This is a genomic window from Paenibacillus spiritus, assembly GCF_008710135.1.
In the GTDB taxonomy this organism is placed as follows: Bacteria; Bacillota; Bacilli; order Paenibacillales; family Paenibacillaceae; genus Paenibacillus_AQ; species Paenibacillus_AQ glufosinatiresistens.
In genome coordinates this window covers 1-96,381 of the sequence record NZ_VYKK01000026.1, presented here as the reverse complement: position 1 = coordinate 96,381, position 96,381 = coordinate 1, and the positions used below count along the sequence as shown (strand labels likewise).

Here is a 96,381-nt window from a genome sequence, read left to right as displayed (position 1 = left end):
TCTCAAATCTTACCATAGTATTTAGTTTTCAGACACATCCTAGATGTCGGAGGGGAATTAATGATTATTTTAAATTTCTATGGAAATATTGAACCGACTATCATATCCAAAAAATTAGGTATTGGAATATCAAATCCGCCTAGTGATTGGGTAAATGGATTACAAGACGATATGCTTGAAGAGATACTAGTACTTGAACATAAATTAAAGGTATGGGAAAAAGAAGAAGTTATAGACACACAACTTAGTAATTATGATCTTACTGAGTTAATTAAAAAAACGAAATGGAAAATTCCTTTAGAGGGTTATAACACTGATTTAGAAATAATAGCAAGAAACCTGATTGCTATTGATGTATTGGATTTCGAAAATTCATACTTACAATTGAAAAATGACACAATGGATAGCCCTACATGTGAGGTTTCATTTCCACGAAAATTCCTAAATTTTTGCAATATGATTCAATATTCAACTAAGGGTAAGGACGTATTGAATAATAGGATACCTTTTTCAACGTTTTCTTCAGATGAATTTAACGAGAAGCCCCGTATTCTGAATTTTTTCCAAGCAATGTTAAACTCACAGTTGGATTTTGAAAACTATAATAATCAGTGTTTATCTTCATTAGTAAAAGTAGGCGTATTAGTAGATGATTTTTTGCAGAGAGAAGAGGATTTTTGGATTTTAGATTACATAATAAATTCAATGTATCATGATCGTGAATATAATGCCTATCATGTATTCAAGGTGATGTCTCTAATAGAAATGTTAATAATAAATCCATCAGGTAATGGGAGAACTTTTGGAGAGTTAGAAAGAAAGCTTCCCTTATTTTTAAAAGAATCACGAATAGGAACGACTAAGAAAGCCACGTTCGCACAAATAATGAGACAACTCAGAAATAAAATAGCTCATGGAGATTATAGAGCGATACAACAATTATTAAAACGTTATAGAGATGAGTTTATGATAAATTATCAATACGATGAATTCGAGTACAGTATAGAAAATTGGACTTACTTAAATATCTGCTGTCGATTAGATGAAGTATTGAATGAAATTGTGTGGGAGCTTATAACAAATAAAAACCAGCTGCGAGCACTTCAGTATGCATAAAGACATTGGGAGTACAAATATCTTGTTATTTTGAAGTACAAACTTTAATGTAATTAGAGTTTTTGGGATGTTTTCTTGGACACCAACTTTAATGTAACTAGTATAGTGAGTTGAAAGCCAGAAAAGACTTGATTTACCTCAGTTTCTAAGTAACCAACATTATTGTCACTGAACAGGTGTCCGGTAAGACGGATACCTTCACATTGCATGAGCCTCTTTTATAACAGAATTAGTGAATGGAAGAATATCATAATGGCTTCGCCCCTCTGCTTAGAAGGGCGAAGCCATTATTCATTTTCCGGAATATGTCTGGTTATCGTTCAGCGCGCTACAAGTAGCCTCCGGTAACTTGACCAATTAAATCTTCAAGATGGTCTCCAAAAACGCCAGATACTTGGGGTCGTCTTCCATAAAGATCGCGATACCGCCGCCCATGTAAGCCCGGGTGAGCTCGTCGGCGGCCTTGGTATGGTTCCTCTGTTCGTAATATAACTGTCCCAGCCGAAGGTGGATGTACGGATTACCCAGTCCATTCGGGCAGCGTACAGCATTATAGAAGGACTTGAAGGCCTTATCATAGTTCTTCATCCGGTAGTGGGCATCCCCGATCGCCACATAGATCCAGGTAGCGGCTTCCCATTCTTGAGGGTTGTCCGGCAATAGGCGGAGGGCGGCCAGATAATTTTGCTTGGCGGCATTGAGATTGCCCGTTCTCATGAACGCGTCGCCTTGTGTACACAGAGCCTTGATGGCGGAATAAGTGGAATCTGAAAGCTGCACAGCGATCTCTCCTGTTCTATGAAGCGGGATAGGCCAATTGTAACCCAAATATCGATACTTCGCTTTCAAATTCGTACCTCAACTGGATTTTAAGCCAGGCTGACAGCCTCGGGTCATCCACCAGAACAGAATGGCAAGTGCACTGACTCCGGCGCCCAATATACAGATTCCTCTCCATCCTGCCAGTTCATAGGTAAAGGTAGAAGCGATAGATCCTAAAGCGCTGCCAAAAGAGTAGAACATCATATAACCTCCGGTAAGTCTGCTTCGCGCCTCTTGGCGGACGCTCAGGATCATGCTTTGGTTCGTGACATGCACGGCCTGTACGGCCAAATCAAGCAGAACAATGCCAATGATTAGGACTGGAATCGAATGTTGAATTCGGCTAATCGGGTACCAAGAAGCGAGAAGGAGGATCAATGCTGCGCCCGTTGTCACCTGTCCCGTTCCACGGTCGGCCAGTTGCCCGGCTCGTGTTGCTGCAAGGGCACCAGCAATTCCTGCCAGGCCAAAGGCCCCTACAGCAGTATGTGACAGGGAAAGCGGAGGGGCGCTAAGTGGAAATACAAGGGAGGTCCAGAGGATGCTGAAATCCGTAAAAATCAGGAGTGCCAGCAAGGCGCGGACACGCAGAACGGGTTCCTTAAAGAATAAAGCCAAGGTAGAACGAAGGAGTCTCCGGTAGGATAGAGATTCCTCTCGGCGATTCTCGGAAGGAAGCATACCAAACAGAATTCCCGCGAGGATGAACGTTAGACCGGCAGAGAATAGATAGACGGAACGCCACCCGGTGAAATCAGTCAGCACGCCTGCCACAGATCGGGCGAGTAGAATACCAATGACGATTCCGCCAGTCACAAGACCAAGGGTCCTTCCGCGCTCAGCCGGGATTGCAAGGGTCGCTGCAAACGCGACAAGCGTCTGCGCCACGACGGCAAGCAGCCCGACGAAGGCAAGGCCGATGAACACGACGGTGCTTGAAGGAGCTAAGCCGACTGCCGTTAAAGCCCCCACGGATAATAGCATTTGCCCAGGAATCAGCCAGCGCCGATTGAGGAGGTCGCCAAGTGGAACCAGCAGCAGAAGCCCGAGCGCATAACAGATTTGTGTTATGGTTACCACAAGACCGATAAAGGAAGGCGGGATCGCGAACTCGCTTGCAATTGCATCCAGTAAAGGTTGTGCGTAATAGATGTTGGCTACAGACAGGCCGCACGAAACTGCAAATAACAAAATTAAAGAGCGGGACATGGTAAGGGGCTTCCTGTTTTCATCGGGTTTATTCAGGAAAATCACCTGCTTTCTTTGTTTTGTGTTCATAATTATGTACCGTTAGGTACAAATAAGTACCCGACAAATTTATATCTTAAAGAGTAAACTGTCAACATTATTTTGAAAAGGAGCGAATTTTGTATAACTTGACATCCATAATGAGGTGAAAGATAATATAACGAACGGTATAAAAAGGAGGAGACTTATGGCCCGACAACGGGAGTTTGATGAGGAGAAGGCGTTGACTGCAGCCATGGAGCTCTTTTGGGAAAAAGGGTTTGAAGCGGCTTCGTTGAGCGAGTTAACGTCCCGAATGGGTATACAGAAACCGAGTTTATATGCCGCTTACGGCGATAAAAAGGGATTGTTTGAAGCGGCATTGCGGAAATATACAAGTGCTCATGCTGCTCAAATTCGTTCCAGTCTGCAGAGCGTTCCTTCCGTCAAGAAGGCCTTTCGTGTTCTATTCGGAGAGTTAGTGGTCCAAGGGCGAGGGGAAAGTGCAAACTGGGGGTGCTTCTGCATTAACTCTATGGTGGAGATGGCCCCGCATGATGAGAAATTCGAGATTCTGACAAGAGAGCATCAAATGTACCTTTCGGTGATTTTTGAAGAAACGATTGAGCGGGGGCAGCGAACCGGAGAACTGGAGCCCCAACTAGACGCTAAGCGTTTGGCCCAGACTTTGGTTGTATCTTTAATAGGGTTGACCGTGATTCTGAAATCCCGTCCGGAACGGGCATTCGTCGATCGATCCGTTGAGGGAATACTGGCCATGCTCTTCTAGCGGGGAGCGAGGGCGAACCCGGTTTACCAACGACAAGATCTCATTCTGAAGAACTGGAGGACACCATGGCAGCAGAAGGAGTAGTAAGGCAATTTATTGAGAGAGTCCGTTCCGGACAAGAACCGGAGGCAGCATATTGTTATATGGCGGAACGTGTTCTGGCCCATCAGCTTACATCGGAAGATGAAATTACCGTTGAACGGTCTCCGGCCGATTATGCCGATCATATTCGTGAAATGATTGCCGCTTACGGACCGTTTAGTCTGAATATCACTGAGTTCTTAGCGCAGGATGATCGAGTTTATGTGCGCTGGAAACAGGCCGGTATCCATATCGGAGAAGTAGACGGTTTTGCACCGACTCATCAACCGATCCTGGAGATCGCGAGTGCAGTCTATCGTGTTGAGAATGAGAAGATCGCAGAATACTGGATCCAGATTGACCGCGAAGGAATCCGTAATCAGTTGCAGCGAAACGAGCAGTCGTCCGAAGGCGCTGGTTAATTTTCAAAAGGAGAGGCCATCCTTTAACGGGGCGGCCGTAACGGGCCGGGATAACCGAGTTGTCCGCACTAAGGAGGATTACCTCTTCGTTCAATCCTTGATCCTTGTCTTCGACAACGTCAATTTCCGCAGGGTACTCCTGTATGACAAGGTCCATGAATTGACTGCGGAAGAAAGCTGCGCTTGTGGTAGTGAGCATGGTTGAGAAGAACAGGTGTTTATCCGCGAAGTATGTTCATATTCGCCCGCTCGGCAATATCCTTGATGGTAATCTCTTGAAGGTGTTTTTGTAAGTTGTTCCTAATCGGATGACTCGGGACAATCAGTTCCCACATAGAAAAAGAGAATGACAATGACCGACCCGGGTCTTTTGATTTCATCTACTCGGCGACGGCGTTTCCCTGGATTGAAGAGGATTTCGGATTCGCCAAAATATTCGATCTGCTGAAGCCGGGCGGCACGGCGGCTCTGTTCTGGAATCATCCCTCTCTGAACCGAGAGGAGGACGAGCTGCATCAGCGCATCCGGGAGATTTACTGTCGGCTCAGGCCGTTCGATAAAAGCGGGAGCGGCCCAACCGCCGCTCTGATGACCTAGCCGAAGCAGATTGGGCCGAGTGGGCCGGAAATTCCAGCAGCTCGGCTCTTTTTTGCGTTCTCATGAAAGCGCGTTTATTGGAAATCCAATAAAAGTAGAATTTCTCCCAATGACCGTTTCCTTACGCTCCCAGAGGAACACCTCTATAATTATGAATGCGGTTACAAAAACCACGCTTTATACAAAAGGGGAGGCAAAGTATGAAAAGCATGAAACGTCTGGTTGCCGGTATTTCTACGGTGCTTGTAGTGTCTTCAGCTCTTACGGCCTGCGGCGGTAACAACAACAATTCCAACTCCAACTCGTCTTCGGGCGCAGCGGGCGCCAGCGCGGCTCCGGCAGCGTCTGCAGCGGCTCCGGCCAAGGGATCGGGCGAGAAGGTCACAATCAATCTGTGGAGCTTCACGAATGAAATTCCGGATATGGCGAAGAAATACAAGGAACTCCATCCGGATGCGAATGTAGACTTCAAAACAACGGTAATCGCTACGACCGACGGCGCTTATCAGCCGGCGCTGGACCAGGCGCTGGCCGCCGGAGGCAAGGACGCTCCGGACATCTATGCAGCGGAATCGGCCTTCGTTCTCAAATACACGCAGGGCGACGCTTCCTCGTATGCAGCCAACTATTCCGATCTCGGTCTGGATGACAAGATGGTCAAGGATGCAGGCATCGCCCAGTATTCGGTTGATATCGGCAGCAAGGACGGCCAACTGAAAGGCCTTGGCTATCAAGCGACTGGAGGCGCATTCATTTACCGCCGTTCCCTCGCGAAGGAAGTCTTCGGAACGGATGATCCGTCCAAGATCAAGACGGAAGTGGGACCGGGCTGGGATAAGTTCTTCGAAGCCGCGGCCAAGCTGAAAGCGAAAGGATATGCGATCGTCTCCGGCGACGGCGACATCTGGCATCCGATCGAGAACAGCTCCGACAAGGGCTGGATTGTTGACGGCAAGCTGCACATCGATCCGAAGCGCGAACAGTTCCTGGACTACTCCAAGAAGCTGAAAGACAACGGCTACCACAATGATACGACCGACTGGACAGAAGGCTGGTACGCCGATATGTCCGGCACCGGCGCCAAGCCGGTATTCGGATTCTTCGGCCCGGCATGGCTCATTAACTACACGATGAAAGACCAGGTTAAGACGACGAACGGCGACTGGGCCATTACCGAACCGCCGACCGGCTTCTTCTGGGGCGGCACCTGGCTGCTCGCGAACAAGGATGTCGTGAAGGATGATGCCAAGAAGCAAGCTGTGGCAGATTTCGTGAAATGGGTAACGCTGGACACTTCCGAGACCGGTCTCCAGTATCTGTGGGCCAACGGCACCATGAAGGCAGGCGAACAGGGCACGAAAGACAGCGTTGCTTCCTCCGTCGTTATGTCCAAGTCCAACGGCGAAGTTCCGCTGCTCGGCGGACAGAATATGTTCGACGTCTTCGTTCCGGCCAACGCCAACGCATCCGGTAAGAACCTGACCCAGTACGACGAAACGATCAACAAGCTCTGGCGCGATCAGGTGCGTGAGTACACGGCAGGCAACAAGAGCCGCGACGACGCCATCGCCACCTTCAAACAGCAGGTCAAAGACCAGCTTGATATCGACAGCGAATAACTAGGAGTCGAAGGGGCGGGAAGCTATCCCGCCCTTTCCCATCAATCCGTGAGGTGAGAGCATGCGCCGCAAAGGTGTGAACTATTCGAAGTACGGCTACATTTTTACCCTGCCGTTTGTCCTGGCTTTTCTCGTATTCTCGCTCTATCCGATCCTGTACACTGCGCTGATCGGCTTCACCGATATGAAGGGCCTGATTCCCAAGCCGATTCATATCCTGGATAACCCGTTTCAGAACTTCAAGGATCTGCTGTATCACAACCCGACGTTCATCAAGTCTCTGAAAAATACGGGTCTGCTCTGGGTAATCAACTTCGTTCCCCAGATTGTGCTCGCGCTTCTGCTTACCGCCTGGTTCACCAACAAGCGGCTGAACATCAAAGGCCAGGGAGCCTTCAAGGTTCTGCTCTACATGCCAAATATTATTACAGCGAGTACCATTGCGGTGCTCTTCAGCAGTTTATTCGCCTATCCGATGGGCCCGATTAACAGTCTGTTTCAATCGCTGGGATGGTCCGACGCCCCGATCTTCTTCCTTCAGGATAAGACGACGGCCCGGGGTATCGTGGCATTCATCCAGTTCTGGATGTGGTACGGCAACACGATGATCGTTCTCGTTGCAGGTGTAATGGGCATCAATCCGGCCCTCTTTGAGTCCGCGGCGATTGACGGAGCGAACGGCATTCAGACGTTCTTCCGCATCACGCTGCCGAGTCTTCGCACGATCCTGCTGTTCACGCTGATTACATCGATGGTGGGCGGTCTGACGATGTTCGATATTCCGCAGCTGTTCCTCGCAGGCGGTCCGGACGACTCTACGCTTACCACGTCCATGTTTATTTACGGTCAGGCCTTCAAGGGAAGCTACATGTACAACAAGGCTGCGGCTGCAAGTATGATTATGTTCCTGATTACGGCGGCATTGTCGGCTGTGCTCTTCTATCTGATGCGCGACCGCGATGCCGGCCGATTGAAGAAAGCCGAGAAATTGAGACGGAGAGCGGCAGCACAGGCAGCAGCCGTAAGGGAGGTGTAGACCGATGGAGAGAGTTGAGAAGACAGGTACCTTCAACCGGAAATTGACCAAAACGATCATCTATGTGGTCTGCATCGGCCTGGCGCTGCTCAGCATTCTTCCGTTCTGGATTATGTTCGTGAACGCCACGCGTTCTACACCGGAAATCCAGAGCGGCGTCTCGCTGATTCCTTCCAGCCATATGATGACCAACCTGCATGTGCTGCTCGACAAGAGCTTTGACCCGATTAAAGGCTTTCTGAACTCCTTTATTATTTCCAGCTCGGCGACGATCTGCACCGTCTACTTCTCTTCGCTGACGGCCTATGGCCTGGTCGCCTACGACTGGAAGCTGCGGGGTCCGTTCTTCACCTTCATTCTGTGCGTCATGATGATTCCGGCCCAGGCCAGCGCCATCGGCTTCTACCAGTTCATGTACAAACTGCACTGGACGAACAGCTTCCTGCCGCTCATCCTGCCCGCAATTGCGGCGCCGGCGGTCGTCTTCTTCATGCGCCAGTACTTGCTGGCGACCCTGTCGCTTGAGATCGTTGAGGCGGCCCGCGTGGACGGCTCCGGCGAATTCAAGACGTTCAACCGGATTATTCTGCCGCTGATGATGCCGGCGGTGGCGACGCAGGCCATCTTCGCCTTTGTCGGCAATTGGAACAACCTGTTCATGCCGCTGATCCTGCTGACGCAGAAGGAGAAATACACCATGCCGATTATGGTCAGCCTGCTGCGCGGGGATATTTACAAGACGGAATTCGGCTCGATCTATATGGGCCTTTCCCTGACGGCGCTGCCGCTGTTCGTCGTGTACTTCCTGCTGTCCCGTTATATTATCGCGGGCGTTGCGCTCGGCGGCGTCAAAGAGTAAGCATCTACTCCATTAGGCTTCTTAGCGCTTGATACCGACATTCAAGGAGGAATACCGAATCGTGGCTGAGTTCAACCAACCGCTAGTTACCCATATCTTCACTGCCGATCCGTCCGCCCATGTGTTCGAGGGCAAGCTGTATATCTATCCCTCGCACGACATTGATCATGACGGACCGACGAACGACAACGGCGACCAGTATCAGATGGAGGACTACCATGTGCTCTCCATGGACGGTCCGGACGCGCCCTGCGTCGATCACGGGCTCGCGCTGCACGTGCGGGACGTAGCCTGGGCTTCCGAACAGATGTGGGCGCCGGATGCCGCCTGCCGGAACGGCATGTATTATCTGTTCTTCCCGGCCCGCGACAAGGACGGCATCTTCCGGATCGGGGTCGCCACTTCGGCTTCTCCGGCCGGTCCGTTCCGGGCCGAAGCGAATTACATCGACGGCAGCTTCAGCATTGATCCGGCCGTGTTCATCGACGAAGACGAACGCGCGTACATGGTCTTCGGCGGACTGTGGGGCGGACAGCTGGAGAAGTGGAAGACCGGCGAGTACCAGGCGGACGCCGCGGAGAAAGAGCCGGGCGAACCGGCTTTTGGCCCCCGGATGGCCGAACTGACGGAAGACCTGCTGTCCTTCCGGGCCGAACCGCAGGAGATTAGCATTGTGGACGAAGCGGGCCAGCCGCTTCTGGCAGGGGACGAGGACCGGAGATATTTTGAAGGCCCCTGGATGCACAAGTACAACGGCAAGTATTATTTGTCGTATTCGACAGGAACCACCCACAAGATTGTCTACGCCGTCAGCGACAAGCCTTTCGGCCCCTATGTGTTCCAGGGAACGATCCTGGAGCCGGTGGTGGGCTGGACGACGCATCATTCCATTGTGGAGTTCGAAGGCAAGTGGTATCTGTTCTATCATGACGCCTCGCTGTCCGGCGGAGTGGACCACAAGCGCTGCGTGAAATTCACCGAGATCCAATATGACGAGCAAGGACGGATTCTGCCGGTTCAGCTGTAGCCGAAAGGGCGTATCCGGCCGGAAGTGAGGAGCAAGAACAGGCAAGGCCCCGGGGAAGCTCCCGGGGCCTTGCTGCGTTTACGCCGCCCGCGTATTCATCATTGCAGCCAATCCATACACTTAGGATGTCAAAATCGCGTGTTATTACCGAAAGGATTAGCCGGTCCCAAGGGGTGCTAGATTAGAGGTAGACCAAAAGACATTCTAAACGGGAGGCTATAACGAATGGGAACCGTTTTTGCGGGGAAGGAAATTGAATTCAGCTATAACCAGAAGAAACCGGTGCTCAACCGGTTGTCGCTGTCCATCGGAGAGAAACAAATCTTCGGTCTGTTGGGACCGAACGGAGCCGGGAAGTCCACCTTGACCAAGGTCATGCTGGGGCTCGACAAGCCCCGGGGCGGGACGATTCAGTGGTTCAACGAACGCCTGAACGCCAGCACGAACAAGCGGGTCGGCTACGTTCCGCAGGATCTGGCCCTGATGTACGACTTGTCCGCTTACGACAACGTCATGTTCTTCGGCAAGCTGTACGGGCTGAAGGGAGAGAAGCTGAAGAAGCAGATCCAGTTCGCGCTCGAATTCGTCGGCCTCTGGGAAGAGCGGGCGCAGAAGCCCAAGAAATTCTCGGGCGGCATGAAGCGGAGACTGAACATCGCGTGCGGAATCGTGCATAATCCGGATGTCATTATCCTCGATGAGCCGACCGTCGGCGTCGATCCTCAGTCCCGCAACCGCATCCTGGACGCCATCCTTGAGCTGAACCAGCTGGGAACCACCGTCGTGTACATCTCGCATTACATGGAAGAGGTCGAGAAGATCTGTACGCATGTCGGCATTATCGACAAAGGCCGGCTGCTCTGCCAGGGCGAGCTGGGGGACATTATCGAGGAATTTACCGACGAAGCGGTGATTCGCCTGGAGCTGCAGAAGAAGAAAGCCCATTACGCCCAGCAGTTGAAGTCGTTCACCGTTCTGGATGCCGAAGAGCCCTACATTCATCTCAGCGTACCCAAGCATGACGTTCATTTCATCAGCCGGATCAAGGAAGCGTTCGGGGACGACGTCAAAAGCTTCCAGTATGTCTCGCCGAACCTGGAGCAGGTGTTCTTCAAACTAACCCAAAAGAATCTGAGGGATTAAGCCATGTGGACCATATTTATAACGAGCATGAAACGAAAGGTCAAGAATCCGGTCGTGATCGTGAACTACATTCTTCTGCCGCTCCTGCTGATCGTAATCCTCGGCAACGCGCTGTCCGGGGTGTTCGACAGCAAAGACGAGCCGGAGACGAAATCGTCCGCTGCCGACCGCGTGAAGACCGTGGTGGTCAACGAGGACAAGGGGCAGGCGGGACAGCAGATCGTTGCTTTTCTGAAAGGGGAAGCCAACCGGTCGCTGCTGGAGGTTCAGACCGGAACGAATGACGCCGCAGCCAAGCAGCTGCTGAAGGACGGCAAGGCCGAGCAGTACATCCATATTCCGGCCGGGTTGTCCCAAGGGACGGCGGGCGCCGAGGGGGTAACCGTATACGGGAAGGATTCTGACATTGAGAAAATCAAGGTAACGGAGCTGACGCTCTCGGCGTTCTCCGACGGTTATCTGGCCATGAAGCTGTCCAAGGCGGAGAATCCCGCCGCAGCTTACACCCATGCCTATGCTCCGCTGCTGAAAGATCCGCAGCAGGCCGCAGCCGCAAGCGCTCCGGCAGCCGGGGCCAAGGCCAAAGAGGCGTCCGGCGTCTCCGCCATCAGCTATTACGGCGTAACGATGCTCGTGCTGATTCTCGTCTACGGACTGGCCAATACGATGAACTTCGTGAAGGAAGAGTACAGCGAGGCGCTGGGCGAGCGCTATCTGGTGTCGCCTGTCTCCCGGGTAGGCCTTATCATGGGGCAGTTCCTGACGGGGTGCAGCATCACGGTGCTTCAAGGACTGATTATCGTACTGTGCGCCAAATGGTTCTTTCAGGCGGATTACGGGAACAGCCTGCTGTTCGTCTTCTTCATCATCCTCGCCGGCTCGATCTTCTTCAATGCCCTCGGGCTTCTGCTCGGCGTAATCAGCCGCCGGGTCAAGCAGCTGGACGGAGTGGTTACGATTCTGATTCCGGCGATGACCTTTATCGGCGGCGGGTTTATCAAGATGGATATGGGCGAGCTGAGAGAGCTCAGCATCAATGAGATTTTTCAGCAGCCGCTGTTCGATTATATGCAGCAGGGCATCGTGAAGCTGATGCCGGTGTACGGCGCATTGGGCTACGCGTTCGTATTCATGGCCGTCTCGGTATTCCTGCTGTCGCGGAAAGGGGTCCGGTAAAGATGCGGGTGTTCGAACTCTACATGAAGCGGATCATCAGACGCAGGATGACCCTGATTCTGATTCTCGTTCTGCCGATTGTCTTCACGTATTCCGTCGTGGCGCAGTATAAGCAGGCGCAGCAGGTAACGCTGACGCTGTACGCCAAGGACGCCGCTGTCGGGGCTTATGTAACCGGGATGCTGGAGAAGCAGGACGTTATCGTCAAGCAGGCCGATTCCAAAGAAGGGGCCGCAGACAGCAGCTCGAATCTCGGCGTGGTGCTGACGCAGTCGGCGTCCGAGGTGTACAGCGGCAAGGGGGCGGTGACGGCCCTGAAATACGCGAAGGAGCAGTCCTTCAATTCCAGCTCGCTCGAGGTCAAGATCAACAGTGTGCTGTCGGTGATGCAGACGCTGGCGCGCAATGCTCCGGACGAGGGCGCTTTTGCCGCCAGTCTGAAGAAGGCGGCGGAGGCCAAGCCGGCCATCGAGGTTCACCGCAGCATCCTGGGCAACCCGAATGCGGTCGTGCTGACGAGCTCCTTCAATATGATCGTCTTCATCATCATGTTCCTGACGATGACGAACACGATGCTCTTCCTCGGAGATAAAGTGCACACGACGACGCAGCGCATTCTGCTTGCCGCCTACAGCAAGCTAAGCTATTACATCCAGACGGCCGCCGTGTTCGCCGTCGTCGGCGTCGTGCAGTTCCTCATTATGATCGGCCTGCTGACCGCCGTCTTCCGGATCGAACTGACTCTCTCGCCGGCTCAGCTGCTGCTGCTGATCCTGGCCTACGGTCTGCTGAACGTCGTCGCCGCCGGCATCGGGCTCCTTCTCGTCAGCCGGACGACCGGCAATGCGACAGGCCGGCTGCTGATCTCGGTGGTCTGTCTGCCGATGGCCATGCTGGGCGGGACGCTGTGGCCCAGCTCGATTATGCCGGAGAGCATGCAGCGGCTGGCCCGGATTCTGCCGACCAACTGGATCACCGAGGTGAATGCCGAGATGTTCAGCGGGTTCGGCCGGCATGCCGGAGAGATTGCTCTTCATATCGGCAGCCTGGGCGTGCTGGCGGCGCTGTTGTTCCTTCTGCTGATGCGGGTCCGCACAGAGAATATTTAGGGAGAGAGGAGGAAGGCGGATGGAACCTGTAAGAAGCGGCGTCCGGCAGTACGCGATGCACCCGCTGCATGAGAAGATTGTCTATGCCGAGAAGCACCGCAAGAATTATGATATTTACTTTGAGCTCGAGCTCAGCCGCAGTCTGGACCCGTCCGGCGTTGAATCCGCCGTAGAGGATGTGCTGGGATTCTATGAAGCGCTCCGTCTGCGGGTTGCCCGGGCGGAGGACGGCGCCGGGTACGCCTTCCGCCTGCAGCCGGACGAAGGCGGCGAAGGATTCCGGAGCGGGACGACGCTTCAAGGGGAGAAGCTGGATCTATTCGGCGGGGGACCGCTCGCCCGGTACTACTATGACCCGGAGCGGGGACGTCTGGAATTTCTGATCCACCATCTGGTCTTCGACGGCGACTCGCTCGGCCAGTTCGCCGCTGCGCTGGAGCGGCGGCTGGCGGGCGGGGGCCTTCCCTCCCCGGAAGACGCGGGAGGCTGGTCTCCCCAGCCGCCGGCGCGGGGAGACGAGGGGGCCGAGCGGCAGAAGGCCCGCTTCCGGGAAGACTTCGCCCGGGCTCAGAGGGGCCGGGAACCGGAACGGGAACGGCTGGAGAATCCCGCCTACGGCTCCATCCGGCTGTCGCCGGAGGCCTGGACGGCGCTCGGCTCGCTGGCGAAGAAGTGGAGGACGACGCGCTTCGCCGTCTCGGCCTTCACGGCGGCGCTGCTGACCGGACAGAAGGAGAGCATCGCCGGAGTCGTGGTGTCCCGCCGGGACCCGAGAATCCAGAGCGGCAGCGTCGGCAACTTCACGGATGTGGCGCCCTGTGTGCTGCGGCTGGACGAGTCCGCCGGCTTCGCGGCGAATGCCAGAGGCATGCTCCGGCAGTGTCTCCACGGAATGACCGGCTCGGAGGGCCTGTCCTATGGCGAGTATATGGAATTGCTTGGAGCCGGCGGCTATGACTTCGTGCTCTCCTACACGAAGATGGCCGACCCGCTCCGGGAGTCGGCTTATCTCCTCGGCCTGACGCTGGGAAGCTATCTGTACAAGTATGACAACCATCTTCAATTCAATGAGTATGAAGACGGCCTGTCCCTCGAATTCCGCTGCGATTGTCCGCGGGTCCGCCGCGTGAGCGAACAGCTGGAGCCGGCGCTGCTGGCGCTGGACCGGGCTGACCCCGACGAGCGGCTTCGGTCGCCGCTTGGGAGCGGCATGGCGACCGACCCGGCGGCGGGCGAAGCGTCCGCCCAAGCGGCAGACGGATCGCCGGAATCGCCCGGGAGCGAACCGCTTCCGCCCGCCGCGGCAGGCAGAACGCCGCTCCGCTCCGCCCCCGCATCCTCCGTCACCCGGACCTTAAGCAATCTGCTGGGGCGCGGCGCGGATTCGGACCTTCTGATGGAGGTTCTCACCTCGTTTGACATTGCCTATCTGATTACCGAAGCCTACGAAAGCTGGGGCATCCAGCTGACCTACCATGATGTCTATGACTCCCATACTCTCGGCGACCTCAAGAACCGGCTGAAGCAGCTGGCCGGCGGGGCGGAAGCGGACTTGGAAGCCGCCGCCGCCCTGGAGACCGGGCCGCCTGCGGACTCCAAGCTTCCGGAAGCCCCCCGGCAGTACCGGCTGCCGGGATTCGGAACTGCCATCTTCATCGACAGCTTCCGCTTTCTCCACTCCGACCTCTATGATGTCCGCTACGCCTTCCGGCTCGGCAGGGATATGGAACCCGGCTCATTCCGCCGGGCGGTTCAGGAGACGATCCGGAGCAATGAAATCTTCTTCACCGCCTTCGCGTATGGCGGAGGAGAAGTCACGGCGACGGCAGGAGCCTGGGAGGAGGTTGAACTTCCGGTCCTGGAGCTGGAGAGCCTCGCCGATCTGGAGCGGCAGCGCAAGACGATCAGCCCGAGAGCGGGCGGAGCCCTGTGGGACATGAAGATCGTCCGCGCCGCCCGGGAGAACGGCTGGTACTTCTACCTTCATCTGCATCATCTGCTGATTGACCATCACGGCATCGGCGTTCTGCTGGATCAGATTGCCGAGGCTTACCGGGGACAAGCGCTCCGACCGGTTCAGTACCGGGAGCTGGCGGAGGCGTACGAGAGCGAGATTGCCGCCGCGGTGCGCCGCTGGAGACTGCCGGAAGGAGCGGCGGCGGAGAGCGGCGGCAGCCTGGGCCGGGAAGGACTCGGACAGGGCCGGTACAGGCTGCGGAGCTGGACGCTGGACACGGAAGGCCTGGGACCGGAGGAGCTGGAATACGAGGCAGCGGCCGCTCTGGCCGGTACGGCCGCCCGGTTCTTCGGCCGATCGTCCGGGAGCATCGGAGCCGTCTATCACGGCCGGGTGATTCCCGGCGCCAGCCGGGTCATCGGCTCCTTCGCCCGCGTGCTGCCGGTATACTTCGCGGAGGACGATCCCGACGTGCTGCGCAGCAGCCTGCGGACGGCCAGGCTGAACCAGGCGGCGTCCGTCTATGATCTGCAGCGCAGCGGCCTGCCGGCGGCTTACCCCCGGATTGTCTGCCAGATTCTGCAGGAGGACAGCGGCCGCGGCGGCATCCTGGAAGAGACGGTGGAGCTGGGCGGCTGGTCGAAGTTTCAGTTATTCGTCAACCTGACCGCAGGACGCCATACCGGAAGGCTGGATTTCTACATCGACGACAGCCTGTATACCCCCGAAGAAGGGGAGGAGTTATTCCGCCGGATGGAGGAGGCGCTGGCCGGCAGAGGCCAGCGGGAGGAGGGAGCGGAGCGCCATGAACGAGCCCGGGCCTGAATGCAGCCCGCTGACCCAGCTGCAGCGCAACATGTACATATGCGGCAAGCTGCCGCTGTACCGGCTGCCGCTGCTGTACCCGCTGCGGGAGAACGAGTCCTATGAAGACGTTCGTCAGGCTGTGACCGATACGCTGCTTCATTATCCGGCCCTCCAGGTCCGCTACAGCTACCTTCCGGAGAGCCGAAGCTTCATCCAGCGGCATGTTCCGCTCGAAGCGGACACGCTGGAAATTTCCGTAGTGAAGGAATGCGGCGACGCTGTCAGCTATATCCGCTCGTCCACCGCTTCGGTTGATCCCGCGGACGGATACCCGTGGAGGCTCCAGTTCCTGGAGGACGGGAACCGGCGCTATCTGTATCTGGAGTTCCACCATATCTGCATCGACGGCCTGGGCATCCGCAATCTGGAGGAGACGCTGGAAGCCCGGCTGGCCGGCCGCCCGCCGGGGCCGCGAGGCCGGGACTTCGAGAGCTACCTCCGGGTAAGCGATCTGGAGGCGTCATGCGGGACGAGCTCCGGCTCATTCGGGGGCTTCAGCGGGGGCTCCGGCGGAGATTCCGGCGGAGGTTCCGGCAGGGAAGAGCCCGCAGCCGCCCGGATTCCTCCTGCGGGGAAGGGCGGTTCGCCGGCCGCAGACCGGGTATGCCTTCCGCTCACCGGGAGCCGGTGGGAGCGGGTGGAGCGGATCGCCCGGAGACTCGGCGTCTCCCGCAATGCGGTCTGCCAGGCAGCGGTGGAGGAAGCTGTCCGCCGCTGCGGCGAAGGCGCCGTCTACGGTGTTATCGGCAACTGGCGCATGGCGTTCGGAAGCTTCCGCGATGTCGGCTGCCATGTCCGGATTATCCCCGGAGTGATCGGGGAGGCGGAGAGCCCGGGAGAGCGGATGAAGCGGATCTTTGCCGGGCAGCTGCCCGGTCTCAGACGGGAGCCGGAGGCCGAAGAAGGCGCGGGAAGCCGCATGGAATATGCCATCGTGTATTCCTATGAGGAGAATCTGTTCCGCCGGATGCGCTTCATTCCGGCGGACCGATTGAGCAAGTTCGATATTTATATCCGGGTCTGCCGGGAAGGCGAAGAAGCCAAGGCAGAGATTGAATACAACCGCAGTAAGTACGAACCGTCCCAGATGATGCAGCTTCTCGGCATCCTGGATGAGGTTCTGGAGAACTGCGCTCAAGAGGAGGAAGAGAGCGGTGAACTTGCTCGAGAAATTCGATGAAATATTCGCGAAACAACGGGAATCTGTAGCGATTACCGGGAATCTTGGCCATATTACCTACCGCAGGCTGGACGAATGGACCCGCGCAATCGGGAGCGAGCTTCGCCGGATGGGCCTTGGCAAGAACGATGTGGTCAGCGTGGAGACCGCCAACAAGCTGGAGGCGATCGTGCTGCTGCTCGGCATTGTCCGGTCGGGAGCGGCCTACTGTGTCATCCCGGCGGATTATCCCGAACACCGGAGAACGCTGATGCGCAGCAAGGTGGGGGCGAAGGCGGTGCTCGGGAGCGCCGAGTTCCGCCGGCTGACCGCTTCGGGCCTGGCGGAAGAGGTACTCCCCGAACCGGCGATCCGGGAAGAGGACAGTCTGCTGTACGTCATCTTCACATCGGGGTCCACGGGCGAGCCGAAGCCGGTAGCCATCGAAGACCGGTCGATCCGCAAAATCGCCGGCCACGCCGAGTTCTACGCCGGAACGGTCATGGGCCAGTTCGCCCCGCTTGAATTCGACGCCTCGGTGTACGAGCTGTTCGGCGGACTTCTCAACGGCATGACGCTCCGGATGGTGGACAAGGAGGAGAGTCTGGACTTCGATCTGCTGCCCGCGATTCTCGCCGAGCTGGATACCGCCTTCCTGACTACCCGGCTGTTCAATCTCTACGTGGACGAATGTCCGGAGGCGCTGTCCCGGCTGGAGCTGATCCTGACGGGCGGAGAGCGGGGCTCTGCCGACCATTTGAAGCGGGCCGCCCGCAGTTCCCGGGTTCTGCACGTATACGGGCCGACCGAAACGACCGTATTTGCCACCCGGTACGCCGTCCGCGGCGACGAGACCGAGATTCCGATCGGGCAGAGCTTCGACGGCGGACGTCTTCTGGTCCTGAATGAGGAGGGCGTACCGGCCGTTCCCGGACAGCCCGGCGAGCTGGTAATCGCCGATTCCGGGCTGATGCGGGCGTACATCGGAGAGCCGGAAGCGAATGAGAAGGCGATTCTGGTGATCGGAGGCGTCCGCTACTACCGGACAGGCGACAGCGTGTACGAAGATCGGGACGGAAATCTGGTCTACGTGGAGCGCAGGGACCGTCAGGTCAAAATCGCGGGGTACCGCGTGGAGCTCGGCGAAATCGAGCGTTGCGCCCAAGCCTATGGACTTCGCAGGGATTGCGTCGCCCACTATGACGGAAGCCGGCTGATTCTGCTGATTACCGACGACGTCGAGCCGGAGGGATTGCGCAGCCATCTGAAGAGCCGGCTGCCGCACTATATGATCCCTTCAGTCAAGTATGCGGCTCAGGTTCCGATGAACGGCAACGGCAAGACGGATGCCAAGGCGCTGACCGCCATCCGGGAGGAGGCGGAAGCCGCCGCCGATGCTGGCACCGACATTCTCGGCGTTGTGGAGAAAGTGCTGCGCAGCCCGGTTGTTCCGGACAAGACCTTCCTGGACCTCGGCGGCGACTCCATCCAAGCGATGGAAATTATATGGGAGCTGGGCGGCAAGGGCTACGAGCTTGACCTTGACCTGCTGTTCCGGTGCACCTTGGAGGAGATTGTGGACCATGTTCAAGCCAGCTAGCGACAATGAAGCCCGCATTCTGGCCGCCTGCCTGGAGAACCGCGGCGCCTACAACATTCCGCTGTTCATCCGCTTCGGCCAGGGGCTTGACCTTTCCCGGATGTACAGTCTGCTGAACCGCTATTTTGAGCAGCTTGAGATCTTCCGGACCTCCTTCCGCTTCAGCGAAGAGAACGGATCAGGCCGCTTCTTTAGGCAGGTGCGGGAGGCGTGCCCCCTGATCGAGATCCGCGTCTTCGATAAGTTGGACAAGGACCGGGTTGCCGCAGAGCGTCTGATCGCGGTGGAGGACGAAGAATGGGTCCGGGCGCTGCTCTGCCGGTCTGCGGAGGATGAGGCCGATTACCTGTTCCTGAATCTGCACCACGCGCTGTTCGACGGCTTCAGTGTCCGGCTGTTCCTGGAGGATCTGCTGCAAGCGTATTACGGGGAAGCGGACAAGCCGACTTCGCTGACTTCGCTGACTTCGCTGACCCCGGCGGCGCGGCAGGAAGCGGCCTTGGGAACGCCCGTGTCCGCAGCGGCGGAGTCCGCCGGCGCTTCCGAAGAAGCGGAACCGGACTTCGGCGGTTACGGCCGGTTCAGGGAAGCGCTGGCCGGGAAACGGAGCCGCACCGCGGCTGCCGGATTCAGCCGTCAGCTGGAGATTCCCTATAGACGGGGAGAGGGACGGCGGTATTCGGATTTCACGCTCGTCCTGTCCGCCTTCGCCGTCAGCGTTGCCGGTTGGCTCGGAACATCCGGGGCCTACCTGGCCTACCCGGCGCTGGGACGGAGTCCGGCGCAGTACCGGACGCTCGGCAGCTTCGCCCGGCTGATTCCGTTCCATCAGGAATTCGGAGCGGGGGAGAGCCTGGAGCCGGGGCTGGCCGAGATTCAGCGACGCACCTTGGCGGCAGGCCGCGGGGAGAGCGCAGCCGGATTCGCCGGAGAAGCGATGGACCGGCTGAATATTTACCGGGATCTCGTGTTCGACTACAAATCCGGCAGCCTGATCTCCAAAGTGCTCGACGCTGCGCGGGAGGTCACCCTGGAGGAAGCCGAGGGCTACCGGGACGAGAAGTACGGTCTGCACTTCTCGGTCTATCACGACACCGCAGGGCAGAGCCTCCAGCTGACCGTTCAATCGGCGGAATACGGCGAAGAAGAGCTGGACCTGCTGACCGGCTCCTTCGCCCGGACGGTGCAGGCGCTGTGCCGGGACGATTGGGAAGCGGCCGCCGAGCCGCTGAGAACGGCCGCCGCGCGGCAGGCGTCCGTCCCGGCTGCCCCGGCGTCTGCGCCGGTTAACCCGGCCGCTCCGCCGGATGAACCGGCAGAGCGGCCTCTGGCGGACAGCGGCCTCAGCGGCCGCGTCGGACGGATCGTCTCGGAGCTGATCGGCGAGGAGAAGGTGCCGGCGGCGGAGAGCTTTTTTGACCTCGGGATGGATTCCACGCTGCTGGTCAAATTCAAGAAACGGGTCAGGGAGACGTTCAACGTCAATCTGAAGATCTCGGATTTCTTCAACTACTACACGTCGGATCTGTTGTCTCAAAAAATCATGGACAGTCTTAAGGAGGCTAATTGAAATGAACATTGCGCTGCTGCTGGCAGGACAGGGAACCAAATTTCCGGCCGAGACGGTCCGGACCTGGCTGGAGGAAGAAGATACGCTCGCGCTGATCGAACAGGCCGAAGCCGTGCTGGGAGAGCCCGTGCGCGAATGGTTCTCCGACGATCTCAGCAAGGATACGCGCCTGGCCCAGCTTGCTACGTATGTCGGGTCGATGTGCATGTACCAACTATACCGGAAGAAGATCGGATTGTATCCGCGGTACGTGCTGGGACACAGCCTGGGCGAGCTGACGGCGCTGACGATTGCCGGAGCCTGGAGCTACGAAGAAGGGCTGCGGCTGGTCGATCTGCGGGGAACGGCGATGAAGACGGCCATCGGGAGCCAGGAGAGCACGGGGATGATGGCGATCTTCGCGCCGCCGGAGACGGTTCAGGCGCTGGTCAAGGAAGGCAGCGGCATCTACATGGCCAACTTCAATTCCGCCAAGCAGACGGTGATTGCCGGAGGCCGGGAAGCGATTCAGGCTTTTGCCGCCGCGAACGGGCTGGAGGGCGTCGTGCTCGGAGTCAGCGGAGCGTTCCACACGCCGTATATGCAGACCGCGGCCGATTCGGTATACGCCGCTCTGGAAGGGTGGTCCTGCCAGACGCATCTGTCCATGCATGTCATTGGCAACCGGGAAGCCGGCTTGTACCGTACCGAACGGGTCCGGGAAGAAATAGCGGCCCAGATTGTCCATCCGGTTCTGTGGAAGCAGTCGGTGGATTACGCGCTGAAGCAGGGGGTGCAGCGGTTCATCGACCTGTCGCCGGGGGGGATGTTCGCCGGGATGCTGGCAGGCCAGGCGAAGGTGGACGCCTTCCATACGGAAGCGCTGAGAGAAGCCCTCGCCGCCGAGCTGAAGGACGATCTGGAAGTGGACCGCCATTACGATCTCTTCTCCCGCGCATTGGGAGTGATCGTCTCGACCAAGAACGGCAGCGACGATGCCGAAGCCTACGATCACGTTGTGGTCAGCGGGTATAACCAGATCAAATCGCAGATCGGCAAGCCGGTGACGGCGGAGGAGGTGCGGCGGACCCTGGAGCTGCTGGAGCTGATTCTGAAGACGAAGAAGGTTCCCGAGGAGCAGATCCATTATCACTGCCGCAAGCTGGCCTGGAAGGCCGGATAACTGGACCCGATTGGAGTCGGGAAGGAGATGAGAAGGTGCTAACAGGCGATATTGCAATTACCGGTCTGGATCTCATGCTTCCCGGATGCGGGGATGTCCGCGAGGTCTGGCGCGATCTCCGGGACGGAAGGGTCTCCGGCGGCGCATTTCCGGCGGCGCGGAGCGAGCAGCTCGGGCTGCCGGCGGGGGAATCGCCGTTCATGCCGGGTTCCTACCTGCAGCGCATTGATGAATTCGACCACAAGCGGTTCGGTCTTTCGCAAAAAAGTGCCGACTACATGGACCCCAACCAGCGGCTGGCGCTCCTGTCCGCTACCCGGGCCATGCACGACGCGGGCTGCCTGGATTCGATCCGGGGATCGCGAAGCGGCGTGTACGGCAGCGTGAATACGACCCAGCAGTACCAGTACCAGCAGCTTCTTCAGGAAGAAGGGCTGACGCCCGAGCTGCTCGGCATGCTGAACTCGACCATTTCAAGCCGAATCAACTTCGTGTACGACCTCCGCGGGCCCTCGCTGATGACCGATACGGCCTGCTCCTCCTCGCTGGTCTCGGTCATCCAGGCGTCGGAGGATCTCCGGCGACGCATCGTAGACCGGGCGGTGGCGGTCAGCGTCAACGTCTATGTCAAGCCCGGTCTCCGCAAGGACAAGCTGGTGAACATCCTGGCCGCAGACGGGAAGACCCGGTCGTTCGACGAGCGCAGCACCGGCACGTCGATCGGAGAGGGCGTATGCAGCGTTATTCTGAAGCGGCGCGAGGATGCCGAGCGGGACGGCGACCGGATCTATGCACTTATTCGCAATTATTCGCTGAACAACGACGGGCAGACCATGAATATGTCGTCGCCGAACCCCGAAGCGCAGGCCAGACTTCTGCGGGAAGCCTGGGCGCCGGTGGGAGACGGTGTGGGCCGGCTCGCTTTTGTCGAAGCCCACGGAACGGGAACGGCCATCGGCGATACGATCGAGTTCGAGGCGCTGAACGCCTATTTCCTGGCCCGCGGATTGAAGGCGCAGACGGTCGCCCTGACCGCCGGGAAATCCAACTTCGGCCACCTTGATGTCGCGTCCGGCTTGTTCTCTCTCATCAAGTCGGCCCTGTCCCTACATTACCGGACGGTGCTGCCGCATCCCGACTTCCGGGTGCCGAACGAAGAAATCGAGTTCGTGCCTTCTCCGTTCTACATTCCCGAGCGGTGCGAGGCGCTTGCGCCGGACGCGCTGGCAGGCGTCAGCTCGTTCGGAATGACCGGCACGAACGCCCATGTCGTTCTGGAAGGCTGGGCCGGGGAGCCGCAGGCGGAGCGGCCGGAAGGCGCTCTTCCGCTTCGGTTGGCCCGGTACTGGTTCCCGAAGGAAGGCAACTCCTTCAAGGTCCGCCATGCGCTTCAGCGGATGGAGAGCGAGCGGCGGCTTCTGGTGCAGTTCCCGCTGCACAGCCGGAAGCACTGGGAGATCGCCGAGCATAAATTCGGCTCGGAGCATCTTATGGTCGGGACCGCCGTCTTCGAGATTCTGGCCCAGGGACTGGGCGGAACGGCCTACAGCCTCGAGAAGTACGATCTGGCCCATCTGCATCTGCTGCGCCAGCTCTCCGTCTTCAGCGGCGGATTTACCGTTACGCTGGAGCTGGACAAGCAGGCGCTGAAGGGGAGTGTGCATTACACGCTGGAGGAGACCACGCTTCCCTGGCTGCAATTCGAGCTGCGGGAGAGGCTCCCGCAGGAGAAGCTTCGGCAGGAGGAGCCCGAGCGGCATGCGCTGGCGGAACCGGCGACAGCCGGCATGCGCAGCCTTCCGGTAACGAGCCAGGTGGGCGAGACCTGCGAGGACATCGCCGTCTCCCGCCGCTGGGAAGTGGTCGATGAGCTCTGGGTCAGCGAGGAGCTGGACCGGGCGGTTGTCCGGCTCCGGGTGCCGGAAGGGCTGGAGCGGGAGTTCGGGCAGTATGCTTTTTACCCCGCGATGCTGGACCCGGCCTTCAATGCGCTGAACCGACTGGCCGAGCCGGACGAGATCGTATTCCCCTGGCTCTGGAACGAGGTGTCGGTCCGGCAGACCGCCCTGGCTGGACCGGTTCTCCAGTCAGAGATCCGGCTGCGCGAGCGGACCCGAGATGAACGGGGACATGTCATTCTGTCCTTCGACGTGGACCTGTTCGACGGGCAGGGAAGGCTGGCGCTGTCGGCCCGCGGCTATCAGGCCAAGAATGCGGCGCGGGACGCCGCCGGAGCCGAGCCCGCGGAGCTGCGGGGCTTCTTCCACCGGGAGCAGCTGGTACCGGCCTTTGCGGAGTTCCGGGAAGCTCCGGCGCCGGACACGCTGCACCTGGCGCATGAATCGCTGCGGGGAACGGTCGAGGCGGAAGCCCCGGTCCGGTACTTTGCCAGTGTCCGGGAGCTGCTGGAGCTGCTGCCGAATCTGGAGCGGCAGGGTGCCGCCGAGCTGTTCCTGTGGGACCGGAACTGCAGCGGCGAAGACGATATCGCCGGGCGCACTTATGAGCTTGGACAGGTGCTGCTTAAGCTCAATGGCTGGCCGGGACTGAACCGGCTGACCTACGTGACGAACGGGCTGACCGGAGGAACGGAGGGAACCGGGGTGAGCCCGGGGAACCGGGCTGTGGCGCTCGGCCTGCATTCCCTCCGGCTGGAGGTCCGTTACGCCGTAGTCCTCATCGACACGGACTATACGCAGACCGGCCGGCTGGAGCGGTTGGAGCCTTCCGGGGAATCGTGGCTCGTCCAGCGCGGCGGCGAATGGTACGCCGTGCGGCTGAAACGGTTCCAGCCCGCAGCGCCGAAGACGCCGCTCTTCGCGGACGGCGATACGGTTCTGGTGCCGGGCGGCGGATCGGGCATCGGAAGGGCGTATCTGGCATACGCATCCAGCCGGTATCCCGGGACGCAGTTCATCGCCGCCGGACGCCGGGAAGAAATGCCCGCTTGGCCGCAGGATGAAGCGTCCCATTTCGGCTCCGGCTTCGGCCCGGCCGGCCCCAACGTCCGCTATGTCCGGCTGGACATTACGGACGAAGCGCAGGTCCGGGCATTCGCGGACCGCGCCGGCGGCATCGCCGCCGTGCTGAACTTTGCGGGCGAACCGGCGCAGGGGCTGTTCCTGAACAAGACGGAAGGGGACTTCCGCAAGAAGGCGGAATCCAAAATCGCCGGTTCCGCACTGCTCGGCCGCTGCTTCGGCGAGGCAAAGGCCATCTTCCACTTCTCCTCGCTCGCCGGACTGATCGGGGCGGTGGGCCAGGCGGAGTACTGCATGGCTAACGCGTACCAGTCGGGCCTGGCACTTGCGGAAGGCAGCGTCCGGACGCTCAATCTGACCGGCTGGTCGGATACGGGCATGTCGGCCGGACAGGCCGATCCCTTCTTCGAGAAGGTGGACCGGGAGCGGGGAGCGGCGCTGCTTGACCGCTTCATCCAGTCCGGCGAACGGTATGCCTCGATGTTCCGGCTGACGGGCCCGGCTGCTGAAGCCTACACGTCCCTGCTGGCCCCGGCCCCCCGGCCGAAGGCGGAAGCGGGAGCTGCGGCAATCGCCGGAAGCAGCGGAGCAGCGGCAGGCGCAGCGGACCTTAGCGGGCATGACGGGGTGCTGCATGCCTGGAAGCTTACCCTTGGCGAAGACGAATATGATCCGTCGGTCAGCTTTTTTGAACAAGGCGGAGATTCCATTACGATTGTGCAATTGTGCGATGAGCTGAACCGGATTTACCCCGGCGTCTTCGATGTCACGACCCTGTTCTCCGTGTCCACGATTGAGGGACAGGCCGCTCTTGCCGGCGGGTGTCCGGGAGACCGGGCCGCCGTGCAGGCGGCGGAAGAGACGGCAGGCGAACCGCGGTTTGATCCCGCCGATATCCTCGCGTTCCTGAACGCATAACCTATCCGAAAAGAGGCGATTCCCCATGCAAGCTAGCGAATACATTTATGGCCAGGTTCAAAAAGGGCAGCTCGACGCCGAGACCGGCAAGTCCCTGCTGGAAGAGATTCTGCCGGACGACATCGCGATTGTCGGCATGTCCTGCGAGTACTCGGACGTCCGGGACGCCTTTGAATTCTATCAGGCGATCAAGCACAGCAAGCGCGGCTTCAAGACGTTTCCCCAAGACCGCGTTGCCTATATCCCGAAGGACCACAGCTATCTGCTGAACGGAGCGGCCCACCTGAAGACGACCCCGGAGGACTTCCTGGACCGGCTGTGCAAGGAACAAGGAGCGTATCTGGAGGAGATTGACAACTTCGATTATGAATTCTTCGGCATGTCCCGTGAAGAAGCCCGCTATGTCGATCCCACGCACCGTCTGGTAATGAAGCATTCCTACCTTGCTCTTGAAGACGCAGGCCTTACTCTGGACCGGGTGAAGGACAGCCGGACGGCCATTTATATCGGCAAGGACAAATCCATTACGGCCAGCTACCGCTCCGAGATCGAGGAGGACTCGACCCATGTGAACGCAGGCAACTGGGAGGGCATTCTGGCGAGCCGGCTCAATTATCTCTACAACCTGAGCGGCGGGTCCTTCGTCATCGACACGGCCTGCTCCTCCTCGCTGGTGGCGGCCCATCTGGCGGTGAAAACGCTGCGCGACCACGAGATCGACAGCGCGATTGTCGGCGGGATCGCCCTGGGCCTGTTCCCCCGCCAGGGCAGCGTCATCGACCAGTACAGCAATGTGGAGACGCCCCGCTCCTTCCTGAAGGTGTTCGACGCCGAATCGCAGGGCACGATCTTCGGGGAAGGCGTCGGCATCGTCATCCTGAAACGGCTGAAGGATGCGGTGGCGGACAACGACAACATCCACGCCGTCATCCGGGGCAGCATGATCAACAGCGACGGCCGCTCCAACGGACTGACTGCGCCGAACCCCCACGCCCAGAAGGATCTGCTGATCGACGCCTATGAGCGCAGCGGCATTTCGCCGGAGACGGTGGAGTACATCGACGCCCACGGAACGGGAACGAAGCTCGGCGATCCGATCGAGGCCAGAGGCCTGACGGATGCCTACAAGAAATATGTGAGCAAGCGGGGCTTCTGCGCCCTGACCAGTCTCAAGGAGAACATCGGCCATACGGTCGGCGCGGCCGGAGTGGGCGGCCTGATCAAGATGTCGCTGGCGCTGGAGAACCAGGAGATCTTCCCCAACCGTTCGTTCGAAGCGCCCAACGAGTATATCCGGTTCGTGGACAGCCCGTTCTATATCCCGACCGAGCCCGCTGCCTGGGTCCGGGGCAAGTACCCGCGCCGCGGCGGAGTCAGCTCTTTCGGCTTCAGCGGAACGAACGCCCACGTCATTCTGGAGGAATACGAACGGAAGGTGCAGCCGGAGGAGCCGGGTACGGTGTATCCGTTCCTGTTCAGCGCCCCGACCGCGGAGCAGCTTCTGGTCGTGCTGAATAAGTTCGACAAGCATGCCGATTACTTGAACCGCTACCGGCTGAAGGACCTGTCCTATACGCTGCTTCGCCGCAGAGACCGCCATCCCTCGGCCGTCGGATTCCTGGCCGCCAGCCGCGAGGAGCTGGCGGACAAGCTCCGCGGAGCCGCCGCGCTTCTTCGGAACAGCGGAACCGTGGCGGACGGCATTGCGGCTTCCGAAGGAGCGGCAATGTCCGCCGACATGAAGAAGCTGACCCAGCACCGGCTGCGTTCGGACAGGGCGTCGGTTACGGCGGAAGAGCGGCTGCGGCTTGCGCTGGACGGACTGGAGTCGGCCTTCGACGATTTCCCTTACGGCGATGCGGTCACGGTCTCCCTGCCGGGATTTGAATTCAAGCGCGTCGTGCTCTGGGCGAATGTCAAAACGTACAGCCGGCCGGTCAAGGCCGAGCAAGGCCAGCCTGTAGCCGGAAGACTGATCCGCCGCCAGACGCTCCGGTCGGAGAAGACGGACGTGTACCAGGTTACGCTGCACCCGGACGACTGGTTCGTCGACGACCACCGGATCGGAGGCAAGCGGACCTTCTCGGGAACGACGTACACCCAGCTCGCTTCCGAACTGGCGGTGCTCTACTACAAGACGCCGGCGTACACGCTGGACAAGCTGTACTTCAAGAGCCTGATCCAGCTTGACGACAAGACGCCGAAGAGCTTCTCGGTTCTCGTCCACAAGCTTGCGGGCGGCCAGCTTGAAGTCGAGGCCTTCTCCTACGAAGGGGAAGCGCTGGAGAACTATACCGTGCATGCCGTCTTCTCGATGAGACAGGCGGAGGCCGTACCGGCCGAACTGAGCCGCATTTCCACCGACTCGTTCGGCGAGCTGGCTCCGGCGGTTCTCGGCGCGGAGAACAACAGCTTCTTCAAGGGCCGCTGGGACTTCTTCGGCCACAACTTCCAGATGGATTTCCACACGCCGGGCCTGGTCAGACTTTCGCTGGATCTCAATCCCAAGTATGCGGACGATCTGAAGGAGTATCATCTCCATCCGTCCATTCTGGATGGACTGATGGGCGCCATGGTGTATGAGCGCGCCCAGGAGTGCGGCAAGACCTATCTGCCGCTGTCCTACGGCAAATTCACCTTCACCGGCGTGCCGTTTACCCGCAAAGTCTACTCGGTCACCGAGATGCTGTACAATCCGGCAGCCGACCATGACGTCATCACGGGCAATGTATCCGTGTATACCGAGGACGGACAGCTGATCGCCTTTGTGGACAAATACAGCATGAAGGCCTTTGCCAATGTGTACTTCCGTCCGCAGCTGCATACCGTCCGGTGGGAGCCGTCTTCGGTCGCGCCGAAGACGGGAGCTGCGGAGCTTGCCGGTACCCGGACCCTGATTGTAGGCGACCCGGCCGCCGCCGGCATCTGGACAGAGGGAACGGCGGACGTAACCTATGCCGATTACCGGCAGGAACTGACGGCCGGCGAACGGTACGACGCCGTGATCTACGCGCCGTGGCTCTCCCGGGAAGAGGAGACGGAGGCCGGACAGCTGGACGAGGAACTGGGGCACTACTTCCGGTTCGCCAAGGCGGTTCCGAAGCTGCTTCGCCGCGGCGGGAAGCTGATTGCAGCCGCGGGCCGCGGGCTGACCGCTTCGGCAGAGGGAACCGTGGACCCGCTGCAGTATGCGCTGCTGAGCTCGGCCCGCATCCTCGGCATGGAGAACACCGGCTTCTCCACCATCATGGTGCAGAGCGATGACTTCTCGGTGGACCGGCTGATCGGTCTGGCCATGGAGGAAGAGCTGGCGGGCAAGAAGCTGATCCTTAAGAACGGCGTCCTGTACGAAGAGACGCTGGCGGAGCTTGGCGATACCGAGCCGAACCGCTTCGAGCTCTCGGACGGCGACATCGTCGTCGTCACCGGCGGCTACGGCGGCATCGGACTGGAGTATGCCGAAGAGCTTCAGCGCCTCCACTCCGGCATCCGCCTTGCCGTTCTGGGCCGGACCGACACCCTGGCGGTCCTCTCCGCGAAGGAGACGCGGACGGCGGAGGAAGAAGCCAAGCTCCTCCGGCTGCAGGACCTGGCCGCCCGGGGAGAGATGACCTTCCACCGCTGCGACCTGGCTTCGGAGGAGGAAGTCCGGCAGACGCTGGAGCAGCTGGCGGCACAAGGACCGATTGCCGGCGTCGTGCATCTGGCCGGCGTGCCGGAAGACGGGATGCTGTTCAGCAAGACCCGGGAGCAGTTCCGCCAGGTGACCGGACCGAAGGTGACGGGAACGGCGCTGCTGCGCAGGTACACGCGGGAACAGCCGCTGCGCTTCTTCGTAGCCAGCTCTTCCATGACGACAATCGCCGGATCGCCCGGACAGTTCGCCTACACGCTGGCCAATGCCTATCTGGAGGGAGCCGCCTTGGCGGACAACCGGATGACGGCGGTGCAGTGGCCCGGCTGGAGCGAGACGGGCATGGCGCTGGCGTTCGGCGATATGGCGGCTGCTGACGAGCATCTGCTGATGAAGTCCCTCCCGACGCTGATCGGACGGGAATATATCAAGCTGTCCCTCGGCGCAGGCGTGCCGCGAATCATTGCCGGCGAATTCAACCGGAACCGGGCGGCGGACTATCTGGGCCCGTACATGCAGCTTCCGCAGACCTGGGCGGACGCCGCCGAGGCCAAGCCGGCCGCAGCGGAAGGCGGCGAAGCCGGCAGCTATGCCATCAAGAGCTATGACGCGCTGACCCTTGTCGGCGCAGACAGCCAGGATACCGTCGAACAGTTCGTAACCGTCGTCTTCGCCTCGGTGCTGGATCTCCAGGAAGTGGATGTGGACAAGAGCTTCACGGACCTGGGAGGCGACTCCCTGAAGGCCTTCGGCATCTACAAACCGATCGCCGAGCAGTTCCGGATTGATATGGAGGTGGCCGACGTGTTCATCTACCCGACGGTCCGCCAGCTCAGCGGCTATGTCCGGGAGCAACTGGAGGTGGGAGTGGCATGACCGGTTCCGCAAGAGAGGTGGTTATCGTCGGATGCCGTTACGATCTGCCCGCGGCCCATGCGCAGGAGGCGGAGCGGCTGCTGGCAGCCAAAGCGGACATCTGGGAAGAGCGGCTGGAGTCGCTGTCTTCCCGGGTGGGCCGCACCATCGAAGGGGCGGGTTCCTTTGACGGCCTGTTCTACCCTTCGCTCGAGGACCGCTTCCCTCTGGAAGGGATCGGAGAGGAGCGGACCCGGTTCCTGCTCTCCAGCGAGCGCATCACTCTCTCCCTGTTCCAGCCGCTGCTCGGCTCGCTGCGGGGAGAAGAGGGCGGGCTGCTCGTCTCGGCCGGATCGGCGCAGACCGATCAGCTGGCCAAATCGCTCTTCATGCAGCTTGAGCCGGAGCTGTTCCGGCAGGCCCTCGAGCTGCTGGACCCGCTTGGTTACCTGAAGCTGCTGAGAACGGGCCGGGCGCCGGCTCTGGAGACCGTCAGCGAGGCCTCAAGCTCCGGCGCCGGCTCCCTGCTCAGCGCCTACAACCGAATCCGGTACGGACAATTCAGCACAGCGGTCTGCGGCGGCTCCTGCGCCGCAACCCTGCCGCTGCCCTACGAGCTGTCGGCATTCGGCTTCGGAGACGACCGTCTGATCCAGCCGTTCGAGCAGGGGGCCTCCGGCCATTACTATTCCGAAGGCGGCGCCGCCTTCGTGCTGAAGGAGAAGCAGCGCGCGCTGGCCGACGGAGACCCGATTCTGGCGGAGATCCGGCATATCGGGACAGGGGCGATGGGCAGCTCTGTCGTCAACCGCAACGTCATGAAGAAGCTGATTGCGCAGTCGCTCGAAGCCGCCGGCATGGAGGCGGACGCCGACATCATGATGGACCTGTACGGCAGAGGCAACGAGATTGACGACTCGGCGGAATTGTCCTTTGTCCGCAATCTGCGCAAATCGTATCCCGGCCTTAAGGGCGGCTTCCTGAAGCAGGATGTCCAGTATGTCGTCGGCTACTACGGGCTGATGGGCCTGTGCCGGCTGCTGGAGGCCCGGCAGGAGGGCGGCGAGCTGGCCGGCCGGAAGATCGAGACGCCGAACCGTCTCATCGGAGCCGTGCGGGAGGAAGACTGGACGACGGAGGCGGCCCGGTATACCCGCTTCTCGATCCCGGTGTATTCCATGCACGGGAACGCCTATCACCTGCTGATTGACACATCGCCGGACCGCTTGGCCGGATAACGACAAGGAGGAGAAGACCGTGAAGCTGATCTGCTGCCCCTATGCGGGCGCCCATGTCAATGTATTTACCGGGCTGCACAAACAAATCCGTGCCCGGCTGCCGGACCTCGGCCTGCTGGCCGTTGAATATGCGGGCCACGGCCGGCGTCTCTCGGAGCCGGCGCTGGAATCCATCGCCGAACAGGCTGCCGACCTGCTGGCCCGGCTTGAGCCGGAACTGGACCCGGATGAAGAGCTGATCCTACTCGGCTACAGCATGGGCTCGCTGATTGTCTATGAACTGGCCCAGCTGCTGAAGCAGCGCGGGTTCCGCATAGGGAAGCTGATCTTCATGGCGGCCACCCCTCCGCACCGCGTCCGGGTCAGTGAAGAGGATCTGGAAGAAGACGAAGCTCTGCTGGAACACTGCCGCGTCTACGGACTCATCAAGGAGCATCAGTTCGATTCGCCGCAGATGCGGCGTCTGTTCCTTCCGGCGCTGCGCAGCGATATAGCGGCGGTGGGCCGTTACAACATCACCAACGGCTACCGGTGCCGCCGGTTTCCGGCGGAAGTGGAGGTGGCCGTATTCCAGGGACGGAGCGACCGTTCCGTCACCGCGCCGGAAGACTGGAAGGATGTCACCGAAGGCGAGCTTGCCCGTTACGATTACCCGGGAGGACACTTCTTCCTGTACGAATGCCAGGAGGAAGTCGTCTCGGATCTGCTGCTGTTCATTCAGGGCTCGAAGCGGCCCGCGATCTGAAATTAGGGGAGGAAGATTACAATGACAAGTATACTGGAGCTTTTTCACACCCATCTGACGAGCCGCGGAGAGACGGTCGCGGTATCCGAGACGAACCGGAGCATCACCTACTCCGGATTGAACGCCCTCTCGAACGGGTACGGCGATCTGCTGGCGAAATCCGGCATCGGGCCGGGGGATGTCGTTGCCATCGAGCTGGAGCGGAGCATCGAAGCCATCGCCGCCATGCTCGCCATTCTGAAGGCGGGGGCCGCCTATACGGTCATCAACAAGAGCTATCCCGAGACCCGGAAGCAGTACATGCGCGAGACGCTCGGCATCCGGCTGACGATCGACGAGGTGCTGGAGCCGCAGGCCGGGCGGGAGAGCGAATGGCAGGCCGCAGGCCGGTCCGCCGACCAGCTCTGCTACGTGATCTTCACATCGGGAACGACATCGCTGCCCAAGGCGGTGGGCATTCCGGACCGGGGCGTTCTCCGGCTTCTCGGCGAGAAGCGGCTCGGGCTGGAGGCGGGGAAGACGATCTCCCATATCAGCCCGCTGGAATTTGACGCCTCGATCATCGAGGTGTGGGGCGGTCTGCTCAGCGGCATGACCGTGGCGCTGATGTCGAAGACGGAGGTGCTCAATATTTTCCTCGTAGAGAAGCGGATCAACCAGGAGATCGACATGATGTGGATCACCAGCTCGCTGTTCAACTTCTGGGTGGACAAGAAGCCCGAAATGTTCAAGCGGCTCGACCGCGTCATTGTCGGCGGCGAGCAGCTCAGCCTCCAGCATGTGCGCAAGGCGCTTCCGTATACGGCGGTCATCAACGGCTACGGTCCGACCGAGAACACCGTGTTCACGACGCTGGACGTCATGGAGAGCGAGGTGGAGGAGATTGCAATCGGGACGCCGATTCACGGAACCGGGGTATTCGTCGTGGACGAGTCGGGTCTGGAGAGCGAAGAGGGCGAGCTGTATGTGACCGGCGAGGGAATGGCGCTCGGCTATCTCGGCAATCCCGAGAAGACCGCCGAGGTGTTCACCGAGTGGAACGGCATCCCGGTCTACCGGACCGGCGATCTGGTGCGGAAGCTGGCGGACGGCCGGATCTCCTATCTGGGGCGAAAGGATACGCAGGTGAAGGTGAACGGCTACCGCATTGATCTCCAGGAGATCGAATATGCGGCCAAGTCGCTGGGAGCCCAGAATGCGCATGCTTTTGTGCAGGACAAAAAAATCTGTCTGGCGGTCACGACCCGCCTGGAGAACCTGAACGGCAAGCTGAAGTCGGTGCTTCCCATGTACATGCTCCCGGCGAAGACGGTCTACGTGTCCGAGCTTCCGCTCACGGACAACGGCAAGACCGATACGCGGACGCTCTATGAACGCTTCTTCCTGCCGAAGGATAAGAAGGTCGCCCGGATTGTGCAGCGGTACGTGAACACGGACCGGCTGACGCCGCAGACCGATTTCTTCGAGCTTGGCATGGATTCCATCACGGTATGGGAGATTGCCCGGGAACTCAACCAGACGTTCGGTTCCGATTTAAGCTTCTTCGATATCATCGAGAATCCGACCGTTGCCGCTATCTCGTCCATGATCGGTGAAGAATACCATGCCGCGTACAGCCTGTAAGGCGTGAGACATCTGATGAAACGGTAAGGAAGTGAGCCGATGTGATACACCCCGTATTGATCGAAATGGATGCCATGCCGGCGATTGAAGCGGAAGATACGCTCAGCCGGACGGAAATGGACATATACCGGAACATGGTGAATGAGGGGAGAAGGCGGGAATTTCTGTACGGCCGGTATGCCATCAAGAAGAGTCTGCTGGAGCACTTTATCGGGGAGCAAAAAGCCTTCGATCAGATCACGGTCGATTACGGCGTTCTTCGCTACCCCATTCTCAGAGACCATGTGGTTGAAGTGGGGTTGAGCCACTCGAAGCAATATATTCTGGCGGTGCTGTATACGAAGGACCAGCTGGTCGGCGTGGACGTCGAGACTATCCGCGACGGCATTCCCGTCGACGATATGCTGAGCGAGGCGGAACAGGCGCTCATCGCGCAGGCCGGATTCCGGGAAGCGTTCGGGTATATGTTCTTCAGCTGCAAGGAAGCGTTGGGCAAGGCGCTGCGGATGGGGCTGCTGGCCGACTACCCGGTCTATGAGATCAGCGGGATTGCCCGGGACGGGCGGTTCCAGCGCAGCGTATACCGCCTGAAGTTCGCCTGGTTCCCGTTTCTGACCGGCTACTGCTTCATGAAGAATGAGATGGAGATTTGCAGTATCGTCGTTCCGGCCAAAATGGACATCGAAGCCGCACTGGCGGCGCTGATGGCTTCATAAGAATTTATCCGGCTCCCTCCCTGAAGACAGCAGGGGAGGGAGTCTGTCTGTGCAGCTAGGTGTTCCGCTGCAGCAGTTAGGACAAGATTCGGCCCCTTTTATACGCAAACAGGAAGGAAAATCGCATTGTCACGCCTAAAATGTTCACGAGTCTGTCAAGGAGTTAAGATAGATTCAGAGAGGAGATGAGATATGACGCTGAAAGCAACCGCTGCCAGGGTATCCATGACGGAGAAGGCCGCTGCCCGGCTTACCGCTCTGCTCAGCAGAGGCCGAGAGCTGGACCGGCTGGAAGTCCTGAAGATGAAGCTTGGAATCGAAATGCTGCTGATTAATCTGAGCAAAACGACTCTCATCTATGCCGCTTCCGCCGCCTGTCATCTGCTGTGGCAGACCCTTGTGCTCCATACCGCCTACTATGCGGTGCGAAGGAGCTCCTTCGGTCTCCATGCGAATACGAGTCTGGGCTGCACCTTATCCAGCGCCGTCCTGCTCCTGGGACTGCCGTATCTGGCAATCCGCCTGCCCTTTGGCAATTTCCCCGTACTGCTCACATCCCTGATCTGCCTGTGGATTCTGGCGCGACACGCGCCGGCCGACACCAGCAAGTTCCCGCTCCTTGGACCGAACCGGCGGAGAAAGCTCCGCAGTCAATCGCTGGGCGCCTGCCTGGCCGTCACGGCAGCCGCACTGCTCTGCCCCGCGCCGTTCAAGGCGCTGCTCATGCTGGGGGCCGCCCTGCAGACGCTGATGATTCACCCTTTTACATACCAACTATTAAAAAGGAGTGTTAATAACTATGAACAATATGAAGCAGGATCGGTTAGCCGGAATTAGAGGTCACATGGCGCATGCGCTCGGCAGTCTGGCCATCAAGAGCGGCGAAATGTCGCTGGAGAAATGCTGTTTCTTAATCGGATACGAGCCGGAACTGCCGCTGGAGCTGTTGAAGAGCGCTCGGGAGGACAAATAAAGGAGACGAGGAAAAAACGGCCATTTTCTGTTGACCGATGGAAAAGGGATTTGATAGTATGGTTGGAAATAGACATGATCTTCTGAAGGAGCATCCATGTATACGTTCCTCTGCCTGCTAATCCAAATCCTGACGGTTGTTCTCTCCGCTTATGTCATGCTGGACTACAAGGTAACCTCCAGGGAACTGCTGATTCTGATTCCCGGCTCCCAGGCACTGGCTTATCCGTTGTATTTGCTTCTCGGAACGGCCAGCATCTTTGTGGTTCTGCCCGTCATTGCGCTGTTTCTCTGGTACCATCTGAGGCGGCTCATGGTCAGTATTCTGACTCCGGTCATTGCCCTCATTCTGCTCGTGCTGAGCGACTATGTTCTCAACCTGGTCAGCATTCTCCTGCTGGACATCAACTTCAGCCAGACTCAGGCCTCGATCGGCTGGCCGGCCGTTCTCTACAGTCTTGGCATCCTCTGCCTGTCCATTCTGCTTAGCTTCGGCATCCGCCGACTGATTCAGCTGATCCTCCAATACAAAGAATTCACGAAGAAATACGGCGGCCTCTTCCTGCTGCTGAGCGTAACGACCTTATCGATCTTCTATATCAATATCTTCAACGGCGAACAGCAGGGCTTCTCCGAACATAATATTCAAGCGAATTCCCTGCTGTTTCTGTTCTATTTTGTCCTGCTGATTGCCGTGTTCTCGGTGCTGATTCGCGTTATTCTCAAGGAGACGGCGCTCAAGAGCAGGCAGGAGCATTACGAGCAGCTGATGGAATACACCAGCACGCTGGAGTCCATGTACCGGGAGATGCAGCAGTTCCGCCACGATTACATCAATATTCTGATGACCATGTCGGAGTATATCCGGGCCAACGATATGAACCGCCTGCAGGCTTATTTTGAGAACAAGATTGTTCCGATCAGCCGGGGAATGCAATCGAATAATTTCAAGCTGGGCGCTCTGCAGAATGTGAAGCTTCAGGAGCTGAAGGGCATTCTGTCCTCCAAGCTGATTCAGGCCCAGGAGCTGGGCATTGATACGGTCATTGAGGTGGAAGAAGTGATTGAGAGTACGCCGATGGACTCGGTCGATCTCTGCCGGTGCATCGGCATTATTCTCGACAACGCCATTGAAGAGGCGGTGCAGTGCCAGGAGCCGGCGATCAATGTTGCGCTGATCAAGCGTCCCCAGTCGGTTCTGATTGTCGTATCCAACAGCTGCCGGCCGGATACGCCGTTGATCTACCGGATGTATGAGCGGGGCTTCTCCACCAAGGGAAGCAACCGGGGGCTTGGGCTGAGCACGCTTCGGGAAGTCGTCAGCGGTTCCAGGGAAGCCACGCTGGATACGGAATGCCGGGACGGACGGTTTATTCAGGTGTTGAGTATGGAGGAGGTATCATAGTCAGGCATGCTGGAAGTATTTATTTGTGAAGACGATGAAGCGCAGCGCAAAAAGATGGTGAAATATGTGTCCGATTATATCACCATGGAGAATCTCGATATGAAGATTGTCATGGCGACGCCGAACTCGGAGGATATTCTGGAGTACTTGCGGAATAACCGGGTAACGGGTCTTTATTTTCTTGATGTCGATCTCAAGGAAGAGAAGAGCGGGATTGCTCTGGGAGCGGAAATCCGCGAATACGATACCTATGGGGCCATCGTCTTCGTGACGACCCACCCGGAACTGACTTATCTGACGTTCACATACAAGGTAGAGGCGATGGACTACATTACCAAGGACCAGTTCACGGATATCCGCCAGCGGGTCATTGAATGCATCAACACCGCCAACCAGCGTTACGTGATGAACAAGCACGACAATCTGAAGATCTTCCAGGTCAAATCCGGCGACAAGATGATCAGTGTGCCGTATGGCGAGATCATGTTCTTCGAGACATCGCCCCAGCTGCACAAAATTATCCTGCATACGAAGAACCGTCAGGTGGAGTTCTACGGCAAGCTCAAGGACATCCTGGAACGGGACACCCGGTTCTACCGCTGCCATAACTCCTTTGTCGTCAACAAGGACAACATCATGGAGGTCGATTTCGGCAAGCGGGAGATCCGGATGAAGAACGGGCAGATCTGCTATGCCTCAAGCCGGTTCATGAAAGGGCTGAAGGGCATTGTTCAGGACTAAATCAGGCCCCGCAACCGCCGGTTGACATCTTGCAAGCCTAACTTGGTAGCCAATTTCATGCCGTCAGAGATAAGATCGGGATGAGGTGATTGAGGATGCAATTGGCAGATAAACTGCAAATGTACAGAAAACAGCGGGGGATGTCCCAAGAGAATCTGGCGGACCGGATCGGCGTGTCCCGACAGGCCGTCTCGAAGTGGGAGTCGGGACAGTCTTCCCCGGAGCTCGACAAGATGGTGGCGCTGAGCCGTCTGTTCGGGGTAAGCGTCGATGCCCTGCTCAAAGAGGAAGAGGCGGGGACGGCGGAGCAGGCGGCACCGGCTTCCCCGGACGGATTCGTCCGGCAGCCGGTGCCGGAGACCGGGCCGGGAATGCCCTACTCTTCCTGGGGGCCGTCGTTTCATTACGAATATAAGAGCCGCCGGACCTGGTTCGGCGTTCCGCTCGTCCATGTCAACCTCGGACGGGGGATCCGGGTGGCCAAAGGCATTGTCGCCGTAGGGACGGTGTCCGTCGGAGTGATATCGGTCGGAGTGGTCGCGCTGGGCGCTCTCTGCTTCGGTGCGCTGGCTCTGGGTCTCATCAGTCTTGCGGGACTCGCTGCCGGGGTGCTGCTGGGAGCCGGAGGAATCGCCGCCGGAACGGTTGCCTTCGGAGGCCTTGCCGTCGGCGTCATTGCGGCCGGCGGGCTGGCGGTCGGCCTCTTCTCGGTCGGCGGCTGCGCGATCGCTTCCCATATCGCGATCGGCGGCTATGCCAGCGGGCATATCGCCATCGGGGATACTGCACGGGGAGCGTATGCCCTGATGCCGGGCGACGGCAACTGGAGCACCATTCCCGCAGATGAAGTCAGAGCACTGATCGAGCGGGAGTATCCGCGGCTGTGGAAGCCTCTGGCCCGGGCTCTGACAGGGCTGTTCCGGTAGAGCCGCCGGAACCTGTGTGAATCCAGGAACTTGCGTTGGATTAGACGCAGGTTCTTTTTTTTGGAAAAAACGAATTTCTCTATAAACAAAAGGCGAAAAATGTCGAAAATATAGGAGATATCATTTCATTTACGACAGCGAGGGGTTAATGCATGAAATTTTTTTCGTCTCTGCGCAAGCGGTCTGTATCTCTCAAAACCAAGCTGACAGCCTTGCTGCTGGTGCTGGTTATTGTACCGCTGCTGATTGTAACCGGGACGCTGTCGCAATCCTTCACAGGGATTGTGAGGCAGGAAATCGAAGACGAGCAGCTTCAGCTTGCGGGGACCAATGCGGCTGCCTTGGACACGCTGCTTAAGGAGAAGATCGACGCGTTCAAGAGTCTGACGGCCGAATATCAGCCTGTTCTGCTGGGCGGAGACCGCGCCCGCATTGTGGCTCTTCTGCAGACGATGAAGGCCTTGAACCCTGATGTGCTGTCTTTCTACTATTCAACGGCTGCGGGACAGGCGTTCAACGAGGAGAACGTCTCGCTCGATATATCGGGCTTCGCCAATTTCCAGCGTATCCAGAAGGAGAAGACGGTCGGCGTCTCGGATTTGCTAAAGGACAGCAAGAGCGGGGCCAACATCATCCTGATCGACATCCCGCTGACAGACAAGTCGGGCAATTTCCAGGGAATTATTCAGGGCATGCTCAGCCCAGACCACATCCTGGAGCGCCTCAATGAGAATAAGCTCAGCAAGACGACCTATGCCTACCTGCTGTCCAAGACCGGGGTATATCTGACCCATCCAAATGCGGACAAAATCGGCAAGAGTTTCAAGGAGTTCGCCAACGCCGCCAAGATCAAGACGTTCGACAATGAAGTGCTGGCAAAAGAATCCGGTACCGTGCATTACACCGAGCCGGACGGCACCGCCAAGACGGCCTCCTATGACAACGTGGATCTGACCGGCTGGAGAGTGGTCGTCAGCGGCGAGGATTCCGATCTGCTGGCCAAGGTGACGGCAACCAAGCGGGAAGCCATGCTGACCCTGCTGATCAGCGCCGTGTCCGTAGCGGTGCTGGCCTATCTGGCGTCCGCCGTTATCATGAAGCGGCTGAAGCCGTTCACCCGGCTGATGAAGAAAGTCTCGGAAGGCGACCTGACCGACCGGCTTCCGGTCAAAGGCAGCGACGAGCTGGAGCAGGTCAAGACCGGCATGAACGAGATGCTGGATTCCTTCTCCCATGCGCTGGAGAAGCTCTCCGATTCGGTGCAGCACACGGCGGCGTCTTCGGAACAGCTCACCGCCATTGCAGCCAGCTCGCTTCAGACGTCGGAAGAGACGGCCCAGGCCGCCGAGACGATGGCCCAAGGCGCAACGATGCAGACGGAGGGGTCCGAGCAGTCGGCGGAGGCCATTCAGGAGATGGCGATCGGCATTCAGCGAATTGCCGAATCGGCCGGAATCGTCAACGAACGGGCGCTTGACGTGCAGAAGGAAATGATGAACGGAGACCAGGCGGTCGAGGACGCCGTTGCCCAGATCAACGGAGTGAAGGAGACCGTCGGCCGGTCGGCGGCGACAATCCGGGTGCTTCAGTCCAAGTCGGAAGAGATTAACGGCATCGTCACTTACATTTCTTCCATTGCCACGCAGACCAATCTGCTCTCGCTGAACGCCTCGATCGAGGCGGCCCGCGCGGGCGAGCACGGCCGCGGATTCGCGGTCGTCGCCGGGGAGGTCAAGAAGCTGGCGGAGCAGACGTCCGCAGCCACAGAATCCATTGCCAATCTTGTGGCGGAGATTCAGCAGTCTACGCTGAATACCGGCCAGGCGGTAGAAGAGAGCATCGGCCGGGTAGAGGCCGGCGTTCAGGGAATCAACCGGGTGCGTGAAGTGTTCGAGTCCGTGCTGGATGCCGTTCAGAGCGTTACCGCCCAGATTCAGGAAGTATCGGCGGCCACCGAGGAGCTCTCGGCCAGCACCGAGGAGATTTCGGCCTCCATGCACGAGATGGTTGCGATCTCCCGCGAGTCGCTCGGAGAGTCCAAGCGCATTTCCCAAGGCGCAGCCGAGCAGCATCAGGCGATGGAGGACATTTCAGCCTCTTCGTCGTCGCTGTCGCACATGGCGGAAGAATTGCAGGAACTGGTCGGCAAGTTCAAGGTATGATCGGACCTTTAGCAGGACATGGAGCAGGATTATGGAAGGAGCGTCTCCCGGGGGAGGCGCTCCTTCTGTGCTGTCCTGCCGGACGGGTCTGCCGCAGACTCGGCTTCTATGATAATATGTAAGCGAGTGCAAGCAAGCTTGATGAGAGAAGGATAGCGATATGCGAATGGAACTTTGGCCGGAAGGCGCCCCGCTGGCTGCGGGAGACGGGCCGGAAGACCGGCCGGCGCTGACGGCCTATCTGCCCGGCCCGGGCGAAGCGCTCCGCGCCGCCGTGATCGTCCTGCCGGGAGGCGCTTACTTCCTGCGGGCGGACCATGAAGGCGGGCCGGTGGCCCGCTGGCTGAACGGGCTCGGTCTCGCCGCGTTCGTCCTGGATTACCGCGTTGCGCCGTACCGGCATCCCGCTCCGCTGCTCGACGCCCAGCGGGCTGTCCGGACGGTCCGGCTGCATGCCGCCGAGTGGGGCGTCGATCCGGACCGGATCGGCATTCTGGGCTTCTCGGCGGGCGGACATTTGGCCGGAGCAGCCGGAACACACTATGACCCGGGCGAAGCCGGGGCGGCGGACCCGGTGGAGCGGATGTCCTGCCGGCCGGATTTTATGATCCTGGGATACCCGGTCGTCAGCCTCGGTGAATTCCGGCATGACGGATCACGCACGAATCTGCTGGGACCGGAACCGTCCGAAGAGGAAATTCGGCTGCTCTCGAACGAGCTTCAGGTAACCGCCGATACGCCTCCGGCTTTCATCTGGCATACCTCGGACGACCCGGATGTGCCGGTGGAGAATGCTCTGCTGCTGGCGGCGGCGCTGAGCCGGAGCAAGGTGCCGTTCGAGCTGCATTCTTATCAGTCGGGGGAGCATGGGCTCGGGCTTGCCCAGGACCATCCCGAAGCCCGGACCTGGCCGGGCCTCTGCGCCGCCTGGCTGAGACGGATCGGGGCCGCGCCGGCAGCCGGGAACAGACAGAAGTAGAGGCGGACGCTTTTGTAAGCTAAGCAGCAAGACTGTTGCCGTCAACAAGACCATTGGAACCAAGAAGACCATACGAGGAGGATACATACGATGCCCATGCTGGACATGCCGCTTTCAGAATTAAAAGACTATGAGGGCCGAAATCCGCGGCCCGCGGATTTCGACGCGTACTGGGAAGCCGCGCTGGAGGAGATGAGAGCAACCGATCCCCAGGTGGAGCTGGTGCCTGCGGAATTTCAGGCCCCGTATGCGGAATGCTTTGATTTGTATTTTACCGGAGTCGGCGGATCGCGCGTACATGCCAAATACATCCGGCCGAAGGACGTTCCGGCGCCGCATCCCGCCGTTCTCCAGTTCCACGGCTACAGCGGAGACTCGGGAGACTGGCAGGACCGGCTGCAATATGCTGCGCTCGGCTTCTCCTGCGCCGCGCTTGATGTGCGGGGCCAGGGCGGATGGTCCGAGGACCGCGGCGGCCACAAGGGCAACACGTTCCAGGGCCACTTTATCCGCGGTCTGGACGGCCCGGCCGAACAGATGATGATGCGCCAGGTCTTCCTGGACACCGCCCAGCTGGCGGCAATCGTGATGGGCTTCGAGGAAGTCGACGAGAACCGCGTAGGCGCAACGGGCTGGTCCCAGGGCGGCGCGCTGACAATCGCCTGCGCCGCGCTGGAGCCGCGGATCAAGCGGGCGGCTCCGGTCTATCCGTTCCTCAGCGACTACAAGCGCGTATGGGAGATGGACCTGGCCAAGGACGCCTACGGCGAGCTGCGGGATTACTTCCGGCATTTCGATCCGCAGCACAAGCGGGAGGATGAGATTTTTGCCAAGCTGGGCTATATCGACATCCAGCATCTCGCTCCGCGCATCCGGGCGGAGGTGCTGTTCGGCGTCGGGCTGATGGATAATATCTGCCCGCCGTCCACCCAGTTCGCTGCGCTCAACAAGATTCGCTCCCCGCTACAGCTGGAGATCTATCCGGACTTCGGCCATGAAGGACTGCCCGGCATGCCGGACCGGATCTTCCAGTTCCTGATGGAGCTGTAAGGCCCGGCGGGCGGCAGAGGCGCAGGGCCTGTGGGCGGCCCGCAGCATCAAGAGGCCGTCCGCAACACCGAAAGGCCGCCGCAGCACCAAGAGGCCGCCCCCCGGCAGGGGCGGCCTCTTGGTGCTGGAGCCGGTTCGGCTAAGAGCCCGCCGGGCGCGGCTCCTTAGCCGAACCGGTACAGCCGGACGCCGTGCGGCGGCACGCCGGCGTCCAGGGCGCCTTCGGCCAGCCGGGCGGGCTGGCCGCTCCACAGCTCGGTCCCGCCGCCGGGGAAGGCGGCAAGGCCGAGCTCCTCCGGCGACAGCCGCAGGTCAAGCGGCGTCTCGCCGGTGTTGAACAGGGCGGCGTACACGGCGCCGCCGCTCTCTTCCGCCGTCCAGACGACGGCGGGCCCCCGGCGGAGCGCTTCGCGCGCGCCGCCGCTCTCGCGGTGCAGGCGCAGCACATCGCGGTTGGTGAGGAGCGACAGCGTCCATTCGTCGTTGTCGCGCAGTTCGCCGCCGAGAATGAGCGGCGAGCGGACGATGCTCCAGAGCGACAGCAGGGTCAGCTGCTCGTCGCGGGTGAACCGGGTCCACCGGTCGGAACCGCCGCCGTCCACCGAGCGGATGCCGATGTGTCCGAGAGGCAGCATATCGCAGTCCGGCCAGCAGCCGGGACCGGCGACGCTCTGCCAGGCGCGGCAGCGGTCGAACATGTCCAGGAGCAGCGGCCACTGATCCCAGAAATCATCGGTGACCCGCCACATATTGGCATGCTCGCGGAAGAAGCCGGCCAGCTCTACCGGGGCCGGACCGGGAGACAGGCTCAGAACCATCGGCCGTCCGCAGCGGGCGATGGCTTCCCGGATCAGGACGATTTCGTCCTGGTGGGTGCCGTACAGCCGGGAAGCGGCGATGTCGTCCACTTTGACGAGATCGACTCCCCAATCGGCGTACATTTGAAAAAGCGAATCATAATACGCCTGGGCTCCGTCCCGCGAGGCGTCCACGCCGTACATGTCCGTGTTCCACGGACAGATGGAGTTCGGATGGGCGATGCTGCGGGCGGTGGCGGCGCTGCCGAGGATCGGGGTGTCGGCATGGACGGCCTGGCGCGGAATGCCGCGCATGATATGAATGCCGAACTTCAGGCCCATACCGTGAATTTCAGCAGCCAGCGGCTTGAAGCCCTGCCCGCCGGCCGCCGAAGGGAAGCGGTTAACGGCCGGAAGCAGACGCGAATAGGCATCCATTTCGAGCGGGACGAACGGACGGTACTGGGAAGAGACCGCGCCGGGCTCATACCACTGGATATCGACCGTGACATATTCCCAGCCGTATTCCTTCAGATGGGCCGCCATGTAAGCGGCATTGCCGCGAATCTCCTCTTCGGTGACGGCCGCCCCGTAGCAGTCCCAGCTGTTCCAGCCGAGCGGAGGGTAGGGGGCGGCCGCATTCTTGTCATAAGACGCAGATGTATCGGTCATCGGATTTCAGGCTCCTTTGCATAGCTTCTTTCTTAATCATAGGCAGGGAGCCTTCGGAGAATCTATAGTGATTTCATGCCGTTTAACAGCACAATATTGCGGTCGGAAGCTCTAATCCCAGAACAGCCGGCGGTACTGCAGGCTCTCGCCGCCGCCGCGGAAGGCGCCCGGCGTAATCCCGGTCTGGGACCGGAACGCTTTGATGAAATAGCTGCCGCTGGAGTAGCCCAGCTCGTCTGCGATCCGTTCGACGCTCAGCGAAGTTCCCCGCAGCAGCTCCATCGCCCGTTCGGTTCGCAGCCGGTTCAGGTAGGCGGCCGGCGTGAGCCCGGTGCAGGCCGAGAAGCGGCGGATGAAGTGGGACTTGGACAACCCGGCATAGTCGGACAGCAGATCCATGCTGACCGGTTCGCAGCGGCGGTTCTCCAGATATTCGGCCGCCCGCCGGACCGGCTCGGGCCATGCGGAGCGTCCGGGGCGGGCGGCTCCGCTGCGGGCCAGCTCCGTTGCGAACTGGTAGACGTAGGAAGATGCGAGCAGGGGGTCAACGATGCGGCCGGCGGCGGCCTCCGCAAAGATCAGCCGGAGCAGAGAGGCGGCTGCGCCCGAGGGCGGGAGCAGGGGCGTGTCTCCGGCCAGTCCGGTGAACCGCCTCCAATGGGGGAGAATCAGCTGCGGCCGCATGAGAATGAAGTAGAACTCCCAGGGCTCCGTCCCGTGCTCGGAATAATAATAACGGTGGCGGCCGGGAATCTCGGCAAGAAAAGCCCGGCCCGGCCCGATTCGGGAAATCTGTCCCCCGCGCTCGAACCGGCCTTCCCCGGAGACCGTATGCTGCAGAAGCAGAAGCGGACCGTCCTCCCGGACAAGTCCGTCCCACAAGTAGCCGGGGTGGCGGGCCGTCTCATGGCCGACGGCGAACAGGCTGCCTAGCGCCAGATCGGGATCGTCCGAGAAGCGAAAGCCGTAGGTGCCCGTCAGGGCGGTTGTGCTCATATTCATCCTCCGTTCCCTGTGCAGGGTTCATTGGCTTCATTGTAAGCCAGCGCGCGCAGATGCGGCAAAAAAAGAGAGGGCGCCGCTCTCCGGCGGCCCCCAAATCCGAGTCCGGCGGGAACGGAGACCGTTCCCGGTCTTGCGGCGAATCCCGCTTGCAGAGAGAGGAAATCTCCGCGGGATGTGTGCTATCATGGGAGAGACGAAGCGCTACGGAGAGCGGCGGTCTTCCGGCCGCCGCCCGGGAAGAAGGAGAGAGAGCAAGTGAACGAAGAAGTAAAAGCAGCGTATCGTCTTCTGGAGCTGCCGGAGGACGCCTCCCGCGAGGAGATCGACCGCCGGTTCGACCTGCATTTGAAGCGGAGGCGGTCGGTGGGCGCCGGATCGGCAGAGGGCGTATCCGAAGCCGAACTGGCGTATGAGCGGACAACCGCAGCTTACCGTCTGATTCTGTCGGCCCTCCAGCGGGAAGACATCCGCCGTGCGGAGGAAGAGCGGCTGGCCAAGTACGGCCCGCTCGCAGGAATGGCCAAACGGACCGAGACCTTCTTCCGGATGAACGGAACGAAGGTGCTGGTCTCCCTGATTGTTCTTGCCGTTCTGGGCTTTGCGGTCTGGGGCATCGCGAACCGGATGGAGAAGAAGCGCTATGAGGCCAGTCTGCCGCCGGTCGATCTTCATGTGATGTTCATTGGAGAATTCGCAGCGGACGACGATCCGAAAGGGAACGGACAGCCCCTTGAAGACGCCATGGTGAAGACGCTTCCAGGATTCCGGCGGATCGAGACGGAGATTGTCTATGTGCCGAATGCGACAGGCGGAGGGACGGCGGACCTGGCTTACAAGCAGAAGGCCATGGCCGTGCTGGCGGCCGACGCGCCGGACTTGCTTGTGCTGGACCGCAACTGCTACGACTGGCTGGCGAATCAGGACCTGTACGCCGAGCTTCCGGCGGCCCGTCTTGCGGAATGGTTCCCGGACGGAGCGAAGGACAGCCGGGTGCTGACGGCCAAGGACGAAGACGGCAGCGAGCGTCCGTCGGCGGTTGACTTTACGGACAGCGCCCTGGTGAAGAACTGGCCTCTGCAGAAGATGGAGCTGTTCGGCGGGGTCGTCAACAAGTCGAAGCACGCGGAGCAGGCGCTGTCGCTGCTGCAGGCGGCGGTTCAGGCCGAGTAGCCGGGCCGTCTTCCAAGGGCGGCCGGACCGGAGTGCCGGACGGCGGTATTGACAAGCCCGGCGCCCGGCGCCGACAATGAAGAAGTTCGGGCCGCGCAGGGCGCGGCGGCATTTTAACATACGCATACAACGGGGGAATGAGCGCATGCCATCACTGGAACAGACAAGCGCATTACTGGAATCGAAGGCATTCACTGCACTTCTTGAAGAGATGTACGGCCAAGACCCGGAAGTGACGAAGGCGCAGCGCGCGCGCTATGCGGGCCTTCTGGATGAATACGCCTCCCGCTTCGGCGAGAGCGACGTTTTCCTGTTCAGCTCGCCGGGACGCACGGAGATCAGCGGCAACCATACGGACCACAATCTCGGCAAAATCGTCGCCGCCAGCATCAATATGGACTGCATCGGCGTTGCCTCCAGACGCAGCGACGGCAAGGTCGGCATCGTCAGCCTGGACTACAACGAGGACTTCACCATTGATCTGGCGAACCGGGCGGACGTTCCGGGCGCTTCGGGCACGTATACGCTGGTGCTCGGCATTCTGGAGGGCTTCGAGAAGAAGGGCTTCCGCATCGGCGGCTTCAATGTCTGCCTGACCAGCGACGTCATCAGCGCCGCCGGGGTTAGCTCCTCGGCCTCGTTCGAGATGCTGATCTGCGCCATCGTCAACTCGTTCTATAACGAGGGAGCGCTGAGCGTCGTCGACTGCGCCAAGATCGGGCAGTATGCCGAGAACCACAAGTGGGACAAGCAGTCCGGTCTGCTCGACCAGATGGCCTGCGGCCATGGCGGCCTGATCTCGATCGACTTCCGGGATGCGGCCAATCCGGCCATTTCGAGCGTCGATTTTCAGGCGATCAACCGGGATTATACGCTGCTGATCGTTCCGACCGGAGGCAACCATGCCGACCTTAGCGCGGAGTATTCCTCCATTCCGTCCGAAATGAAAGCGGTCGCGGGCGTGCTCGGTGCCAAGGTGCTCGGCGAGCTGCGGGAAGAAGACGTGCTGGCGCGGATTCCCGAAATCCGCGAGAAGGCGGGAGACCGGGCGCTGATGAGAGCCCTGCACTTTTTTGAGGAGAACAAGCGGGTTGAAGGTATGATCGGGGCGCTGGCGGAAGGCGACGCGCAGGCGTTCCTGCGTCTGATTACGGAATCCGGCAACTCGTCGTGGAAATGGCTGCAGAATATCTATGCCAGCTCGGCGCCGGACGAGCAGGGCGTATCGGTTCACCTTGCCCTTACGGAGCTGTTCCTGCGCAATCACGGCGGCGTCGGTGCGACCCGGGTGCACGGTGGAGGCTTCGCGGGTGTAATTCTGACGGTTCTGCCGCACGCGCTGGTCGAAGAATACAAGGCATATCTGGCCTCCTTCGGCATGAACCAGACCTATACGATCCGGATGCGTCCGTACGGCTCCGTCAATCTGAACGGACTTCTGAAGGACTGATCGCTTCGACCGGCAGCAGAGAAGCGGCGACCGAATTGTATCCAAAAGGTGACGACCTGATCCGCTGAATAAGCGAAAGGCCAAGAGTGCGCAGGATCACACGGAGAAGGCCGCTCTTTTGTTAGAATGAGAACAAATCTCATTTACAGGAGGAATCCAGAATGGAGAAAGCATCGGTTACCGCCGCGATGGAATATAAGGAAGAACGTTTTACGAAGCGGGTGCTGTTCCAAAAAGGGGAAAGTGTCCTGTTTGTCCTGAATTTCCTGCCCGGACAGGAGCTGCCGCTGCATAATCATCCCGGCGCAGATGTCTATATCACCGTGCTTGAGGGAGAGGGAACGGTGCTGGCCGACGGCGCCGAGTATCCGGCGGCACGGGGCGACGCCTTCCATATCGGAGGCGGAGAGCAGTTCGCTTACCGCTGCGGCGGAGGGCCTTCTTCGCTGCATGTCGTGCTGAGCAAGCTGCCGGGTCCGGAATACGGACAGAACGTGTAGCGGCAGAACGCCCACGACGCGGCAGAAACGGAAGCGGAATAGAGAACGCACAGAAAGGGGCAGGCCGGATATGATCCGGCCTGCCCCTTTAGTTTGTCCGTCTCATTTTTAGCCCCGCTCCTCACCGGCTGAAATAATCCGCCAGCCCGTTGGCGATGGCCTGAGCGGCCTGGCGCTGGTAGAAGGCCGTCCGCACGATGGATTCGTCGCGGGCCGTGGTCAGGAAGCCCAGCTCGACCAGCGCCGACGGTACGGAGTTGTTCCGCAGCACATAGTAGTTGCCGTAGGAGACCCCGTTGCTGCTCAGGCCGATGCCTCCGGAGAGGCGGCCTTCAATGGCCCGGGCCAGCTTCTGGTCATCGGACAGGGAGTAGTAGAAGGTCAGCGTCCCGGATACGTTCTTCGGGGAGGAATTGTAATGCACGCTGACGAACGCATCCGCTCCCACCTTGCCGGAGAGCAGGGCGCGGCTGGACAGCGACGGTTTCTGGCTGTCCCGGGTGCGCGTCATGGTGACCTGGGCGCCGGCCGCCGTCAGATCGTCGCGCAGATACAGCGCCGTCTGCAAGTTCAAATCCTTCTCCAGCGTATCATACGTCGTCCCTACCATCCCGGGATCATCGCCCCCGTGCCCGGCGTCCACCACAATCCGCTTGCCGCGAAGTCCGGCGGTCCGGGCCGGTGCGGAAGCGGAGGCCGTCTTGTATGCTGCGGTCGTCACCGCAGCCCCGCCGGTCTTCACGTAGTCCGCTTTGGCCCAGCCCAGCGCTCCGGCGGCGGTCCGCACCCGGTACCAGCCGTTCTCCGACGACAGAATCTGGACCCGGTCGCCGGCGTTCAAGGAGCCGATCACCTGGTAGCCGGTGCCGGGGCCGCTCCGCATGCGGAGCGAGTCCGCCGTGATCGTCGCTCGGCCCGAAGCGGCGGCCGAGGCGGCCGAGGTGATGAGGGGGGCGGCGGAAGTGCCGCCTCCCGTTTTTTTGAGATAATAGCCTGCTACCCAACCGGACAGCGAGCCTGAGCTCACCTTCGCCCAGCCGTGCTGCTCGTCTGTAACCGTCACCACCGCACCGCTCTTCAAATACCCCTTGGCCGCAGCGCCTGCGGCCGGCTCCTTCAGCACGGGCAGCGACGAGGTGTAGACCTTGGCTGTGTAGGCGGCGCCGGCTTCGGCCGGAACGCCGAGCGCCAGCAGCGTCGCCAGCAGTAAGACCGGTATTCTTCGCCCCAGGACGCGCATATTCGACAATTTGACCATAGGTACCCTCGCTTTCGCGGAAATTCATCTTACTCTCTTACCCGCTATATCGGCATCCGGCACCGAATTTGTTGAGATTTCGTTCCGAGGTCCGACAAAGACCGGAAGAGCTTCCCGCAAAAATGGGAACATCGGCAGGCTTGCCTCGCTCGGACTCGGTCCCCTCCGGCCTTTCAGGTTCGTTTAAGGGTTGGTTTCTATACTGAACCCGTAACTGAACAAGATAACGAAAGGCGGTCCCTCTATGAAGATCAAGCGCCCCTTCAGACGAAGATGGATTCTTATTCCCGCGGTTCTGCTGACGCTCGGCGGAACGGCCTATGGTCTGGCAGACCGATATTTAATCGACCATGTGGAGGCAGTCGTGGCTCAGCCGGCTCCCGAAGACGCCCGGGCGGCCGAGACGGCCGCAGAGCAGGCTGCGAATGCGGTATCCGACGATTGGAACTACCGCAGCGACAATATGAGCATTTCTATTACGAAGAAGACGGAAGGCAGCGGAAGCAGTGCGGTTATTTATTACGTCGCGGATGTTCAGGTATCCGATGCGTCCATGCTTCAGTCGGCATTCGCGCAGAATTCCTTCGGCACCAATATTACCGAGAATACATCCGAAATCGCCTCTGACCACGGAGCGGTCTTGGCCATCAACGGCGACTATTACGGGTTCCGGGACGACGGGGTCGTTATCCGCAACGGGGTGCTGTATCGGAATAAGCCGGCGCGGGAAGGAGTGGCGCTCTACAAGGACGGGACGATGGCCTCCTATGAGGAGCCGGAGGTATCGGCGGAGAAGCTGCTTGAAGACGGCGCGCTCCAGACGTTCTCTTTCGGGCCGGCGCTGATTCGGGGCGGCAAGATTGCGGAGAATCTGGACAGCGTGAAGATTGATACGAATTTTGGCAACCGGGGCATCTCGAACGCCAATCCGCGGACCGGCATCGGCATGATTGCACCCAATCATTATGTGTTCGTCGTTGTCGACGGCCGGTCCAGCGAGAGCCGGGGCATGACGCTGAACGAATTCGCGGACCTGATGGCCGATCTCGGCGCAACGGAGGCTTACAATCTGGACGGCGGAGGCTCGTCAACCCTTTATTTCAAGGGACGGGTGGTCAACAATCCGCAGGGCAAAGGGCAGGAGCGGGGCGTAAGCGACATTCTGTATCTGGGGGAGGGATAAGCCATGACGGTATTGATTCCCGCCTATGAACCGGACAGCCGGCTGGTGGAGCTGATTGCGAATCTTCGGCGGATGACCGATGCGCCGATTGTGGTCGTCGACGATGGCAGCGGCGAACGTTACCGGGAAGTATTCCGGCAGGCCGGAGACGCAGGCTGTACCGTGCTGACGCATGGAACCAACCGGGGCAAAGGCAGTGCGCTCAAAACCGGGTTCCGGTACATCCTGGAACATGTGCCCTCTGCCGCGGTCGTCTGCGCCGACAGTGACGGCCAGCATACACCGCAGGATATTCTGGCCGTCGGCCGCGCCAGCGAAGCGGCGGAATCCGGCATGGTGCTTGGCAGCCGCCAGTTCACGGGCAGAGTGCCGCTCCGCAGCCGGTTCGGCAACCGGCTGACGAGCCGGGTGTACGGCGCTGCGACCGGCACACCGATCGGCGATACGCAGACCGGCTTGCGCGGCTATCCCCGGAGCATGCTCCGCTGGTTGTGCCAGGTGCCCGGAGAGCGTTTTGAATACGAAATGAATCTGCTGCTGGAGGCGCCGGTCCAGGGCTATGCCATTCGGGAGCTGCCCATCGAGACGGTCTACCTGAACGGCAACGAATCCTCCCATTTCCGGCCTGTGGCGGACTCGCTGAAGATTTACCTGCCGATTCTGAAATTCTGCGCCGCTTCCCTGGTATCCGGCGCGCTCGACTTTCTGCTGCTCCTGCTTCTTCAGGCGCTGACGTCCAACTTGCTGCTGTCCGTCGTGCTCGCCCGAGCCGGAAGCTCGGCGGCCAACTATGCGGTCAACCGGAAGCTGGTGTTCGGCCGCCGCAGCGGCACGGCGCTTGGACGGTCGGTCCGGCGTTACTACGCCCTCGCCGCCCTGATCCTCGGTCTGAATTACGGTCTGTTGTCAGTGCTCCATACCGGTCTTGGCGTTCCTCTGATTCCGGCCAAGCTCGCTGTGGAGGGTCTGCTGTTCCTGCTCAGCTTCGGCGTGCAGCGCCGGTTCGTCTACTAATTTCCTACTTATCCCGGCGGCTGCGGCGCGCGATTTCCCGGCGGACCGCCGGCGCGACCTCCGTCGCCAGCAGCTCGATTGACTCCGCCACCTTGGCGTACGGCATGCCGCCGACGTCCATCTGGGCCATGAACCGGGTGTGGCCGAACAGCTCATGCTGGTAGAGAATCTTCTCTACAATCTGCTCCGGGCTCCCGACGGCCAGCGCGTTGTCCGCCGCCGTGTAGGCCGAGAATTCCTCGCGGGTGAAGCGGTAATCCCGGCCGTCCTTGGCCCAGAAGCCGTTCAGATAGTTGAGATAATAAGGGTAAAAGCTGTCCAGCGCCGCCTCCGGCGTCCGGCCGATGAAGCAGTGGCTTGTAATCGCCACCCGAAGACTCTCGGCAGGGTGGCCCGCCGCCGCACCGGCAGCCCGGTACACGCCGGCCAGCTCCGCGAACCGCTCCGGACTGCCGCCGAGAATGGCAAGAGCCATTCCGGCGCCGAGCTGGCCGGCCCGCTCGGCGCTCGCCGGCGTTCCGCCAACGCCGACCCACAGCGGAAGCCGCCGCTGATACGGCCGCGGCGCAATTTCGGCTTCGTGCAGGGAGGGCCGGAACTCGCCTTCCCAGGTCACGCTCTCCCGCTCGCCCAGCTCGCGGAGCAGCCCGATATTCTCGGCGAACAGCCGCTGGTAATCCTCCAGATTGTAGCCGAACAGCGGGAAGGACTCCGTGAACGCGCCGCGTCCCACCATAATTTCCGCCCGCCCGTCCGACAGCAGATCCAGCGTGGCAAAATCTTCGAACAGCCGCACCGGATCGATGGTGCTGAGCACCATCGTCGTACTGGCGAGCCGGATGCGCTCCGTCACCTGGGAGAGCGCCGACAGGACAACGGGAACGGAGGAGACGGCAAAATCAAGCCGGTGATGTTCGCCGACGCCGAACACATCCAGCCCGGCTTCATCGGCCAGTCTGGCGGCGGCGACAATCTCCTTGAGGCGGCGGTGGGCGCTGACGGACTGCCCGGTCAGCGGATCGGCGACCAGGTCGCCGAGGGTGTAGACGCCGAATTCAAATTCAGCGGAAGCAGACGGAGAAGCATTCATGGTTTCAGGACTCCTTTGCGGACAAGCCGATAATAGGGTCTGATTATTATACCATTATCCGAGAGGTATCCGGGAGGCGCAGAAGTTCGGGACAGCCTTAGTACGGCTGCCGAGCGGCCGGGCGGCTGCCCGAGCAGCCGGGCGGAAGACAGGCCGCCTTGCCACCACGGACAGGCCGTGGTACCTTTAGTTCGGAACCTTTAAGGTCATGAACTTTACACGGGTCATGGAGCCTGCGGGACACGAGATTACAGAGCGGACCGCGCTGGCGGAGAACCGCGGACAGGAGAAGAAGCGTGGCATACCGGATTGTGTTTTTTGATATCGACGGAACGCTGGTCAACGAAGAGAAGGAGATTCCGGCCGATACGCTGGAGGCCGTACGGAGACTCAAGGACAGCGGGGTGGAGCCGGTTATTGCGACCGGGCGGGCCCCTTATTTTATTAAGCCGCTGGCGGAAGCACTGGGAATAGACTCCTATGTGTGCCTGAACGGGGCGTTGGTCGTCTACAAGGGGGACATGCTCTACAAGCAGCCGCTCTCGCCCGAGACGATCGCCGCACTGGTGGAGACATCGGGCCGGCACGGGCACAGCCTGGTGTTTGAAGGGGCCGACGCCTACTTCGCCAACAGCGAGAACCATCCGTTCGTGACGGATTCCGTGAATTCGCTGAAGGTGGAGCATCCGGGATATGATCCGGAGTTCTGGCGCGGCAATGAAATCTACCAGATCTTCCTGCACTGCGAGGCGGAGGACGAGCCCCTGTACGAAGAGCTGCTGGACCGGCTGCGGCTGATCCGCTGGCATCCGTATGCGATGGATGTTCTGCCTCCGGGCAGCTCCAAGGCCAAGGGGATCGAAGCGATGCTGAATCTGCTCGGCATGAAGCCCGAAGAAGCGGTGGCCTTCGGCGACGGTCTGAACGACAAGGAGATGCTGGAACTCGCAGGTCTCGGCATTGCGATGGGCAATTCCACGCCCGAACTACTGCCTTATGCCGACTATGTCACTGCGGATGTGAATGATGGAGGCATCTGCAAGGGGCTGGTCTACGCCGGACTCTTGGATGGAATCTGCTGACGCATGCAGACGGAAGAAGGCGGAATTTGTCCTTCATCTAACGAATGCCTAACGGTATGAACGGCTAAGCCTGTGAATGAATAGGGGCTTCGCCGTTTTTTTGTGATTCTGGAGCCTGCGGAAAGGTGTATAATCATACGAAGAGGACAACCATCTTTTTACAGGGAGAGGAATCCATGAAGAATCAGCTTCGCAGAGGATGGCAAAAAACGGCGCTGGCAGCGCTCGCCGGCCTGTGCCTGACCCTGCCGGGGACGGCTTCAGCCTTGACGGCCTACGGGCCGCACACGTCGTACAGCGGCAGCAATTACAGCTCGGAAGTCGATCGGCTGACCTACGTCAAGCCGCAGTGGAGTCTGCCCGCGGACGTCTTGGGGAACGACTACACGATGGCTGACAGCGGGGCCGTGGCTGCCGGAGACGGCAACGTCTTTTTCCTTCAGAAGGGTCAGCTTCTGGCTGTGAATGCCCAGACCGGCAAGCGTCTCTGGAAATATGGAGCCGGCCTGCAGTGGCCGCTTCAGTACCGGAATGGGAAGGTCTACGTCTCCTCGAAGAACGGCATGATCTATGCCGTGGACGGCTCCAAGGGTCGGCGGCTGTGGGCCTCTTCGAAGCCGGCCGCGAAGACAGGGAAGCTGCTGATCGACGGGGACAAGCTGTTCGCGGCGGCCGACGGCGGCATTCGGGCCTATCGGCTTCAGGACGGCAAATCGCTGTGGGAGGCCACAGTGAAGGACGGCTATCTGCCCGCAGAGAGCATGATCGCCGCAGAGGGTCTGGTGCTGGCGGAGGGTTCCGTGTCGGGAGCTTACACCTACGGGGTGCTGTATGCGTTTGACCAGGCGACCGGCCGCAGACTGTGGGAAGCGGACAACCATGCGCTTCCGGCCGCGGTCAAGGACGGAACGGTCATTTCGCAGCGGACGGGCAATCTGCTGGACATGCAGGTTCTCACCACCCTCGACTGGCTGGACGCCCGGACCGGCAAGACGGAGAAGACGGTCGTCTACAATCCCGAGAATGTGGACCCTGACCATCCGGCAGCCAAGGACGGCGTCATCCGCAGCGGCGGCATGGCCTGGTACAGCGGAGACCGGATCTACCTTGACGGGGGAGACCGGGTCTACAGCTATCCCGCCGACGCCGATCCGGCAAAGACGGTGCGCGATACTTACCTCAGCGGAGCGTCAGGCTCCCATTATATCGCCGGCCCGTTCGATGGCCGGATGCTGTTCACCGACGCCAATAATCTGAACCTCTATGGCGTCAAGACCGCCAACAAGACAGCGGTCGGCTATAATGCGGGCCTTCGCTATGCCATAGCCCGTCTGGATCTTATCGGCCACGGTCTTTATATCATTCAGACGGACGGCAAGCTGATCGCGGTCAATCTGCAGACGGCGCAGCCGGTGGTCGGACTGGTCACCGGAGGCAACGTGTTCGGCCCGACCCTGGCCGAGAACGGGATGATTATCGTTCAGAGCAAAGGCAAAGTCCAGGCGTTCAAGGAGCCGCAGACGCTGAAGGCGGCAAGGACGAACTGATCTTTATCTGAGAAGACAACGAAAGCGGCCGTTCAAGGAGATTATCCTTGGACGGCCGCTTTGTCTTTGTACAACCAGAAGGGCCGTCCCTGGCCAGTGCCGGCTTTTGGAACGGCCCTTTCGGCTTAGCGGTTGAGAGGGTCAGGATTCGGTTGCGGTCTGGCGGGCCGGAGCCTCGGCTTCCTTGCGCGAAGCCGGGACTTTGCGCTTGAGGAAGAAGGTAAGCAGCAAGCCGACTACAGCGAAGCCGACAATCACGACGTACGCATCGTTGATACCCTGAATATTCGCCTGAAGGGCGATCTGCTTCGGGTCCAGCCCCGACTTGGCGGCGGAGACCATCATGTCGGCATAATGGGTCTTGGTCCGGTCGGTCATAATCGTGACAAGCAGCGAGGTGCCTACAGCTCCGGCCACTTGGCGAATCGTATTGGAGATGGCCGTTCCGTGCGCATGCAGCTTGGCCGGGAGCTGATTGAGGCCCGCCGTCTGAATCGGCATCATCAGCAGCGCCATGCCGATCCGGCGTCCGGTGGAGAGCAGCAGCAGATACATATAAGTGGTCTTATCGGTCAGATCGACGAAGCCGAGCGTGGTTCCGATCGTAATGACCATGCCGGCAACGGCCAGCCATTTGGCGCCGAACCGGTCGAACAGCTTGCCGGTAACCGGCATCAGCACGCCCATGACAATTGCGCCCGGCAGCATCAGCAGACCGGAATCCAGCGCCGAGTAGCCGCGGACGTTCTGCAGATACAGCGGGAGCAGCATCATATCGGCGTACATTACCAGGGTGATGGCGATATTGATGAGCGTGGTCAGCGAGAACATGCCGTACTTGAAGGCCCGCAGATCAAGCAGAGGCTGCCGGGAGACGAGCTGCCGCCAGGTGAAGAGAATCAGCGAGAGCACGCCGGCGGCAATGGTGGAGAGCACCTCGGCGCTGGACCAGCCAAGGCTTGCCGCGCGGCTGAAGCCGTACAGCGTGGAGCCGAAGCCGATGGTGGAGAGCACGACGCTGAGCGAGTCGAGCGCCGTTGCGGTCTTCTCCGAGACGTTCTTCAGGTAGATCATGCCGATCAGAATAACCAGGACAACAAAGGGCAGCATCCCGTAGAACATCACTTTCCAGGAGTAATTCTCCAGCATATAACCCGTCAGCACAGGACCGATCGCCGGGGCAAAAATGATCGCCAGCCCGACCATGCCCATGGCGGCACCGCGGTTATCGGGCGGGAAGATCGCCAGAATGACGTTCATCAGCAGCGGCATAATGATGCCTGCGCCCGCCGCCTGAATCAGACGTCCTGCGAGCAGAACGGAGAAGTCGGTCGCGACTGCGGATACCAGAGTTCCGATCAGGAAAATCCACATGGAAGCCTGGAAGAGCTGACGGGTGGAGAAGCGCTGCATCAGAAAAGCCGTTATCGGAATCAGCACACCGTTGACCAGCATATATCCGGTTGTCAGCCACTGCGCGGTGGCCGCCGTAATGCCGAATTCATGAATGAGCTTCGGAATCGCGACGCTCATGACGGTCTGGTTCAGCGTTGCGAGGAAAGCTCCCAAAATCATAACCAGCAGAATGGGACCTTTCTTCAAAGCGGCGGTGCCTGCGGCAGCAGTCTTGCTCAAGAGGAATCATCCTTTCGTATACCCATAGATTAAATTTACACAGCGTAGTATAGTTAACAGCATATCAATCATTATAAAAGGTAATGGCCGGTTTACAAGCGACACATTCCTTCGATATGTAAATAATTCAAGTATGGTTTCGCTTACAGTCTAAATTGTCAAGGATATACGACACATCCTTAAAGGTTGTTAACTACTTATTCGAGGGGAGGAGACCGGACGATGAACACCTCCGGCAAAGTTGACCCGCGCGTGCTGCGCACCCGGCGGCTGCTGAAGCAGGCTTTTTTCGAGCTGCTCCAGGAACGGGAAGTCGATAAAATCACCGTGAATCAGCTCGCCGAGCGGGCGACCATCAACCGGGTTACGTTCTATTTGCACTACCGGGACGTCCCCGACCTGATGGACAGGATCGCCGATGAAATGATTCAGGAAATTTCGGGAATTCTGTCTGTCGACAATCCGGACCCCGAGCAGCGGAATTCTCCGGGGGGCAGGCGGGAACGGCTGCTGAAGTTGCTGGAGCACATCGCGGACAACTCGAAATTCTACAAATCCGTGCTGGCGACGCGGCGCATCTCCGTCTTCGCGGAGCGCCTGCTCGATCTGATCTCCAACCTGATTCTCGGAGAGATCCAGCGGCAGGAACAGCTTCAGCCGGATGGATCTTCCATGCAGATTCAGAAGGATATCGCCATCTGGTACGGATCGTCGGCGCTGATGGGCGTCATTATCAAATGGCTGCAGAACGATATGCCCTATTCGCCCGCGTATCTGGCCAGGCAGTTCGCCATGCTGACTTATCGCAATTAACGGGGAGGAAGAGGAATGCAGGCTCATGAGTTTATGATTCGGCAGGTATACAAGGTTAAGGAGAACGATACGGTACGCGCGGTAATTGAGAAGTTCATTGAGCACCGGATCAGCGGGCTGCCCGTTGTGAACGAGCGCAACGAGATCGTCGCTTATATCAGCGACGGGGATATTATGCGCTATATCGGGAGACAGAAGGACAGAATCGTCGATTATGTCTATTTCAGCTTTTTGCTGGAAGGCGACAACGAAGCGCTGGAACAGCGCGCCCAGAGATTGCTGAAACTCAACGTGATGGAAGTGGCGACGCGCAAGGTGATCAAGGCGGCTTGGGATGATGAGATTGACGGCATAGCAGCCATACTGGGGCAAAAGCACATCAAGAAGCTCCCCGTTGAGCGGAACGGGGTGCTCGTCGGCATTATCAGCCGGGGCGACGTCATCCGGCATTCCTTCGGCCTGCTGCTCTAGGATAGCCCGGAAGCCGCTGTGCCGAAATCCTTGATTTTACGGTTGACAGAGCCGGGATTCAATGATAGGTTAATAAACAACAAAACTCATTAGAATACTATGAATTAAATCACAAACCCGACTGTACGGACAGAGGTTTTGCGTTGAAGGACGCGGAATCTCTGTCTTTTTTGTGTACGGGAGCGAGGAGGAAGGCCATGGGAGAAGCGCTGTTGGCGATCTCGAACCTGAATAAGTCATTTGAAACGGCCGCCGGAAGGGTCCGGGCCCTTCAGGGAGTGAATCTGCGGGTGGAGGAGGGCGAGTTCATCACGGTCATCGGACCAAGCGGGTGCGGCAAATCGACGCTGCTGCGCATTGTGGCCGGGCTTGACACCGAATTCTCGGGAACCGTGAAGCTGGGCGGAGAGGCGATCCGCGGACCGGGCATAGATAAAGGATTTATCTTTCAGGAGCATCGTCTGTTCCCTTGGCTGACCGCCGAGAAGAATATCGCTTCCGATCTGTCGCTGCGCGACCCGCAGGTGCGCCGGAGAGTGGATGAGCTGATTGCGCTAGTGAAGCTGGAAGGCTTCGAGCGTTCCTATCCCCGCGAATTGTCCGGCGGGATGGCCCAGCGGGTGGCGATTGCCAGAGCCCTGCTGCGGAGTCCCCGGATCCTGCTGCTCGACGAGCCGTTCGGGGCGCTGGACGCCTTCACCCGCGCCCATATGCAGGCGGTGCTGCTTGATATCTGGCAGACCCGGCGGACGACGATGGTCTTCGTCACGCATGATATTGACGAAGCGGTCTTTCTGGGCAGCCGGGTCGTTATACTGGAGCCGCGCCCCGGCCGCATCCGGCGGGTTATTCCGATCGATCTTCCGTATCCGCGCAAGAAGGCCGGCACTTCCTTTCAGGAGCTGCGCCTGCGGGTGTTGAGCGAGTTCGAGAAGGTGGAAGAGCTGGAACTGACGGACGGCGCAGGAATCTGAGGAGGAAGAATGATGTTGATGAACAAAAGAGGCGTTGCCCGATGAGCAACCGCGCCCTGACGCTTCGCGGCCCGGGCAGACCGGGCCGGCTGGCCGCCGTTCTGCTGGGCTCCATTCTGCCGGTTGCCCTGCTGGCCGTCTGGCAGACGCTGGGCCATTACGGCCTGATCTCGGATCTGCTGTTCCCGACCCCGTATACCATTCTCCAATCCTTCGTGTCACTGGCGGCTTCGGGGGAGCTGTGGAACAATCTGAAAGTCAGCGCTATCCGGGCGGGACTCGGATTTCTGCTGGGAGGCGGACTGGGACTGTTCTTCGGCGTGCTGGTCGGCCTGTACCGGCGGCCCGAGAAGCTGCTGGACCCGTCGCTGCAGATGATCCGGATGGTGCCCAGCCTTGCGGTTGTGCCGCTCTTCATTCTCTGGTTCGGAATCGGCGAAGAGTCCAAGGTGCTGCTGATTGCCAAGGGGGCTTTCTTCCCGGTCTATATCAATACCTTTATGGGAATTCGCGGCGCAGACAACAAGCTGTTCGAGGTGACGCGCGTGCTCGGGTTCAACCGGCGGCGGCAGATCACCCGGCTGGTTCTCCCGGCGGCGCTTCCGAATGTCATGCTCGGAGTGCGGCTGTCGCTGGGACTGTCCTGGCTGGGACTGGTGGTGGCGGAGCTGATCGCCTCCACATCGGGAATTGGCTATATGATGTCGGACGCCCGGCAGTTCGCCGATACGCCCGTTGTCTTTGTAGGCATCCTGGTGTTCGCGGCAGCGGGTCTGCTGACGGATACCGCCGCCCGGCTCTTGGAGCGGCGTCTGCTCCGGTGGAAGGAAGAGGCTCTGACCTAGATGAAGGAGGCGAATCAATCTTGAGTGAACACGTGGAACGCATCGCCGAGTCGGTCCCGGGCGTACCGGCCGGCAAGAGCCGGGCGAAGCGGGTCCGGCCGGAAGCCGCCGCCCGAAGGCCGGCGGCAGGGCCCGGCTGGAGAGCGCAGCTGGCCGATTGGGGCCAGGCGGCCGCTCTGCCGGCAGCCGTGCTGGCCGTCTGGCAGATTGCCGGGGGAGCCGGCTGGGTGTCGGCGGAATTTCTGCCAACCCCTGCGTCGATTGCAGCGTCCTTCTTCCGGCTGGCAGCCTCCGGCGAGCTGCTGCGCCATCTGGAGATCAGCGTCTGGCGGGCGCTGCTCGGATTTGCCGCCGGAAGCGCGCTCGGTCTGCTGCTTGGCCTGCTGACCGGGCTGTTCCGCAGCGCAGCGTATCTGCTGGACCCGGCTTTGCAGGTTCTGCGGCTGATTCCGCATCTGGCGGTCGCTCCGCTGATTATTCTCTGGTTCGGCTTCGGCGAAGTCTCCAAGGTGGCGATCATTATGAGCGGCTCATTCTTCCCAATCTATATCCATACCTTTGCCGGAATACGCGGGGTGGAGAACAAGCTGTACGAGGTGGGAAGGGTACTGGCCTTCGGCCCGTGGCAGCGGCTGCGGCGGCTGGTCCTGCCGGCCGCGCTGCCGAATATCCTGCTCGGTCTGCGGCTGTCGATGGCGGTCGCCTGGATCGGTCTGGTCGTGGCCGAACTGATCGGCTCCCGGTCCGGCGTCGGGTTCCTTATTAATGAAGCGAAGCAGAATTCGGATACCGCGGTTATCTTCGTCGGCATTCTGATCTTTGCCGTCGTGGGCAAGCTGATCGATACGCTGTTCCGGTTCCTGGAGAAGCGTCTGCTGTTCTGGCGGGACAGTTATCGCGGCTAAAGGCCATCGCGATTGAGACCAAAGCGATTGAGGCCATATAAAAGAGAGGGTGAGCGTCCATGAGGAATGCGGAATTAAACTCGCTTCATTTAACAACGGATGTGCTTATACTTGGAGGGGGTCCGGCCGGAACCTGGGCGGCTCTGGCTGCGGCAGCGGCCGGCGCCAAGGTCGTGCTGGCGGACAAAGGATACTGCGGCACGAGCGGAGCCACCGCACCGTCGGGAACGGGCGTCTGGTACGTCGAGCCCGAAGCCCGCCTTCGGGAAGAGGCGAAGGCGAGCCGGTTCCGGCTCGGAGGGGAGCTTGCCGAGCACCGCTGGATGAACCGGGTGCTGGACCGCACCTATGCGAATATGAACCGTCTCGGCGTACTGGGGTATCCGTTCCCGGTCGACGAGTTCGGCAACCCGCACCGGCGCGGCCTCCAGGGTCCCGAATATATGCGGCTCATGCGCCGGCTGGTCAAGAAGGCGGGCGTCCGCATTCTGGACCACAGCCCGGCGATGGAACTTGCAGCCGACAGCCACGGCGTTGTCGGAGCTTCCGGGGTACGCCTGGAGAGCGGCGAGCCTTGGAGCGTCATTGCCGGAGCGGTGGTCATCGCCACGGGAGGCTGCGCCTTTCTGAGCAAGGCGCTGGGGTGCAACGTGCTGACGGGTGACGGCTATCTGTTCGCCGCCGAAGCGGGAGCCTCGCTGTCGGGCATGGAGTTCTCGAACGCCTACGCGATCTGCCCGACCTTCTCTTCGGTAACGAAGACGGCGTATTACAGCTATGCCAGCTTCTATTATGAAGACGGGACGGTCGTGGAAGGGGCCGGCTCCAAGAAGGGCCGCTCGGTGATCGCCCGCAATCTCCTGGCCGGCCGCCAGGTGTACGCCCGGCTGGACCAGGCCCCCGAGGATATCCGTCCGCTGCTCCGGGTAGCCCAGACGAACTTCTTCCTGCCGTTCGACCGGCTCGGGATCGATCCGTTCACCGACCTCTTCCCGGTTACCCTCCGGCTGGAAGGCACGGTCCGGGGAACGGGCGGTATCCGGCTGGCCGGAGAAGACTGCCGGACCGAGGTGCCGGGATTGTACGCCGCCGGGGACGCCGCGACGCGGGAGCTGATCTGCGGCGGCTTCACCGGCGGCGGCAGCCACAACGCCGCATGGGCGATGTCCTCCGGCTCGTTCGCCGGAGAAGGGGCGGCGCAGTACGCGCTGTCGCTCGGGCGGCATGCGGCGGACCGCCGTCCCGCCGGGCTGTCCGTCTCTCCGCTGCGCGGCGGGAAGGAGGAGAACGGCGCCGCAGCGCGGACGGGCGAATATACGGAAGCTGTTCAGCGGGAAGTGAAGCCGTACGATATCAACCTGTTCCGGACGGAAGAGCGGCTGTCCGCTTCCCTTCAGCGGCTGAACAGCCTCTGGCGGGAGCAGCGTGCCCGCCCCGCGGCCCGGACGGCCGAAGGCGTCAAGGCCCGGGAAGCCGAAGCCATGACGGCCACCGCCCGCTGGATGTACGCTTCCGCGCTGGAGCGGAAGGAGAGCCGCGGGATGCATAAGCGGGAGGACTTTCGGTCGGAGGATGCGGCCCAGCATTACCGCCTGATCACCGAAGGACTGGATGAAATCCGGGTCAGCCGCGAAGAGGTTGTCCAGGAGGAGGTGCTGCAATGATCGAAATCGTAAGCGCAAGCCGGTGCATTCAGTGCAATCAGTGCGTGTCCGTCTGCCCGACGCGGGTATTCGACCGCGGAGCGGACGGCATTCCGGTCATCGCCCGCCAGAGCGACTGCCAGACCTGCTTCATGTGCGAGCTCTACTGCCCGGCCGATGCGCTCTATGTGGCGCCCCAGGCCGAAGGAGCCATGCCGGTATCCGAGGCGGAACTTGCGGAAGCGGGCCTGCTCGGCGGCTACCGGGAGAAGGTCGGCTGGGGCAAGGGCCGCCGTCCGGTCGCCTCCCGGGACGACTTGGTCCGGCTGTCCCGCCGGGCCGGGGTCTAGCGGACCCGAATTCCACGCTCTATCCATAATGAAGAAACAGGGGGAGTTTATAATGGCATATCGTACAAGCGAGAGTAGAAGATTCAACCGGCCGGCGCTGCTCCGGCTGCTGCTGGCGGCGGCCGCGGCGCTGTCACTGCTGGCGCTGGCCGCCTGCGGAGACAATGGCGGAACCGGTCCGGCCGGGAATAAGGCTGAGGCAGCGGGAGCGGAAGCCGGTAAGCACACAGCACCCGCGGTGCTGAATTACGGCTATATCGGAGCGAATGATCTCAATCTGCCCGGCGGAGCCGAAGGCTGGGGACTCTATAAAGGCATCATTCAGGAAGAACTGAAGAAACACGGCATCACCGAAATCAAGCTGACCGGATTCCCGAACGGACCCGATCAGACAGAATCGCTTATCAGCGGGCGGCTCGACATCGGCAGCCTCGGCGACACCCCGGCGATCATCGCCTATGCCGGCGGCGCCAAGACCCGGCTGATCGCCCAGAGCTCGGTCGGCAACGTCGCCTACCTGATTGCCAGAAAGAACGGGCCGGTCAGCGTCAAGGACCTGGAGGGCAAGACCATTGCCACTCAGAAGGGCTCCTTCATGCATCGCTATCTCGTCGGCCTGCTGAAGCAGGAAGGCGTGAAGAATTACAAAATCGTCCATATGCTGATCCCGGACGCTTCCGCAGCGCTGGCCCGCGGCGACATCGACGCCACCACGAACAACGGCGTCCAGGCGCTGAAGCAGATTGACGAAGGCTATCCGCTGCTGGACGATGCCACCCGGCACCCGGAATTGCTCGGCTCGAGTGCAACGGTCGTATCCAAGGCGTATCTGGAGAAATTCCCGGATTTCCCGCAGGTCTGGAACGAAGCGCGGAAGAAGGCGCTGGCCGATCTGAAGCAGCACGAGGACGAATACTACGCATTTCTGGCCAAGATTGGCAGCACCACGCCGGAGCTTGCCAAGAAGACCAGTCCGATTGAGAATCTCCGCGAAGAGGCATTCACCGAGGAGGGCACCAGCCTGCTGGAGGGAACCAAGCAATTTCTCGTGGAGGAGAAGCTGGCAAGAAAGGACTTCCGGCTATCCGACTGGCAGCTTCAATGAGAGGAGTTGAACAGCAACAACATGTCCAAGTCAACCGATGAACAGTGGACTGCCGATGTGCTGGTTCTTGGCGGCGGTCCGGCCGGCGCCTGGGCCGCATGGAGCGCGGCGGCTTCGGGAGCCCGGGTCGTGCTGGCCGACAAGGGGTACCTCGGTACAAGCGGGGCGACCGCGCCCGGCGGGACGACGCTGCTGGTCGTTCCGCCGGTGGCCGAACTGCGGGAAGCGGCGGTGCAGGAGCGCCTTCGGGCAGGCGGCTACCTGTCGGAGAATGCCTGGATTCACCGCGTGCTGGATCAGGTGGACCGGAACCTCGAGCAGATTGGTCAATGGGGCTACCCCTTTCCGAAGGATGACCGGGGGGTGCCGATGCGCACCCACCTGCACGGCCCGGAATACATGGGCCTCATGCGGAAGGTGGTTCGCCGGGCCGGCGTGCGCATTCTGGATCAGTCGCCCGCGCTGGAGCTGCTGCGCGATGACTATGGCGTCGGCGGAGCGCGCGGCCTGAACCGGCTGACCGGCCGGAGCTGGGAGGTGCGGGCCGGCGCAGTCATCATCGCCACCGGCGGCTGCGCCTTCCTGAGCAAAGGGCTGGGCTGCAATGTGCTGACCGGAGAGGGGCTGCTCATGTCCGCCGAAGCGGGCGCCCATCTCTCCGGCATGGAATTTACCCGGCAGTATGCGCCAAGCTTTGCCGAAGGCAGCGTCACCCGCGGGCGCATGCTCGCCTGGGCAACGCTCTACGACGAAGCGGGACGGCCGCTGCTGAAGGGCGACCGCACCTTCGGCAGCCTTCCGGAGCTTATGCTTCGGGGGCCGGTCTATGCTTCGCTGGATCTTGCCGATACCGAGGAGAAGCGGCAGTTCCTGAGACGCGCCCATCCGATCTTCTTCATGCCGCTGGAACGGGCGGGGATCGATCCGTTCCGGGACCGGTTCCCGCTTACGCTCCGCTACGAAGGGACCATGCGCGGAACCGGCGGGCTGCGGCTGACCGGCTCCGGCTGCGAGACCACGGTCCCCGGCCTGTACGCCGCCGGAGATGCCGCATCGCGCGAGAAAGTATGCGGCGCGGTGTCGGGCGGCGGCGCGTACAATGCCTCCTGGGCGATGTGCAGCGGCGCCTGGGCCGGAGAAGCGGCGGCCCGTTACGCCCTGCCGCTCGGGAAGGCTCCGCGTCTGCTCGCCGGAGCGGGCGGCGCGGCCTCCGGACTTGCCGGCGGTGCTTCCGGCTCGGCGGGGACGCTGGAGGCACGGCCGCTGATTGCTGCGATCCAGCGCGAGGTACTCCCGCTGGAGATTAACTTTGCCCGGAGCGAGCCGGGCATCGGCTCGGCGCTCCGGCGGCTGGATGGCCTGCTGCCGGAGCTGGAAGGGCGGATAGGAGACGCCGTGCAGGACCGGGTCAAAGCCCGCGAAGCCGCGGGCATGCTGGCCGCCGCCCGGTGGATGTACACCGCCGCCCTGGCGCGCAGAGAGACGCGCGGGCTGCATACGCTGGCCGAGTATCCCCGGCTCGATCCGAAGCAGACGCACCGGCTGATTCTGTCCGGCGTGCGCACAATTGCTGCCGGAACGGAGCCGGTGCCCCATGCCGGCGAGCTGGAGCGGGAGACGGCGGCCGAACTGTCTCTTCCGGGAAAGGAGCGGGCGATATGATCGAGCTTATAAGCGCCGAGCGCTGTGTGGGCTGCCAGCTGTGCGTCCGGGTATGCCCGACGAATGTCTTCGATTTCGACCGGACTGCGAAGCTTCCCGTGACCGCCCGACAGGAGGACTGCCAGACCTGCTTCATGTGCGAAGCCTATTGTCCGGCGGACGCCCTGTACGTCGCGCCGCAGGCAGAGCGGCGGGTGGAGGCCGAGGAGGCGGAGCTGGCATCGGCGGGGCTGCTCGGAAGCTGGCGCAGCGAGATCGGCTGGTCGCCGGGCGTCCCGGATACGATGGCCGAGCGGGACACCACGCCCTGGTTCGAGGAGTTCACGCTTCGCCACAGGGGCCGCTAAGAACCCGGTGCCGGCGCCAAAAGACAGAGAAAGGCCGCTTGCTGCCTGCCCGAAGCGGGGCGGGCGGCAAGCGGCCTTCCTGTTATTTAATTTTAGACAACGCCCTAGAGCAGGGATTCAATGGCGGGCTCGATGTCCAGCGGATCGACCGGCGTTTCGAACCGCTCGGCGACATGGCCGCTGCGGTCGATTAGGAACTTGGTGAAGTTCCATTTGATCTCGTCGGTGGCAAGATCGCCGGGGTTCCGTTCTTCCAGCATAGCCTTGAGCATGCGGGCCGCCGGATTGGCAGCATCGAATCCCCGGAACCCGGCTTCGTGGATCAGGTGGGCATAGAGGGGATGCTTGTCTTCGCCGCGTACTTCGATCTTCTCGAAGAGCGGGAAGGTAACGCCGTAGTTAAGCTGGCAGAAGGTATGTACTTCTTCGTTCGTGCCGGGTTCTTGGCCGCCGAATTGATTCGAAGGAAATCCGAGAATGACCAGGCCCTGTTCTGCGTATTTGTCGTACAGCTTCTGGAGGTCGGCATACTGCGTGGTGAAGCCGCACTGGCTGGCCGTGTTCACGATCAGCAGCACTTTGCCGCGGTATTGGCCGAGGCTGATTTCCGTTCCCCGGATCGTTCGGGCGGTGTAGTCATAGACGGTTGCGTTCATAGCTGTTCTCCACTCCCAGCGAGATATTTTCTTTCCTATTTAATTGTAGGCAATTCAAAAAAATATGTCAAAATTCTTATGTACGAACCCTTCGCAAGCGATTATACTAATTGGGCAAACTGTTTTTTCAGCAGGCAAAATCCCTCCCCGGATATTCAGATGAACTGAATTTTATTGCTGGAGGAACATGCATGAGCACAATTGATCTATCGGGTCAGCTTTCCAGTTTTGCGGGCAGGCTGCTCCGGGAACGTTTCGGCAAAGGTCCGGAATCCATTTATGCCTCTATCGGCAAGCAGTGCATTACGCTGCACATTCGCAACTTTATCGGACCGGTCGAACGCTTTTTGTTGAGCAAGGAAGAAGAGCAGGCCTTTCGGTATACCCGGGAGCTGCTGATGAAATCCCTTCTTCCCGAACTGTCTTCGTTCCTCAAGAGCGAGATGGACATCGAGGTAGGAGAAATTTTTTACGATTGGGGTATACATAACGCTTCGGGCATGATCGTAGCTCTGACTAAGAACGACGATACGTACGTCGATCATTATGCGGGACGCGAAGAGGTGCACGCCCAGATTGTGGAAGTCAGTCGCAAAGTCCAGAAGGAGCCGGATTTCATTGATTCCTGGTGGCTTAACCCTCGTACTCTTATCATCAAGCGGGAAGGCATCCTGATCCTTCTGGAGAAGGAACTGATTGATCTGGGCTACGAGAACACGCTGAAGACAACCAAACGAAAGATGGAGAAGCGCTATCTGGAAGAGACCACGACTATCGCCCCGCTTCTGGGCAAGGAATTGTCCGATATTTATGTCGATTGGGACTTCGAGAAGGATACCAGCGTTATCGCGTATACATTTTACTGAGAATTGATAGGCCATACCTGGATAGGCGGGAATGAGTCGGACATGTCGCATGAGCCGAACATAAGCCGAAGGAGGGGCGCATGCCCTTTTCTTCGGCTTTTTCATTTTAGGCCAAATCCCCGTGAGACCTGGAACAAGGAGGACCGCACATGACTGAATCGGGCGGGACGGTGTTATATATTGAGGACAATCCGCTGAACATGGCGATGATGCATCATATCTTCCGCAAAAACTTCCCGGACGTGCGCCTTCTTGGCGCCGAGACGGGAGAGAAGGGCCTGGAGGCCGTGCGGACCCATCGGCCGAAGCTCGTCATCCTGGATATCGGGCTCCCGGGAATCGACGGCTACGAAGTGCTGCGCCGGCTGCGCGAACAGGAGGAGAGCGCAGGCATCCCTGTTCTGGCGATCAGCGCCTTTGCGGAAGAGTCTGATATTTCCAGAGCGAGCCAAGCGGATTTTGCCGCCTATGTCACCAAACCGATTGAAATCCGGTCGTTTACCCGGCTTGTCGAGGAACTGCTGGATATCCGTTAGTCGACGCGGCTGCAACGATTTGCAAAGGGATTCCGGGGAGGGATGCCGCTTTGCGCCCGCCTTTTGGCGGGATGCGCGTCAGGGGCGCAGGGACAAGCAGGAATGCAATTGACTTTCACCGGGATATACAACATATTAGTATTACAGTTTTTTAATACTGATAGGTCAACATATCCAGTTTGATCCCACAAACAGGCGGTGAATGGTGTGCAGATTAAACCGAATGAAGAGGCGGCCGGAACGAGCGGCAACCTATACGAGGATTCCATATACCGGCTGATTGCCGGAGCTTTTCGCGATATTGTCTATCTGGAGGGACCTGACCGGAAGTGCCGGTACTGTTCCTCCTCGGTGCAGGACGTTCTCGGATACCGGCCGGAGCAGCTGCTCGGACGCGATAACCGCGGGCTGGTTCATCCCGAAGACAAGAAGAAGCTGAATTCCGGTACGCTTGACCAGGCTATGGAGCTGCGGATTCGCCATGCGGATGGACATGATGTATGGCTGGAGTTCAAGATAAATCCGGTCGATGACGACGGCGTTCTTAACTATCTGCTGGAGGCCCGCGACATTACGGAGCGTCGGGCGATGGAGCGCCAGCTTCAGGAGACGATCGAACGCTACACCTCCTTGAAGAAATATAATCACGACGCCATTATCTCCGTCGATCTGGAGGGCAAGGTTATCCACGGCAATGAGCGCGCCGAAATTTTGACCGGATACAGCATCTCGGAACTGACCGGCTCGAGCGTCGAGATTCTGGTCGGAGAAGGTCATATGGGCGGCATTCTGGATTACGAGGCCGATGTCACCCCGAAACAGCCGAACATTGACCTCATTTACCGAAAAGACGGGGGAACGGTCGAGGTGCTGACCACGGTCGCTCCGATCGTCATCAGCGGCAACCGCTGGGGCTTCTACCTCATCATCAAGGATATTTCCGAAGAGAGACGGCTCAAGATCGAGAAAGAGCTGGCAGAGCAGATGAGCCGGGCCAAGAGCGACTTTCTGGCTGTAATGAGCCATGAAATCCGCACGCCCATGAACGGCGTTATCGGTATGACCGAGCTTCTGCTGGAGATGGATTACCCCGATCCGCTTATTCAGGAATATCTCGAGGTTATCCGCAGCAGCGGCAACACTCTGCTGGCAATTATCAACGATGTGCTGGATTTTGCCAAGATCGAGGCTGGGCGGACCGAGCTTACCGAGGAAGACTTCTTCCTCCAGGAGACGGTGGAATCGGTGATTCATATGCTCAGCGCTTCAGCGGAGGGCAAAGGTCTGGAACTGGGCGTCGCCTTCGAGGAAGGCATACCCGCCAGACTTTATGGAGACAGCGGCCGGCTTCGGCAGATTCTGGTGAATCTCGTCGGCAATGCCGTCAAATTCACGGAACAGGGAAGCGTCCGGGTAGAAGTAAGCCCGGTGGCGCGGCGGGACGACCGGATCAAGCTACAGTTCCGGGTGGAAGATACAGGCATCGGCATTTCCGAGGAAGACCGCGGACGACTGTTCGAGCCGTTCATGCAGCTGGATACACCGGCGCATCGGCAGGGTGAGGGTACCGGGCTGGGACTGGCCATTTCCAAACGCTTGGTGGAGCTGCTGGGCGGGAGTATCGAGATCGGCAGCAAGCCGGGACCGGGAGCTGTATTCGTCTTCACGGCGGAGTTTGCTCTGAAGGGACCCGGGCATAGCGCCGCTACGGCTGGGGAAGCGACCTCTCTGGAACCGCCGGCGAAGCGGCTGCGCATTCTTGTAGCGGAAGACAATGAAGTGAACCAGCTGGTGCTGCTCAAAATGCTGGAGAAGCGGGGACACAGCGTCCGAATCGTCGAGGACGGGCTGGAAGTGCTGGATGCCCTGCGGGAGGAAGAGTTCGATCTCTTGCTTCTGGATGTGCAGATGCCCCGGATGAACGGACTGGAAGCGGCCCGGATTATCTGCGCCACCTTCCCGCCGGAGCGCCGGCCGATTATGATTGCGGTGACGGCCAACGCGCTCAAGGACGACCGTGAGCGCTGCCTGGAGGCGGGGATGGATGAATACCTCAGCAAGCCGCTGAAGAGCGAGGACGTGGTGGAGATGATCGACCGGTTCTTCCGGAATTCCGGAGATTCCAGACGCCACTAATTGCATAGACCAGACGCAGTATATAGACAGGCTGTCCCTGCCCGCTGAGGCGTCGGACAGCCTGTTCGTGCTGCTTATGAGGTTCAGCCGCTTCGTCGGACGCTGCCGGAGACCTTGTCGGAGACCTTGCCGGGAGGAGAAGCCGCTTCTTCTCCGTTCTTCTGGGCGTACATGCGGCGATCGGCGAGCTGGAGCAGCTGCTCCAGCTGATCCTGACGGTCGTCGGGGAAGAGGGCGGAACCGACCGAGATGCTGACCGGCATTCCGGTTGAGGCAGAGAGAGCGGAGGCCGCACTGCGCAGCTCCTCTATTCGCTGCTCCATGTCCCGGATATCGTCGCAATAGCCGCAGATCAGGAACTCGTCGCCGCCCCAGCGGGCCGCAAGCTCTCTCTTGGGAGCGCGGAGCAGAATGCGCCCCACGGCAGTCAGAAGCCGGTCTCCGGCGGCGTGCGACAGAGTATCGTTGATCTGCTTGAAATCATCGCAGTCAATCAGCAGCAGATAGAGCTTCCGGCTGCGGCGACGGGCCGTCCGGATCATGGCGGGAATGCGGCTTGCCGCATAGCGCCGGTTGTAGAGCAGAGTGAGAGGATCTTTATGGGCATAGAAATTGGCGCGGTCATACTGCAATCCGCCCCAATAGCCAAGCGCAAGGAGAAGAGGATACCCGAACCAGTCAAGCGGGTCAATTCCGCGGCCGGATAAATGATAATAGAGCAGATAGAAAGAGTGGAACATCAAAGTGGCGGTTAAGGCCACCGCCCGCCCTGTTGTTCGCATCGACATCACCCCGAGTTGGTCTTTAAGACCTATCTGTGTAAGTCTTTATAACTAACTATCGACCGTCCCTGTCCGAATCATTAGCCAAATTGCAAAAGAACCAATAAAATTATACCATTTAACTTTTCCGCTTTAAAGCGGTGCCTTGCAGCCGGGATGCCTTTGCATGTAAGATAGCAGAAAACCGGCCCTTGGCCGGCGATCAAACGAGACAGATGATGACGAAGAGAGTAAGCGCGGGTAAGAATGTCCGGACCAGGGAAGGCCTGCCGAAGACTGAGAGCAGCCTCGCAAGACGACCGTGCCGAAGTTCACTTCCGAGTCGGCCTTTTGAATACCGCTCCGGCGGGAAGTAGAGAGGCCCGCATTCCTGCGTTACCGGATTGAAGATGGGAATCGGATCGACCGCTTGGAGCGGACCCGCGCCGGTTGCCAATAAGGGTGGTACCACGGCTCCTCGTCCCTTGCGGCGGGGGGCCTTTTTGTCTGCATCGAAGTGAATTTATATTAACCAAGGGGAGTGTCATGAACAATGAGCAATGCTGAACTGGATCGTCTGAGAGACCGGCTGGACGAGATTAATGCAGAGCTGCTGAGCCTGATTTCGGAACGGGCTGAGGTTGTACGGGAGATCGGAACCGTCAAAGAGAAACAGGGCGTGCCGAAGTTCGACCCCGAGCGTGAGAAGCAAATGCTGGAGAAGCTGGTATCCAGCAACAAGGGACCGTTCACCAACAGCACCATTCGCACGCTGTTCAAACAGATTTTCCAGGCTTCCCTTGATCTGCAGAGCGCCGAACACAAGAAGAGTCTGCTGGTCAGCCGCAAGACCCGCAAGGAAGACACCGTCATCGAGCTCCCGCAGGGCGTGCTCGTCGGCGGAGCGGCTTCTCTGATGGTAGCGGGACCTTGCTCTGTCGAGAGCGAGGAGCAGACCCGTACCGTAGCGGCCGCGCTGGCCAAAGCCGGCATTAAGGTCATGCGCGGCGGCGCCTTCAAGCCCCGCACCTCGCCGTATGATTTCCAGGGCCTCGGCATGGACGGTCTGCGCATTCTCCGCGAAGCTGCCGATGAATACGGCCTGCTGACGATCAGCGAGATCGTGGACCCGGCTCATATTGAACCGGCGCTTGATTATGTCGATGTGATCCAGATCGGCGCCCGCAACATGCAGAACTTCGAACTGCTGAAAGCGGCGGGCGAAGTCAGAAAGCCGGTCCTGCTCAAGCGCGGACTGGCGGCGACGCTGGAGGAGTTCATCCACGCTGCGGAATATATTATGTCCCGCGGCAACACGGAAGTAATGCTGATCGAACGCGGTATCCGCACGTACGAGAAGTGGACGCGCAACACGCTGGATATCTCGGCTGTGCCGATTCTCAAGCAGGAGACGCATCTGCCGGTTCTGGTGGACGTGACCCATTCCACCGGACGCAAGGATATCCTCGTCCCTTGCGCCAAGGCGGGATTGGCGGCCGGAGCAGACGGTATTATGGTTGAGGTCCATCCTGATCCGGCAACGGCGCTGTCCGACGCGGCGCAGCAGCTCAATATCGAGGAATTCAATCAATTCTACAATGACGTGAAGGCATCGGGCCTGTTCCGTCAATAAGGGCAGACAAGCGGAAGCCCCCCTTCGAAAGCGCGATTTCAGCGCTTCCGAAGGGGGGCTTTGTCATGGATCAGGACCGTCGCGGCACAGCCGGAACGAGCGCAGTCCAATATTGGGGAACGGCCTCGATCCGGTGGAAGGCGGCAATCCCGACGCCGTCCGTGTACCGCAAGCGGAAGCGGAGCGAAGGAGCGGACGACTAGAAGCCGGTCCTGAGCGGGCGGCGTCCGCTCAGGATCGGCCGGGCGAATTTTGCATCCAAATGCTGCGATCTTCGTATTGTACGGCATGAGAACAAGGAGGGATTTGCAATGAACATGGAATTGAACCCCAAGTTTCGCGGCAGACGGGCGGGCCGGCTGATCGGGGCAGGCGCTGCGGTACTGTTGGTGCTGGTGATCGGAGGCAACGCCTTCACGACCGTCCAATACGGTCACGTCGGTCTGTACAAGACGTTCGGCAAGCTGAATGACAGTGTGCTGACGCCCGGCATTCATTTCAAAATTCCCTTTATCCAGCAGGTGATCCAGGTCAACACCCAGGTGGCGAAGACGGAGACGGATACTTCGGCTTCCTCGAAGGATTTGCAGCCGGTCTCGACGCATGTAGCGGTCAACTATTCGGTCGACAAGGAGACGGCGTTCACGCTGATGAACAACATCGGGGGCAACTTCGATACGGTGATCATCAATCCGGCGATCCAGGAGATCGTCAAGGAAGTGACGGCCCGCTATCCGGCGGAAGATCTGATTACGCGCCGCGACCTGGTAGCCGGGGAGATCAGCGACCATTTGACGAAGCGGCTGGCCAAGTACGATCTGATTGTCAATGAGATCAACATCGTGAATTTCAAATTCTCGGATGCGTTCAATCAGTCCATCGAAGCGAAGCAGGTTGCCCAGCAGCAGGCGCTGAAGGCGGAGAATGACCTCAAGCGGGTCCAGATTGAAGCGAAGCAGAAGATCGCGCAGGCACAGGCGGAGGCGGAATCGCTGAAGCTGAAGAAGCAGGAGGTCACGCCGGAGCTGGTTCAGCTCAAACAGCTGGAAGTCCAGGAGCAGGCGGTGGAGAAATGGGACGGCAAACTGCCGAGCGTTACAGGCGGCGCCACGCCGTTCATCGATGTGAATTCGCTCAGCGGGAAGTAAGCCGCCTGCGCGGAAGCGGCGGTAAGGCATGACATGGCAAGGCGTTCCTCCCTTTGCGGAGGAACGCCTTTTTACGAAAGAGGGGGACAGTAGGGGGCGCGATTCGTCTCTTCAAGCCATTCCTTCAGCCTTGGCTACCGAAGCGGCCTGCCGCATCTTGATTCCCCGCAGGGCATAGAAGGCCAGACCGGCCAGCAGCCAGCCTCCGCCGAGAACAAGAGAGCCGGTATCGAGCAGGGTGATAAGGTACAGGACGAAGCCGGAGCCGAAGAGCGGGCAGACAAGCCGGATCAGCAGATCCCGGGGAGACCGCTGCCTGCGGCGGATGATGTAGTGGGAAATGACGGACAGGTTGACGAAGAGGAAGGCGGTAAGCGCGCCGAAGTTGACGAACTTGATCGCGGTATCCAGGCTGATGAAGAGCGCGGAGAGAGAGATCAGACTGGCGAGAATAATGTTGAACACCGGCGTACGAAATTTGGGATGAAGGGAAGCGAAGGGCTTCGGGAGCAGGGAAGTGCGGCCCATGACGAACAGGAGACGGGTCACGGTTGTCATGGAGGACATGCCCTGTGAGAGAATCGAGAAGATGATGACAAAAGTAAAGATCGAGGCGAGCACACTGCCGCCAATGGACTGCATCAGCTCGAACCCGGCGGAGTCCATATGTCCGAAGGCGAAGTTCGGATACATCTGCTGAATGAGATAGGCGGTGGCGAAATACATCAGCCCGGCCAGCAGAACGATGATCATGATGGCCCGGGGAATGGTCCGGCTCGGGTCCCGGGTCTCTTCGGCCATTGTGGTAATCGAATCGAAGCCGAGGAACGAGAAGCAGACCAGCGACGCGCCGGCCAGAATCGAAGAGAAGGACACGCCTTCGCCGGCGGCCAGCGGGTTCAAGCCCCCGGTCATGCCGCCTTGAAGGGCCTTGTAGACGAGAAGCGCGCAGAAGCCGGCGATGAAGAGAATCTGCATCAGGACGAACACTTTGCTGATATTGGCCGATTCCTTGATGCCGGCAATATTGATGCCCATGACCACAATCGTAAGCAGGACAATCCACACGGAGGAGGGAACGGCGGGGAACTGGGCGTGAAGATTGATGCCGAACATAAGCACGGCAATGATGCAGGAGAAAATATAGTCGAGCAGGACGGCCCACCCGACAAGAAATCCGATAAAGGGATTCATGGACCGGCTGACATACGTATAGGCGGAGCCCGAGACGGGAAAAGCGCGGGACATCTGGCCATAGCTGGATGCCGTGAACACAATGGCGATGAAGGCAAGCATATAAGCTGCAAGCAATTGGCCGTGGGAGCCGTCGTGCAGAACGCCGAAGCTGGTGAAGAAGATCATCGGCGACATCCAGGCCAGCCCCATCGTCACAACATGGGACAGAGACAAGTTTCTCTTTAATGTTAGGTTTTCGGACATTTGCATCCCTCCGTACTTTTAATGAATCCGCAGCGAAATGGCACCCGTGTCATGACACCTCACATTTTTACAGGGGTTTTTCAAAAAATCAAGTCTTTTTTTCGCAGATACATCCGAACATATGTTTGAAACGGACAAAAAACACAAATGAAAACCGCAGGTTGGAACGAAACATTCGTCTTTTACAAAAAAATACGGTCAGGTTTCTTGCCGAACGGAAATTTATGTGTTAGGATTCATTACACAATAAAGTTCATAGCAAAGTCTTCTAGGGTTCCGGGCTCCTCGCAGAGGAGTCGGCTGGTCCGAGAGAAGACGCATCGGCTTCCAGCAAGCCGGTGTACACGGCGGGATAAAAGCCCGGGAGAATCCATCAAAGGCGACTTTGATGCTTCTCCCGGGCTTTTTCTTTGTATCCAAACTCGAACGAATCAGGGGGAATTCAGATGACAGCCGCATTCTCGATTACCTTGCAGCCGGGAGGCAAGTGGTCCGCCCGCATCGGCAGAGGCAAGTCCGTTACGTTGACCGCTGCCGGAGACGGAGCGAATCTGGCCGTTCTGCTGTACCAGGCCGCCGATCCTTCGGAACGCTACAATATGCCGGATTCCTTAAAAGCGCAGCACACCGCCTACTATAGCGCGGGGCATGTTCTGATGAGTGACCAGGGCCGGGTGCTGGCCTCGATCACCGAGGACACGGCGGGCTGGCATGATCCGCTGGGCGGGTATACGGACCGAGCGGAGACCGACCGGAAGTACGGACCCACCTCCTATCAGAACGAGCGCAACGCCTGGCTGCGCAGCGGGGAAGAGAATCTGACGGTGGAGCTGTTCCGTCATCATCTGACTCCCCGGGATATGGGGACGCCGATCAATTTCTTCTCCCGTGTCATCTGCGAGCCGGACGGGACGATGCGCTATATCCCTTCCGGATCGGCCGGCCGGTCGGTGACGCTGCGGACGGAGACGGAGGTGCTGCTGATCTGCTCGAACACTCCGCATCCGCTGAATCCCTCGGGAGCGTATCCGGATGCTGCGGTGAATATCGCGGTGGAAGAGGCGCTGCCCGTCAAGGCGGATGATCGCTGCGTCAATCACTGCGCCGAGAACCGGCGCGCTTTTGAAAATACTTGGAATGCCGTATGGCTGATGAGAGGAGCGAACCTGTAATGAGCACATTTCAACCGGTAAGCAGCGGCAAGAATGCGGCGGAGGCGGTCTATGACCGGATTATTCCGGCCGGAGAGGGCTGGATGGGGGACTTGCTCCCGGGTCAGACGCTTCGCATCGTCGATCTGGAAGGCAATCAGGCCGTGGACACGCTGTTCTACTCCACCGAGGACCCCGGCGACCGCTACAGCGCGGTGCGGACGATTGCCCGCCAGCGCAATCTGTATCTGACGACAGGCTCGGTGCTGTTGGCCGAATCCGGCCGGGAGCTGCTAAAGATTACGGCGGATACCTGCGGACGCCATGATACGATCGGGGGCGCGTGCTCTGCCCAGAGCAACACGGTACGCTATGCGCACGACAAGCTGCCGATGCACAACTGCCGGGATACCTTCATGCTGATGCTGTCGGACCGCAGCGAATTCGACAAGCGCGATTTGGCGCCGAACGTCAATTTCTTCATGAATGTGCCGGTCACGCCGGAGGGGGAGCTGACCTTCGCCGACGGCGTATCGGGCCCGGGGCGCTATGTGGAGCTTACGGCGCTGGCGAAAGTGACCGTGCTGATCAGCAACTGCCCGCAGCTCAACAACCCGTGCAACGCCTACAACCCGACGCCGGCTCAGGTGCTGATCTGGAATGCGGAAGGAGAGGAACGCCATGTTTAGCAAAGTGCTGATTGCCAACCGCGGCGCGATTGCCGTCCGGATTATCCGTACGCTGCGCTCAATGGGCATCTCTTCGGTAGCCGTCTATACCCGGGCGGACCGCGACAGCCTGCATGTCCTGCAGGCCGACGAGGCGGTCCTGATCGGCGAAGGCCCGGCCCGGGAGAGCTATGTCAACGCCGACCTGATTCTGCGGGTTGCAGAAGAGACCGGAGCCGATGCCGTTCATCCCGGCTATGGCTTTCTGAGCGAGAACGCGGCCTTTGCCGCGGCCTGCGCGGAGCGGGGCATCGTCTTCATCGGCCCTTCCCCGGAACACATCGAGCTGTTCGGACTCAAGCATACAGCGCGGCAGGCGGCGCAGGAGGCGGGCGTGCCGATGCTTCCGGGAACGGGACTGATCCGGGATGCGGCCGAAGCGGCAAGACAGGCGGCGGGAATCGGTTATCCGGTCATGCTGAAGAGCACCGCCGGAGGCGGAGGAATCGGCATGCGGGTCTGTGCGGATGAAGCGGCTTTATTGGAAGCGTTCGGTTCCGTAACCCGTCTGGCCGCTGCGAACTTCAATGACGGCGGGGTATTCCTGGAGAAGTATATTGCCCGCGCCCGCCATGTCGAGGTGCAGATCTTCGGGAACGGGTACGGCGAAGCGGCGGCACTCGGCGAGCGGGACTGCTCCGTGCAGCGGCGCAACCAGAAGATTATCGAAGAGACGCCGGCGCCGCTTCTGCCGGAGACCGTGCGGCGCGATATGCACGAGAGCGCCCGCCGTCTGGCCCGGTCCGCCGGGTACCGCAGTGCGGGTACGGTCGAATTCCTGTATGATCCGGAGGCCCGGTCGTACTACTTCCTTGAAGTCAATACGCGGCTGCAGGTAGAACACGGGGTCACCGAAGAAGTGCTCGGTGTCGATCTGGTCGAATGGATGATCCGCGAAGCCGCAGGAGAGCTGGAGGGCCTGGAGGCGCGTCTGCGTACACCGCAGGGACACAGCCTCCAGGTACGGCTGTACGCGGAGGATTGTGTGAATGATTTCCGTCCCGGGGACGGGCGAATTGACGATATTCTATGGCCGGAAGGCGTCCGGATCGAGACCTGGATTCAGAAGGGGCTTGAAGTTACGACGCTCTATGACCCGATGCTGGCCAAGCTGATTGTCCACGCCGACACCCGCAGCGGGGCGATTGCGAAGATGACCGAAGCGCTGCGGACGCTCCGCGTGTACGGGGTGACCACCAATCAGGCTTATATTGAAGCATTCCTTCAGACGGAAGCCTTCGGAGAAGGACTGGTGCACACCCATATGCTGAACGGCTTCCTGCCGTCCGAGCGGGCGATCGAGACGCTGGACGGGGGCGTGCAGACCACCGTCCAGGATATGCCGGGCCGGGTCGGCTACTGGGATGTCGGGGTGCCGCCTTCAGGTCCGATGGACCGGCTGGCCTTCCGCATCGGCAACCGGCTGCTCGGCAACGACGACTCGGCGGCCGGCCTGGAGATGACGCTGCGCGGCGGAGCCTACCGCTTCCGGGGAGATCTCCGGTTCTGCCTGAGCGGAGCGGACATGGGCGCCGAGCTGGACGGCTGTCCCGTGCCGCTGTACACCCCGGTGCAGGCCAGGGCGGGCTCCGTGCTGCGTCTCGGCGAAGCGCAGACCGGAATGCGGGGCTACCTGCTGGTCGCGGGCGGCCTGGATCTGCCGCTGACGCTGGGCAGCGCCGCCACCTTCACCCTGGGCGGATTCGGCGGGCATATGGGCGGAGCCCTGCGTCCGGGAGCCGTGCTGCGGGTCCGCAGGCCGGAGCCAATGATGGGAGGCGGAGCGGAGCGCCGGCCGCTGGCTCCGCTGAACGAAGCCTGCCGCCCGTTCTGCGGGCGGGAGTGGACAATCGGCGTCATCCCGGGTCCGCATTGTACGGCGGAATACCTGCTTCCCGGCTATCTGGATCAGCTCACGGATACGGCCTGGGAAGTGCATTTCAACAGCTCCCGCACCGGCGTCCGCCTGATCGGGCCTGCCCCGCTCTGGGCCCGGGAGGATGGGGGAGACGCCGGCCTGCATCCGTCGAATATTCATGACAACGCCTATGCTGTGGGCGCGTTGGACCTGACCGGCGACATGCCGATTCTGCTCGGCCCCGACGGCCCGAGTCTGGGCGGGTTCGTCTGTCCGGTCACCACCGCAACGGCGGAGCTGTGGAAGATCGGCCAGCTCCGGCCCGGCGACAAGGTGCGCTTCCGGCTGATCACGGTAGAGGAAGCGGAGGCGCTGCGCGCCGCCCAGGAAGCCTGGCTAGACCGGCTGGACGAAGAAGCGGCGCCGCTGCCGGAGCTGCCCGAAGTCTCCTCCGGCGCGTATGCGCCGCTCATCGCCTATGAAGAAGAGGGGCGGCGGTTCGCGATTGCCGTCCGCTGCTCCGGCGACGAGAATATTCTGGTGGAATATGGCGACCGGGAGCTTGACCTCCTGTACCGGTTTCAGGTCTACGTGCTGATGCAGGGCGTGAAGGACAGCGGCACGATCCCCTTCATCGAGATGACGCCGGGCATCCGCTCCCTCCAGATTCATCTGGACGCTTCCCGGATTACCGTCAAGGAGGCGGCCGCCCGCGTTCTGGAGATTGACCGCGCCCTTCCGCCGCTGGATTCCATTGAGGTTCCGTCACGGATTGTGAAGCTGCCGCTCTCCTGGGACGATCCGGCTACCCGGCTCGCCATTGAACGTTACCAGCAGAACGTCCGCCCCGACGCGCCGTGGTGCCCCAGCAATCTGGAGTTCATCCGCCGGATGAACGGACTCGGCTCGCTGGAGGAAGTTGCCGAGGTCGTCTTCAACGCCTCCTATCTGGTCATGGGGCTGGGAGATGTCTATCTCGGCGCCCCGGTCGCCGTACCGCTGGACCCGCGGCACCGGCTGGTCACGACCAAGTACAATCCGGCCCGGACCTGGACGCCGGAGAATGCGGTCGGGATCGGCGGCGCTTACCTCTGCGTCTACGGCATGGAGGGGCCGGGCGGATACCAGTTCGTAGGCCGGACCGTTCAGATGTGGAACAAATTCCGGCAGACGGAGAATTTCGCCGAGGGCAAGCCTTGGCTGCTCCGCTTCTTCGATCAGATTCGCTTCTATCCGGTCTCGGAAGAAGAGCTGCTGCGGATGAGAGACGAATTCCCGCGCGGGGAATTCGCCGTAGAGATTGAAGAGACGACCTTCAATCTGGGAGATTACCTGAACTGGCTGGAGGAGATCGGGGAAGAGTCGGCGGCATTCCGCCGGAAGCAGCAGGCTTCTTTTCAGGAAGAGAGAGCCCTCTGGAAGCGGCTTGGCATCGCCGAGCACGTCTCCGAGCCGGAGCCCGCTTCCCACGGCGAGCAGGAGGCGCTGCCCGGCGGGAGTCTGGGGATGAAAAGCACTATGTCCGGGAGCGTCTGGAAGGTGCTCGTCGAGCCGGGACAGCGCGTTCGCCGGGGCGAGACGGTTGTCATTGAAGAGAGCATGAAGATGGAATTCGCGCAGTCCGCCCCGTGCGACGGCATCATCGCTTCCATTTATGTGGAGTCCGGAGACCAGGTCCGGGCCGGCGACTGCATCGCGGCCATTTATCCGATTGAACAAGAAGAGGAGGCGACGGCATCATGAGCATTCAGGCGGTACCGGGAGAGCTGACGCTGCATGCGCTGCGGAGCGGCTACTTGTCGGGCGCGTTCACGCCCGGGGAGGTCATCCTTGCAGTGGTTGAACGGGCAGTCCGCGACCGGGAGATGAAGATCTGGATCACAGAGCCGGATGCGGAGCGCATCGCGCCCTATCTGGAGCGTCTGGAGAAGCTGAATCCCGCGGAGTGCCCGCTCTGGGGAATTCCGTTTGCGGTGAAGGACAATATTGAAGTGGCGGGCTGGCCGGTGACGGCGGCTTGTCCCGATTATGAGTATACGCCCAAGTCCCATGCGGCCGTCGTCGAGCGGTTAATCGCAGCCGGAGCGGTTCCGGTGGGCAAAACCAATCTCGACCAGTTCGCCACCGGCCTGGTCGGAACGCGCAGCCCTTACGGCGCGACCCGCAACGCGCTGCGCCCGGAGCTGATCAGCGGCGGGTCCAGCTCCGGCTCCGCCGTCGCTGTTGCCCGGGGGCAAGCGGCGTTCGCACTGGGCACGGATACCGCCGGTTCGGGGCGGGTCCCCGCGGCCTTGAACGGTCTGGTCGGCTACAAGCCGGCCGTCGGCGCCTGGCCGTCGGCCGGCGTCATTCCCGCCTGCCGGAGCATCGACTGCGTGACGGTATTCACGCGGACTCCCGATGAGGCCGCCGCCGTCGACCGGGCGGTCCGGGGTCCGCTCGCAGGCGATCCGTATTCGGCGGACCGTCCGCTGAACCGTCCCGGGCAGCCGAGGGTATGGCTGCTGCCGGAGGAGCCGCTTACATTCTACGGCCCCTTTGCCGGAGAATATGAAGCGGCCTGGGACGGGGCGAAGGACAGGCTTCTTCGCTCGGGAGCCGAAGTCCGCGAAGTGAAGATCGGAACGCTTCAGGAAGCGGCGGCGCTGCTCTACGAAGGGCCGCTCGTCGCCGAGCGCTGGAGCGATCTGGCTTCCTTCATTGAAGAGCATCCGGGAGCGGCGCTCCCGGTTACCGAACGCATTCTCCGCTCGGGGGCGAAGCCGGAATACAGCGCAGCCTCCTTGTTCGAGGCCCAGCACCGTCTGGCCGCAATCAAGGCGGAAGTGAGAGAATGGCTGGGCGGAGCGGTGCTGGTCCTCCCGACCTGCGGAGGAACCTGGACCCGGGAGCAGGCCGAAGCCGACCCGGTAGGTGCGAACAGCGCGATGGGGCTGTACACGAACCACTGCAATCTGCTCGATCTCAGCGCCATCGCCGTTCCGGCAGGCAGTGCAGGGCCGGATCTGCCGTTTGGCGTCACGCTGTTCACCGTTCCCGGGGAAGAGGCGAATCTGCTGCCGGCTTCCCGGTTCCTTCTGCAGCAGCAGGCGTACATTCGGGTAGCCGTCTGCGGGCTGCATATGCGCGGAATGGCGCTGGAGCCGCAGATGACCGGCTTCGGAGCCCGGTTTGTAGAGGAAGCCGCAACCGCCGCCTGCTACCGGCTGTACCGTCTTCCTACGGAGCCGGCCAAGCCCGGACTTGTCCGGACTGCGTCGGGAGGCGCTTCGATTGCGCTGGAACTATGGGAGATGCCGGCGGCTTCCTTCGGCCTCTTCACCGCCGGAATTCCCGCTCCGCTCGGAATCGGCCGAATCGAGCTGGAGGACGGAAGCACGGTCCCTGGCTTTGTCTGCGAAGCCTATGCGGTTCAGGAGGCGGAGGAGCTTACCGCTTACGGCGGATGGAGGAAGGCGCAGAAGGCAGGAGTATAGAGCGCGCTGTTCGCCGGCGAAAGCGGTCCGAACTCCTTAAATAGGCAGTCCGTCCCGGCAACGACAGCAAAGCCGCGAATGACGGGGGATTTCCCCCGGACTCGCGGCTTTGCTGATTCAAGATAAGTGTGTGCAGTCGCATGCCCCTGCAAGACGCAAGACTTACAGAGGCATGCGGAGACAGCGCTCCTAGTAGCGCAGAAGCATCGTCGGAATCTGCCAGCCGGCCCCGACCGACCAGAAGATCAGGTAATCTCCGCGCCGGATTCTTCCGTCTTCGACTCCGCGCTGGAAGGCGATAAACGGACTGCTCGTGGCGGTATAGCCGAATTCGTCGCCGACGTAGATAAACTTCTCTTTGGACTGTCCCAAAGCTTCCTGCATCAGTTCAATATTCTTCAGCGAGAACTGGGACAGGCAGAATGCCGAAATATCGTCCGGTGTCAGGTGATTGCGTTCCAGCAGGGTGCGGATATCCGCGATGGCGGCATCGACGCAGACGGTCCCGTCGAACGGAAGCCACCGGATATGGATATCGCGGGGCTGAATCCCTTCCCGGTACAGATTGGAACTGCCGCAGGCAGGGAAAGTGATCGTCTCATGAAGGTCGGAATCCGTGTAATAGAGCGAGTCGATCAGACCCTGGCCTTCGCCGCCCCTCTCGAGAATCACGGCCGCAGCCGCGTCGCCGAAATTGGCGTAGGTAACTTCATCGTCCGGGTTGCAGTGAACGGAGCTGAAGTCGCAGCCGACAACGAGAGCGTAGCGGACCTGCTCATTGCCGCGCATATACCGGCTGGTCTGTTCGACCGCGGTTACCATGCCGGCGCAGTTGGCGTTGGAATCCATCGTGATCGCCCGGTGCTTCCCGCCGAGCCGGTTATGAAGCAGCAGCGAATTGGTGGGGTACGTATATTCCGGCGTCTGGGTAGCGAATACGAACATATCGATATCTTCGGCGGCGAGACCGGAGGCCTCCAGCGCGCGCTGAGCCGCCTGAACACCCATCGTTAACGCATTCTCTTCGGCTGGGTCGGCAATATAGCGGTTCTCGCGGCCCATTGCGGCCATGAAATTGCGGATGTCCTTGCCCTGGCGATCGAAGTGTTCCAGGTAATAATCGTTATGGACAATTTTCTTGGGATGATAGTAGGCTGCCTGTCGAATCGAGACCGAAATATCCATAGAAGTTACCTCTTAAACTTCCCGGATTTCATAATGCTGAAGCTGTGTCGTACGTGCGACGCGGGACAGCTGCATTTTGAGAATCGGGTTGCGTTTAATGGTAAAGACTACGTTCTTGAAGCCGGAGTTTTTGTAGAGAATGAAGCACTGCTCCAGCATGGGCAGAACATCGGGAGACGATACGTTCAGCTCCGTGCAGTCCAGGATGATCTCGTACTGCTTCGGATCGAAAGCGCCAATCGCCCGGTTGTAGTCGGCGATGAACAGCTCGGCGTCCTCGGTGGAGAAGGTCCCTCCTACCTTGACGTTCAGTGTGCTTGCATTTTTGTCTGTGTTGAGATTGAATGTACCCATGAATTAAAATGGCTCCTCTCCTATTATCAAAATGACGCGACAAAAAGTGGCAATTCGTTCGCCACTTTATCTTTTATCGGACGCAAGGCAAGAAATATTTAGGATATAAGACCTGAATGTGTAGAAAAACTACATATTAACGGAAGGGCCCCTGGGTACTGGGATTCATAAGCCGGAATGCCGTTCCTTTGCAAATGGACGATCAATTGGTATGATTACAGGGAAGCAAATTCGCCTTCATCGGAAGGCCATGGAGGATAAGACACTATGAATACACCCCAATTATCGCGAATGATTGACCATACACTGCTGAAGGCAGATGCCCGGAAGGAAGATATCGTCAAGCTGGCGGAAGAAGCCAAGCTCTACAAGTTCGCTTCGGTCTGCGTGAACCCGGCTTGGGTGAGCGTGGCCAGCGAAGTGCTGAAGGATACGCCTGAAGTCAAGGTCTGTACGGTAATCGGATTCCCTCTGGGCGCTTCAACGCCGGAGACGAAGGCATACGAGACTTCCGATGCCATTGCCAAAGGGGCAGGCGAGGTGGACATGGTTATCAACATCGGAGCGTTGAAGAGCGGAGACGATGCGCTGGTACAGCGTGACATCGCCGCCGTCGTGGAAGCGGCCAAGGGCAAAGCGCTGACGAAGGTCATTATCGAGACCTGCCTGCTGACGGACGAAGAGAAGGTGCGGGCCTGCGAACTGGCTGTGCAAGCCGGAGCGGACTATGTGAAGACGTCCACCGGATTCTCGACCGGGGGAGCCACCAAGGAAGACATTGCCCTGATGCGCCGGACGGTAGGCCCGGAGATCGGCGTTAAGGCTTCCGGCGGAGTGCGCAGCGCCGAAGACGCGCTGATCATGATCGGCGCCGGTGCCACGCGTATCGGAACAAGCGGTGGCGTAGCCATCGCCAAGGGCGAACAGAATACCTCCGGTTACTAATCCGGAGGCTGTTCTGAACGAGGCGGAAGAGAACCCCTGCCGGAGCGTTCCCGGGATGCAAGGAACCGGGGGGCGGCGGGCTTCCGCCAACGATTAAACGCTGCGCTTCGATAAAACACTACCCTGATAAACAATTGTTTGTCGGGGTATTTGAAGTGCCAAAAATAAATGATATAATTCTGACCCGAATAATGTGAATTTCCTCTTTCCAAGCAACGGGAGATATGAGAGAATGGGGTAACCATTTTTTCGCTACTAATATTTGGAGGAGGCTTACAAGATGATAGAAGAACGCAAGCTCGCATTTGAAACCCTCGCCATTCACGCCGGCCAGGAGATCGACCCGGTGACAGGGTCCCGCGCCGTCCCGCTCTACCAGACCACCTCTTACGGGTTCCGGGACACGGAGCATGCGGCCAATCTGTTCGGCCTGAAAGAATTCGGCAATATTTACACCCGGCTGATGAATCCTACCACCGATGTCTTCGAGCAGCGGATTGCGGCGCTTGAGGGCGGAGCGGGCGCGCTTGCGACCGCGTCGGGGTCGGCGGCGATTACCTTCTCGATTCTGAACATCGCCGGAGCGGGCGATGAGATCGTGTCCTCCTCCAGCCTGTACGGAGGCACTTACAATCTGTTCGCGATCACGCTGCCGAAGCTCGGCATCAAAGTACGGTTCGTGGACGCTTCCAATCCCGAGAATTTCCGGGCGGCCATCAATGAGAAGACGAAGGCCATCTTCGGCGAGACAATCGGCAACCCGCGCGGCGACGTGCTGGATATTGAAGCGGTTGCGGCCATTGCCCACGAGCATGGACTTCCTCTCATTGTGGATAATACGTTCCCCAGCCCGTACCTGCTGCGGCCCATTGAATTCGGAGCGGACATCGTTGTGCATTCGGCTACGAAATTTATCGGCGGACACGGGACGTCCATCGGGGGCGTCATCGTGGACAGCGGCAAATTTGACTGGGCCGCCAGCGGGCGGTACCCCGGCCTGACCGAGCCTGATCCGAGCTACCACGGCCTTGTCTATACCGAGGCGCTGGGGCCGATTGCCTATATTATCAAAGCCCGCGTTCAACTGCTGCGCGATGTGGGCGCCGCCATCTCTCCGTTCAATTCCTGGCAGCTGATTCAGGGCCTGGAGACGCTGCATCTGCGGGTCGCCCGCCACAGCGAGAATGCGCTCCGGGTAGCCCAGTATCTGGAGGCTCACGAGGATGTGGAGTGGGTCAGCTACGCCGGATTGCCGAGCCATCCTTCGTATGAATTGGCCCAGAAGTATTTGCCGAAGGGCCAGGGAGCGATTCTGACCTTTGGCATCAAGGGCGGGCGCGAAGCGGGCAGACGGCTGATCGAGAACGTGGAGCTGTTCTCCCATCTTGCGAATGTCGGCGATTCCAAATCGTTGATTATCCATCCGGCCAGCACGACGCACAGCCAGCTGACCGATGCCGAACAGGTCACTGCCGGCGTGTCGCCGGAGCTGATCCGCTTGTCCATCGGCACAGAGAACATCGACGATATTCTGTATGATCTCGGCCAGGCCATCAAGGCCAGCCAGGCTCAGGTAACGGTCGGCTGACAGCCGCCTTTTCCGGGATCAGCGCGCTTTTATCGCTTCTGCATAAATCGGGACGGTTGCCCGTATGTATGTAGTACCTTGCGAAAAAGGCGGTGCGATTAACATGAAGTATGAACCGAAGGAGCATCCTTCTTCTTTCGATCCATTGGGACGGCTGTGGGACAGCCGCACGGAACCGCCGCAAGAGATGGCGGTTTCTGCGGCGTCCGGGCCGTCTTTTTCCTTGTCTTACCGCGATCCGCGGCCGGCCTTCCTGGTCCTCCGGGAAGGCCGGCAGGAGCGGCGGGAACTGCGCGAGAAGCGGGAAGGAGAATATTCGGCGTCCGGACCGGTCTTGATCCGTACGGAAGAGTGGCTTCGCCTGCCGGAGACCGCGGAGCGGTATGAAGCCTGGCTGAACCGCCGGTCCGCGAGCCGGGAAGCCGAGCTTCGCCGCCTGTCCCTGCGGCTGCGGGCTGAAGCTGCCGCCTTGCTGGAGAGCCCCGGAAGCGACTGGCTGGCGGTGGCCCTTCCTTCGCCGCCAGAGCTTGAAGGGGCATGCGGGGGGCGTCTTGGCGAATTGCAGGACGCAGTTTTGGAAGCGCTCTTTCTGGTGCTGACGGACTGGCAGCGCGCCGGCGGCGACTGCCGCCTGGATCTGCTGGCGGCGTACCCCGCCAGCCCTGCCGAATTCGCTGCTGCGCGCGAATTCATCGAGACGGTGGCCGAACAGACGCTCGGCCACCGGTTCGCGGCGTCCTGCCGGATCGGGGCGCTGATCGCCCCCGATCTGGCGGCGTCCGCCGCCGCGGAAATCGGGCGCACCGCCGATTTCCTGGTGCTGGACGGCGCGGCGGACGAAGCCGCGCCGGAGGAAGCGGCCGCGCGCTTTGCCCGCGCGGCGGAGGACATCGCGGCCGCCGTGCGCCGGGTGAAGCCGGCGGCGGCGCTGCTGGCCGCCGGTCCGCCCGCGGCGGCCGCGCTGGCCGATCTCTACCGGATCGGCCTCGGGGGAATCTTTTGCGCGCCGGCCCAGCGGACGGAGGCGCTGCTCCGGGCGGCGTGCCTGACCTGGATCGACCGCCAGGAGCGCTTCGGTGGACTGGAGGAGAGTGGCCGGATCGGCTGAAGAACCGCGAAGCTCGCGGCAGGGAAGCCGCTCTTTGGGCTTAGCCCGGCAAGGCAATGAAGGACAACGCCCTGCGCATTGCGCAGCGGCGTTTTTTGTCGAATTCGCCGATTTTGGGCATTTGCCCGGTTTACAGTTTGAGCGAAAGGGTATACTATAACTATAAAGTTGTGCGAAGGAAAACTTTTTGGACAATGTAAACAATGATTCTCATTCTCAATAACATGCTGTCCCGGCGAAGCCGGGGCAGCATGTGCCATTTTAAGGGCTTTAAGAATGGCTCTCATTCTCAATGAGGCAGTCCGAAGACCCTGTTCCGAAAACCGGCCCATGCTTCCGAAGCGAGTTTTTCTGCAAAGCTAACTCAGGAAGTTTATCTTCCGAAAAACAGCCCATGCTTCCGAAGCGAGTTTTTCTGCAAAGTCCAATCGATGAAGTATAGTTCCGAAAAACAGCCGATGCTTCCGAAGCGAGTTTTTCTGCAAAGTCCACTCAAGAAAGTCTAAGTTCCGAAAAACTTTTAAAATGAGGTGTTCACGATGCAAGCAACGACCAAATCACTGCCGCAGGCGTACCGGGAAGGCGCGCAGAAGCCGCGCGCTCCGAAAGGGCGGCGCTTCGACTTCCGGGCGATGATCCGAAACGGGGAGATGCAGGCGGCGCTGGGCAGCGGGCTGCTGATGCTCGCGGCCTGGGCGGCGGCCAGCTGGTCTCAGCCGCTCTCCATTGCGCTGTATGTGGCGGCCTATGCCATCGGCGGCTGGATCAAGGCGAGAGAGGGCGTGCAGACGCTCGTCTGCGAGCGCGATCTTGACGTCAATCTGCTGATGATTGCCGCCGCGCTCGGCGCGGCTTCCATCGGCTACTGGAACGAAGGGGCGATGCTGATCTTTATTTTTGCCCTGAGCGGCGCACTGGAGAGCTACACAATGGAGCGCAGCACGAAGGACATCTCGGCCCTGCTGGCGCTCAAGCCGGCGACGGCGGTGGTCATGCAGAACGGCGTCATGAGCGAGGTGGCGCTCGATGATCTGCGGATCGGCGATCTCGTCATGGTTCGGCCCGGCGAGCTGATTCCGGCGGACGGGGTTGTGGTGCGCGGGCAATCGGCGGTCGATCAGGCCTCCATTACCGGCGAATCGGTTCCGGTGGACAAAACGGTCGGCAGCGAAGTGTACACCGGCACGGTCAACGGCGAAGGCCCGCTCTATGTCGAAGTCACGCAGTCGCCGGAGAACAGCCTGTTCGCCCGGATTGTGAAGCTGGTGGAAGAGGCGGAGACGGAAGTTCCCGAATCGCAGCGGTTCATCAAAAAGTTCGAGGCGGTCTACGCCCGCCTTGTCGTCGGATCAACGGCGCTGCTGATCGCGCTGCCGCCGCTCGTGCTGGACTGGAGCTGGAGCAGCACGTTCTACAAGGCGATGGTGTTCCTAGTGGTTGCTTCGCCGTGCGCGCTGGTCTCGTCGATTATGCCGGCGATGCTGTCCGCCATCTCCAAAAGCGCCCGCCGCGGGATTCTCTTCAAAGGCGGGGTTCATCTGGAGAACCTGGCGCAGACTGCCGTCGTAGCTTTTGATAAGACCGGCACCTTGACGGAAGGCATGCCGGGGGTCACCGACTTTACAGCCGCAGAAGGAGTCGATCCAGACGAGCTGCTGGCGGCCTGCGCTTCGGTCGAGCATCTGTCCCGGCATCCGCTGGCGGAAGCGGTGGTACGGTATGCGAGCGAGCGGGGCATTGAGCCGGGTGCGGCGGAAGAGAGCCGTTCGCTGACCGGCTGGGGCATCGAGGGCCGCTTCCGGGGAAGAACTTGGCGGGTGGGCAAAAGCAATGTGCTGGACGAGGAAGCCGGAAGGGAGGAGACGGCGGCCATTGCCCGCCGGGTCCTTGAGGCCAACACCGCCGAAGAGCTGGCTGGCTGGAGAGAGCTTCGGACCCGCTGGGAAGACGAAGGCAAGACGGTCTGCGCCGTACTCGCGGAGGACCGGGTGGCGGGACTGTTCGCCCTTCAGGACCGCATCCGGCCGCAGGCGGCCGAAGCGGTTCAGAAGCTGCGCCGAATGGGCGTTCAGGTGGCCATGCTGACCGGCGACCGGGCGCGGACGGCGGAGAAGATTGCCGGAACGACCGGAGTCGATTACTGCTATGCGGACCTGCTTCCGGAAGACAAGGTGGCCCGCATCTCCGAGCTGCGCCGGCGGCACGGGCATGTCGTCATGGTCGGCGACGGCGTCAACGATGCGCCGGCGCTTGCAGCCGCCACGGTCGGCGTCGGAATGGGGATGAAAGGAAGCGGGGCGGCGCTGGAAGTGGCGGACGTCGTGCTGATGAACGACAGCATCGAGGAGATTGCAGCGACAATCGGGCTGGCCCGGCGCACGCGGCGAATCGTCAAGCAGAACATGGGATTCGCGGTGGCGGTGATCCTGTCGCTCATCGCCAGCAACTTTGCGCTCGGGATCGCTCTTCCGTTCGGTGTGATCGGCCATGAAGGCAGCACGATTTTGGTCATCCTGAATGGCCTGCGTCTGCTGCGCTAGAACCGGTATGAGCCGCTGTCCGTTTGATACGGGCGGCGGTTTTTATGTGTAAATTAGATTGTGAGCAACTCACTGTATAACAATCCTATTGACAGATGAATCAATTGTTTTCATAATGAAACGTACATTGTAATAATTATAATTAAGACGGCCGATACCGCATCCTGAGGAGGACACCCCATGTATAAAGCCATTATTATAGGAACCGGACCCGCGGGATTGACCGCCGCCATTTATCTGGCCCGCGCCAACCTGAATCCGCTCGTTCTGGAGGGACCGCAGCCTGGCGGGCAATTAACCACGACGACGGAAGTCGAGAATTTCCCGGGCTTCCCTGAAGGGATTATGGGACCCGAGCTGATGGACCGCATGCGCAGCCAGGCGGAGCGCTTCGGCGCGGAATTCCGCAGCGGCTGGGTCAACAGCGTCGAACTCGGGGAGCGTCCGTTCAAGCTGAATATGGAGGGTCTCGGTGAACTGACAACCGATACGCTGATTATTTCGACCGGTGCCACCGCCAAGTATCTCGGCATTCCCGGAGAGCAGGAGAACATCGGACGGGGCGTCAGCACCTGCGCCACCTGCGACGGCTTCTTCTTCCGGAACAAAGAGATTCTTGTGGTCGGCGGGGGGGATTCCGCACTGGAGGAAGCCAGCTTCCTGACCCGTTTTGCATCCCGGGTAACGCTGGTTCACCGCCGGGGCGAACTGCGGGCCTCCAAGATCATGCAGGATCGGGCCCGGGCCAATGCCAAAATCGACTGGGCGCTCAATATGACTCCGCTTGAGGTGCTGTCCGGCGAAGCCGGCGTAACCGGCCTGCGCGTGCGCAGCAACGATTCGGGCGAAGAGCGGATTCTTCCGGCCAGCGGCGTGTTCGTGGCGATCGGGCATCAGCCGAACACGGCTTTCCTCGGCGGTCAGGTCACCCTGGACGCCGGCGGCTACATTGCAACCATTCCGGGAACTTCCGAGACGAATATTCCGGGTGTATTTGCCTGCGGCGACGTACAGGATACGCGCTACCGGCAGGCGGTTACGGCAGCAGGCAGCGGCTGCACGGCGGCGCTGGATGCGGAGAAGTATATCGAGAGCCTGGAACACAGCGCGGTCCTGCAAGCCTGACTTGCCGGCAAGAGGCGGGAGGCATGGCTTCCCGCTCCCAATTCGATCCGGACTTTTGCCCGGACGCTTAAGTCGGGTTATAATGGAAGGGCAGTCTGATGCCGGAAATGGCCCAAGGATGATTGCGATTGGGAGGGAAGGGTGCCATGGATCGCGTTATTGTCTACACCTCAACGAATTGCCCGCACTGCCGCCGGATCAAGAGCTTTCTGGACGACAAGGGCGTCGCTTACGAGGAACGCAATATCGAACAGAACGACGACTTCGCCCAGCAGGTCTGGGATATGGGAATGCGGGCCGTACCGGTCACGCTGATCGGCGATACCCGGATCGTCGGAATGAACAAGACTCAATTTAATAAAGCGCTGGCCGCTCGCCGCTAATCGGATGAGCAGCTTCTGAACGGTGCCCCCGGATGTCTTCCGGGGGTTTTTTGGCATGTTCCCGGCGCCCGGGCCAAGGAAACGGTTGAACCCTGGGCCAAGGTATGCTAAGATCGCCGTGGCGACTTTTTAAAGGTATTTAATAAGTGATGCGAGGAGGCAAGTCTTATGCCTGAGCCTACACCTCCCACCGATCCCAAGGCAGTCCGGGCTCATATTCTGCGCGGCATTCGCCGGGAGCTGCTGCATACCGGCAGCTCGACCCGGGCGGAGCTCAGCCGCAAGCTGGGACTGAGCTTCCCGACGGTCGGCAAATTCCTGGCCGGAATGGAACGGGAGGGGGAGATCCGGCCGGCGGGCCGGGATGAGTCGGGCGGGGGAAGACCGGCGGCCCGTTATGCGTATGATCCGGAATACGCGCTCTGCCTGAGCCTGTTCCTGGAACGCAGGGAGACCGTCTATGCCGTCTTTGACGGGCAGGGAGTACAGAAAGAGGCCGGCCGCTTTCCTTCTGTGCTGGAAGAGGGCGAGGAAGGACTCTATCGGATTATAGAGCCGCTTCTGGCCCGCTTCCCGCGCGTCCGCGGGATTGCCGTCGGCGTCCCCGGTTCGGTCGATCAGGGCCGGCTGATCTTTATTCCGGGCTATGACCGGTTCGCCGGTCTGGATCTGCGCGCCCGCTGCGAAGAGCGGTTCGGCATTGCTACGGTGATCGAGAATGATATGAACGCCGCGGTTCTGGGCTATGCGCACCGGGAGAACGTGCCGGAGCCCGAGTCGCTGGTCTATGTGTACCGGGGGAGCAACGGGCCTGGCGCCGGGATTCTGATCGGCGGCCAGGTGGTGCGCGGCCGGAGTTTTTTTGCCGGAGAAATCGCATTCGTGCCGCTTGGCGGAGACCTGAATTTCGGCCAGGCGCTGGAGGAAGCCCAGGAAGACGCAGCGCTGTCGGGAGCCGGCCGGGCGGGGCGCGAGGAAGAAGGGGCTGAAGCCCTCAGCCGGCTCGTCGCGGCGCTGACCGCGATTCTGAACCCGAGCCGGATTATTTTTCACGGGGAAGAGGCAAGTCCGGGTCTGTTGGAACGTATTGCTGAAGCAAGCGCCCGCTGGGTTCCGGTCGGGCATTTGCCCGGGCTGGTGAGGAGCGATTGGGAGAACGATTATTTGACCGGGTTGTACCGTCTGGGTCTGGAGCTGCTGCTGGAAGCCTAGAGTGCGGGAGTTATTCAGGGGAGGGAATGCAGGAATGGCTTTGTTTTTTCTGATTATGATTTATTTGGCGTTCATCAGTCTGGGGCTGCCGGATTCGCTTCTTGGCGCAGCTTGGCCGGTGATGCGCGGAGAGTTCGGCGCTTCGCTGGACGGAGCGGGCTGGCTCTACATGACGATTGCGGCGGGCACCATTGTATCCAGCCTGGCGAGCGGCTATGTCGTCAAGCGGCTGGGAACGGGCAGGGTGACGCTGCTGAGCTGTCTGATGACCGCAGCGGCTCTGCTCGGCTTCGCGCTCACGCCTTCGATCGGCTGGCTGTATCTGTTCGCCATTCCGCTCGGTCTGGGCGCAGGTTCAGTCGATGCGGCGCTGAACCACTATGTGGCCGCCCATTACAAAGCCCATCACATGAGCTGGCTGCACTGCTTCTGGGGCGTGGGCGCCACCATCGGCCCGATTATCATGTCGGCTTTTATCTCAAGAGACGGCGCATGGAGACACGGGTATTTCACGATCTCGGGGATGCAGTTCGCACTGGTGGTTCTGCTGGCGGTGTCGCTGCCGCTGTGGGGACGGATGGATCAGAAGCATGCGCAGGAGAAAGCCCGCACAGAGCGTGTGAACGAAGGATCGGGTGCAGAGGGTGAGCACAGGAAGAATGAGCCGTTGTCCGGAGCTGCGGCGGGTGCAGCGGAAGCCGATGCTCTGCTCGCTGCGGAGATGACGCGTGAGGCGTCTGCTCCGGTTCGTCCGCTTCGGATTCGGGGCGTGAAGTTCGCCCTGCTGTCGTTTCTGCTGTACTGCGGGATAGAGGCGACGCTTGGACTCTGGGGAAGCAGCTACCTCGCCGGAATCAAAGGACTCTCCGCCGACGATGCCGCACGCTGGGTATCGCTGTACTACGGAGGCATTACGCTGGGCCGTTTTCTTGCCGGATTCCTTACCTTCCGCGCCGGCAATCTGGCGATGATCCGTGCCGGGCAGATTGTGGCGGCCGCCGGAGCGCTGCTGCTGTGTCTGCCGCTGCCCGTCGGATTCACGACAGCCGGGTTCCTGATCGTGGGATTGGGCCTCGCGCCAATCTTCCCGTGCATGCTGCATGAGACGCCGGTGCGCTTCGGCCAGAATGCGGCCCAGACCCTTATGGGCTATCAGATGGCGACGGCGTACATGGGAAGCACGCTGATGCCGCCGCTGCTCGGGTGGGGCGCTTCGCTCTTCAGCCTTCATATTCTGCCGTTCTATCTGCTGCTGCTGGCGGGAATGATGCTGCTTCTCTCCGAGAGGCTCAACACGTTGACCGCGAAGCGGACCGCCTAAGAGGGAGCGGAAGCTTCATTGAAACATCAGGGAAGTGATGCCGAGGAACAGCATGCCAATCAGCACGCTGCTTCCGATAAGCGCAAGGGCGGAACGGCGACGGGACTGAACCAGACGGAGAATGCCGAGACTGACCAGCGGAACCAGGACCAGAAGGAACAGCAATACAGTAATGAACAGCGGGGACGTAACATCGGATGTGTCCAAAAGGGTCATACAGGCTTCTCTCCGTTTCTTAAGAGGATGGAGGAGTGACATAAGTCACACCGCTAAGTTTAATTATAGCGAATCCTCCTAAGCATTTCTTCCGGGATGGCTGCAAAAATATGGCGATTTGGCGGCGGTGCCGCCCTGCGCCAAACAGGGAAGGACTCGGGGCCGCTGCGGCGGGCCCGGGTTTTTTTTAGGCAGGATGTAAATAAGCTAAACAATTGTCATTAAATCCCGATAATAGAGCAAGGCGGATTTATGAAAACGCTTAAATTTTTGGACAACAAAGCAAGCGTTTGCACAGCGAGGCCGCTTTCTAAACGGCAAAAGAGGCTCATATCGGGGGGACTGCAAATGGAAGAGGATTGGATTGAACTTCCGGAGACGGTAAGGTTGAACGGAGAGACGCTCGTATTTACGGGCCCCATTCGGCTTTCGTCCCGGTTCAAAGGCTATGCGGTGCTGGATTGGCGGCGTAAATTCGACGACCCGGATCTGGAGAAACTGCCGGCGGTCTGGCTTGCCGCCGAGACGCCGGAACAGGAGTATCTGATCCGCAAGTATGAGGTCGTACTGGGGACGGTGGCGGATCTGTGATGACCTTCCGATATGCGGAGCATTACCGGGCTGTCCATCTGACGAATGAGATCGGCGGCTATATTATAGGCGGCATCGCTTCTTACATGAACGAGATGTACGCGGGCCACGAGGCCGACACCGGATTTATACATATTTATGATCCTCAGGCTCTGCCGGATTTGAGGGCGGAGCTGTACCCGGGAGACCGGGATATTGCAGCGGTCAGACAGGATGAGCTGCATCGGGTGGGAGAGCTTTCTTTTGACATGGCGGTGCTGCATTTCTACGGGCTGTCGGAGGTGCTGGACCCCACCATTCTGCGGGGAAGAAGGCTGATCTATGTTGTGCATTCCGTCCCGACGGTTGAACCGTTCAACGCGGCAACTCCGTTCGGCGAGAACATGGAGGTGAAGTTCCGGTTCGAACAGTGTTGTTCGTATGCCAGCGCAATCGTGTGCATCAGTGAAGCCGAACGGATCAAGCTTGCTGCACTGTATCCGGGCTGGGCGGCCAAAATTGCGGTTATCCCCAACGGGATGAAGTTCCGTCAACCGGATGTGTGTCTTCCGCCGTTCCGCAGCGAACGCCGGATATTCGGATTCCTGGGAAGGATGGATTATCGCAAAGGGCTGCTCGAGTGCGTCAAGGCTTTCCGGCGTGTCGATGGGGAATTGCGCATTGCTTCCGGCCGGGAAGATCCGCAGCATTTGAGCGAAATCCTCCTGTATCGGGAAACGGCTGAACTGACCGGGAAAGTCCGCTTTCTGGGCTGGTGCCAGGGAGAGCGGAAGCAGAGCTTCCTGAATTCTCTGGACGCTCTCATTATTCCTTCGCTGTATGAACCGTTTGGCTATGTCGTGCTGGAAGCCATGGATGCCGGAATTCCGGTTATTTGCAGCTGCCGGGGCGGAATAGCCGAGATCATCGGAGATTACCGGTTCCAGTTCGATCCCTATGTGGAGGGTTCGATGGAGAACGCCATTCGAGACTTTCAGGAGGCGGACGAAGAGACTTGGGTGCGGGAATTATCCGGTCTGCAGCAGCGCAAATCGCTGTTCAGCGCGAGCCGGATGCATGATGCTTATCGCGCCCTCTTCAGCGGCCTGGCGGATTAAGGGGCAAGGTTCGCCGGAGAGGGGGTGATGCGGTTCATTCCGGTATAATCCCGGAATCGGGGGCATTCAACCCCGGCACATACACCAGGTTCCGGCAGGGGGCAGGCGCCGCGCAGGTCAAACGGATTTGAACTCTGCGGCATATCGCCTGCAAGCGTATCTCCATTACATGAAGAAGGGAAGCTTCAAGGATGGCCCAAATTATCGGAACTACTGCGGTGGCAACCAGCACCTCCAAGCCAGCCGCAGCCTCTGCACCCAAAAGCACAACCTCCTCCGGTTCCGGCAGCTCGGCCCGGACGCCGGCGGCGACAACGCCTTCGCCGGCCAAGTCCAGCACCCCGGCCAAAACACAGCCGGCGGCAGCTGCTTCTACGGCCAAAGTCGGGTCGAACGGAGTCCCGCTGTCTTACCAGAATTCAAGTCCGGCAGCAAGCCCGGCCAAGACGAGCAGCAGCAGCGGAAGCGCGCCGCTGAATACCAAAGTCGGGTCGAACGGAGTCCCGCTGTCTTACCAGAATTCAA

At 60.1% G+C, this 96,381-nt stretch carries 80 protein-coding genes and 1 riboswitch; of the genes, 67 read left to right on the top strand and 13 right to left on the bottom strand.

Annotated elements, in window-relative coordinates:
* Nucleotides 1-60: 60 nt before the first annotated feature.
* The gene (locus tag F4V43_RS16530) at nt 61-1,116 is read left to right on the top strand and encodes a hypothetical protein (RefSeq protein ID WP_150459361.1); all 1,056 of its coding nucleotides are present in this window, start codon (nt 61-63) and stop codon (nt 1,114-1,116) included.
* A gap of 357 nt (nt 1,117-1,473) precedes the next feature.
* On the opposite strand, the gene F4V43_RS16525 is transcribed toward F4V43_RS16530, so the two are convergent.
* A complete protein-coding gene (locus F4V43_RS16525) occupies nt 1,474-1,857 on the bottom strand; it encodes a tetratricopeptide repeat protein (RefSeq protein WP_411898470.1) in 384 nt (127 codons plus the stop codon).
* A 117-nt stretch (nt 1,858-1,974) separates the two neighbouring features.
* Entirely contained in the window at nt 1,975-3,216 is a 1,242-nt protein-coding gene (locus F4V43_RS16520; RefSeq protein WP_150459359.1) for an MFS transporter, read from the bottom strand.
* Between the two features lie 157 nt (nt 3,217-3,373).
* Here F4V43_RS16520 and F4V43_RS16515 point away from each other — a divergent pair, with 157 nt between their 5' ends.
* From F4V43_RS16515 to F4V43_RS16375, 28 genes are all read left to right on the top strand, one after another.
* Nucleotides 3,374-3,955 carry a TetR/AcrR family transcriptional regulator gene (locus F4V43_RS16515; protein ID WP_150459358.1) on the top strand — a complete coding sequence of 194 codons (582 nt, stop codon included), beginning with the start codon at nt 3,374-3,376 and terminating at the stop codon, nt 3,953-3,955.
* A 65-nt stretch (nt 3,956-4,020) separates the two neighbouring features.
* Complete coding sequence (locus F4V43_RS16510; RefSeq protein ID WP_150459357.1) at nt 4,021-4,458, top strand: ester cyclase; 438 nt, start codon at nt 4,021-4,023, stop codon at nt 4,456-4,458.
* Between the two features lie 797 nt (nt 4,459-5,255).
* The gene (locus F4V43_RS16500; protein WP_150459356.1) at nt 5,256-6,674 is read left to right on the top strand and encodes an ABC transporter substrate-binding protein; all 1,419 of its coding nucleotides are present in this window, start codon (nt 5,256-5,258) and stop codon (nt 6,672-6,674) included.
* A gap of 61 nt (nt 6,675-6,735) precedes the next feature.
* Nucleotides 6,736-7,710, top strand: a complete 975-nt coding sequence (locus F4V43_RS16495; RefSeq protein WP_150459355.1) for a carbohydrate ABC transporter permease — start codon at nt 6,736-6,738, stop codon at nt 7,708-7,710.
* A gap of 4 nt (nt 7,711-7,714) precedes the next feature.
* Nucleotides 7,715-8,569: a carbohydrate ABC transporter permease gene (locus tag F4V43_RS16490; protein ID WP_150459354.1), complete on the top strand. Its 855-nt coding sequence runs from the start codon at nt 7,715-7,717 to the stop codon at nt 8,567-8,569.
* 58 nt (nt 8,570-8,627) lie between these two features.
* Entirely contained in the window at nt 8,628-9,596 is a 969-nt protein-coding gene (locus F4V43_RS16485) for a glycoside hydrolase family 43 protein (protein WP_411898469.1), read from the top strand.
* A 225-nt stretch (nt 9,597-9,821) separates the two neighbouring features.
* On the top strand, nt 9,822-10,739 hold the full coding sequence (locus F4V43_RS16480; RefSeq protein ID WP_150459352.1) for an ABC transporter ATP-binding protein: 918 nt from the start codon (nt 9,822-9,824) through the stop codon (nt 10,737-10,739).
* A 3-nt stretch (nt 10,740-10,742) separates the two neighbouring features.
* A complete protein-coding gene (locus F4V43_RS16475) occupies nt 10,743-11,915 on the top strand; it encodes an ABC transporter permease (protein ID WP_150459351.1) in 1,173 nt (390 codons plus the stop codon).
* A 2-nt stretch (nt 11,916-11,917) separates the two neighbouring features.
* Nucleotides 11,918-13,024, top strand: coding sequence for an ABC transporter permease (locus tag F4V43_RS16470; RefSeq protein WP_150459350.1), 1,107 nt, complete (start codon nt 11,918-11,920; stop codon nt 13,022-13,024).
* Nucleotides 13,025-13,043: 19 nt separating this feature from the next.
* A complete protein-coding gene (locus F4V43_RS16465; RefSeq protein WP_150459349.1) occupies nt 13,044-15,806 on the top strand; it encodes a condensation domain-containing protein in 2,763 nt (920 codons plus the stop codon).
* On the top strand, nt 15,787-17,028 hold the full coding sequence (locus F4V43_RS16460) for a condensation domain-containing protein (RefSeq protein ID WP_150459348.1): 1,242 nt from the start codon (nt 15,787-15,789) through the stop codon (nt 17,026-17,028). Before F4V43_RS16465 ends, F4V43_RS16460 begins: the two co-directional genes overlap by 20 nt.
* Entirely contained in the window at nt 17,003-18,607 is a 1,605-nt protein-coding gene (locus F4V43_RS16455) for a non-ribosomal peptide synthetase (protein ID WP_191089620.1), read from the top strand. Before F4V43_RS16460 ends, F4V43_RS16455 begins: the two co-directional genes overlap by 26 nt.
* Nucleotides 18,591-20,177: a condensation domain-containing protein gene (locus F4V43_RS16450; protein ID WP_150459346.1), complete on the top strand. Its 1,587-nt coding sequence runs from the start codon at nt 18,591-18,593 to the stop codon at nt 20,175-20,177. The genes F4V43_RS16455 and F4V43_RS16450 overlap by 17 nt, the downstream gene beginning before the upstream one ends.
* 1 nt (nt 20,178) lies before the next feature.
* The gene (locus F4V43_RS16445) at nt 20,179-21,339 is read left to right on the top strand and encodes an ACP S-malonyltransferase (protein WP_150459345.1); all 1,161 of its coding nucleotides are present in this window, start codon (nt 20,179-20,181) and stop codon (nt 21,337-21,339) included.
* Nucleotides 21,340-21,374: 35 nt separating this feature from the next.
* Nucleotides 21,375-25,238 (top strand): beta-ketoacyl synthase N-terminal-like domain-containing protein, encoded by a 3,864-nt coding sequence (locus F4V43_RS16440; protein WP_150459344.1) that lies wholly within the window; start codon nt 21,375-21,377, stop codon nt 25,236-25,238.
* 25 nt (nt 25,239-25,263) lie between these two features.
* Nucleotides 25,264-29,748 carry an SDR family NAD(P)-dependent oxidoreductase gene (locus F4V43_RS16435; protein ID WP_150459343.1) on the top strand — a complete coding sequence of 1,495 codons (4,485 nt, stop codon included), beginning with the start codon at nt 25,264-25,266 and terminating at the stop codon, nt 29,746-29,748.
* Nucleotides 29,745-30,965, top strand: a complete 1,221-nt coding sequence (locus F4V43_RS16430; protein ID WP_150459342.1) for a beta-ketoacyl synthase N-terminal-like domain-containing protein — start codon at nt 29,745-29,747, stop codon at nt 30,963-30,965. The genes F4V43_RS16435 and F4V43_RS16430 overlap by 4 nt, the downstream gene beginning before the upstream one ends.
* Before the next feature lie 19 nt (nt 30,966-30,984).
* The gene (locus F4V43_RS16425) at nt 30,985-31,710 is read left to right on the top strand and encodes a thioesterase II family protein (RefSeq protein ID WP_191089619.1); all 726 of its coding nucleotides are present in this window, start codon (nt 30,985-30,987) and stop codon (nt 31,708-31,710) included.
* A gap of 21 nt (nt 31,711-31,731) precedes the next feature.
* Entirely contained in the window at nt 31,732-33,333 is a 1,602-nt protein-coding gene (locus tag F4V43_RS16420; RefSeq protein ID WP_150459340.1) for a non-ribosomal peptide synthetase, read from the top strand.
* 41 nt (nt 33,334-33,374) lie between these two features.
* Nucleotides 33,375-34,049: a 4'-phosphopantetheinyl transferase family protein gene (locus tag F4V43_RS16415; RefSeq protein ID WP_150459339.1), complete on the top strand. Its 675-nt coding sequence runs from the start codon at nt 33,375-33,377 to the stop codon at nt 34,047-34,049.
* Nucleotides 34,050-34,241: 192 nt separating this feature from the next.
* Nucleotides 34,242-34,886: an accessory gene regulator B family protein gene (locus tag F4V43_RS16410; protein ID WP_150459338.1), complete on the top strand. Its 645-nt coding sequence runs from the start codon at nt 34,242-34,244 to the stop codon at nt 34,884-34,886.
* On the top strand, nt 34,849-35,022 hold the full coding sequence (locus F4V43_RS16405; RefSeq protein WP_150459337.1) for a cyclic lactone autoinducer peptide: 174 nt from the start codon (nt 34,849-34,851) through the stop codon (nt 35,020-35,022). Before F4V43_RS16410 ends, F4V43_RS16405 begins: the two co-directional genes overlap by 38 nt.
* Before the next feature lie 96 nt (nt 35,023-35,118).
* A complete protein-coding gene (locus tag F4V43_RS16400) occupies nt 35,119-36,426 on the top strand; it encodes a sensor histidine kinase (protein ID WP_150459336.1) in 1,308 nt (435 codons plus the stop codon).
* Nucleotides 36,427-36,432: 6 nt separating this feature from the next.
* Nucleotides 36,433-37,167, top strand: a complete 735-nt coding sequence (locus F4V43_RS16395; RefSeq protein ID WP_150459335.1) for a LytR/AlgR family response regulator transcription factor — start codon at nt 36,433-36,435, stop codon at nt 37,165-37,167.
* Between the two features lie 95 nt (nt 37,168-37,262).
* Nucleotides 37,263-38,093 carry a helix-turn-helix transcriptional regulator gene (locus tag F4V43_RS16390; RefSeq protein ID WP_150459334.1) on the top strand — a complete coding sequence of 277 codons (831 nt, stop codon included), beginning with the start codon at nt 37,263-37,265 and terminating at the stop codon, nt 38,091-38,093.
* 152 nt (nt 38,094-38,245) lie between these two features.
* Nucleotides 38,246-40,255 (top strand): methyl-accepting chemotaxis protein, encoded by a 2,010-nt coding sequence (locus F4V43_RS16385; protein ID WP_150459333.1) that lies wholly within the window; start codon nt 38,246-38,248, stop codon nt 40,253-40,255.
* A 160-nt stretch (nt 40,256-40,415) separates the two neighbouring features.
* Nucleotides 40,416-41,234, top strand: a complete 819-nt coding sequence (locus tag F4V43_RS16380; RefSeq protein ID WP_150459332.1) for an alpha/beta hydrolase — start codon at nt 40,416-40,418, stop codon at nt 41,232-41,234.
* A 90-nt stretch (nt 41,235-41,324) separates the two neighbouring features.
* Complete coding sequence (locus F4V43_RS16375) at nt 41,325-42,284, top strand: acetylxylan esterase (RefSeq protein WP_150459331.1); 960 nt, start codon at nt 41,325-41,327, stop codon at nt 42,282-42,284.
* Nucleotides 42,285-42,448: 164 nt separating this feature from the next.
* Here the strand turns inward: F4V43_RS16375 and F4V43_RS16370 are convergent, their stop codons facing one another.
* Both F4V43_RS16370 and F4V43_RS16365 read right to left on the bottom strand, forming a co-directional pair.
* Nucleotides 42,449-43,753, bottom strand: coding sequence for a glycoside hydrolase family 27 protein (locus tag F4V43_RS16370; protein WP_150459330.1), 1,305 nt, complete (start codon nt 43,751-43,753; stop codon nt 42,449-42,451).
* A gap of 111 nt (nt 43,754-43,864) precedes the next feature.
* A complete protein-coding gene (locus F4V43_RS16365) occupies nt 43,865-44,749 on the bottom strand; it encodes an AraC family transcriptional regulator (RefSeq protein ID WP_150459329.1) in 885 nt (294 codons plus the stop codon).
* Nucleotides 44,750-45,013: 264 nt separating this feature from the next.
* Between F4V43_RS16365 and F4V43_RS16360 the strand changes: the two genes are divergently transcribed.
* From F4V43_RS16360 to F4V43_RS16350, 3 genes are all read left to right on the top strand, one after another.
* A complete protein-coding gene (locus F4V43_RS16360) occupies nt 45,014-45,928 on the top strand; it encodes a hypothetical protein (protein ID WP_150459328.1) in 915 nt (304 codons plus the stop codon).
* A 145-nt stretch (nt 45,929-46,073) separates the two neighbouring features.
* Complete coding sequence (locus F4V43_RS16355) at nt 46,074-47,378, top strand: galactokinase (protein WP_150459327.1); 1,305 nt, start codon at nt 46,074-46,076, stop codon at nt 47,376-47,378.
* A 161-nt stretch (nt 47,379-47,539) separates the two neighbouring features.
* Entirely contained in the window at nt 47,540-47,878 is a 339-nt protein-coding gene (locus F4V43_RS16350) for a cupin domain-containing protein (protein ID WP_150459326.1), read from the top strand.
* 121 nt (nt 47,879-47,999) lie between these two features.
* Here F4V43_RS16350 and F4V43_RS16345 read toward each other — a convergent pair whose 3' ends face one another.
* Nucleotides 48,000-49,136: an N-acetylmuramoyl-L-alanine amidase gene (locus F4V43_RS16345; protein ID WP_150459325.1), complete on the bottom strand. Its 1,137-nt coding sequence runs from the start codon at nt 49,134-49,136 to the stop codon at nt 48,000-48,002.
* Between the two features lie 244 nt (nt 49,137-49,380).
* Between F4V43_RS16345 and F4V43_RS16340 the strand changes: the two genes are divergently transcribed.
* Both F4V43_RS16340 and F4V43_RS16335 read left to right on the top strand, forming a co-directional pair.
* The gene (locus F4V43_RS16340) at nt 49,381-50,319 is read left to right on the top strand and encodes a phosphodiester glycosidase family protein (RefSeq protein WP_150459324.1); all 939 of its coding nucleotides are present in this window, start codon (nt 49,381-49,383) and stop codon (nt 50,317-50,319) included.
* A gap of 3 nt (nt 50,320-50,322) precedes the next feature.
* Nucleotides 50,323-51,333 (top strand): bifunctional glycosyltransferase family 2/GtrA family protein, encoded by a 1,011-nt coding sequence (locus F4V43_RS16335; RefSeq protein WP_150459323.1) that lies wholly within the window; start codon nt 50,323-50,325, stop codon nt 51,331-51,333.
* A gap of 4 nt (nt 51,334-51,337) precedes the next feature.
* On the opposite strand, the gene F4V43_RS16330 is transcribed toward F4V43_RS16335, so the two are convergent.
* Nucleotides 51,338-52,423 (bottom strand): LLM class flavin-dependent oxidoreductase, encoded by a 1,086-nt coding sequence (locus tag F4V43_RS16330; protein ID WP_150459322.1) that lies wholly within the window; start codon nt 52,421-52,423, stop codon nt 51,338-51,340.
* A 296-nt stretch (nt 52,424-52,719) separates the two neighbouring features.
* Between F4V43_RS16330 and F4V43_RS16325 the strand changes: the two genes are divergently transcribed.
* Together F4V43_RS16325 and F4V43_RS16320 are read left to right on the top strand one after the other, a co-directional pair.
* Nucleotides 52,720-53,505 carry a Cof-type HAD-IIB family hydrolase gene (locus tag F4V43_RS16325; RefSeq protein ID WP_150459321.1) on the top strand — a complete coding sequence of 262 codons (786 nt, stop codon included), beginning with the start codon at nt 52,720-52,722 and terminating at the stop codon, nt 53,503-53,505.
* Between the two features lie 176 nt (nt 53,506-53,681).
* A complete protein-coding gene (locus tag F4V43_RS16320; protein ID WP_150459320.1) occupies nt 53,682-55,052 on the top strand; it encodes a PQQ-binding-like beta-propeller repeat protein in 1,371 nt (456 codons plus the stop codon).
* A gap of 141 nt (nt 55,053-55,193) precedes the next feature.
* Here the strand turns inward: F4V43_RS16320 and F4V43_RS16315 are convergent, their stop codons facing one another.
* Complete coding sequence (locus tag F4V43_RS16315; protein ID WP_150459364.1) at nt 55,194-56,627, bottom strand: DHA2 family efflux MFS transporter permease subunit; 1,434 nt, start codon at nt 56,625-56,627, stop codon at nt 55,194-55,196.
* A 282-nt stretch (nt 56,628-56,909) separates the two neighbouring features.
* Here F4V43_RS16315 and F4V43_RS16310 point away from each other — a divergent pair, with 282 nt between their 5' ends.
* From F4V43_RS16310 to F4V43_RS16265, 10 genes are all read left to right on the top strand, one after another.
* On the top strand, nt 56,910-57,500 hold the full coding sequence (locus F4V43_RS16310; protein WP_150459319.1) for a TetR/AcrR family transcriptional regulator: 591 nt from the start codon (nt 56,910-56,912) through the stop codon (nt 57,498-57,500).
* Between the two features lie 15 nt (nt 57,501-57,515).
* Nucleotides 57,516-57,971 carry a CBS domain-containing protein gene (locus F4V43_RS16305; RefSeq protein ID WP_150459318.1) on the top strand — a complete coding sequence of 152 codons (456 nt, stop codon included), beginning with the start codon at nt 57,516-57,518 and terminating at the stop codon, nt 57,969-57,971.
* Between the two features lie 197 nt (nt 57,972-58,168).
* Nucleotides 58,169-58,945, top strand: coding sequence for an ABC transporter ATP-binding protein (locus F4V43_RS16300; RefSeq protein WP_150459317.1), 777 nt, complete (start codon nt 58,169-58,171; stop codon nt 58,943-58,945).
* Between the two features lie 41 nt (nt 58,946-58,986).
* Nucleotides 58,987-59,790, top strand: a complete 804-nt coding sequence (locus F4V43_RS16295) for an ABC transporter permease (protein ID WP_150459316.1) — start codon at nt 58,987-58,989, stop codon at nt 59,788-59,790.
* A gap of 20 nt (nt 59,791-59,810) precedes the next feature.
* Nucleotides 59,811-60,695 carry an ABC transporter permease gene (locus tag F4V43_RS16290; RefSeq protein ID WP_223879931.1) on the top strand — a complete coding sequence of 295 codons (885 nt, stop codon included), beginning with the start codon at nt 59,811-59,813 and terminating at the stop codon, nt 60,693-60,695.
* A gap of 59 nt (nt 60,696-60,754) precedes the next feature.
* A complete protein-coding gene (locus tag F4V43_RS16285; RefSeq protein ID WP_150459315.1) occupies nt 60,755-62,359 on the top strand; it encodes an FAD-binding protein in 1,605 nt (534 codons plus the stop codon).
* Nucleotides 62,356-62,688, top strand: a complete 333-nt coding sequence (locus tag F4V43_RS16280; RefSeq protein ID WP_150459314.1) for a ferredoxin family protein — start codon at nt 62,356-62,358, stop codon at nt 62,686-62,688. Before F4V43_RS16285 ends, F4V43_RS16280 begins: the two co-directional genes overlap by 4 nt.
* 52 nt (nt 62,689-62,740) lie before the next feature.
* Nucleotides 62,741-63,793, top strand: a complete 1,053-nt coding sequence (locus tag F4V43_RS16275) for an ABC transporter substrate-binding protein (RefSeq protein WP_150459313.1) — start codon at nt 62,741-62,743, stop codon at nt 63,791-63,793.
* A 21-nt stretch (nt 63,794-63,814) separates the two neighbouring features.
* On the top strand, nt 63,815-65,455 hold the full coding sequence (locus F4V43_RS16270) for an FAD-dependent oxidoreductase (protein WP_150459312.1): 1,641 nt from the start codon (nt 63,815-63,817) through the stop codon (nt 65,453-65,455).
* Nucleotides 65,452-65,802, top strand: coding sequence for a ferredoxin family protein (locus F4V43_RS16265; protein ID WP_150459311.1), 351 nt, complete (start codon nt 65,452-65,454; stop codon nt 65,800-65,802). The genes F4V43_RS16270 and F4V43_RS16265 overlap by 4 nt, the downstream gene beginning before the upstream one ends.
* A 104-nt stretch (nt 65,803-65,906) precedes the next feature.
* On the opposite strand, the gene F4V43_RS16260 is transcribed toward F4V43_RS16265, so the two are convergent.
* Nucleotides 65,907-66,458: a glutathione peroxidase gene (locus F4V43_RS16260; RefSeq protein ID WP_150459310.1), complete on the bottom strand. Its 552-nt coding sequence runs from the start codon at nt 66,456-66,458 to the stop codon at nt 65,907-65,909.
* Nucleotides 66,459-66,649: 191 nt separating this feature from the next.
* On the opposite strand from F4V43_RS16260, the gene F4V43_RS16255 reads away from it, so the two are divergent.
* From F4V43_RS16255 to F4V43_RS16245, 3 genes are all read left to right on the top strand, one after another.
* Nucleotides 66,650-67,324 carry a Na-translocating system protein MpsC family protein gene (locus F4V43_RS16255; protein WP_150459309.1) on the top strand — a complete coding sequence of 225 codons (675 nt, stop codon included), beginning with the start codon at nt 66,650-66,652 and terminating at the stop codon, nt 67,322-67,324.
* 149 nt (nt 67,325-67,473) lie between these two features.
* Nucleotides 67,474-67,860 carry a response regulator gene (locus tag F4V43_RS16250; protein ID WP_150459308.1) on the top strand — a complete coding sequence of 129 codons (387 nt, stop codon included), beginning with the start codon at nt 67,474-67,476 and terminating at the stop codon, nt 67,858-67,860.
* A gap of 207 nt (nt 67,861-68,067) precedes the next feature.
* Complete coding sequence (locus F4V43_RS16245; RefSeq protein WP_191089618.1) at nt 68,068-69,996, top strand: PAS domain-containing hybrid sensor histidine kinase/response regulator; 1,929 nt, start codon at nt 68,068-68,070, stop codon at nt 69,994-69,996.
* A gap of 83 nt (nt 69,997-70,079) precedes the next feature.
* On the opposite strand, the gene F4V43_RS16240 is transcribed toward F4V43_RS16245, so the two are convergent.
* On the bottom strand, nt 70,080-70,778 hold the full coding sequence (locus tag F4V43_RS16240) for a GGDEF domain-containing protein (protein ID WP_191089617.1): 699 nt from the start codon (nt 70,776-70,778) through the stop codon (nt 70,080-70,082).
* A 532-nt stretch (nt 70,779-71,310) separates the two neighbouring features.
* On the opposite strand from F4V43_RS16240, the gene F4V43_RS16235 reads away from it, so the two are divergent.
* The 3 genes from F4V43_RS16235 (at nt 71,311) to F4V43_RS16230 (ending at nt 73,538) form a co-directional block, all read left to right on the top strand.
* A complete protein-coding gene (locus tag F4V43_RS16235; RefSeq protein ID WP_150459305.1) occupies nt 71,311-72,390 on the top strand; it encodes a bifunctional 3-deoxy-7-phosphoheptulonate synthase/chorismate mutase in 1,080 nt (359 codons plus the stop codon).
* A 65-nt stretch (nt 72,391-72,455) separates the two neighbouring features.
* Nucleotides 72,456-72,593 carry a hypothetical protein gene (locus tag F4V43_RS19770; protein WP_191089616.1) on the top strand — a complete coding sequence of 46 codons (138 nt, stop codon included), beginning with the start codon at nt 72,456-72,458 and terminating at the stop codon, nt 72,591-72,593.
* Between the two features lie 108 nt (nt 72,594-72,701).
* Nucleotides 72,702-73,538, top strand: coding sequence for a prohibitin family protein (locus F4V43_RS16230; RefSeq protein WP_223879930.1), 837 nt, complete (start codon nt 72,702-72,704; stop codon nt 73,536-73,538).
* 111 nt (nt 73,539-73,649) lie between these two features.
* Here F4V43_RS16230 and F4V43_RS16225 read toward each other — a convergent pair whose 3' ends face one another.
* Nucleotides 73,650-74,978 (bottom strand): APC family permease, encoded by a 1,329-nt coding sequence (locus tag F4V43_RS16225; protein ID WP_150459304.1) that lies wholly within the window; start codon nt 74,976-74,978, stop codon nt 73,650-73,652.
* 257 nt (nt 74,979-75,235) lie between these two features.
* A riboswitch (guanidine-I (ykkC/yxkD leader) is annotated at nt 75,236-75,347 on the top strand.
* 77 nt (nt 75,348-75,424) lie between these two features.
* On the opposite strand from F4V43_RS16225, the gene F4V43_RS16215 reads away from it, so the two are divergent.
* The 4 genes from F4V43_RS16215 to F4V43_RS16200 are packed head-to-tail and all read left to right on the top strand — an operon-like array spanning nt 75,425 to nt 82,191.
* Nucleotides 75,425-76,150: an urea amidolyase associated protein UAAP1 gene (locus F4V43_RS16215; protein WP_150459303.1), complete on the top strand. Its 726-nt coding sequence runs from the start codon at nt 75,425-75,427 to the stop codon at nt 76,148-76,150.
* On the top strand, nt 76,150-76,818 hold the full coding sequence (locus F4V43_RS16210; protein WP_150459302.1) for an urea amidolyase associated protein UAAP2: 669 nt from the start codon (nt 76,150-76,152) through the stop codon (nt 76,816-76,818). The genes F4V43_RS16215 and F4V43_RS16210 overlap by 1 nt, the downstream gene beginning before the upstream one ends.
* Nucleotides 76,811-80,458: an urea carboxylase gene (gene uca, locus F4V43_RS16205; RefSeq protein ID WP_150459301.1), complete on the top strand. Its 3,648-nt coding sequence runs from the start codon at nt 76,811-76,813 to the stop codon at nt 80,456-80,458. The genes F4V43_RS16210 and uca overlap by 8 nt, the downstream gene beginning before the upstream one ends.
* Complete coding sequence (locus tag F4V43_RS16200) at nt 80,455-82,191, top strand: allophanate hydrolase (protein ID WP_150459300.1); 1,737 nt, start codon at nt 80,455-80,457, stop codon at nt 82,189-82,191. Before uca ends, F4V43_RS16200 begins: the two co-directional genes overlap by 4 nt.
* 189 nt (nt 82,192-82,380) lie before the next feature.
* Here F4V43_RS16200 and F4V43_RS16195 read toward each other — a convergent pair whose 3' ends face one another.
* The gene (locus tag F4V43_RS16195; protein ID WP_150459299.1) at nt 82,381-83,376 is read right to left on the bottom strand and encodes a ketoacyl-ACP synthase III; all 996 of its coding nucleotides are present in this window, start codon (nt 83,374-83,376) and stop codon (nt 82,381-82,383) included.
* Nucleotides 83,377-83,388: 12 nt separating this feature from the next.
* Nucleotides 83,389-83,730 (bottom strand): hypothetical protein, encoded by a 342-nt coding sequence (locus tag F4V43_RS16190; protein ID WP_150459298.1) that lies wholly within the window; start codon nt 83,728-83,730, stop codon nt 83,389-83,391.
* A gap of 267 nt (nt 83,731-83,997) precedes the next feature.
* Between F4V43_RS16190 and deoC the strand changes: the two genes are divergently transcribed.
* The 8 genes from deoC to F4V43_RS16150 all read left to right on the top strand — a co-directional run bounded on the left by deoC (nt 83,998) and on the right by F4V43_RS16150 (nt 93,952).
* Nucleotides 83,998-84,675 (top strand): deoxyribose-phosphate aldolase, encoded by a 678-nt coding sequence (gene deoC / locus F4V43_RS16185; protein WP_150459297.1) that lies wholly within the window; start codon nt 83,998-84,000, stop codon nt 84,673-84,675.
* A gap of 280 nt (nt 84,676-84,955) precedes the next feature.
* Entirely contained in the window at nt 84,956-86,263 is a 1,308-nt protein-coding gene (locus tag F4V43_RS16180; protein ID WP_150459296.1) for a homocysteine synthase, read from the top strand.
* A 103-nt stretch (nt 86,264-86,366) separates the two neighbouring features.
* Complete coding sequence (locus tag F4V43_RS20010) at nt 86,367-87,371, top strand: hypothetical protein (protein ID WP_150459295.1); 1,005 nt, start codon at nt 86,367-86,369, stop codon at nt 87,369-87,371.
* 539 nt (nt 87,372-87,910) lie between these two features.
* Nucleotides 87,911-89,911 carry a heavy metal translocating P-type ATPase gene (locus F4V43_RS16170; protein WP_150459294.1) on the top strand — a complete coding sequence of 667 codons (2,001 nt, stop codon included), beginning with the start codon at nt 87,911-87,913 and terminating at the stop codon, nt 89,909-89,911.
* Between the two features lie 180 nt (nt 89,912-90,091).
* Entirely contained in the window at nt 90,092-91,036 is a 945-nt protein-coding gene (gene trxB / locus F4V43_RS16165; protein WP_150459293.1) for a thioredoxin-disulfide reductase, read from the top strand.
* A gap of 146 nt (nt 91,037-91,182) precedes the next feature.
* Nucleotides 91,183-91,419: a glutaredoxin family protein gene (locus F4V43_RS16160; protein ID WP_150459292.1), complete on the top strand. Its 237-nt coding sequence runs from the start codon at nt 91,183-91,185 to the stop codon at nt 91,417-91,419.
* A gap of 168 nt (nt 91,420-91,587) precedes the next feature.
* Nucleotides 91,588-92,631, top strand: a complete 1,044-nt coding sequence (locus F4V43_RS16155) for an ROK family transcriptional regulator (protein ID WP_150459291.1) — start codon at nt 91,588-91,590, stop codon at nt 92,629-92,631.
* Nucleotides 92,632-92,665: 34 nt separating this feature from the next.
* Nucleotides 92,666-93,952 carry an MFS transporter gene (locus F4V43_RS16150; protein WP_150459290.1) on the top strand — a complete coding sequence of 429 codons (1,287 nt, stop codon included), beginning with the start codon at nt 92,666-92,668 and terminating at the stop codon, nt 93,950-93,952.
* 15 nt (nt 93,953-93,967) lie between these two features.
* Here the strand turns inward: F4V43_RS16150 and F4V43_RS16145 are convergent, their stop codons facing one another.
* Complete coding sequence (locus tag F4V43_RS16145) at nt 93,968-94,168, bottom strand: hypothetical protein (protein WP_150459289.1); 201 nt, start codon at nt 94,166-94,168, stop codon at nt 93,968-93,970.
* Between the two features lie 348 nt (nt 94,169-94,516).
* Between F4V43_RS16145 and F4V43_RS16140 the strand changes: the two genes are divergently transcribed.
* The 3 genes from F4V43_RS16140 to F4V43_RS16130 form a co-directional block, all read left to right on the top strand.
* Nucleotides 94,517-94,759: a hypothetical protein gene (locus F4V43_RS16140; protein WP_150459288.1), complete on the top strand. Its 243-nt coding sequence runs from the start codon at nt 94,517-94,519 to the stop codon at nt 94,757-94,759.
* Entirely contained in the window at nt 94,759-95,856 is a 1,098-nt protein-coding gene (locus F4V43_RS16135) for a glycosyltransferase family 4 protein (protein ID WP_223879932.1), read from the top strand. The genes F4V43_RS16140 and F4V43_RS16135 overlap by 1 nt, the downstream gene beginning before the upstream one ends.
* 191 nt (nt 95,857-96,047) lie before the next feature.
* A partial coding sequence (locus F4V43_RS16130) for a hypothetical protein (RefSeq protein ID WP_411898468.1) occupies nt 96,048-96,381 on the top strand: 334 nt, incomplete at its 3' end.

Bases quoted from the DNA above. Each gene is read 5' to 3' on its own strand.
- F4V43_RS16530 (WP_150459361.1), top strand. From the start codon at position 61: ATGATTATTTTAAATTTCTATGGAAATATTGAACCGACTATCATATCC.
- F4V43_RS16520 (WP_150459359.1), bottom strand. From the start codon at position 3,216: ATGAACACAAAACAAAGAAAGCAGGTGATTTTCCTGAATAAACCCGAT.
- F4V43_RS16515 (WP_150459358.1), top strand. From the start codon at position 3,374: ATGGCCCGACAACGGGAGTTTGATGAGGAGAAGGCGTTGACTGCAGCC.
- F4V43_RS16510 (WP_150459357.1), top strand. From the start codon at position 4,021: ATGGCAGCAGAAGGAGTAGTAAGGCAATTTATTGAGAGAGTCCGTTCC.
- F4V43_RS16500 (WP_150459356.1), top strand. From the start codon at position 5,256: ATGAAAAGCATGAAACGTCTGGTTGCCGGTATTTCTACGGTGCTTGTA.
- F4V43_RS16495 (WP_150459355.1), top strand. From the start codon at position 6,736: ATGCGCCGCAAAGGTGTGAACTATTCGAAGTACGGCTACATTTTTACC.
- F4V43_RS16490 (WP_150459354.1), top strand. From the start codon at position 7,715: ATGGAGAGAGTTGAGAAGACAGGTACCTTCAACCGGAAATTGACCAAA.
- F4V43_RS16480 (WP_150459352.1), top strand. From the start codon at position 9,822: ATGGGAACCGTTTTTGCGGGGAAGGAAATTGAATTCAGCTATAACCAG.
- F4V43_RS16475 (WP_150459351.1), top strand. From the start codon at position 10,743: ATGTGGACCATATTTATAACGAGCATGAAACGAAAGGTCAAGAATCCG.
- F4V43_RS16470 (WP_150459350.1), top strand. From the start codon at position 11,918: ATGCGGGTGTTCGAACTCTACATGAAGCGGATCATCAGACGCAGGATG.
- F4V43_RS16465 (WP_150459349.1), top strand. From the start codon at position 13,044: ATGGAACCTGTAAGAAGCGGCGTCCGGCAGTACGCGATGCACCCGCTG.
- F4V43_RS16460 (WP_150459348.1), top strand. From the start codon at position 15,787: ATGAACGAGCCCGGGCCTGAATGCAGCCCGCTGACCCAGCTGCAGCGC.
- F4V43_RS16450 (WP_150459346.1), top strand. From the start codon at position 18,591: ATGTTCAAGCCAGCTAGCGACAATGAAGCCCGCATTCTGGCCGCCTGC.
- F4V43_RS16445 (WP_150459345.1), top strand. From the start codon at position 20,179: ATGAACATTGCGCTGCTGCTGGCAGGACAGGGAACCAAATTTCCGGCC.
- F4V43_RS16435 (WP_150459343.1), top strand. From the start codon at position 25,264: ATGCAAGCTAGCGAATACATTTATGGCCAGGTTCAAAAAGGGCAGCTC.
- F4V43_RS16430 (WP_150459342.1), top strand. From the start codon at position 29,745: ATGACCGGTTCCGCAAGAGAGGTGGTTATCGTCGGATGCCGTTACGAT.
- F4V43_RS16420 (WP_150459340.1), top strand. From the start codon at position 31,732: ATGACAAGTATACTGGAGCTTTTTCACACCCATCTGACGAGCCGCGGA.
- F4V43_RS16410 (WP_150459338.1), top strand. From the start codon at position 34,242: ATGACGCTGAAAGCAACCGCTGCCAGGGTATCCATGACGGAGAAGGCC.
- F4V43_RS16405 (WP_150459337.1), top strand. From the start codon at position 34,849: ATGAACAATATGAAGCAGGATCGGTTAGCCGGAATTAGAGGTCACATG.
- F4V43_RS16400 (WP_150459336.1), top strand. From the start codon at position 35,119: ATGTATACGTTCCTCTGCCTGCTAATCCAAATCCTGACGGTTGTTCTC.
- F4V43_RS16395 (WP_150459335.1), top strand. From the start codon at position 36,433: ATGCTGGAAGTATTTATTTGTGAAGACGATGAAGCGCAGCGCAAAAAG.
- F4V43_RS16390 (WP_150459334.1), top strand. From the start codon at position 37,263: ATGCAATTGGCAGATAAACTGCAAATGTACAGAAAACAGCGGGGGATG.
- F4V43_RS16385 (WP_150459333.1), top strand. From the start codon at position 38,246: ATGAAATTTTTTTCGTCTCTGCGCAAGCGGTCTGTATCTCTCAAAACC.
- F4V43_RS16380 (WP_150459332.1), top strand. From the start codon at position 40,416: ATGCGAATGGAACTTTGGCCGGAAGGCGCCCCGCTGGCTGCGGGAGAC.
- F4V43_RS16375 (WP_150459331.1), top strand. From the start codon at position 41,325: ATGCCCATGCTGGACATGCCGCTTTCAGAATTAAAAGACTATGAGGGC.
- F4V43_RS16370 (WP_150459330.1), bottom strand. From the start codon at position 43,753: ATGACCGATACATCTGCGTCTTATGACAAGAATGCGGCCGCCCCCTAC.
- F4V43_RS16365 (WP_150459329.1), bottom strand. From the start codon at position 44,749: ATGAGCACAACCGCCCTGACGGGCACCTACGGCTTTCGCTTCTCGGAC.
- F4V43_RS16355 (WP_150459327.1), top strand. From the start codon at position 46,074: ATGCCATCACTGGAACAGACAAGCGCATTACTGGAATCGAAGGCATTC.
- F4V43_RS16350 (WP_150459326.1), top strand. From the start codon at position 47,540: ATGGAGAAAGCATCGGTTACCGCCGCGATGGAATATAAGGAAGAACGT.
- F4V43_RS16345 (WP_150459325.1), bottom strand. From the start codon at position 49,136: ATGGTCAAATTGTCGAATATGCGCGTCCTGGGGCGAAGAATACCGGTC.
- F4V43_RS16340 (WP_150459324.1), top strand. From the start codon at position 49,381: ATGAAGATCAAGCGCCCCTTCAGACGAAGATGGATTCTTATTCCCGCG.
- F4V43_RS16335 (WP_150459323.1), top strand. From the start codon at position 50,323: ATGACGGTATTGATTCCCGCCTATGAACCGGACAGCCGGCTGGTGGAG.
- F4V43_RS16330 (WP_150459322.1), bottom strand. From the start codon at position 52,423: ATGAATGCTTCTCCGTCTGCTTCCGCTGAATTTGAATTCGGCGTCTAC.
- F4V43_RS16320 (WP_150459320.1), top strand. From the start codon at position 53,682: ATGAAGAATCAGCTTCGCAGAGGATGGCAAAAAACGGCGCTGGCAGCG.
- F4V43_RS16315 (WP_150459364.1), bottom strand. From the start codon at position 56,627: ATGATTTTGGGAGCTTTCCTCGCAACGCTGAACCAGACCGTCATGAGC.
- F4V43_RS16310 (WP_150459319.1), top strand. From the start codon at position 56,910: ATGAACACCTCCGGCAAAGTTGACCCGCGCGTGCTGCGCACCCGGCGG.
- F4V43_RS16305 (WP_150459318.1), top strand. From the start codon at position 57,516: ATGCAGGCTCATGAGTTTATGATTCGGCAGGTATACAAGGTTAAGGAG.
- F4V43_RS16300 (WP_150459317.1), top strand. From the start codon at position 58,169: ATGGGAGAAGCGCTGTTGGCGATCTCGAACCTGAATAAGTCATTTGAA.
- F4V43_RS16295 (WP_150459316.1), top strand. From the start codon at position 58,987: ATGAGCAACCGCGCCCTGACGCTTCGCGGCCCGGGCAGACCGGGCCGG.
- F4V43_RS16285 (WP_150459315.1), top strand. From the start codon at position 60,755: ATGAGGAATGCGGAATTAAACTCGCTTCATTTAACAACGGATGTGCTT.
- F4V43_RS16280 (WP_150459314.1), top strand. From the start codon at position 62,356: ATGATCGAAATCGTAAGCGCAAGCCGGTGCATTCAGTGCAATCAGTGC.
- F4V43_RS16275 (WP_150459313.1), top strand. From the start codon at position 62,741: ATGGCATATCGTACAAGCGAGAGTAGAAGATTCAACCGGCCGGCGCTG.
- F4V43_RS16270 (WP_150459312.1), top strand. From the start codon at position 63,815: ATGTCCAAGTCAACCGATGAACAGTGGACTGCCGATGTGCTGGTTCTT.
- F4V43_RS16265 (WP_150459311.1), top strand. From the start codon at position 65,452: ATGATCGAGCTTATAAGCGCCGAGCGCTGTGTGGGCTGCCAGCTGTGC.
- F4V43_RS16260 (WP_150459310.1), bottom strand. From the start codon at position 66,458: ATGAACGCAACCGTCTATGACTACACCGCCCGAACGATCCGGGGAACG.
- F4V43_RS16255 (WP_150459309.1), top strand. From the start codon at position 66,650: ATGAGCACAATTGATCTATCGGGTCAGCTTTCCAGTTTTGCGGGCAGG.
- F4V43_RS16250 (WP_150459308.1), top strand. From the start codon at position 67,474: ATGACTGAATCGGGCGGGACGGTGTTATATATTGAGGACAATCCGCTG.
- F4V43_RS16240 (WP_191089617.1), bottom strand. From the start codon at position 70,778: ATGCGAACAACAGGGCGGGCGGTGGCCTTAACCGCCACTTTGATGTTC.
- F4V43_RS16235 (WP_150459305.1), top strand. From the start codon at position 71,311: ATGAGCAATGCTGAACTGGATCGTCTGAGAGACCGGCTGGACGAGATT.
- F4V43_RS19770 (WP_191089616.1), top strand. From the start codon at position 72,456: ATGGATCAGGACCGTCGCGGCACAGCCGGAACGAGCGCAGTCCAATAT.
- F4V43_RS16230 (WP_223879930.1), top strand. From the start codon at position 72,702: ATGAACATGGAATTGAACCCCAAGTTTCGCGGCAGACGGGCGGGCCGG.
- F4V43_RS16225 (WP_150459304.1), bottom strand. From the start codon at position 74,978: ATGTCCGAAAACCTAACATTAAAGAGAAACTTGTCTCTGTCCCATGTT.
- F4V43_RS16215 (WP_150459303.1), top strand. From the start codon at position 75,425: ATGACAGCCGCATTCTCGATTACCTTGCAGCCGGGAGGCAAGTGGTCC.
- F4V43_RS16210 (WP_150459302.1), top strand. From the start codon at position 76,150: ATGAGCACATTTCAACCGGTAAGCAGCGGCAAGAATGCGGCGGAGGCG.
- uca (WP_150459301.1), top strand. From the start codon at position 76,811: ATGTTTAGCAAAGTGCTGATTGCCAACCGCGGCGCGATTGCCGTCCGG.
- F4V43_RS16200 (WP_150459300.1), top strand. From the start codon at position 80,455: ATGAGCATTCAGGCGGTACCGGGAGAGCTGACGCTGCATGCGCTGCGG.
- F4V43_RS16195 (WP_150459299.1), bottom strand. From the start codon at position 83,376: ATGGATATTTCGGTCTCGATTCGACAGGCAGCCTACTATCATCCCAAG.
- F4V43_RS16190 (WP_150459298.1), bottom strand. From the start codon at position 83,730: ATGGGTACATTCAATCTCAACACAGACAAAAATGCAAGCACACTGAAC.
- deoC (WP_150459297.1), top strand. From the start codon at position 83,998: ATGAATACACCCCAATTATCGCGAATGATTGACCATACACTGCTGAAG.
- F4V43_RS16180 (WP_150459296.1), top strand. From the start codon at position 84,956: ATGATAGAAGAACGCAAGCTCGCATTTGAAACCCTCGCCATTCACGCC.
- F4V43_RS20010 (WP_150459295.1), top strand. From the start codon at position 86,367: ATGAAGTATGAACCGAAGGAGCATCCTTCTTCTTTCGATCCATTGGGA.
- F4V43_RS16170 (WP_150459294.1), top strand. From the start codon at position 87,911: ATGCAAGCAACGACCAAATCACTGCCGCAGGCGTACCGGGAAGGCGCG.
- trxB (WP_150459293.1), top strand. From the start codon at position 90,092: ATGTATAAAGCCATTATTATAGGAACCGGACCCGCGGGATTGACCGCC.
- F4V43_RS16160 (WP_150459292.1), top strand. From the start codon at position 91,183: ATGGATCGCGTTATTGTCTACACCTCAACGAATTGCCCGCACTGCCGC.
- F4V43_RS16155 (WP_150459291.1), top strand. From the start codon at position 91,588: ATGCCTGAGCCTACACCTCCCACCGATCCCAAGGCAGTCCGGGCTCAT.
- F4V43_RS16150 (WP_150459290.1), top strand. From the start codon at position 92,666: ATGGCTTTGTTTTTTCTGATTATGATTTATTTGGCGTTCATCAGTCTG.
- F4V43_RS16145 (WP_150459289.1), bottom strand. From the start codon at position 94,168: ATGACCCTTTTGGACACATCCGATGTTACGTCCCCGCTGTTCATTACT.
- F4V43_RS16140 (WP_150459288.1), top strand. From the start codon at position 94,517: ATGGAAGAGGATTGGATTGAACTTCCGGAGACGGTAAGGTTGAACGGA.
- F4V43_RS16135 (WP_223879932.1), top strand. From the start codon at position 94,759: ATGACCTTCCGATATGCGGAGCATTACCGGGCTGTCCATCTGACGAAT.